We start from the raw sequence: 114,865 nt of genomic DNA on the forward strand, positions 1-114,865 counted from the left end.
ACTTGGCGATACCGGGCATGCGCTGCGCCGGCGTTGCGCAGTGGCCCCGGATACCACATCATCAACGGTTTGACCGGACAGCTGTCGGGAATCGTCTCCTGCCAGACCCGGGGATCGGCCGGGAAGTGTTCTGGATCGTTGAGGATCCTTACTGCCTCGCGGTATCCGATCACCAATGTGGCGGGCACCCCCGGCGCCAGTTCCACCGGCACGAAAGAACCGAAACGTCGGCGCATCTCGCGGTAGGTGCCGTGCGGATCCGCAGCGTACTCGGGTGTGTACAACGCAACCCGTGAGCCGTCGACGGCGGGCGACGAGCCAGTGGGAGTGGTCAATTCGTGACTCCTGACGCGCTTGAAACAGGATCTCGACAACATTGTGCGCCGCTTCGACATCCCTTGGCGCACTGGCGCAAACGTCGAGCTGCCACTACTCGGCTCAGGCAAGCCTCGCCCATCACCGCCCGTCGCCGCGTCCGTTCCCCCGACGCGACCGGCGATCAGATACCCGCCTGTCGAACCTCGGCCGACGGCTCGTTCTAACTCTTGCCTTGCTCGGTATAGAGCACTAGCTTATTAGTCGCATTATTGACTATTAAAGGATGCACCTACATACCGTGCTCGCACTCGAGGTGCGCCACGAAAGTCCCCCATGGGTCACTACAAGAGCAACGTCCGCGACCTCGAGTTCAACATGTTCGAGGTCATGGGCTTGGATGCGATCCTTCGAGCCGGCAGCTTCGCGGGTTTGGACTCGGACACGGTCCGTTCCATGCTCGCCGAGGCCGCGCGGCAGGCCGAAGGTCCCGTGGCCGCGTCCTTCGCCGACGCCGACCGCAATCCGCCGATCTTCGATCCGGAGACGCATTCGGTCGCGTTACCGGACGATTTCAAGAAGTCGGTGCGCACCTGGCAGGACGCGGAGTGGTTCCTGCTAGGCCTGCCCGACGAACTGGGCGGCACTCCCGCGCCGTGGATGGTGACGTGGGCGGTCAACGAGCTGTTGCTCGGCGCGAATCCTGCTGTCTTCTTCTACATGCTGGGGCCCGTGATGGCCGATGTCCTGTTCCGGGTCGGCAATGACGAGCAGAAACGGTGGGCGAAGATCGCGATCGATCGACGTTGGGGTGCGACGATGGTGCTCACCGAGCCGGACGCGGGCTCCGACGTCGGGGCTGGCCGCACGAAGGCCGTGAAACAAGACGACGGCAGCTGGCACATCGAAGGCGTGAAGCGTTTCATTACCGGAGCGGAGTCCGATGACCTGGCGGAGAACATCTTTCACCTCGTTCTCGCACGCCCGGAGGGAGCAGGGCCGGGCACGAAAGGTTTGAGCCTTTTCTTCGTGCCGAAATTCCATTTCGACTCACACACCGGTGAACTCGGCGACCGCAACGGGGCGTTCGTCACCAATGTTGAGCACAAGATGGGCTTGAAGGCTTCCGGCACATGCGAGCTCACCTTCGGCGGCCACGGCGTTCCGGCCCGGGGCTGGCTGGTCGGTGACAGCCATGACGGGATCGCCCAGATGTTCAAAGTGATCGAGAACGCGCGAATGTCGGTGGGTACGAAGGCGATCGCCACCCTGTCCACCGGCTACCTCAACGCGCTCGAGTACGCGAAGACCCGCGTGCAAGGCCCCGACTTGACCCAGATGGCCGACAAGACCGCACCACGCGTAACCATCCTTCGCCATCCCGACGTGCGTCGCAGCCTGATGATGCAGAAGGCCTACGCCGAGGGTCTTCGCGCTGTGTACATGTATGCGGCCGCACATCAAGATCCGGCCAGTGCCGAGCAGGTGTCCGGTGCCGATGCCGACCTAGCTCGCCGGGTGAACGACCTGCTGCTTCCAATCGTCAAGGGTGTCGGCTCCGAACGCGCCTACCAGCATCTGACCGATTCGCTGCAGACTTTCGGTGGTTCCGGTTTCCTGCAGGATTACCCGATCGAGCAGTACATCCGTGACTCGAAGATCGACTCGCTCTACGAGGGCACCACCGCCATTCAGTCGCTGGACTTCTTCTTCCGCAAGATCGCCCGCGACCGGGGCGTCGCCCTGACGCACCTGCAGGGCCAGATTTCGGTCTTCCTCGAGCGCGCGAACAGTGACGCACGCCTGACCGATCTACTCGCTGTGCTGGCCACGGCGCTCGGTGACGTACAGGCGATGACCCAAGCGTTGTTCGGTAATTTGATGGCCGCCCAGGAACGGCCCAGCGAGCTGTACAAGATCGGACTTGCCTCGGTGCGGTTCTTGATGGCATTCGGTGATCTCATGATCGGATGGAGGCTGCTCGAGCAAGCCGACATCGCCCTCGCCGCCCTCAGCGACCGATTGTCGAAGACGGATTGCGAGTTCTACGAGGGCAAAGTAGCCGTCGCCGACTTCTTCGCCAGGACTGTCCTGCCGGATCTGGCCTCCGCGAGACGATTCGTGACATCTGTGACAACGACGCTGATGGAGCTGCCTGACGGTGCGTTCTGAGGCCACGAGTACGGACTTTGTCTGCTGATCGCACCCTCGCTCGCCGCCGCCGGGCGGCGAGCGGGCGCGATTTCCCGGGCGGTCAGTCGGTGGCCATGTCCGATGCGCTGTTCGGCAGCACCATCGGCATCAACGTGATGCTCCGCGTGAATGAATCTGTCGCATCCATCATGCGGGCCACGGTGCCCGGGGTGTGCTCGTTGCCAGCACCGGCGACATACCAGAGGCCGAACAACGCCGAGGCGTCGGTGGCCGACCCGCCGAACGCGGAACCGAGCAGGATGTTGAGCAGGTCCACCCCGCCGTCGGTGAGCGCACCCGCCGCGCCCACGTGGTCAACGTTTCGGCGTCGAGAGCCCGAGCGTTCGGCGCTCGCCACGGCTCTGCGAGAGGAATCATTCGCGACAGCCGGTCCAAACGGGCGACGAGCCAGCGGAAGGCACGGCAGCAGTCGCAGGCATCACAGCCTTCACTCGTCCGTGCCCTCTGGGAGAGGAAGTTCACGCAGCTTCGAGCCGCTACCTGATGGATCCACGCCAACACGAACTGGGCCACATCGCACTGCACTCGGTCGGCAACCGCGGATTCGTACTCGGCGGCGGTCACGCAATCGCGCTGCACGGAATGGGATCACGACACCGAGCGCAAGAGCTGGCTGATGACCTCGCTCAACCACACGGTGTGGCTGCATCGGCCGCGTCAAGATGATCGCGCCAGCCGAAGGCGGCCGCCGCATCGCCTATCTGGCCACTGATCGGGCCCTCGCCAACGCGCTTGGCTACAGCCAGGAGGGGCGGGTGAACCAGGGTGCGCGACTCCAGATGTCGGTTGCGACTGTTCCGGGATGGAGAGCGTTCACGGTGACTCCCGTGTCCTCGAGTTCGGCGGCGAGGCTGCGCATGTACACCACGTTGGCGAGTTTGGAGCGCGCGTAGGCCTTCATGATCGAGTATCCGTACCGGTACTGCAGGTCCTCGAAATCCATTGTGCCGCGGTAATGTCCGGTGGAGGCGGTGAAGACGATGCGCGACGGTGCGCTTGCCACCATCAGTGCCTTCAGGGACTCGGTGAGCAGATACGGCGCCAGATGGTTGACCGCGAAGCTCGCTTCGTAGCCGTCCACGGTTTCGGTGCGGTCGGCGTAGACGGTTCCGGCATTGTTGATCAGAACATCGATGCGACCGTAGCCGGCCCGCACCTGCCCGGTCAGTTCACATACCGACGCCAGTGAGGCGAAGTCTGCTACCAAGGTGTCGACCCGGACAGCACCGGCGTCTTCGACTCGCTCGGCGGCAGCGCGCAATCTGCCGGGGCTTCGTCCGACCAGCACGAGGTGTCTACCCGGGGCGAGTTGGGTCGCGCATTCCAGGCCGATCCCCGCTGTCGCGCCGGTGATGAGAACAGTATTCACAGCCATCCTTCGGTTCATATCAGCCGAACATCGGCAGGCGGTCGCAGTCGTGAGCCGTGGTTTGCATGGGGGTCGGGATCACGATCGTGTCTGATACTTTCCTCAGATATGATTTCGGCGACGATTTCAAGTGGAAGGGATCCGGTGACAGCCGAACCTGTAGCGCGCAACCGCATCGACCGGCGTCGGGAGCGAACCCGCAACGCGCTGTTGCGCGCGGCGCGGAAGTTCTTGTCGGAGGGGCAATGCTTGTCACAGCTACCTCCATCGCGCATTATTGATTAAATCATCAGTTACGACTGATATGCCTGTCAAGCAAAGCTGATGAAACCATCAGATTTAGGCCGATGGCCGATCGGCATGGCGGTCCCGTCGACTGCGATTGGATGATCGAATTCGATGGGATGCAAACCTCAGGTGGTTGCGCGGATTACCGGGACCGATCGTTCGATCGTGTACGCATGCGCTGCAGCGAGTACGCGGGTTTGCTCGGCGAGGACCGCGGATACCTCCGGCGACGCGAGCAGGTCGGTCACCTGGTCACGACTGTTCGCACCCAGTACGAGGACGCCGTGGTAGCGCCGGTGCGACGGATAGTCGTGGGAGACACCGGGTGTCGCGTGGGCGAGCTTGACGAACGGCAGGAAGGCATAGGTCCGTAGATCCTGGGCGCCGGCCGCGCACAGGGCGGGACCGAGTTCATCGTGCACGAAGTTCCGGAAGGCTCGTCCTGTCACGCCGCGCCGTCGCCGCAGCAGCACGGCGGTCCGGTGGTCCACGGTGTCATCGTGGCCAGAGGTCCACCACCGGCCACCGCCAGGCCAGGTCATCTGGCCGAGGACACGGCGGAACACGTTCTGCTCATCGAGGAAGACCTCGCGCATATGTACGGGCATCGTCAAAGCCGCGGCGGCCATGTTCCGGAGCCGGACCTCGGCGAAACCATCCAATCGCCAACTCGGCGCCACCAGCGTCCCGACACGTTCTGTCGCGGGCCAGTACCCATGGTCGGAGGGCGAGAACAGACGTTGGATGTACTCGAATATGTGCGGGTTCTTCTTGACGATCTCCGCGTGCGGTCCCGCCCAGTAGGCCGTGGCGGTTTCGCGCGGCATCTCGTCACGCAACTGCACCGGATACAGTACCGATGTCGTGCGAACAACTCTGGTCATCGCTGCGCCTCCTCGTCGGCGAGGGTCAAGGCTTGCGCGAAGTCGTCGCCGCGCGACAGCGCCGCTTCGCTCAATGGTCCCCAGATTCCTCGCAATAGTTCCACCGGTCTCCATCTGGCCGGGAACACCAAGGTTTTCTTCGCCGTCACCATCGCTTCGGTCATCGCTTTGCCCATGGACTGGGATGTGAGGCGGCCCTCGAGGAAACCGGGGATGGTCTTTTCGTAGTGTCGGCCAGCTTCGTCGAGCCGGAAGGCATCAAGCATCCGGGCGTCGACGTATGCCGGGTAGATGATCGTCACGTCGACACCGTGCGGCGCAAGCTCGACCCGCAGCGAACGCCCCAGGGCTTCGATTCCCGCTTTGGTCGCCGCGTACGCCGACTGTAGAGCGCCGCTATTGAACGCTAGTACGGATGCGACAGTCACCACGACCGTGCGCTCGGCGAGATCTCCGTACACCTGAACTCCCTTGTCCGACGGCGTTCCAGCCTTTCAAGCACTAAACTCACCGGTGATGATGATTGCATCACCTTTGAGCAGTTGGTCACTATAGCCGTGCCGAGGGTCACACGCGAGAGCAGCCGCATCAACCCGTCGGGGTCGCCGCCCGAACTTGACGGCTCCATCACACCTGAGGTTCACTGAGTTCTGGATCACACATGATGAAATGATCAGGAGGATGGATGGTCGACAGTGCGCTGCGCAGACCGCTCGACATCGGGGCGATGCGAGTCGACGGTCGCCTGTTCAAGTCGGCGACGAGCGAAACACGGGCCAGCGAGGACGGATTCGTCACCGACGACCTTCTCGCGTTCTACGAGCCGATGGCCCAGGCCGGCACGCCGATGATCGTCACCGGGAACCTCTATGTCTCCTTGCAGGGCAAATCGGCGGGTCGGCAGGCGGGCATCGACCGAAACGACAAGATCGCGGGTTTACGCGAATGGGTCGCGCTCGCGCATGCGGGCGGTTCCAAACTCGTGGCTCAGCTCAATCACGGCGGACGCCAGATCGCGCGCCTCGCGCCAGGTGCGGATCGCATCGTGTCGGCGTCGAACGTGCGCGAACCGCTGTACGGGACCAAGCCCTCACCGTTGCGTCGGGACGAAATCCCCGGTGTCGTCGACAGTTTCGTGGCCGCGAGCGTCCGTGCACGCGAGGCAGGCTTCGACGGCGTCCAGATCCACGCCGCACACGGCTATCTGCTCGGGCAGTTCCTGACCCCGCACACCAACCGTCGCACCGACGAATACGGTGGGCCGCTCGAGCGGCGCGCCCGGCTGCTGCTCGAGGTGATGGACGCGATCCGCACGCGACACGGCGACGGCTACCCGGTACTGGTGAAGATGAACGGCACCGACGATCTGCCGTTGCGCCATGGCGCCACGACCGACGAACTCCTACGCGTAGCGCGGTGGCTGCAGGACGCGGGCGCGAACGCCATCGAAATCTCGCGCGGGCACTACGAGTCATGGCCGGGGATGGTGCAGGGCAACTATCGCGGATTCCTCAGGGCCAGTGTCAGTGTCGGCCTGCTGATGCACTCGTCGAAGGTCCGCAAACTCGCGCTGGCCGCCCTCGCACCCGTGGCCGAACGCGTCGCCGAACGACTGCGGCCACCGCAAGAAGGCTTCAACCTGCCCTACGCTCGCCGCTTCACCGAGGCGCTCGATGTGCCCGTGATCGCGGTCGGAGGCTTCCACACTCGCGCGGGCATGGAGGACGCGCTGGCGGGTGGCAGCGCCGATGCAGTGTCGGCTGCGCGGGCCTTCATCGCCGACCCGCACCTCTACCGCAACCTCACCGGCGAACCCACCCTCGGACATCCGGTCTGCGGCTACTGCAACGGGTGCATCGCACGCTTCAGTGGCTCGCGCATCGATTGCTACAACGACGAAATCCGTGGACGGCGTGAGGTCATGCTGACCCTCACCCGACCCATGCAAGACAAGTAGAAGGACGAGATGTCGATCAACAACACTCTTGACGGCGCGGGTTCGCGGCGCGGGTTCCTCACCGGTGCGACCACGGCAGGTCTCGCCGCGATCCTCGCGTCCCAGCTGCCGAAGGCGGCCGCGGACCCCGGATCCGATCGGATCAAGATGGTGTGCGCGCTGCGCCGCCGAGCGGACCTGTCACCCGAACAGTTCGACGACTACTGGTCGAACCGCCACGGTCCCTTGGCCACCGAGCAGATCAAGGTGCTCGGTGGTGACCGCTACGTCCAGAGCCATATCACCGATGCGGCCCAGAACCTGCTGCTCGCCACCACAAAGGGCACCGGGCAAGCCTTCGACGGCCTCACCGAAGTCTGGTTCCCCTCCCAACAGGCAGTGCTCGCGGCGCTGGCCACCACCGCAGGGTTCGAGGCCAACCAGCGCCTGACCGACGACGAGAAGAACTTCCTCGACCTGCCGCGGTGCTCGTACTTCCTGACCACCGAGCGCATGCTGCTCGGCTAGCCGGCAGTCGGCGACTGCGGCCGCAACCCCACGTACGTTTACGAACTTGATCGGAAATCCATATGCCCGTAATTGCTTCGACCGACCCCAAGGAGTTCGCAGCCCCGCCGATAGCCGTGCGTCCGCTGGATTCCTCCTTGGCTGCGACGGTGCGGGAGCTCGCCGAATCCGACCCCGGATTCGTCGCCTTTCAGATCCCGCAGCCCGGGGGCGGGTGGCGCGATGTCACCGCCGCTCGCTTCGCCAATGAAGTCGGTGCTGTCGCAAAGGGCCTGATAGCGTCCGGGATCAAGCCTGGTGATCGGGTCGCGATCATGTCCGCGACCCGATACGAGTGGGTGCTGCTCGACTATCCGATCTGGACTGCCGGAGCGTGCACCGTCGCGATCTACGAATCCTCCGCTACCGCACAGATCGAATGGATCCTGGAGGACTCGGGCACGACACTGCTGGTGGTCGAGACCGAGGAGCATGGGCTGCGGGTCCCCGACACCGAGTCGATCCGCGCGACCCTCAGCAGCGTTCTGAGCATCGAGGGCGGAGCGATCGCCGAACTCGTCGAGCGCGGGCGTGATATCTCCGATGCGACGGTCGCCCAGCGCCGGACGCAGACCGCCGCCTCAGCGCTGGCGACACTCATCTACACCTCCGGGACCACCGGGAAACCCAAGGGCGTGGCGCTGACCCACGCCAACCTGCGCGCCATGTCCGCGGCGGGGCGGGAAGCGCTGACGGGTTTGGTGATCGAGGGCCAGCGCACGTTGATGTTCCTGCCGCTCGCCCACATCTTCGCGCGGACGATTTCGATCAGCGCGCTCGAGGCCAAGGCGACCGTCGCCCACACCTCGGACTGGTCGACCCTGGTCGAGCAATTCGCCTCCTATCAACCGGATTTCATCCTGTCGGTGCCGCGTGTGTTCGAGAAGGTCTACAACCGCGTGAAGCAGCGTGCCCATGATCAGGGCCGAGGCCGGATCTTCGACCGTGCCGCGGCGGTCGCGGTCGCCTGGAGCGAGGCGCAGGAGACCGGTAATCGCGGGCTCCGCCTGCGTATCGAACACGCCCTCTTCCATCGCCTGGTCTACACCAAAATCCGTGCGGCACTCGGCGGAAAATGCGATCGGGCGATCTCCGGCGGCGGACCGCTGGGTGCGCGACTCGGGCACTTCTTCCGCGGCGTGGGCCTGCCGATCTACGAGGGTTACGGGCTGACCGAGACGAGCGCGGCCGTCACCGTCAACACGCTCTCGCACATCCGCGTCGGGTCGGTGGGGCGTCCCTTGCCCGGGCACGCTGCACGCGTGGCCGAGGACGGTGAGCTTCTCGTCCGAGGCCCGGTGGTCTTCAGCGGTTACTGGAACAACCCGGCGGCCACGGCCGAATCCTTCGACGGTGAGTGGTTCCGCACCGGCGACCTCGGCGCAATCGACCACGACGGATTCGTCTCGATCACCGGCCGCAAGAAGGAAATTATCGTCACCGCCGCCGGTAAGAATGTCTCTCCGGCCCCGCTCGAGGATCCGCTGCGCGCGCACCCGCTCGTCAGTCAATGCATGGTGGTCGGTGACGCACGCCCGTTCATCGGCGCGCTGGTAACCCTGGATCGAGAGGCGTTACCCGGCTGGCTGGAACGCCAAGGCCTGTCCGCCGACCTGCCGGTCGAGCAGCTGGCCGTGCATCCGATCCTGCTCGACGAGCTGAATTCGGCTGTGGCCGAGATCAATTCGCGGGTATCGAAGGCCGAGGGCATCAAGAAGATTCGCGTGCTCACCACCGACTGGACCCAGGAAGGCGGCGAGCTCACTCCGAAGTTGTCACTCAAGCGCGCCGTCGTAATCCAGCGATACGCCGCCGAGATCGACGCGCTGTACACCTGAACGCCGGATCATCACAGGCCCAGCGCATTCTGGCCGACACCTGCTTCAAGGCGTCGTGGCGGTCCTGATGATCGATCATCCAGCGGCCCGTGGTGTCCGTGGCCAGCTCGGCCCTCGGGAAGTTCTCGGCAATGAGAGTAAGTGCGCGCCGCACCTGCGGCTGTTCGAGATAGACGAGCACACCCTCGGAGATTGCCGCACTGGCGGCCGCGGGCATCATCGCGCAGACATGACTCGCGAGCGCGGTCGGCGAGATCGCACGGCCGCAGACGGCCACCACGCCGTCGTGGACGTATTCATCCAAGCGGTGCCGGTTTCTGGTGCTCGACATGCTGATCAGTGGAACCATCGCCGCCTTCGGTGCCGCGAGGGGTCCTGCCGCGCAATGAAACCGCTGCCATCGGCGTGGCCGCACAGGTGACGGGAATATATCGCCAACGATCGGTGCAGGGATGGTGTCCACGCCGAGAGCGCCGACCGCGCACGACCATGGTGTCGTCGAGAACCGCAGGCGGACAAGGTTTTCTAATCGTGATGCATCGGTCGTGGACGTGCTGAACAATGAGATGTGTCGGCCCGGGGCGGTGGGTGCGGACAGCATGGAAGGGGCTCGAATGCGCAGACCGATATTGGTTGTGATCGTGGCTGCGTGCCTCGTGGCACTCGCTGGTTGTGACAACGTCACGCCGTCCTCGCCGGATGGCCGGCCTGGCGATTCGGGTCTGGGCAACCCTGGTGAATCCGAGGATGTCGGTGAGGGGAAAGGGATCCCGGTCGATATCGGGCCACAGAACTTCACCCCTGGACAACCCATCGAGGACGTCGTCGACCAGCTCGCGGACCAGATCAACGACGGTTGCAGGGCAGTCCACCTAGCGAACGGCTGCGTCACGGTCGTCACGCGAAAAGACGACAAGGCAGATACGCCGCCCTGCCGGCCCTCTCCCGACGACCCGAAGACCGGCAGTTTCAACGCCTACGTTCATCTGGACCGTGAACTGCCATCCGCGGGCATTGGGCCGAAAGCAACAGAAAATGCCGGCGGACACGTGACCGTCTTCATGAAACGCTGCCAGCCGGAGGGGAGCTCCGCAGAATCCACACCGCCGACGACGACGAAAACCACGACGACGAAAACCACGTCGAAGACCACTGCTCCCGTACCGACGACAACGACGAGGTCCGGTGGCTGATACTGATCCACCCGGCCGCCGGGAAGATGGCCGGACCTCGGTCGCCGACCTGTCGCAACTTGCGCAGCTCGTCGCGCAGTTCGTCGCGCCCGCAACTCTGTTGGCGGGTCTGCTGTACTACTGGGGTTACTTCCACGCGCGCGGATTTTGCGCCTACCTGGGCGTGGATTCGACATCGCTCGGGCTCACCACCACTGACTACGTCATGCGCAGCGCGGATGGATTGTTCGTTCCGGTCGCCACCATCGCGGCCGTCGCACTGGCCCTGATCTGGGGCCGCGTGGCATTGCCGGAGCGAATCATGTCCGGCCACCGACCCGGGTGGTTGTTGATCGCCACCACGATCGTGGCTTCGCTGTCGCTGCTCAACGGATTGTCGGAATTCTGGGTCGAAACACCGCTGAATCGGCGATTGGGCGTCGGCCCGATCTGCGTGATCGTCGGCATACTGCTGCTGTGGGCGGTCGTCAGAACACGACGTCGCCAGCTCGCTGCTGCGGCGGGAACATCCGCGCCCACCACCAAGCTCGGCGAATGGGGCCTGGTCTTGCTACTCATCGCCGGCAGCTTCTTCTGGGGAGCCACCGCCTACTCCATGGCCGTCGGCAAGAGCCGCGCCGTCCGATTCGAGCACACCCTCCCCACCGCCGCAGGCTTGACCCTGTACACCGAGAAGGCGCTCGAACTCAACATCCAGGACATCACTCGAACTGCGTGCGCCGACCCGGGCGCGGCCTATCGCTACCGTTACGACGGCCTAGTCCTGGTCATGACCACCAACGAGAATTTCGTTATCCTCCCGCGCACCTGGAGCTACAAAAAGGGCACCGCAATCGTGTTGCCCCGCAACGGCCCCGGGGCCGTGCGACTGGAATTCAGTAGATCAGCCACACCCGCCGCACCCACACCGGCGTGCTGAACGGCGGCGGCCGACGTCACTTCCAGCATGCTCATCACGGCTCAGCCGGACCGTACGAATGAAGTTGTGCCGCAATTACTTTCAATTTCGCCACGCCACTGGTGGGCGCGGAGGCGACTACGGCGGTGCGTCCCGGCCGCACCGCCGCACTGGGACGCCATGGCAGCGGTGGAGCGGGAACATCCGTCATAGCGGGTGGGAATATCCGCATCGGGCGGCGAGATATTGCGCTGAGCGGGGGATGTGCATTCTGCACAACGGCGCGCAGAAGCATAGGATCCTCTGCGTGCAGGGTCCCCTTACCTCCGTGTTCGTCGGTCGCGATGCCGAGGTCGAGCGTGCGGTTTCGCTAGGTCGGCGCGCCGTCGCGGGAGAGGGGACGGTGGTGCTCGTCGAGGGCGAGCCGGGTATCGGTAAGACCGCGCTACTGGATGCGGCTGTTGGTCGATTCACGGCCGATGGCCTGAGTGTGCGCCGGGGCGCGGCGAAGGAGTTGCAGCGGCAGGTTCCGTTCGCTGCGGTGTGTTCCTGGTTGGATTCCGATCGGGGGTCCGATCCGGTGCGGGCGCTGCTGCGCAGTGGGGATCGGGCCGGTGACGGGGCGGCGACGCACGAGTTCGCGATCACCGAGGCGATCCTGGATCTGGTCGATACCTGGTGTGCCGCAGGTCCGGTCGCGTTGATCATCGACGATGTGCATTGGGCCGATCGGCAGAGTCTGGCGGTGCTGCACGCGCTGTGCGGTGTTATGGACGATCTGCCGCTGTTGCTGGTGCTGGCGGCGCGTCCACTGCCGCGGGACACCGGGTTTGTCGCGTTGATGGCCGCACTCGCCGAGCGTGGTGGGCCGATGATTCGGCTCGGTGCGTTGCCGGAATCGGCGGCGGTGGAGCTGGTTGGGCATATGGTCGGTGCGGCTCCGGGGCCGGGTTTGATGCGGCAGGTGGATGGTGCGGGCGGAAATCCGCTCTACATCACGGAATTGGTGGCCTCGCTGTTGCGTGACGAGGCGATCACGGTGGTCGCCGATACCGCTGATCCGACCGACCTGGCCGATGGTCCCTCCGCGTCGTTGGCGGGGGCGATCACGCAGCGGCTGGAGTTCCTGTCCCGGTCGGCGCGCCAGGTTCTTCCGATGGCCGCCGCACTCGGGCCGACCGTGTACGTCGCGGAATTGGCTGCGGTACTGGACAGTCCGATCCTCGAGATCTGGAATGTGGTCACCGAGGCGACCGACGGTGGATTGCTCACCCGCGCCGATTCGGAGTTGGTTTTCCGCCACGACCTGATCCGTCAGGTACTCGCCGACCAGTTGCCCGATTCGCTGCGTGCCGGATTGCTGCGCCGGGCCGGGCAGATCCTGCTGGCCACCGACGCACCCATCGAACGGATCGCCTACTACCTGCTGGCGGGAGAGAACGAACTCGACACCCCGACACTGGACTGGCTGGTCGCGACGGCCGACAAGCTGATCGTGCGCGCACCCGAGATCGCGGTGCAGCTGTTGGGCCGCGCGGCCGATACCGCGGACCTCGGCATGCGTCCGATACTGCTGCGACTGCACGCCCAAGCGCTGCTGTGGAACGGTCGCGCGGCCGAAGCCGAAGCCCTCGTACGCACGGCGCTGCTGAACCGACCGGACGACGATATCGAACTGCGGTGGTTACTGATGCAAGCCTGCCACGCGCGCGGGGATCTGCGCGAAGTGATTGCGATCGCCGAAAAGGCCCTGGCCACCCCGAATCTCACGGATGCGGACGCGGGCCGGTTCTACGGGATGAGCGGCTTGAACAATTTCTTCCTCGGCCAGTTCGATGCGGCGGAGGCGGCGGGTAAGCGGGCGCTGGCGATCGGGGATGCCACCGAGGATCCGCTCGTGACCGGATACGGACTGTTGACCATAGGGGCTGTGCGCCACGCCCTGGGCTATCTCGACGAGGCGCTGGAATTGAGCAGCCGCATCCTGGCCGTTTCCAACAGCGGGTTCGGCTCCGACCAGTTCGATCCCTACATTCTCAACGCCCACTGCTTGATCGAGCTCGATCGACTCGCCGACGCGGAAGCGGTGCTACACAAGGCCATCGGACACAATCGCCGGATCCACGGTGTCTTTCTGGGGGCGAGTGTGGTCGCCAAGGCGCGGCTCTACCTATTGGACGGACGCTGGGACGATGCGCTCGTCGAATGCACTTCGGGCCAGTCGGTGCCCGATGCCTTCGGCTACACCACGATCCTGCAGAGCCTGTCCGCGCTGATCGGCATCCACCGCGGCACCTTCCTGCCGGATCCGGACACCATCCCGGCACCCGATGACCAACTGGGCAGCAGTAGTTTCGGCCAGTTCTATCCGTGGATCAAGGCCCTCATGCTCGAGACCCGCGGTGACCCGCGCGGCGCGCTGGATCTCCTCGTCGACGCACACGAGCGGCTCGCGGGCGGTCTGACCGGGGCCACGCTGTACTACATCTTCCCCGACATCGCCCGCCTCGCCGCCGATGTCGGTGACGAGAAGGCGGCGCGTTCGATGGTGACGGCATCAGCCGAGCTGGCACGGCGTCAACCCACGGCGTCCCGAACCGGTACCGCGCTGCTGTGCCGCGGTGTCGCCGAGCGCGACCCCGCGACCGTGCGCAGCGCCGCCGCCGAATTCCGGAAGGCGGGGCGACCGCTCTACGAGGCACAGGCATACGAGAACGCCGCCGTACTGTTCGCCGCGGTCGGGCACGGCTCGGATGCCCGCGCCGCCCTGGATGCCGCGATCGAGCTCTACACCGGACTCGGCGCCTCCTGGGATACCGCTCGCGCGGTCGCGCGTATGCGCCCGTACGGAATTCGACGCGGCGTCCGCGGACCCCGCAACCGTCCCAAGTCTGGACGGGCCTCCTTGACCGATACCGAACGCAAGGTCGCCGCCTTGGTAGCCGAAGGCTTCTCGAACTCCGATATCGCCGCGCAGATGTTCCTGTCGCGCAGGACAATTCAGTCTCACGTGTCCAACATCCTCGCGAAACTCGGCATCGGATCACGCCGCGACATCGCCGCCGCGCTATCCGGAAAGTAACGCTCACTCCGAAGTCCTTGCGGCGTGCAGCAGATCCACACTCGCGGTGCGGATGTCAGCGCGATCGGTTTACTTCGGATTGATTCTCGAGTCCGCCCACCTCGCTGGGCATTGCGGTGCCGGGCCGATACGACGAACGGATTGCGGATATTTCCGGCTGCTGCGGCGGATGTTCCCGGTCGACCTGGCTCATAGCGTGCCGATTGTGGAGAACTCGGTCGTGTATAGAGCGCGATCGAAGCTCGCCGAATGGAGGATTCATCCATTGACGTCCTACGGCTTCACCCTCCGCCCGCAGCCGGAGTGCGCTCGCCGCGCGCCCAGCAGCAGCAAATGTGCCGAAAACCAACGACATATCAACTGTCGATATATTGTCGACAAACGAAAAGACGATGGCGCCGAGGTCCAGGTTCTCGTGACCGGCAGGTGGCCGTCGTCTGCCGCGCACCAACGCACATTTGCGCTCAGCCGCGAGTTTCGTCCGCCTATCGATATCTGGATTCACTGGGACGCTCCTAACGTCGCCAGGGCCAGCGGTTGCGAGAACCGGCATGGCCTGGCAGATTGCTGTTGATCTTATGTCCCACGTCGGGTCGCGCGGGAATTGCTGCACCTCATGGGGTTTCCTCACGTGATCGAACTACCCGAACATCTCGAAGCATCCGACTCGGCGGCATCCGGCCCGGCCACCGACGGCGCGAGCGCCAGCGACGCAGCCAGGCTGAGTCGGTTGATCGGCTTTACCACCGTTCGCTCATCGCACGAGATTCTGTCCGCACTACTGTTTTCCGACCACCTGGGCGACTCGAACGAAGCGCCGTGGAATCGATATGTTTTCGATCACTATGCGCTCATGGTGTTTCCGGTGAGCGCGGCCGCGCTGCACCGGGACCTTACCGCGGCGAGTCTGCAGATCGGTGCGACGATGCCCAGCAGCGGTTCTGCGCCAGGTACGGGATCGACCCACGCGGTTATCGCATCAACATCTTGCGAGCGTACGGGCACTCCGGTGGGCCTGGATCCGAGCAGCGGTACGAAATCTTCTATCCGGCCGAATCCGTCACGGCCACCGGATCGTCGAGGGGCCGCGCGGCAACTGCGGCGGGCACGAGACGACGAGCGCCAGCACAACCGGGAAACTCATTTCGCCTTCACCGTATGCGATTTCGACTCGAGCAGCTATTCACCGCTGCGGCGTCGGCTGGCGCGAACCGCCGGACTGGTCCCCGACCGCGGCGGGTTCAACCCGCATGACCGCATCCACGGGGCGGGCTGCTCCACATTCTATTTCGCCGGTCCCGGCCGAGTCGGCGGCCATCGGTGGCCGCGGCGGCTCGAGTTGATCAGCGGTGGACGGCACGACTCCGCGCTCGCGGCGCACCAGGCCGAGGGCAGCGAATCATGATCGGGCGGGCTGTTTTCGGCAGACTCGATGAGTCGCCGGAACGGGCGTGTGCCGCCGCGTCGGGGCGGTTCCCGACACGAACGAGGCTGCACACCGCTGTAGCGACACTGGATTCGGTTACCGCGGGAAACTGGGACAGCCTCGTCCAGTCCGGCGATCTGTTCTGCAGCTACCGCTGGCTACGACACCTCGATACGGCGGTCGCACCGCATCGCGTCGTCGCTGTCCGTGCCGCGGACCGGCTCGTCGCCGCGGCTCCGGTCTGGGAGGGCGAACAAACTCCTGGTCTGTTCCATCTGCCGGACTTCTTTCCCGGCGTCACCGGCCCGTGGCGGGAGCCGTTCGTCTGGCTCGGCGCTCGGCGGTCGGTGCGTAATGGGCTCATCTGTGTGCCGGACTCGATGCGCGCATCCGCGCTGCGCCGCATGCTTGCGGCCTGTCGCTACTACGCCCGCGAACATCGTCGAGCGGGGGTGATCATGCCCTACCTACCATTGGCGGCCGCTCGCGAGCTCGCTGCGTCGAACCGCTCCGCGCGGCTACTTGTGCACGCCGCCGACGCGATGATCAGCGTCCCACCCGACGGCACGACGGGTCTTCTGATGAGAGCGAACGGACATCATCGCAAGCGGCGTCGACGTGAGCTGCGGGAATTCGGGGCCGCCGGGTATGAGCTCGAATGGTCCGACCTCACGCCGCAGATCGCGGCGGCGATCGCGCCGCTGATCGCGAACACGCGCCGCAAATACGGTGCTGGTGACGGTGTTTCGTGGATGCACACGGTCTTCGCCGCCCAGCGGGAGGTAGGTCTGCTCGACACCGCGAAGGCCGTACTGTGCCGCCGCCACGGTGAAGTGGTCGCCGCTGCGGTGTGCTACCGCCACGGCACCAGCCTGCACGGGCGGTACTTCGGTGCGGCCGAGCAGGCCGACCGCGACGGTGCCTACTTCGTCACCACCTGCGTCGCACCGGTCGATTACGCCGCTCGCAACGGTCTCGAGCGCGTTCATCTGTCGACGTCGTCACTGCAAGCCAAGATATCGCGGGGTGCGAGCTTGCAACCGCTCGCCGCGGTCGTGCTGCTCGCCCGCGGCGCGCTCGACCCTGCTCAGGTGCGGGCGCACAATCGGCGCACTGTACTCGGCTATCACGACCGGTATGCCGCGGTACTGGGTCCGGAATGGGCGGACCTGATCGACGAGTCCCTGATAGGAGAATGTTGATGCTGCATCTCGTCTACCGTTTCCGGCCGACCGCCAAGGCACGCGGTGACCTGAGCGCCTTCTGGCAATGGATCGCCGACCGGCAGCTGTGGTTCTATGCAGATATGGACACGGTGCTCGATACCAAGTGGTACACGGTGACCATCGGCGACGATGTGCACTGTATCGAACACCATGTCAGTTTCGCCGACGAGGCGGCTTGGGGCAGCTACCGCCGGGAAGTTGCCGAACGGTCGAAAGATCCGGTGTGGGAGACGCGGCGCACCAGTCAGGACGAATGGTACGAAATCCTGGACGCCCGGATCCTCACCGACCCTCCCATGCCTATCCCTCTGCCCGGGCGGTGACGCTTGTGGTGGGCCGAGATCGCATGTAGCCGCCGCGTCCGCGGTCTTGGCCGAACCCGGTCACTCGGCCTTGCGTGCCTCCACGATGCTGTCCGGTGTGGCGGTCGGGATGATGCGCACGATTTCGAATCCTGCTGTGGCGAGCAGGCCACGGAATTCTTGTTCGGTGCGTTCGCGGCCGCCCGCGCTCAGTGCATCGGCGATGCCGAGTTGCGCTGCGGCGTAAACGGCCTGGGCGGTCGATGCCGCCGTTATCATCTCGAAGACCGCGGTCGGCGGGGGTGCGAGCTTGCGGTGCAGCGTCAGCAGCGCGGTGCGGATCCGTTCAACCACCCGGACCACGGGCAGTGGACTGTGTTCTTGCCTTTAGCCACCCGAACATTGTGCGGTAGCCCACCGGTTTCCGCAGGCCGAGGATTTCTGCCAGCCGATCAACAGCAACTCGCGATCTACCCACCGGCGGTGCTGCACGCGTTCTTCGGCAACCACCTGCGGTCAATGGGGTCATAGCCGATGACAACACAAGCGCGCACCGTCGCCGACCCGACAGCGATCGAAGCCACCCGAATCCTGCTGTCGCAGATAGGCATCGCCCCCGCCGACCTACTCACCGACCCCAACGCGGAGGATGAGGATCGACATCGCGACAATCGTCACCGCGTAGAGCGTGAAACCCACCAGGGGGAACAACCGAGGATGCGCCTTGTCACCGAATTTGCCGACCACGGGCGCGAAACCAGCATCATGGCGGCCATCGGCGCGAAAACCAGCGCCGCCCGTGTCGGGGACAGTCCACGCACCACTTCGAGGTAGAAGTACAGCGGGACCATGGCGGCCGTCGTGGTTGCGCCGGTGGAGACGATCGCGATGTTGCCGAGCGCAAAGTTGGGAACATGCCGACGGCGCTCAGTAGTACGCCGGTGATATCGAAGCGGTGCGGGTTGGTCGGCAGCGACGGCACCAACCGCAGACCGAGCACGAGACCGATTACCCCGATCGGGATATTGATGAAGAAGATCCACCGCCACCCGAACGCATCCGACAGGGTGCCGCCGAGGATCGGTCCGACCAGCAGGGCCAGTCCCGCCACCGCACCCCACAGCGACATCGCCGCGCCCCGCTTCTCGGCCGGGAAGGTCCGTCTGATCACGGCCATCGTCTGCGGTGTCATCAGCGCCGCGCCGAGCCCCTGCACCACGCGCGCGGCGATCAGCATGCCGATGGACTGCGAAAGCCCGCACCACAGCGAGGCAAGCGTGAACTACCGTGCGCCTCCACCACGTCCACTTCGTCCGGGCGCAGGCCCGCATCGGCCAGCGCCGCCGCGATCACCCGCTCCTGCGCGGGACCATTGGGCGCGGTCAGGCCGTTGCTCGCGCCGTCCTGGTTGACCGCGGTGCCCCGCACCACGGCGAGGACGTTGTGGCCCAATCGCTGTGCGTCCGACAGCCGTTCCACCACCAGCACGGCGGCGCCCTCGGCCCAGGCCACCCCGTCGGCCGCGGCCGAGAAGGACTTGCACCGCCCGTCCGGCGCGAGACCACGCTGCCGGGAGAACTCCACGAACACCATCGGCGTCGACATCACCGTCGCGCCGCCCACCAGCGCGAGCGAACTCTCCCCCTGGCGCACCGCCCGGCACGCGACGTGCAATGCCACCAGCGACGACGAGCACGCCGTATCCACTGTCATCGCAGGTCCTTCCAGACCCAGCGTGTACGCGACACGTCCGGAGACCACACTCGCCGCAGCGCCGGTCCCGATATAGCCCTCGGCCTCCGGGCCGCCGTTGCTGGTGAGCACCTCGTAGTCCTGGTACATCACGCCGGTGTAGACGCCGGTGTCGCTGCCCCGCAACGAGGTCGGATCGATTCCGGCGTGCTCCAACGCCTCCCACGACACCTCGAGCAGCAGCCGCTGCTGCGGATCCATCGCGACCGCTTCGCGTGGGCCGATCCCGAAGAAGGCCGCGTCGAAACCGGTCGCGTCGGCCAGGAACCCGCCCTCGGCGGTGTAGGACGTGCCGGGGTTGTCGGGGTCGGGGTCGATCAGGCGTTCCAGGGGCCAGCCCCGGTCATCGGGAAATCGACCGATGGCGTCGGTGCCGGACGCCACGAGATCCCACAGCCCGCCCGGCGATTCGACTCCGCCGGGATAACGGCAGGCCATGCCGACGATCGCGATCGGCTCGTCGGCGCGCGTCCGGCGGCGCGCAGGCTGGGCATTCGCCGCGGCGCCCGCACCGTCGAGTTGCGCGCGCACGTACCGGGTGATGGCCTTCGCTGTCGGATAGCCGAAGGCCAGCGTCGACGGCAGGCGCAGACCCGTCGTCCTGGCCAGTCGGTTGCGGAAGTCCACCGCGCCGAGCGAATCGAATCCCAGTTCACTGAAAGGCTTTTCGGCGTCGATCACCGATCCCGACGGATGTCCGAGCACCGCGGCGACCTGCTCTCGGACGAAATCGAGAACGATCGCCTCGTGCTTGTCCGGCTCGGCCGCAGCCAGCCGCCGCATCAGGTCCCCGCCCTCCTTGCTCACGCGTCGTGGGGACGGCACCAATGATCGCAGGGGCGAGGCCAGCATGCCGGCGCGCGCCTGGACCGATAGTGCGGCGAGGTCGAAGTCGACCGCGGCGAGGAAGGGAGCGCCCGCATCGGTCGCCAGCTCGAACAGCGCGAGGCCGTCGGCAGGTTCGAGTGGGCGAAAGCCCATGCGCGACAGGCGTTCCAGGGCGGCCGCACCCAGTTCGGCCACCATCCCACTGTCTTGACTCCACGGTCCCCAGGCCACCGACACCGCGGGCATGTGCGGGCTGGGTGAACTCCGTCCGATCCAGCGGTGTCGAGGCGGGACCGGTCGTGTCGCCGGTAGGGCCGCCTTCGCCGAACATCACCGCACGCAACGAACATCCGAGCAGCGGATCGAACGCGGCGCACACCTCGTCCAGTGCCGTGGCGAACACCGGGAATGCCGCATACAGTCGCGCACCCATGCCGAGTCGCTGCGCGCCCTGGCCGGTGAACAGGAACGCGGTGCGCCCCGAGCCGACCACACCGCGAACCACATCGGGTCCGGACACGCCGCCAGCCAGGGCCGCCAGACCCGCCAGCAGCTCGGTGCGATCGCGTCCGATGACGGTACCCCGCCAGTCCAGCCGGGCCCGCGAGTTGGTCAGCGTATGAGCAATATCCCACGGGTCCGCCGCACTGTTACCGATCATCCACTGCCGCAGGCGATCCGCCTGTGCGCGCAGTGCCGCCTCGGAACTCGCCGATACCAGCAGGGGCACGGAGCGCACGCCGCCCGGGTAGCGGCAGGCCATACCGACCACGGCGATGGGCTCATTCGACCGATCGATGAGCTCGCTCAGCTGTTGTTTGGTTTCGTACAGTTCCTTCGCGGTCTTCCTCGGTTACCGACAGCTCATGACGGCCGAACTGCCGGGGTGCCCGGTCCGGCGTGACCAGGCAGGGCTTTCGTCGAGGCACCCATACGACGGGAACGGACAATCAGGCCGAGGCCCGCCATCTTCCCGTCGTTATAGGGACGGCGGATGACCGCGGCCCCACGAGCCTCGACGTCGTCCAGCCGCTTGTGGAACAAGCCGATAATAAAACGAATCAACGGGCGGTAGTCAGGAGGGATTTCGCCGAGGATCCGTTCACTTTCCACGAGTGAGGCACGCGCGGAACTCGCCGTTGCCGATAGCAACGCCCGCACTCCCGGGGTGTCACGTCCCTGCTCCAGGTCCGCACGTGTCACGCCGTGCCGGTCGAGGTCTGAGACCGGCAAACGTAGCCGCCCACCGCGCAGGTCCTCGAATAAGTCGGTCAGGTCGTCTACCCGCTGCGACGCGTCCGAGATCAAGCGGACAGTTGATGTGAAGGACTGCTCCAAGACCCGACGCGGCATAAGACTGCCGAAAAAGACCATGGAAGACGGCAGCACCACGGTGTCGACGTAACGCCGGTAGTCCGCCTCCTGAGCAAAGCCGGGAAAATCCAGGTCGACGCGAGTCCCCGCCATATACGTGTCGATCCACTCGCGCGACAGGTCCAGCAGACCGACGGAGTGCACATACGCACGCACCAGAGGAAGCCCCGAACTGCCGGTCTCCAGCGCCGTCCCCACATGGTCGACCCATTCCTCGAACCGCTGTGCCCGCCCCGCGGCAGGGCCAGTGTCGCAGAGGTCATCGGTGTAGCGCATCAACGCCCCTGCCGCGGCCATGTGCGGCTGGCTCTCCGGCGGAGCCAGGACCCGCGCTGGCACCCAGTTGACGAAATTCCTGCGCCGGACATACCGCTCTGCAGCCGAATAGTCGGCACGCGCGATGTCGCCCCGCACCCCCGCCGCATCCAGACAACGCCGCCACGTCCGCACGCCCACTCCCATAGGATCGACAGTCACACAACGGATTTCGACTGTACACCGCCATTCGGGCCGGGACTGTGGACTCAAAAAAGGTATTCCTGAACGAGCTTCAGCGGGCAGAGTGCCGTTTATCCGTAACCGGGTAGTGGTAGACCTGACGGCGCAAGCGTTCCAAATCCGGCGCTGCGGAGGGCGAGGGTTTGGTGTAGCGATCGGCGGTAGGCGCCGCGAACGTCATGTTCCTTGCGTTCTCGTAGAACGACATGTACTCGTTCTTTCGGCTGGAGAGGCCGGGAAGTACGCGCAAGAGCGCGGGCAGGTAGCGGATTGCCGCGTCGATGCGGGCGCGTTTCTCGCTCATCTCGCCCTGTACCTGCTCGATGGCTTCATCGCGGGTGCACCCGGTCTCGTAACGGATGGCCCTGACCAGGTTGTAGGGGATATGGTCGGCCTCGTCCCGATCCAGTGACACCAGATCGTTGTCCGCCAAGGCCACCCACCGGATAAGTTCCTCGAGACGACGGATCACCGGGTGGTTCCGCAGTCTCGGCGGCAGCTCCCGGTCTTGGCGCACTTCTACCAGGGCGAAAGCGATGTCGAACCCACCGGTCGAGTTCCGCAGCGGCAGCCAGTCGGCCGTGGCGGGGATGTAGTGGTCGATGCGATGGTGCGCTTCGCGTTCGCAGGCTTCGAACCACGCCTGCACATTTGCCAGGAACCGCTGCTGCCATTCGATGGTGCGGCCCTCACACAGACGCGGCCACACACTCGCCCACGCCGTCGCGATCGCGCCCGGCCTCGCTGTTGTCTGCGGATCCTGGCGCAGCACAGCCACCAGACCATGCCGCAACGCGGTGACAGCCTCGGGGTCGGTCAGCTGCGGATCATCGAACAGGTCATCAAACACAACCATCAGCGCGGACATGCCGACGAAGGCCTGTTCACGGGCAACGTCCGCCGGGGCCAAAAACTGCCTCGGGAACCGGAACACCCCCGACCACCGGTGATGGTGATCGAACTCGGCCGCGGAGCCGACAAGGCCGGTGTCGGCCATCCAGTTCCTCAGCCATGCCATGGCCTGCGGCGAGACCGACGCGCTGTCGGCCTGGGATTGGTGCTTCGAGGACTCGGACACGACTTGGCGGGAGGTTCGCCGATCGAGTACCGACCGGGCATAGCCGGTCAGCGCGTGGCGAACGCGAGGACCGACGGGCAGACCAGCAAGCTGATCCTGAGCCTGGTCGATGAAGTCGTCGGCGACTGTCCGTGCCTCGTCGACGGCGCCAGAAGCGAGCACGAGCTCACGAGCCCGCGCGGCCTCTGCACGCGTCATTCGCCGACCCAGCAGGCGAGCAAGGTCGCGGTCGCGGGCGGCCGCGCGGATCACGGGCAAGGTGTAGATACCCTCGAACAAATCCTGATTGACCGGTTTACCCATTTCCTCGGCGGTCGAGGTCACGTCGAGGATGTCGTCCCACAACTGGTAGGCCAGCCCGAAGTATCGACCGAACTCGGCCAACGCCTGCTCCTGCTCATCCGAACACTCGGCCTGCATCGCGCCGACCCGGCAGGCCAACGACAGCAACGCCGCCGTTTTGCCGCCGATCGATTCCAGGTAGGACTGCTCGGCGCGAGAAGCCACATACTCGTCGGCGGCCTCGAACACCATGCCCGCACACATCTGCTCACTCGCGATCATCGCCGCGCGAACTTCGCGCTGGCCGAGTTCGACCAGCATGCGTGTGCCCGAGGTCGTCACGCAGTCCCCAGCCAGAACAGCCATGTGTGAACCCCACACCGCGTTGGTGCTGGGGCGGCCGCGGCGCTGGTCCGCGTGATCGATGACGTCGTCGTGATACAGCGACCCCAGATGCAGCAACTCCACCCCGGCAGCGGCACACACCGCCCGCTCATCGGCCGGGGTCGCGGGATCGGTGAGCAGGTAGTACGACAACAGGGTCAACGTCGGACGCACCATCCGACGAGACGTATCAGGCCCTTCGTCGGTGAGCGCGGTCAGCTCAGGACGGCCGGGAAACTGTATGGGCCCGAGCACATCCCGGACACGGTCGAGGTCCGCATCCAGATGCGGGAAAACAGCGGAATCGATCCCACCGGACACACGCACACTCCTCACTGAAGGCATAGACCATCAACATCATTGACGCCGTTGAAGTTTGAGGTCACAACGCGGCAAAGATCTTGTTATAAGCCAATTTTGGCACCGCGCGGTCACAACTACTACCACCACCGGCGGCAAACCTGTCCTCACCTCGACCACGTCCAGCACCTGAACGCCGACTGCACTGCCGGAGGCGGTGCATGCCGCGAATCAGCCTTCCCGGCAGAGACTTTCGTCGATGATTGCTAGCATGCCTACCGCTGCCGGGCCATGACATCGGCGGCAGGCGAGGGGCGACGATGGAAGTGGAGAACCTCCACCACGCATACGGCAGGCGGTCGGTGCTGCGCGGCATCGACTTCGCGCTGCCCGCAGGCACGCTGGTCGGCATCGTCGGTGAGAACGGGGTCGGCAAGTCGACGTTGCTGAAGGTCCTCTCCGGAGAGCTGCGACCGGATCGCGGAACGATCCGCCACCGTGGGCGGTTCGGGTACTGCCCGCAGCAGGTGATCCTCAACGACGCCTTCACTGTTCGCCAGCACCTGGACTTCTTCGCCGCCGCTTACGCCGTTGCGGATCTGCGGCGGGCCGAGCAGACCATCGAGATCCTCCGGTTCTCCGAATACACCGATGAGCGGGTCGCCACGTTGAGCGGCGGCACACGACAAAAGCTCAACCTGACCCTGGCGGTGATGCACGACCCACAGGTGCTGCTGCTCGACGAGCCCTACCAGGGATTCGACTGGGAAACCTATCTGCGTTTCTGGGATCTGGTCACAGAGTTCCGTGACACCGGCCGCTCGGTCCTGGTCGTCTCGCATCTGGCCCACGACACCGACAAGCTCGATCAGGTGTGGCGGTTGCACGACGGGGTCCTACACAGCACACAGGAGAACCTCCGATGAGCAACGGAATTCGACTGTTCCTGATCGCCACCCGCTACGGCCTCATCGAGCACGCACGCAACCGGTTCGCCATGGTATTGGTGACCGCCTTCGTCCCCATACTGATCACCCTGGCACGCGTGGCCATCACCGACATCGAGGTACCGTTCCGGCTCCGTGACACCGGACTCGTGCTGCACGCCAACGGCAATCAGCTCGCCCAGCTCAGCGCCGCCATCATGGGGGTCACCCTGATCATCGGATTCATGATGTTCGCAGCGACCTTCAGCAGCGGAGCATTCGACCGACGACTCTCGATGGCCGGATACCCCCGGGTCGCGCTCGGCCTGGCCAAGATCGCCTGCCTAGTCGTGGCCGCACTGGTGGTCTGCGCGTACGCCACCGCGATCATCTGCTGCTATTGGTCGCCTCGCCAGCCCGTCCTGCTCGCCGCGGCGCTTTTCGGCGCGGCGATGACCTACGGCGCCCTGGGTGTCGCCCTCGGCGCACTGCTACGCCGCGAGGTCGAGGGCATGTTCGCCATCGCGATGATCAGCTGCTTCGACATGGCCGTACAGAACCCCATCGCCAGCGCCGGGGCAGACAGCGAGCTCGTGCGCTGGCTACCCTCCTACGGAGCTATGCAGGCCTCGACCGCGGCCGGCTTCTCCGACACCACACCACTCGCCGGCTTCGCCGTACAACTGGCCTGGTTCACCGCCAGCACCCTCGTCGGACTGCTCGCTTTCCATCTGCGCACCCGCTCGACACTTCAACCCCTGGTGCGGATCCGCATCCCCGGACCGACCAGGACCGGACAACAGCCGGCAAAGCACTGAGGGGTGTGCCAAGGGATGGCGCGAGGTGTCGAGGCGACCCGAAAGCCCACGCGCGCAGGGCCGGATCACAGTCGCCGACATCCGCCGTCTCCTCGCGGAGATCATGCACCCAACCCCACCCGCACCCAGGCGCCTGGCCGCGACGGTGAAATCCGTTCTGGTGCAAGCCATGTCAAATAGACTCCGGATCCTTGCCGGAACTGCCATCAATTAGCTACGGTGGAACACGTTCGCCGAGAAAACCATTGGCAATCAGGTCAGCCACTCACGGGGAGGTTCCTGACGTCATCGTGGCCTGCGGGCCGCACCAGAGGCCGAGCGGTCTATCCGACTCGACCTCACCGGAGGATTCGGAACGACAGGGGCCTCGATCATGGTATCGGAAATCAATGAATACCAAGGCGCGTCACCTGATGCGGTCCGCCATCACTATGACATCGGAACCGAGTTCTATCGGCTGTGGCTCGACAGCAGCCTGACCTACTCGTGCGCATTATGGTCCGAGGGCGACGATCTCGACCACGCACAGCAGCGCAAGCTCGACTATCTGATCGAGCGGGCCGCCATCGCCGACGCCCAGCGCGTGCTCGACATCGGGTGCGGCTGGGGCAGCCTGATGCGGCGGGTAGCCGACCGGAACCGGCAGGCCCGCGTCACCGGCCTCACTCTCAGCCGAGACCAATACGACTACGTCCGAACGCATTCCACTGATCGGATCGATGTCCAGCTCGAACACTGGAACACACATAGTCCCGACCATGCTTATGACGTCATATTCTGCGTCGGCGCACTCGAACACTTCGTGAAATTCGGACTGTCTCGACGCGACCGCACTGCGGCCTATCGAGAGTTCTTCACACACTGCTCTCGCATGCTCCGCCCGGGCGGCGGGCTGGTCATCCAGACGATCGGCAAGGGCAACCGGCCGCTCGACCACAACGCGCTCAACGATGTGCAGTTCCTGGCGAACGAGATATTTCCGGAATCGGATCCGCCGCGACTGTCCGAACTCGCCCACGCCGCGGAGAAACTTTTCGAAATCGGTTCGGTGGTCAACGATCGTCACGACTACTCGACCACCTGTGCGGAGTGGCTGCGCAGACTCCGGTCACACCGCACCGACGCGGAACGGCTCGTCGGCGCCCGCATCACCGAGGCATACGAACGCTATCTGGAGGCGTCCATCCGGCAGTTCGACCGGGAACACCTTGTGCTCTACCGAATCTCGCTTCGCAAGGTGGCTGATCCGCCGCCCGAGGCGTGACCGGCCGTCTACCCAGCGAGGAGTCAGGCATGAACCCGGGACCCACGCCCCGCGTGCACGATGTCATCACCGAACTCGACGACCTGCGCGTCGACCTGGCTGGACGCCACCGGGCCACAGCCAGCGCGGGAGCGACGATCGACCCCGCGGTGGTCGATGCCGACATGCGCGCCCTCGACCACGACGGGTACGTCGTTTTACCGGAGCTGATCACACCCGAGGAATGCGAACGCATACGCGTCGCGAGTACCGCCCTGCTCGGCCCGCTGGGCCGAAATACGTTCGAGGGCAAAAAAACCCAGCGGGTATACAGCCTGCTCGAAAAGTCCCGCGTCTACGACCGGCTGCTCGACCATCCGCGCGTGCTGGCCCTGCTCGACCGGCTCTTCCTGCCGAATTACCTGCTCTCCCAACTGCAGGTGATCAACATCCTGCCCGGTGAGCAGGCCCAGCTCCTGCACCACGACGACGGCTTCTATCCGATACCCAGGCCCCGCCCGCCGCTGAGCGCCGCGACGATGTGGGCCATAGACCCGTTCACAGATCGCAACGGCGCCACGGTGATTGTGCCCGGCAGCCACCGATGGGATGCACGCCAGCCGACCGAATCCGACACCCGGATCCGGGCGCGGATGCGCGCGGGCTCGTGCGTGTTCTATCTCGGAACCCTCTGGCACGGCGGCGGCGCGAACCGGACCACCGCTGCTCGGCTGGCCGTGACCGCACAGTATTGCGAGCCGTGGCTGCGCCCTCAGGAGGCGTACACGCTGTCGACCAGCCGAGAAACCGCACGAACAGTGTCCGAAGACATCCGCCGCATGCTCGGCTACAGCATCCACCCACCGTTCATGGGAGCTGTCGACGGCATGCACCCGAAGCGGCTGCTCGACCCCGATCCGGCCCTCCCCCAGACCGGCGCTTAGCCGAATCCCACTGCCCTGCTGACCTTCCCGATGAGCCGATCCCGTAGCTCCCATCGACGGCCGAACCTGCTTTCCGCTACCTGCCAGCCGGCAGAGCCCCCCACAACCGGTTCTTCAAATGGCGGATCCAGGCCAAAGCGGTGCCGGTGAACCCTATTCCGCAGCATCAGCTTTTGCGCGTCGCATCTACTACACAGGCATCCACGGCTCGCACCCGCTCGTCTGTCGGCGAAATACTCAGCGGTGATGACGAGGCTTTCGGGAATTGCGAGTTGCTCCGTGCGCCACCGGTGGAGGCGAAGACGACGTGGTCGCGCACAATCCACACGTCCGAACGCTCTTCCATCTGTCCAGATGCATCGAGGGTGGTCGCACCGAAGAACGTGAGACGACCGTCAATGATCACCGTCGCATTGGTGAGCCGGTAGCCATCCATGGTCAGGCCCGCTTGCACCTGCGCGACAACACTTTCCGACGCCGGCGCACATCGGGGATCCGACAGCGACGCCGGCGCAGCCGCCGGTGTGGTCGGCGGCGCGGTAGGGGCTGAACTGCTCGTTGTACTCGCCGCAGTCGATTCCGACTCTTCCGCACCCAGGCCGAGCGCCATTGAGATGAGCACGACGACGACTATCAGCGCGAACACACTGCCAACACTGGCGATCAGAGCGCGTAGCACAGCCTTGGCCTGCCCGCGTATGCCAAGGCGTTCGTCTGGTTCGATGGACATGGGAATCCCTTTGTGCGAGTGATGGATTGACCGTGCGGCGAGCACCAATTGCCCTTACGAACGAGGCAAGGAAGCAGTCTGTTCACGGCACGCCATGACAACGTTAGCGCCATAGGAACCCGAATAGCTCGCTGATCTTCACTCACGAAATTGATCTGCGGCGTGACCAGCCATAAAGCGCTGCGTCGTTCCGGTGGCCGCCGGAATAGCGGGTAACGCCCACATCTGGAGGACGGCCGATATGCGACACTGACGCGGTGCAGCCCAAGCGTAGGATTCACTTCGTGGGCAGCTTGCCCACACAGTTGGACAGTCCAGAGAAGGCAATGGCGTTCGCCGTCGACACAGCCGGTGAATTCCTGGACGGCATGGTTCCGGGCGGTGAAGCGGATCCATATCGCGCCCAGTGGTACGTGAGACCCATCATCGACCGGCTCGGCAAGTTCCCGGCGCTGGCGCCTGTGCGCCGCGGTGATTGGTCGACGCTGCGTTCCCGCGACACTTTTCGGCTTCGGGCGGGCCGATCGCTGGGCGAAGCCGATGTCGACGCCGCGCTCGGCTATGCGGAGGAGGCCGGGCGGGCCATGGACGCGTTGGTCGACATGCGCCGAACCGATCCCGGACTTCGTTTGCAGGTAGGCATACCGACGCCATTTGTCATCGGTTTCATCGCCTTCGAGGCGCGGATGCTCATGTGGCGTCGAGGTTCGGCCGGCGGTGGTGACCGAGGCTTCATCTATTACCACCCGATTGTCGACGCCACTGTCAGGGAGATCGTTCGTATCCATGAGGCGTTGCGGGACAACGTCGTATTCCAACTCGAGCTGCCAGCGGAGACGCTCCTCTGCGCGGGGACACCTGCGGGCCTGCGGCAGGGCCCGGCCACCGTGGCGGGTCGAGCGATCGCACGCCTCGTCGCGCGGGCGCCCCGTGATTCCCGTTTCGGTGTGCACTTGTGCTACGGCAGCCTCGACGACAAGCCGGTCGTGGCGCCGAGATCGACAGCCCCGGTCGTCGCGCTGGCCAACGCGATTGCGCGATACTGGCCTGCGGACAGGCATCTCGATTTCGTCCACCTGCCCATCGGCGACGGCAGACAAGCGCCGGTTCGGCGGCGGTACTACGCGCCCCTGGCACGCCTCGAATTGCCTGCCACTACGCGTGTTATCGCCGGGCTCGCGCATCCCACGCAGCCGCTCGCGCAAGCACGACAGGGGTTGGCGGCGGCGGAGTCGGCCTACGGCGGCCTGTTGGACGTCGCGTCCCCATGCGGTCTGGGCCGCTATACGACGGTCGAACGGGCGCGGTCCGCGGTAGCACACGCAGTCGCCTTGGCTGGCACAGATCCAAGCCCGACCAGCGACGGCGGTCGGGATTAAGTGCTGGCAGACCTGTCGCGGAGTGTTGGATCGTGTTGTGTCGGAGCATGGTTCGTCGATGGCTCGGATCGCGGGCGGGTTCGGTCGGGCGGAGCAGCGCCTCGTTCGGGCAACGCATACTTCCACCACATCCGGGCGACAAATCTCTCGAGGAGCACTCGTCTGAGGGGTACCGACCGGCTACGGTTACACCTGTGGTCGAAGGAACTGAAGGGCCCGCGTCGGAGCACAACCGAACGCCGCAACCGTTCAACCCCGGTCTGGTGAACTCGGCCCGGGTGTATGACTACCTGTTGGGCGGAAAGGACAATCGCGAGATCGACCAGAACATGGCCGATCAAATGCTCTCTCGCGCACCCGAAATCAAGACCTTGGCCTGGTTCACCCGGAGTTTCATGCTCAAAGCGGTCGAGATGGCCGCGGAAGCCGGTATCCGTCAGTTCCTCGATCTCGGCTCGGGTATCCCGAGCTCGCCCAACGTGCATGAGGTGGCTCGGGAGATCGAGCCGTCGGCGCGGGTGGTGTATGTCGACTACGACCCGGTCGTGCACGCCCATTGCGACGCACTGCTGGCCAAACCACGCGGTGTCACAGCACTGCTGGGCGACGTTCGTCGTCCCCACGACATCCTCGATCAGCTGAACAACCACACCTTGATCGATTTCAACGAGCCGGTGGCTATCACGCTCATCAGTGTGCTGCATTACGTGATGGACGACGAACACCCCGCCGAGATCATCGCCGCCTTCCGCGATCAGTTGGCACCCGGCAGTTACCTTGCGATCAGTCATGGCTCCATTGACTCCGACCCAGAGATACTCCAGGTGCTCGCCGGCACCAATGACACTTCAGCCCAAGTCGCCTTTCGGTCCACAGCGCAAACTGAGGCATTCTTCGCCGGCTTCGAGTTGCTCGAACCTGGTGTGGTGCCGGTACAGCAGTGGCTGCGCCCCGACTTGCCGGACACTCGAATGGTCATGCTCGGTGCCATCGGCCGCAAACCCTGAGGATCCGACATGAACCGGAGTAATCTCGAACTCGCCAATTTGTTGTTGGCCGCCTGCACATTTGAGCGTGCATCAGGTGCTGTCCCAGTCGATCAGAGGATGAAGTAATGAAGACCCTCAAAATTGTCGCTGGTGTCGTGTCGACGATCGTATCGGTCGCCGTGGTCACGACCGGCGCCTCGGTTGTCAATGCCCCTGCCGCGTCCGCCGCTCCCGGCGAGTTCCTCATCACCAAAGAGGTTCCCACACTGGACGATCTCGACGCCCAGGTCGCGTTCCTGATCGAAACACCCGCCTCCGACGAGGCCAAGGCGGCCAATATGGAAGGCGGCATGAGGGCGGTCGTGGTTGCGCGCACCCTTTACAACATCGGCTGGTACCGAGCTCCGCGCGGGTCGAATGAGGTCACCGGTCCTGAAACCCACGACGGCAACGTGCACACCGCTATGCTGCGCAGCAAGTCAGCGGGACAACCGGATCTGGTTGCGCGCGTGGTCTGGAAGCGTATCGATGGTGTCTGGAAGCTGTCCAACAGCTCCGTGTGCGAGGGCGTCAAGGCCGTGGGGCTGGCGATGGCCTGCGACTTCTGACCGGCTCCGAGCGCCGTGATCGACATCCGTGATCTCACCCTGAGCTACCCGGGCGTGACGGTCCTCGAAGTCCCCGAACTGACCGTGGCAGACGGGGCACTCACCTACCTGATCGGTCTCAACGGCACCGGCAAAACCACGCTGCTGCGGTGTATCTGTGGCGTTATCGCGCCTGCCATCGGCACCGTCAGGGTCGACGGCACCCTCATCCGGGCCCATCACACCACACCGGCAACTCTCGGAATGCACCTCAACTACCGAGCTTTCGACCCCCGCCACACCGCACGTCGGCACCTACGCTGGATCGCCCGCGCCCGTGGCATACCCACCGGCCGGGTCGGCGACGTCCTCGAGATCGTCGACCTCGTCCGGGTCGCCGATCGCCGGCTGGGGCACTATTCGCTCGGCATGCTCCAACGTGTCGGCATCGCCGCCGCGTTGCTCTCCGAGCCTCGAACCCTGCTGCTCGACGAACCGCTCAACGGCCTCGACATCGCGGGCATCCGCTGGATACGCGAACTGCTGCGTCAACTCGCCGATGCCGGGACCTGTGTCCTGGTTGCCACGCACCTGCTCGATGAGGTCGAACGCAACGCCGACCACATCGTCATCCTCGGAGACCGGCGCATTCTGGCCGACCAGCCGTTCGCGCACCTCATGAACACTCTGGGGCCTGGCGAGACCAGCCTCGAAGACGCCTACCTGCGAATCGCCGGCCTGCCCACCGACGTCACGTTCGGCGTGGCCCCATGAACCGCCCCGGTCCAGCCACCCTGATCCGACGCGGCGTCGCCGCCGAATGGACCCGCACGACCGGACGCAGCTTCCTGTGGACCGTCGCTGTCCCCCTCACCTTCGTGCTGCCACTGGTCGTCACCTTCGGAATCGCCGCCGTCGCAGAACGACTCGCCACCCTCCCCGGACAGAGTTACGTAGCCACGGTCTCCACCACCAACTCCGTGTACTGGGTGATCACCTTGTCCGTGTCGGTCATGATGGTCACCACCGCCTACGCCCACGCCACCCAATGGCGCGGTCAGACAAGCGATCTCAATGCCTTCCTGTTTCCCCGGTCCTGGACGGTCGCATTGGCCCGGTGGATCTTCTACGGCACCATTACAGCGATATCGACGGTCGTGCTACTCGTCGTCGTCATGGTCTCGCTGCCGCACCTGTTCCCGCAAATCTATGGGGCCGTTGACATTACCGACGCCGCTGGTATCCGGTTCCTCTGGACCGTCCCGTGTTACGCGTTCGCCGCATGCGGGGTGGGTGTCGCGGTCGGGTCACTGATTCGCACTCCGTCCGCTGCTGTCGCCGTCCTCTTGTTCTGGGTCTATGTCGCCGAGATCTCCATCAATCTGCTGCCCCACGGATCGGCCCTACAGGCCTACGCCCCGTTCCTCAACGCCGTCGCCGCAACCGGCCAGGAAGTCGCCTTCCTCCCTCGCTTCGGCCGCAACGGATCTCTGCTCTACTTCATCCTCGTCGCCGTCACCCTCTTCGTCACCACAGCCGCCCTACCGATCCTCATTCGGCGGATGTCCGGATATCGCAGAACGACGCTCACCAAATCAGGCACCTGAGCCGAGCCCAACGAGCCCGGTGGCTACAGCGCCGATTGTTCGGCCGAGGGCGCGCAGCGCGGCGATGAACAAGCCTGGCGATGGCACCGACGTCCGGAAATCCGCTGCGGGGTAGGGCTTTTCGGCCGCGCGATCACCCAGAGACTGGATGAACCTGGAGCGGAAGCCTTCTCATCCCAGGGATCGGACCGAGGGCACGCGGGAGCTTCTTGGTTGTGACCGACCGAAACTCCCACTTCGACAGCAGACTGTGCAGAGTCGTTTGCAGTGCCACCCAGGCGAAGTTGTTACCGATACACATCTGACTGCCCATGCTGAACGGAACGAAGCTCCTGCATTTCGACCCAGAGTTCGAGGGCGACCACCGATCGGGGTCGAAAGTGTTGGGCTCGGCGAAAATGTGCGGGTTGCGGTGAATAGCTGCAATGCTGTAGCCGATATCGGTCCCAGCGGGAAATGTGAAACCGTCGAGTTCGACCGAGGTGACGCTGCGTCTGGTCTGCAGTAGTGGCGAATGGGTCCGCGTGACCTCGTTCAGGAACCGGTTCAGGTAGTCGAGCTGGTCGAGGCTTCGGGGGTTGAATTCTCCTGCGGCGCAGATCTCGTGCTTCAGTTTCGAAGCCACCTCCGGACGCTGGGACAACTCGTACAGAGCCCAGGTCAGCGTGGCGGTCAAGGCATCGATCCCGCCGAAGAGAATGGTCACGGCCTGCTCTGCCAGGAACTCGTCACTACGGTGTTCCTCACCAGACGAATCCAGCAGGATGTCGATCAGATCGTTGCGGCGGTCACCGCTGACCCGGCGTGCGACGAGCAGCTCCCGACAGTAGTCTTTCAGTTGCGTTCCAGCCGACAGGAATTTGCGGTTCACTGGCAATGGCAGGCTCGCCAGCCGCTTCGGCAGCACACTGCCCACTATGGCACCCGCGCCTATGTCCGCGACCAGACCCGAGATGAGTTGTAGCTCCGCGGTATCGGGTTCGTGCGAGAACATGGACCCGAGCAGGTCGGTAATCACCAACCCCAACAGCACGGAACCGGCCTCGACAATCTGGCCGTGCCGCCACGAACTCGCCAACGCATCCGTATTACGCTTCATGATGTGCGCGTAGCTTTCCAACTCTTTCCGATGGAACGCTGGTTGCAGCAGACGACGAAGATCCCGATGTTGCTGACCATCCGCGACGATCAGCGATTCCCCGAATATGAGACGGATGCGTTCGAAGAGCAGCCCTCGCTCGTAGGCATCGGAGTTCTCTACCAACACCCTGTGGAGTAGTTCGAAATCGGTAATGACATAGACAACGAGGTTGCCGATATCGACACGTGCTATTTTCCCGACGCTGGCCAGATCCACCATGAACTGGACCGGATCACGCCACAATTTCCAACCGTGTCCGAGAACCGGCAAACGTCCGGGCCCACACGGGACGTCACGAAGTTCCACTGCATGTTGCCTTTCTTTCGGCAGGTTCGAGGCCAGAGACTTCGGGTGATCGGATCACAACCCAGACAGCGGCGATACCACTCCTTCCTTCACCGCCACGTCACAGCCGTGGCCGTGCACCACCACCCCGTCGGTCGCACGACGCTGGGCGATGGCCCGGCCGATGCCGCTGGACGCCCCGGCTACGAGAAGCGGTCCTTCCGACTAGGTCACTAGCCAACTCCTGGATCAGCGTGTCGGGCAACGATCTCCTCGCAACCCTCGACAAACCTGCCCGGTCCCAGACTTCTCCGATCGTCCACACCGGGATTCCTGCACGAATAGGTGGCAACCGAGCTGGATCACTGAGGCCTGTTGTCCATCAACACGTTACATTAGCCGGGATCTTGCCCGGGCCTCGACTTTCTGCCGAAACGCCAACGACCCGAGCGTCATTCACTGTAGAGGCCACCTTTTCCTGTTGGTGTCGGCCATCCGCTCCACCCAGGACTCGTCGTAGGCGCTGGCCTCCCCCGCGGGGATAAATGCCGCCCTCAGCAGCGCCAGCTGCGCCTGCCTCGAGCCGGGATCGGTGACCACCAATGTCTCGATCTCGCTTTGCACGACGCGGTCGAACCGCCCAGCGCCGTGTACTGCTCGAGGTGTGCACGCCATCGAGTTGTGGGGGTTCTGCGATCCGGTCACTGCGGCCCGCGACCTGGGTCAAGGCTGAGCGGGGACCATTGCCCCTGGTCATTGCGTGCGAGGGCGAGGGTGTGATCGCTTGCGCAAGCGCCGGTTCGCCGGATGCAGCGGCCGGCCGGTCGATGCATACTGGCGGCCGTGCAGTTCGGGATCCTGGGGCAGGTGGAGGTGCGGGGAACCGATGGAACTCCAGTCGCGGTGGGCGGGCCGCAAGTACGGTCGCTGCTGGCGGTTCTGGTGTCGGAAGCCGGGCGGGTGGTGTCTCGGGATCGGCTGATCGACGACCTATATGGGCAGGAGCCGCCTGGGGATGCCGGGCATGCGCTGCAGTCCCAAGTGTCGCGGTTGCGGCGCGCGCTACGCGTCGCGGGAGCCGATGGTCTCGTGGAGTCCTCGGCGGCGGGCTACCGGCTCGCGGTCGATCCGGAGCTGGTGGATATGCATCGGTTCCTTCGCCTCACCGAGCAGGGGCGAACCGCGTTGCGTGACCGGGATTCCGCTGCCGCTGTCGCGCTGCTGGACCAGGCCGCGGGGGTGTGGCGCGGCGCTGCGCTGGCTGACGTACGCGACGCGCCGTTTGCCGCCGCTATGGTCTCCCGCCTCACCGAGGCGTGGCTGGCAGCCCAAGAGGATCGTGCCGAAGCCGCGCTGGCGCTGGGTGATCACCGGGCGGTGGTCGCAACGCTGCCGGAACTCGTTGCCGCACATCCGCTTCGGGAGCGGGTCAGGGCGTTGCTGATGCGCGGGCTCTACGCCGGCGGGCGGCAGGCGGAGGCACTGGAGCTGTTCGAGCAGGGGCGGCAGCTGCTCGCCGACGAACTGGGCGCCGACCCCTCGGCGGAGCTGACGCAGGCGCACTTGACGATCCTGCGCGCGGACACCGTCGTCGCTGCCGCGGTACGTCGCCTACCCGCCCAGCTCACCAGCTTCGTCGGCCGAGACGACGAGCTGGCGCAGGTCGCGTCGTTGCTTGCCCGCGCCCGCCTGGTGACGCTCACCGGTCCGGGCGGTACCGGTAAGACCCGGTTGGCGTTGGAAGCCGGTGCTCGGGTCCGGGGCGAAGTTTGTTTCGTGGATTTGTCACCGTTGGTGGACGGCGCACAGGTGGCGCCGGAGATTGCGGTGACGCTCGGTGGCCGCGCCACCGGCGACCACGAGGATGCCGAAGTCCGGGTGCGTGCCATGCTCGCCGACCGGTCGCAGTTGATCATTCTCGACAACTGCGAGCATCTGGTGCTCGATGCAGCCCGGCTGGTGCACCGGCTGTTGCGTGACTGTCCGGGCTTGCGGGTGCTGGCAACGAGCCGGGAAGCCTTGCGTATCACCGGCGAGACCGTGCTCGCGGTCGGGCAGCTGCCGGTGGCCGCCGCGGAGGCGGCACTGGCCGACCAAATCGGCTGCACCGCGGTCCGCCTGTTCGCCGATCGTGCCGCTGCCGCGCGGCCGGGATTCGCCGTCGACGCAGGCACGATCGCGGCCGTGCGGCGCATTTGCGAGCGACTCGACGGGCTGCCGCTGGCACTGGAACTCGCCGCCGCCCGGCTGCGCACTCTCGACGTCGGCGAGATCGACGCACGACTCGCCGATCGGTTCCGGCTGTTGGCACGCGGGGATCGCACCGCCGAACCACGGCACCGAACCCTGCAGGCGGTAGTGGAATGGAGCTGGGAACTGCTGGAACCGTCCGAACGCCTGCTGGCGCGACGCTTCGCCGTCTTCGCGGGCGGGGCCACCGCCGCCATGGTCGCATCCGTCTGCGAGCTCGACGACGCCGACGAACTGTTGGACGGTCTGGCCGATAAATCGCTGGTGGAAGTGCACGAAGGCCGTTACCGGATGCTGGAAACCATCCGGGACTACGGCTTCGCACGGTTGACCGAGGCCGGCGAGCGCGAACGGTTGCAACGCGCACTCGCCGTCTTCTCGACCGAACTGGCCGAGCGGGCTGATCCGCTGCTGCGCGGCCCCGAGCAGCTCGACTGGCTGGCGCGGCTGACAGCCGAGCACGACAACGCGCAGGCGGCGCTGCGCTGGGCGGTGAGCGTGGATCCCCCACTGGCACAGCGGTTTATCGCCGCCCACGCGTGGTACTGGTGGCTGCGCGGTTACTCGGGCGAGGCCGTCGAACTGGCCGGCAAACTGCTGCCCGCACTCGACCCGGCGGCGGACGTCGAGGAATACGCATTCTGTGTTGCGGTCGCCGCGCGTGCCAGAACCGGGCCGCCAGTGCCGGTCACTCGGGCTGCCTCGACCCTATCCGGCATCGAAAGACCTTTGCGGCGGCCACATCTGGTGTTCCTGCTGGCAACTGTCGGTGGGCTGCTCGACCTGCCGCCGCAGCGGCAGCATGTGCTCCTCGGGCCTGATCGCTGGTCGCAGTCATTTCTGCGGCTCGGTACCGGACTGCGGCATCTCATGTCCGGTGAGCCGCTGCTCGCCGAGCCCGAACTGCGCTGTGCCCTCGAGGATTTCCGCGCTACCGGCGACCGGTGGGCAATCGCGACCACGCTCGACAAACTCGCCGCGGTCGCCGACTGGCGTGGTGAACGGCAGGCCGCCCTGGACCTCATCGACGAGGCTATCGTCCTGCAGACTGAGCTGGGCGCCGGCGATGACGCCGCTGACCTGCTCAACCGGCGCGGTGACATTCTCGCCCGCGGCCCTGCCGCGTGTCGTGATGATGCGGGTGCCGCCTACCACCGCGCCGCAGAACTGGCCCGCGCAACAGGCGCAACGGACATGTACGCGAACGCACTACGCGGGCTCGGCGACCTGGCGCGAGTAGCGGGCGACCTGTCCGTCGCCCGGGAGTACTACGACACCGCGATCGCGGTGCCCGGCAAGGACACGTTCGGCGCGGTCGAGGCCCGGAGCCGCAGCCTCATCGGAACGGGCTGGCTCTGGCTGGCCGAGGCGAATATCGAGCGCGCACTGGCGGCGCATCGCGAGGCGTTCGAATTGGCGCGCGACCGATCTCGCCCGGTGGCCGCGGCAGCGGTGGAGGGCGTGGCGGGAATCGCGGTGGCGCTCGGTGCGACGGCGCGCGGCGCGCTCTTGCTCGGTGCTGCCGACTCGCTGCGCGGCATGCCGTGGGTGTGTGACGGTGCGGCGGGCGATACCGCCGCAAGATGCCGAGCCGAACTCGGTGAACCGGAGTTCCGCACCGCCCTCGAGCGGGGCGCCCGATACTCGGCCGAGGAGGTCACCGACTTGCTCGGTGAGTGGTGGTGAGCCGATGGTGAGGGCACGGTGATTGCCGTGCCCGACGCTGTGTGCATGACAACGACGCAGCAGTTCACCAGCAAGACCGTCCTCATCTCCGGCGCCAGCGTCGCCGGGCCGGCGCTCGCCTTCTGGCTCGCCCGCTACGGGTTCACCGTCACCGTCGTCGAACAAGCGCCCACTCTGCGCGAGGGCGGCTACAAGGTCGACATCCGTGGTGTGGCAATGGAAGTCGTCGACAGGATGGGTCTGACGCCGCAAGTCCGCGAAGCGTCTACGGCGATGCGGGGCGGGGCCTGGGTCGACGATGCGGGCAAGGCACTGGCAACGCTCGGCCCCGAACTCATCGGACTGCGCTCACCCGGCGATGACGAGGTCTTGCGCGGCGATCTCGCCCACATCCTGTTCGACGCCACCAAGGGTGAGGTCGAGTACCTGTTCGGCGACTCGATCACCGGCCTGGTGCAGCAGGCCGATGGTGTGACGGTACGGTTCCGCAACTGCGCGCCACGCGTATTCGATCTGGTGATCGGGGCCGACGGCATGCACTCGGCGGTGCGCAGGCTGACATTCGGGCCGACCGAGCAATTCGCCCGGCACACCGGCATGGCCGCCTGTGTGATCTCGGTGCCCAACTACCTGAATCTCGACCACTGGGAATTGGTGCATCCCACACCAGGGCGGGTGGTGCAGGTGTACAGCACCCAGCGGACCACGGCCAAGGCCCAGTTCATCTTCCAGGCGCCGGAACAACTGCCGGACAGGCGCGACCGCGCCGCCCAGCAACAACTGGTGACCGACGCGTTCGCCGATGCCGGTTGGGAGACACCTGATCTGGTGCGCGCCATACCGGAATCCCCGGACTTCTATTTCGATTCGGTCAGCCAGATCCATCTCGACCGGTGGTCCGATGGCCGCGTCGCGGTCGTCGGAGACGCCGCCTACTGCCCGTCGCCGCTGTCCGGGCAGGGCACGAGCATGGCGCTGGTCGGCGCGTATGTCCTTGCGGGCGAACTGAAAGCGGCGGCCGGTGATCACCTCGTCGCGTTCGATCGCTACCAGCGCGCCATGCAGGATTACGTCACCGAGAACCTGACGCTGGGCTGGAACAACGCCACCCAGATGGTGGCGGCCGACCGGCGTGCGATCCGGACCCAGACCACTATGTTGCGCATGCTGCGGCACATGCCGTGGAAGGGCCTGGCCCTGCGCCCGATCATCAAGCCGCTGGAGCGCGCCGCCAATGCCATCCGGCTCGCCGATTACTGAACCCCTCGTCACCTGCGCTGTTCCCGACCGCACGACCCGCATCCGCAACTGATTCGTGAGGAGTATCGACATGAGTATCGCTTCCGGCCCGATTTTCCAGGTGGCGTGGGTTGTCCACGACCTCGACTCGGCCGAACGGGAATTCACCGACAGCTATGGCGTCGACAGGTGGGTCCGTATGCCCCGCATGCATTTCGGCCCGGAGTCGTGCAGTTATCGCGGTGCGCCCGCCGACTACACGATCGACACCTCGCTCGGCTATGCCGGCGGACAGCAACTGGAATTGATCGCGCCGGTCTCGGGCACGAATCTGTATACCGAAACGCTCGCGCGGTCCGGCCCCGGATTGCACCATATCGCCTGGGTACCAGATGATTTCGATGCCGCACTGGCAGCGGCGCGGGCGTGCGGCACCGAGATCGCCCAGCATTGCACCGTTACCGAGCTCGGCATGGAATTCGTCTATCTCGACGGAGGCCCACTCGGCTCGTACATCGAGTTGCTGCGGCTGCCCGCGGACGCACGCGCGATGTTCGACAGCATGATCCCGTCCGGACACCGGAACCCGTGGTCGCACGGATAGCAGCTGGCGTCGACGGCGAACCCAGCGGGAACGGCGATGATCTTGCGTCGCAGCCCGAACGACCCAGCTTTCGCCCCAGGCCGACCCCTGACGCCGATACACCGACTGCCGGATCTGTTCGAGGCAGTGTGATATCGGTGCTGTGGTCGAGTGCAAATCCGTTGTGTCGCAAGGCGTTTATTCGGGATCTGTCCCATAGATCGAGCGGTACTCCTTGGCGAAGGCGCGACTGCCGAGCAGGCGCCAGGCGAGTCTGGCCGCGAACGGCATGTCGGCGAGGAACTTTCGGCGTTCGGCATGCGGTACCCCTTGCAGGATGAAGCCGAGGAAGACCAACTGCCGGTCCTTGGGCACGGCGGCGCGTCCTCGTTCGCCGAGCGCAGCCCATTCGCGGGCGGTCATGACGCGTCCGACGAGCGGCAGGATGTGTGCCTCCTCCTCGGCCATGTGCTCGTCGAGAGCAGCGGCGAGCGAGGACAGCGTGGCCACGAGATGCCCGCGCGCCTCAGGATGCGCCGAGGCGGCGAATTCCTCGGCCTGCCGGTTCGCGCGGGCGATCAGTTCGGCGATCCGCTCATGCTGTTCCTCCATGCGCAGAATCAGTGCGCCATCGGCCTTCGCCCGCCCGAGCAGCAGTGGCCACATCAGCTCGTCCTCGGCGGTGTGATGGTGATGCAGGCCGGTATCGAGTTCGGTGAGGAACTCGACGATGCGGCCCGCGCGGGCGGTATCGCCGTCGGCGACGTCGCCGACGAGGCCGGGCAGCGCGTCGAAATGGCGGCGGAAGGCGTTGTGGACAAGCACCATGTCAGCCGTATCGGGGCGTTCGGTGGTCTGGGTCGCGGTGTTCATGGTTCTCACTGTGTGTCGATCCGCTTGTAGCGCACTTGCAATAGACTTGGCCGGTCATGGTGCGGATTCAGGTGCTCGGCTCACTGGCCGCGCAGACGGAGCGCGGCAGCGTCGATCTCGGCGGCCCACGCCAGCGCGGTGTGCTCGCCCTTCTGGTCGTGGCCCGCGGCGCGGTCGTACCGATCGACCGGCTGATCGACGATCTCTGGCGCGGTGAGCCGCCACCGCGCGCACTCGGCGCGTTGCAGGCCTACATTTCGCACCTGCGCAAGCTCCTCGAGCCGGATCGGCTGCCCCGCTCGCCGGCCACCGTGCTGGTGAGCCAGGCGCCAGGATACGCGTTGCGGCTCGACCCCGAGGCGGTGGACGCCTGGCAGTTCGAGGCCGAACTACGCTGCGCGCCAACGGATCCCGCCGAACGACGACAAAGCCTCGAACAGGCGCTCAGCCGATGGCACGGCCCGGCATTCGCCGAGTTCAACGACGAATCGTGGGCACAGCCCGAAGCGCACCGACTCGAGGAACTACGCTTGGCCGCGCGCGAGCGACTGGCCGCGACACTGGTCGAACTCGGTGACCCGACCGCCGCTGCCGCGGAAGCGGATGCGTTGACGAGTACGCATCCGCTGCGCGAGGAGGCGTGGCGCATTTCGGCGCTGGCGCGGTTTCATGCCGGACGACAAGCGGACGCACTCGCCGCGCTACGTGCCGCCCGCGACGTACTCGCGGACCAACTCGGCATCGACCCCGGCCCTGCCCTGGTCCAACTCGAGGCCGATTTGCTCGCGCAACGCATCCCCGTCGACCTACCCGCACCGGTTTCGTTTCCGTCCCCGACACCCGAGCCCGCGGCGGTACATTCCGAATTCATCGGCCGGACAAGGGAACTGGATGAGCTGCGGCGGGCGGCGCGGGCGGGCGGCGCACCTCGTGTCGCGGCCGTGATCGGGGAAGCAGGCAGCGGCAAATCCCGCTTGCTGCAGCGGTTTCGGGCCGAACTGGCGGCCGGCGGCTGGCGCGTGGTCACGGGCCGCTGTCCCGAGGAGGACGGCGCACCTCCGGCGTGGGCCTGGGTGGAGGCGCTGCGTGAGCTCGCGGGCACGGTCGATCCCGGCCGATACGCCGAGCCGCTCGAGCCGTTGCTCGCCGACCGGCGCCGCAAGTTCGGCGTCGATGCCTCGGTCGGGCGATTCCTACTGCATCGCGCCGTGGGTGCGTACCTGGACGAGGCGGCACGGCAGCGACCGCTCGCGGTATTTCTCGACGACCTGCACCGCGGCGACTCCGAGACGGTAACCCTGCTCGGCAGCGTGGCGAAATCGGCCTCCATCCTGATCGTGATCGCCTACCGCCCCGACGAGATCGGGATGCCGATGGAAGACGCGCTCGCCTCGCTCGCCACCGCGACCGCAGCGCGGATACGCCTGCGCGGCTTGGGTTTCGACGATGCTGCGGTTCTCATCCGGTCGGTATCGGGACACGATCCCGATCGGGCAACGATCGAGGCATTGGCCGAACGCACCGACGGAAATCCGTTCTACCTCACTGAAAGTGCTCGTCTGCTCGCCAGTGAGGGCGCGCTCGTGGCGACTTCGGAGGTACCGGAAGGCGTCCGCGACGTGCTGCGCCGGCGCTTCGCACGGCTACCCGAGGTCAGCGTGTCGATCCTGCGCCTCGCCGCGGTGATCGGGCGCGAATTCGACATCGACGTGCTGATCGGCGCGGCCGAAATCGACGAGGATATGGTCCTCGATGCCGTGGAGGCAGGCGTGCTCGCCGGACTGCTCGAGGAACCGGGTCCCGACCACGCGCGCTTCACGCACGCGCTCGTCCGCGACACCTTGCTCGGTGACCTGTCCCGCATACGACGACGCCGCTGGCATCTGCGCATCGCCGAGTCGATCGAGCGGGCCCGGCCGGACGACTTGTCGGCGCTCGCCCACCATTTCGGGGAGGCACTCACCGCGACGACGGCAAGGCGGGCCGCCGACTACGCTCGCGCGGCGGGTGAACAGGCCGAACGCCGATTCGCCCACGATGTCGCGGCCGAAAGCTACGGTCGTGCCGTCAACGCGCTGGAACGGATCACCGGCGCGGACACGACGGCCGAGCGGGTCGCCGCGCTTTCGTGTATGAGCAGGAGCCACCTCGCCGCAGGCGCCGGCCTGCCGGCTCGCGATGCACGCGACCGCGCGGTGTCGGCAGCCGATACGCCTGAATTACTCATCGGGGCGCTCACCGCATGGGACACGCCGACTCCCTGGCTGAACCGCGCATACGGGTCCGTCGACCAGCGAGTGGTTGCCTCCATCGACGAGGCGCTGCGGACACCCGGGCTCACACCGCAGGCACGCTGCAGGCTCCTCGTCGCACTGGTCCGCGAGATCGGCGGAGAGGTGCACGAACGAGCACGCGAGGCGGCCGAGGAAGCCGAAGCGCTGGCACGTGGACTGAGCGATCCTGGACTGCTCGGGCTGGCCCTGCAGGCGCGGACCTCGGTGTACGACACATCAATTCCGCTCGCCGATCGTGAACGGCTCGCCACCGAGTTGATCCGCCTCGGCGAGGACCACGATCTTCCCGCCTTCGCGCTGATCGGCCGCAACGCCGCATTCCAAGTTGCCGCGGCCCGTGGCGACGTAGACCGCGCGAACACCGAACTAGCGGCCGCGACACTGCTGGCCGACGGCTACCAGTGGCGTCAGGCCCAAGCCGCGAACACCATGGGCCGCGCGATGATCGCCCACCTGACGGGGAATCTCGAAGCGGCGCAAGAGCATTACCAGCAGGCCCACGAATTGTTCGTGCGCCACAAAGTTTTCGATTCGGACGGCAACCAGCTGATCGCCCTCCTCACCATCCGTCTCACGCAAGGCCGGGTCGGCGAATTCGCACCGCTGCTCGCCGAAATGTTCACCCAACTCGGAAGTTCGGGCAATGAGCTCGTCGCCGACCCGCTCGCGTTGGCGCTGCTGGCGACCGGTGACCGGCGCGGCGCACGAGCGGCGACACAGGCTCGCCGCCCGCTGCGTACCGACTTCTTCCGCTCGCTGTTCCTCACCGTGCGCGGCATGGCCGTCGCAGGTCTCGAACAACGCGCCGAAGCAGCGCAGGTGTACCAGCAACTGCGCACCTACACCGGCCAGATCGCCGGCGCAGACACCGGCGCGCACGCCGTGGGACCGGTCGACACCGTGCTCGGCGACCTCGCGGCGCTGCTCGGCAAGCCCGACCGGGCGGCCGAGCACTACGCCGCCGCGCAACGCATCGCCCGCCGCTGCGGATGCCGAGAGTGGATCACCGCCGTGCACAACCGCATCGGTTTACAAGTCGACTACTAGTCGCGCCAGGAAGCTGGGTAGCAGATCACGCATCAGCCAGCAGAAGGAGCGCCGCCATGCCGACCGACCGTCAGCTCAAGACGTTGAACACCATCCACCGCACGGTGATAAAGATCAGCGGTGGCGTCCTCGGCACAACCTTCAAAGGCATGCCGACGCTCACGCTGACCACCATCGGCCGCAAATCCGGCCGACCGCACACGGTCGTCCTCACCGCACCGATCATCGACGGCGACACGATCGTCATCGTCGCCTCCCGCGGCGGTGATCCCATCGACCCGGCATGGCTGCACAACCTGCGCGCGAACCCTGCAGTCCAGGTTTCCCTCGGGCACGGTCCGAACCGGCCGATGACCGCTCGCGTCCTGTCACCGGCCGAGCGGGACAAACTGTGGCCCGACGTCATCGCCGCCCACCCCGGCTACGCCGACTATCAGAAACTGACAACCCGAACAATTCCTCTGGTTACCCTGAAACCACTCGCCGATGAGATCGACGCTCCATCGACCTGATAGCCGTCGCCCGTCCGGTCGTCGGCGTTGGCCTGGCGTCTTCTCGGCGACCGGCACGGTCGCGGACGTTCTTTTCAATTGACTTCAGCGCATGGCGGCCATCGATTCATCTCGCGCTCGCGGTCTGGCTGGTTCTTGCGCTGCCGATTGGGATGGTGCCCGGCCTCAGTGTCAGCGCGCTCCGCACGTCCCCGTCGGGGTGTATTGGCAGGGGTTCTCGGTGCGGCCCCGGTACTGATCATGGCCGTCGCTATTGGAGCGCACTCCGTAGCCGTAGCCACTATTGCGCTGACTGTGGTCATTACTGTTGGGACGCGTTCCCGCTCCGTAGCCGTGACCACCCCCGGGACTGTGCGAATCCCGTGGCCCGGCCGAGGCCGCGAAAAGGTGCGGCGAGGCGATCGTCACCAGCACCAGCGCGATGCTGAAAAGCGTCGCGACCACCACACGACGCACCGTCCAGAACTTCGTCGCGATCTCCATGATCCATCTTCCCCTCAATTAACGTACCGCTATATAACGACACATTAATCGATGGTACGTCGTAAGGGAAGGCGCCGGCCCGGATTCGTGCACATCAAATCGCCCGCCGGCGCCTCGAACAGACCTGATGACCTGCGACTATCAGCATTGCGGCGAGCCCTGATCAGTCAGACCGTGAGGACCATGCGGTACCGGGCCCGCCCCTGTTCCATTGCGGTGTATGCCTCGGCGGCTTGATCCAGCGGCCGCTGTTGGATGCGTGTGCGCACGCCGGATTGGACCGCGAATTGCATCGTTTCCTCGATATCGCGGGCGGTGCCGGAGGCGTGGCCGGTGACGCTGAGCCCGCGGGTGATCAGCTGCATCGGGCTGATCGGCAGCGGCTCGGCGGAGACCCCGATGGTGATGAGCTCACCGCGCGGTAGTAGCCCATCGACGGTTTCGCCCATGGCTTGTGCGTTGCCCACGGTCCCCAGGACAACGGACACGCCGCCGAGTTCCCGCAACGCCCGGCTGACCTCGCCGGCGGTCGAGTCGATGTAGTGCTGCGCACCGAGCGCGCGGGCGTCTTCGGCTTTGTCCGCGCCGCGAGCGATCGCGATGGTTTCGAAGCCCATCGCGTGCGCGAATTGCACGCCGAGGTGGCCCAGTCCGCCGACGCCCAAAATGGCGACGCGGTCGCCGGGTACCGCCCGGGTTTCACGAAGCGCGTGGTAGGTGGTGACGCCGGCGCAACCCATCGGCGCGGCCTCGGCCAGGGAGAGCGCGTCAGGGATGCGGGCCAGCGCATTGGCCGGTACGGTCACCGACTCGGCATATCCGCCCGGGTACTGCCAGCTGGGAACCTGCATGTTCCGGCAGTGGATGAAGTCGCCGCTGCGGCATGGGACGCACTTGTTGCAATGCCCACCGAACCAGCCGACGGCGACGCGGTCACCGACGACGTAGTTGTCGACGCCTGCGCCGAGTTCGGCGATCGTGCCTGCGATCTCATGCCCCGGTGTCAGCGGCCACGACATGTCCGGAAATGCTCCGCTGACGAACGCACGGTCGGTACCACAGATCCCGCACGCCGAAACCGCGAGGCGCACATGGTCGCGCGGCGGTGCTTGCGTTTCGACATCGACAAGTTTCAACGCCGCACCGGCGGATTGCACGTGAACAGCCTGATGAGTAGACATCGGTATCCTCGCTTTCCCTGGAGAGCGGCGGCGTCGGGGACCTCACCAGAGCGGACCGAGGCAGCGGCGCCGACAAATTCTCGAACGGTAATCGGCCAACCCTTGATGCCATCTACACTGCTATCGCCTGAACGACGGTGCCGGAAGCGCACTATCTGGTCGTGCCGCTGTGCAATTGCCGGCGGACGAGTCGTCATCCACATCCCGCGGCGCGTCGCACGCCCCACTGCAGAAGGCACCGGCCCAAGGCGATGCCGGTGGCAATCATACGTCCGCTGGTCTTGCCGTCAGATGACAATCGTCTTCGACACCGCCAGGCCGATGAACCAGCACGGTCGCGGTCAGTCAGAATTCGGCCGCAATACCGCCGCGCCGTACCAGTGACAGATCAGCAACGCCAGCTCGACGTCCAGCCGGTCGTCGGTGATCGGCCGCCCGCGCCGCGAAACCGCCCGCCCGACACGGTATTTCACCGAGTTGAAATGTAGATCGAGTTCCACGGCAGCCGCCTTATAGCTGGAACCGGTGCGCAGGAACACCCGCAGTGTCTCGCGCAGCCGGGCATCGTTGTCGTTGTCGGCGGCCAATTCGCCGAGCACCTCGCCCACCCATTCGCCGACCTCCGCGATGCTGCCGCCGAGCAATGCCGTGGCCGATAGCCCCGGATCGCTCGCCGCGATGATCCTCGGTTCTACGTCCCCGCGGATCAGCGCGACCGAGCGTGCGCGCAGCGCATACCGATGCGATCGTCGGAAGCCGGATACCCCCTGGCCCATGATGCCGATCGCCAGCCGCGGTGCGTCCGGCCGCTTGCTCGCGAAATCACGGACCTCGGCCACCGCGTCGGACTGCTCGGACCGATATGGCAGCCAGGCCCATGCGCTCGTCCGGTCGGCGGCCCCGATCAGCGGCGCGGCGTCCGTGCCCACCGCCTCGGCCAGCTCACGGGCGAAGCGTTGCAGCCGGTTCAGCTCGTCACTGCTCGCGCCGGTGTCGGGATACCAGAGGATCAGCGCTAGGTGATGCCAACGCATCGGGTAGCGGATGGCTTCGGTGGCGGCATCGATATCGACCGGCTTCTTCCCGGACAGCACCTCAAGTACGCGCAACGCGCGGGCGCTGTTGCGGCTCTCCAGCCACTGCTCACGCTCGGCCTCGTACACCGCGACGACCTGCTGGGTGATCCAGTCGATGTAGTCGAACATCGTGGTGGTAATCGCTTCCGCGACCGCGACACCTTCGGCCGGCGGGATATGGCTGGCCCGTAATTCGGCGAAGATCAGCTCGGTCATCCGCCGGTGGCCGACCTGATAGGCGCGCACCAGGGCGTTGACCGGAACTCCATGCTGGGCAAGGCGTCTGGCGTACTCGACGGCCGCCGTGGGAGCGTTGATCCGAGCGACCGGAATGTCGTGCCGCAGTGCGTGCAGGACGGTGTCGACATTGCCTTCCACGCTGGCGCCGAGCAGTTCGACGGAGCCGGCGTCGCCACGTAGTTCGGGGATATCGTCCTCGAGACCGCGACGGAGGATCGCGCTGATATTCGTCACCCGCTCGTTCATGCGGGCGGCGATCTCCGCGATATAGCGGCTCACATCGACATCACCGTCGCGACGAAAAGTCGTCACTCCCCAACCGTAGTTACTCGACGGTTACCGCGCGGAAAATTGCGAGGTTGCACTCCGGGGACAACACCGGCAGCGAACTGCGGATCGTGGAAATCAATCCGAATCAGCTGGCCCGGGCGGCGTATTCCGACGGTGTCCACCTCGCGGGTGACGGCGAGCTGTACGAGCGTGCTCGCGCGGGCACTTCGGAGACGTATCCGTCGATGATCGGTATTCCGTAGCTGCGTTCGAATGCGGTCAGCAGTTCGACGTCGGCGGGCGCCGCGCCACAGATGGCGAACCGCACCGATGCGGTGTTCGGCCGGATCTGGGCCGGTAGATCCGACAGCAGCGCATACGTGGTCGGGACCGCGCAGATGTATGTGGCACGGCTGCGCTCGATCCGGTCCAAGAACGTCTTCGGGCTGAAGGCCACCGTGGCGCGGCCCCCGGCGAGTAGCGGCGACAACGTGCCGACCACGATGCTGTTGACGTGGCACAGCGGCAGATTCAGCAGGCTGTGGTCTGCCCCGTCGAGTTCGAATGCCTCGATCACCATCGCGCACATGGCGGTGAGGTTGGCGTGGTCGACCGTGACGCTGTTGGGTTTGCCTGTGGCGCCGTTGGTACAGATGAGTAGCGCCAGCGTGTCGGTGCGGGGGCGTGCGGGATCAGCGACATCGGGGTCCGCGGCGGTGAGATCGTCGGCGGGGATGACGGTGTCCACCGGAGCGTCGGAGGTGGGCAACTGCGCGGTGATCAGGACCTTGGCGCCCGTGTCGGTCAGCTGGCAGTCGGCTTCCGCGGCGGTCAGCGACGGGTCGATAGGGGTGACCGTGGCACCCAGACGCCAGGTTGCGAACAGCGATACGACAAAGGCGGCAGTGTTGGGCAGCATGATCGCAACCACGTCGCCGCTCGACACTCCCGCGGCGCGCAGGGTAGCGGCGGCACGCCGCACAGCGTCGAGGAATCCTGTGTTGTTCAGGTCGGTGCTTTCGTCGGCGACGGCGGCCGCGTCGGGTGCGGCGGCCGCACGACGGTCCGGAAGAGTCGAAACATTCATTGGTGTCCTCATTCGGGGTACAGGGAATGACGACAACGGTAGAAATCACGCTGCCGCAGGACACCGTCGTGCATGAACGAAATTCGCCGCGGGCATTGTCACCGGAGGACAATGCCCACCGTAGTAACCGGGAGGTAACTCTCGCCTGGTCAGATATCAGGCCTGCAAGCCATGAACCGGTTTGTGCGTGTGGGCTTCGATATCCGTTATGGCCGCGTGCAGCAGTTGGTGGGCCAGATCTTGCAGCGCGCGGGCACAAGCGAGTTCATCGCCGATGGCCGGGACGTTCTCGTCGGCGGGATTGGTGTGAGCGGAACCGGCCGAGGTCAATGGCTCGTCTCCGCGGCCGATCAGCTGGGCTTTTACTTTGGTCAGGCGGTCGAGTTCTTCGATGGCGATGGAGATGTTCCAAGTTTTCGACGGCATTCGCACTGCCCTCCAGATTCAGCGGAGACTGTGTCGGTTCACCTCCAATATCGCACCATCATGGCTCGCGCACACCATGCTCGGTTCGGCGGATTTGCCAACCATGCGCTGGTATCGGGGCGATACCCTTGGGGCAGGGAGGTTTGGCGGAAAGGAAATAATGTGGGGCAACTACGACATCGGCCGCATCGCGCTTAGCCGCCGGCTGAGCGCTTGGCGCTGATCTCCGAGCGACCGATGTACGAGCCGACCGATCTGGTCGATCCAGCTGAGCGAACCCGCACAGCGCTTGCCGCTGTGGTGGCACGGTTTTCCAAGGCTTGGGCGTCCGGTTCCCCACCAGACCTGTCGGCGTATCTGCCCCGCGAACCGGCTGAGCGCCGCACGATACTGATCGAACTGATCAAGATCGATCTCGAATACCGCTGGCTTCGCTATCACTTTCCCAAACGACTGATCGAATACCGTGCGGAATTCGTAGAGCTGCAAGATGGTCCGCTTCCGGCCGAGCTGGTCTACGAGGAGTTCCACGCCCAGCGCCGCGGTTCGCACGCAGCCGATGCCGCCACCCTCGCCGAGGCCACCGCCACGGCGGCCGGCCCCGATCTCGCGCAGCTCACGAGCGACTACCGCAGCACAATGATTGCTCGCCCGAGTGCCCAAATGGTTCTCGACACCATCGATGTCGGCCACCATATCGACGATTTCGATCTCCTGATGAGGATCGGGGCCGGCGCCTTCGCCCAGGTGTATCTCGCTCGACAACAATCAATGCAGCGACTGGTCGCGGTCAAGATTTCCCATAACCACGGCAACGAGCCGCAGACCCTCGCGCAGTTGGACCACGAGTACATCGTGCGCATCTTCGACCAGCGACTCATCGCCGACGGCGAGCTGAAGCTGCTGTACATGCAGTACCTACCCGGGGGCACGCTGCTCGACGTGCTGCGCCTACAGCACTCGACGCCTCCGGAATACCGCAGCGGACAACTGCTGCTCGACGCCATCGACAAGGTACTTGCCGATAAGGGCGAGGTTCGGCCAACGGAATCAGCGGTTCGAACCCGGACCGCCGCACTGACGTGGCCGGAGACCGTCGCCTGGCTGGGCCGCCGACTCGCGGACGCACTGCAGCACGCGTCCGACCGAGGGGTATTGCATCGAGACATCAAACCCGCGAACGTACTGCTGAGCGCCGAGGGAATCCCGAAGCTCGCCGACTTCAATGTCAGCTCGAGCAAACACCTGAAAGGGACAAGTCCCCTGGCGTACTTCGGCGGATCACTGGCGTACATGTCGCCCGAACAGCTCGAAGCCTGCCATCCGGACCTCCCCGCGACCGCAGCCGACCTCGATACTCGAAGCGACATCTATGCGCTGGCGGTCATGCTGTGGGAGTTGCTCACGGGACATCGACCATTCGCGGACGAAACCTGCGCGGGCGAGTCGGAGACATCGCTGGCCCGCATGCTCGAACTGCGACGCAAACCCGTCGAGTCGACGTTCCTGTCGGAGCTTCCGCCCGATTGCCCCGCGGCGTTGCGCCGAGTGCTGCTGAAGTGTCTGTCGCCCGACCGCGAAGACCGCTACTCCTGCGGTTCGGAATTGGCCCAGCAGCTCGACTTGTGCCTAGAGGAACTGGCCCGCGACCTCGTCTATCCGCCGCCGAACAGTTGGCGGGTCCGGCTTTCGCGCTGGCCCACCCCCATCCTGTGGTTGTCTTCGCTGGTCGGCGTCACCCTGGCAACGATCTACATGGCTGTGCACGTCCAGGAGCTGATCAGAGAGCAGCTCTCCGATGCCACCAATTCGCAGCTGAACAAGGGTGTCATCGCTTTCATCCTCTGCGCCTCGGCGCCTGCCATCCTCATCTACGCCTATATGTCGCGTGATTTACTCGCGGTTCCGCGCGGCCTGCGCGCCGGCAAACGCTACGACGACGCAGTGCTCGCGCGAGTGCGGTCGCGAACATTGTTTTGGGGTGACCTGTGCGCGATGAACACCCTGCTGTTCGCGGTTTGCGCAACCGTGACGGGGGTGATGTTGCTTCGCTGGTTTACCGATCTACCGGCGCGGCTGATAGTCCATGCAGCGGCAACCGTTCTGGTGGCGGGCACCATCTCCGTTGCCTATACATTCTTCCTTTCCACTTTCTACGTCGTCCGCTGCGTCTATCCCATCTACCTGCGCCACGGCCGCACGTCGGCGCACGACGCCGCCTATCTGCGTGCGCTGCGTCGCAGACTCACGGCCTATCTTGCGGTGACAGCGTCGGTGCCGCTGGTCGGGGTGCTGGCCGGATTCACCGCCCTCGAACCCGAGGAGCTTCCGCTCGTGCGCGATTCGGTCCTCGGGCTGTGCGCGGCCTCCGGGCTCGCGTTCGTCGCCGCTTATTGGTTGTTCCGCAAACTGGATGCAGACCTGCGCGCACTCGAGCGGGTGGTCTTGCAAAAGCCTGATTCGCGCTGACAGCCCATTCGGGGGCCGGATTGCGCCCGCGCTTTTTGCCTGGAAAACCACGTACGGAATACCGGAGCGATCGCAGAACTCCGCAGCGTAGGATTCACCTCGGGGCTTGTCGAAAGGCGAGGTCGGGATGCATGAAATGGCTATAACCCAGTACCTTGTCGACGCCGTCTGCGAGCATGCGCAAGGGCGCCTTGTGCACGATGTGACGGTCGAGGTCGGCGCGCTGTGCGCTGTGGTGCCCGAGTCCATGCAGTTCTGTTTCGAGCTTGCCACCGAGGGAACAATCGCCGAGGGAGCAAAGCTGGACCTGCGCATTGTCGAAGGGACGGCGCGTTGCCGGAACTGCGGGGCGCAATTCCTCCTGCCCGACCTCATCGTGCTGTGCCGTTGCGGCAGCGCCGATGTCGAGATAACTGCGGGGCGGGAACTTCGAATCGTATCGATGGAGGTGAGTGAGCGATGTGCGCAACCTGCGGATGCGAGGGCGACGGGGTCGCTGTGATCACCGTCGGACATCAGGACCACGATCACCCGCACGATCATGGCCACCATGAGCATGGTCCCGGACATGAACACGAACACCCCCACGAACACGCTCTGACCACGCTGACCCTCGAACAGAAGGTGCTCGCCAAGAACGACGAGCTCGCCGCGGCGAACCGTGCGCGATTGCGTGAACGCGGGATCCTGGCGCTCAATATGACCAGTTCGCCCGGCGCGGGGAAAACGACCCTGATCGAGCGGACGATCCGCGAGCTCGACTCGGTTCCGGTGGCCGTCATCGAGGGCGATCAGGCGACCGTCCTGGACGCGCAGCGCATCGAGGCAACCGGCTGCGAGGTCGTGCAGGTGAATACCGGCGCCGGCTGCCATCTCGATGCGGACATGATGCGACGCGCCCTCGACGCGCTGGATCCGGCGCCGGGCAGCCTGCTGTTCGTGGAGAATGTGGGCAATCTCGTCTGTCCGGCATTGTTCGATCTCGGCGAGGCGGGCAAGGTCGTGATCATCTCGGTCACCGAGGGCACCGACAAGCCGTTGAAATATCCGCACATGTTTGCCGCGGCGGAGCTGGTGCTGATCAACAAAACCGATCTGCTGCCATATGTGGACTTCGATTCAGCGCGCTGCGTGGAGTACGCGCAGTCGGTGAATCCCGGCGTAAAAATCCTTCCGGTATCGGCGGCCACCGGCGATGGACTTTCTCTCTGGTACGACTGGCTCACCGCCCGGTTAACCGTCGGCATACCGATACCTTGAAAGCCCTCGGCTCTCAGACCTAGACTCATGTGATCAGAGTCACACGCGGACCAGTCGGCGTAGCTGACCAGAGAAGAATCCGCGTGCCCCCGCTGCGGAAGGTGGCAGTCCGATGCCAACTCAGGAAGCAGTAAAAGCCGAAGACACCTTGATCCACGTCCTCTGGATCAATGCGGGACTCAGCTGTGACGGCGATTCGGTGGCCCTTACCGCCGCGTCCCAGCCGAGCATCGAAGAGATCGCACTCGGATCACTCCCGGGATTGCCGAAGATTGCCGTGCATTGGCCGCTCATCGATTTCGAATGCGGCCCGACCGGCGGCGCGGACGATTTCCTGGAGTGGTTCTTCAAGGGAGATCGGGGCGAACTCGACCCGTTCGTTCTGGTCGTCGAGGGGTCGATCCCCAACGAACAGTTGCACGAAGAGGGTTACTGGTGCGGCTTCGGCAACAATCCTGCGACCGGTCAGCCGATGACGACGAGCGAATGGCTCGATCGGCTGGCGCCCAAGGCGACCGCGGTGGTCGCCGCAGGCACTTGCGCGACATACGGCGGTATCCACGCGATGGCGGGAAACCCGACCGGCGCGATGGGTGTCCCGGACTATCTCGGCTGGGATTGGAAGAGCAAAGCGGGCATCCCGATCGTCTGCGTGCCCGGCTGCCCGATCCAGCCCGACAATCTGTCCGAAACCCTTACATACCTGCTCTATATGGCCACGGGCCAGGCGCCGATGATCCCGCTCGACGATGCGCTGCGCCCGAAGTGGTTGTTCGGCGCCACCGTGCACGAAGGTTGCGATCGAGCGGGCTACTACGAGCAGGGTGATTTCGCCGAAGAATACGGATCACCGAAATGCATTGTGAAGCTGGGCTGTTGGGGTCCGGTCGTCAAGTGCAACGTGCCCAAGCGCGGCTGGGTCAACGGCGTGGGCGGGTGCCCGAATGTGGGTGGCATCTGCATCGGCTGCACGATGCCGGGATTCCCGGACAAGTTCATGCCGTTCATGGACGAACCGCCGGGCGGCAAGATCTCCTCGACCGCTTCCGGGCTGTACGGGTCGGTGATCCGCAGTCTTCGCCACATCACCGGCCGCACCGTCGACAAGGAACCGCGCTGGCGGCACAAGGGCGGGAAGCTCGAATCCGGCGCGACACGCACCTGGTAGGGAGATATTTCGATGACAGAGATCATTCCCGATCCGTCGCTTCGCAAGATCGAACCCGACGCCCTGGTCGAGATGGCCTGGGATCCGATCACCCGTATCGTCGGCAGCCTCGGCATCTACACCAAGATCGACTTCAACAGTCGCGAGGTGGTCGAGTGCCACAGCACCTCGTCGATCTTCCGCGGCTATTCGATTTTCATGAAGGGCAAGGACCCGCGCGACGCGCACTTCATCACCAGCCGCATCTGCGGCATCTGCGGTGACAACCACGCGACCTGTTCGTGTTACTGCCAGAACATGGCCTACGGGGTCAAACCACCCGCCATCGGCGAGTGGATCGTCAACCTCGGCGAGGCCGCCGAGTACATGTTCGACCACAACATTTTCCAGGAAAACCTGGTCGGGGTGGACTTCTGCGAGAAGATGGTCGCCGAGACCAACCCGGGCGTGCTCGAACAAGCCGAGCGCACCGAGGCGCCGCACGCCGGTGATCACGGCTATCGCACCGTCGCCGACATCATGCGGGCGCTCAATCCGTTCACCGGCGAGTTCTATCGGGAGGCGCTGCAGGTCAGTCGGTACACGCGCGAAATGTTCTCCCTGATGGAGGGCAGGCACGTGCACCCGTCGACGCTGTATCCCGGTGGGGTCGGCACGGTCGCGACGATTCAGCTGATGACCGACTACATGTCGCGGCTGATGCGGTACGTGGAGTTCATGAAGAAGGTCGTGCCGATGCACGACGACCTGTTCGACTTCTTCTACGAGGCGCTGCCGGGCTACGAGCAGGTGGGTCTGCGTCGCACACTGCTCGGCTGCTGGGGATCGTTCCAGGATCCAGCGGTATGCAACTTCGAGTACAAGGACATGGAGCAGTGGGGCCGGGGGATGTTCGTCACTCCCGGCGTCGTCGTGGACGGGAAGCTGATCACCACCTCGCTGGTCGATATCAATCTCGGCCTCCGGATCCTGTTGGGCAGTTCGTATTACGAGGACTGGACCGATCAGGAAATGTTCGTCACGACCGATCCGCTCGGCAATCCGGTCGACCGGCGCCACCCGTGGAATCAGCACACCAACCCGAGACCGCAGAAGCGCGACCTGGACGACAAGTACAGCTGGGTGATGTCCCCCCGCTGGTTCGATGGCAAGGACCATCTCGCACTCGACACCGGAGGTGGGCCCCTGGCTCGCCTGTGGACGACGGCGCTGGCCGGGCTGGTGGACATCGGTTACGTCAAATCCACCGGATCCAGCGTGCAGATCAACCTGCCCAAGACCGCGTTGAAGGGCCCGGTCACCTTGGAATGGAAGATTCCCGCGCACGGCAGCAACACGATCGAACGCGACCGGGCGCGGACCTACTTCCAGGCCTACGCGGCGGCATGTGCGGTGCACTTCGCCGAGCAGGCGCTCGCTGAGATCCGCGCGGGCCATACCAAGACCTGGGAACACTTCGAGGTGCCCGACGAGGGCATCGGCTGTGGTTTCACCGAGGCGGTGCGCGGTGTGCTGTCGCATCACATGGTCATCCGGGACGGCAAGATCGCCAACTACCACCCGTATCCGCCGACGCCGTGGAACGCCAGTCCGCGTGACTCCTTCGGTACGCCGGGGCCTTACGAGGACGCGGTCCAGGGCCAGCCGATCTTCGAGGAGAACGACCGGGAGCACTTCAAGGGCATCGATATCATGCGCACGGTGCGCAGTTTCGATCCGTGCCTGCCCTGCGGGGTGCACATGTATCTGGGCAACGGCGTCGCGCTGGACAAGGTGCATTCACCTACCCAGGCGCTGACCGCGGAATGACAGGTCGGGCCGACGACGGGAGGCACAGCGTGGATGGTGGCCCGCAGCAGCGAGCCAGACCGATCGACGACAACCAGTGGCGGGGCGCGGGTGATCGGATCGACACCCTGCTGGATGCCTGTTCGGCAGGCGGCCCGGTGGCGCGCGAGCGCGCCGAGCGTCTCGTGCGTGAGGTCGTCGACCTCTATGGCGCGGCACTGGGCCGGGTCATGGCCGGGCTCGACGAACGGACCGTCGAGGAGCTGACCCGCGACGATCTGGTCGCGAGCCTGCTGTTGGTGCACGGCCTGCACCCGCACGACGTGCGAACGAGGGTGGCGACGGCGCTGGACAGCGTCCGCCCCTACCTCGGCTCGCACGGCGGCGATGTGACGCTCATCGATGTCGCCGACGGTGTCGTGCGGCTCGAGCTGTCCGGCAGCTGTCGCACGTGCCCTTCGTCGTCGGTGACGCTGGAACTCGCGGTGGAGGATGCGGTGCGTGCGGCCGCACCGGAAATCGAGGCCATCGAGGTGGTCGCAGCGACGACAGAGCCGCAGGCGGGGGTGATACCGGCCGAAGCGCTGTTCGCGCGGGTACATACCGCTGATCCGCCCGCGGGCAGCTGGATCTCGGTCCCGGAGCTCGCGGACTTGGTGGCAGGCGAGGTCGGTGGGTTCACGGTGGCCGACATGCCGGTGCTGGCCTGCCGGGTCGGCGCGGACCTGTTCGTCTATCGTGACCGCTGCGCAGCCTGTGGGCGTTCGATGGCGGGGGCCGCGCTGCACCGAAAGATGGGAGCTCCGGCCGACTCGGCGGTGCTGCGCTGTCCAGGGTGCCTGGCCCATTTCGACGTGGTGCACGCCGGAACGCGGCTGGACGGCGAGGGGCATCTCGAGCCGCTGCCCGTGCTGGTGCGCTCCGGTGAGATCTCGGTTGCGGTGCCCGCGGAGGTCCGTGGATGAACCAGGGTTTGCGCGCACTGCGTCGCATCGCGACCGATCCGACCCCGCCCGCAGCGGCCGGAGAGCGTTGCGAAATGTGCGCCGAACCGGTCGGTGCACAGCACCGGCATGTGGTGGACATCGAAGGCAGGCAGCTCATGTGCGTATGCGTGGGCTGCTATCTGCTGTTCACCGATCAACGGGCCGCGCTGCGCTACCGGGCGGTGCCCGACCACTACGTCTCGTTCCCCGACTGTGCGATCGGTCAGGGCGAATGGGACGCCCTCGACATCCCGGTCGGCCTGGCGTTCTTCTTCGTCAATTCGGCGCTCGGACGCACTGTCGCCTTCTATCCGGGACCGGCCGGGGCCACCGAATCCGAACTGCCGCTGCCGGATTGGCAATCGATGCTGGATCGCCATCCCGAACTCGACCGGCTCGCACCCGATGTCGAGGCCCTGCTGATCCGGATGCCCGAGCGCGGCGGTCCCGGCGCGGTCCTGCTGCTGCCGATCGATGCCTGCTACGAGTTCGTCGGACGGATGCGGATGCTGTGGCGCGGATTCGACGGCGGCAAGGAAGCCAGGGACTACATCGCGGAGTTCTTCACCACGATGTCGGCTCGGGCCCGGCCGGAGGTGGCGTGATGAGCCCGGCCTATGCGATGACCTTCGCGGTGCTCGAGGTGCGGCCGGAACCGTACGCGGCCGCCCCGAACCTGTCGGCGCGCATCGGCATCGCCGCGCTGGCCGAGGAGCCGGTGCACGCGATCGCGCTGCGCGCCCAGGTGCGCATCGAACCCTTCCGGCGCGGCTACTCCGACGCCGAAGGCGCGGGGCTGCTGGACCTTTTCGGCCCGCGCGAACGCTGGCACGAAACACAGAAGTCGTTCACCTGGATGCATTGTGCCACCATGGTGCCCGGCTTCTCCGGCGGCGCCGAGGTGGAACTGCCGATGCCGTGCACCTACGACTTCGAGGTCACCGGATCGAAGTACCTGCACGCCCTGCGCGAGGGCACCGTGCCCCTGATCTTCCTGTTCAGCGGCACCGTATTCATCAGGGGGGAAACGGGTTTCGCGGTTCAGCAGGTGCCCTGGGACCGCGAGGACAAATTCGACATGCCGGTCGCGGTATGGCGCGATCTCATGGACGCCCACTATCCGAACTCCGGCTGGGTGCGGTTGCGCAGGGAGAACGTCGAAGCGCTGGCCGCCTACAAGTCGTCGCACGGATTGCTCGGATTCGACGACGCGGTCGCGAAACTTCTCACCGAGGAGTCCGCGCCGTGAACGCCATGACCCGTGCCCGCGCCGTCGCCGACGCCGTGCTGTACGAGGGATATCTGCTGTACCCGTACCGGTCGGATGCCCGAAAGAACCAGTCCCGCTGGCAGTTCGGCGTGCTCGGCCCTCGCGGCGCGGTCGCGGCCGGACTCGGTGAGGACGATTCGCTGGCCGCCGAATGCCTCGTCCGCGCGTCCGGTGCCACGCGGATCACGCTCACCGCGCGGTTCCTGCAACTGCAGCGCCGAACTGTCGAACTGGACGGGACCGAGCGCGCGGAACTGATCGTCGACGGCCGCCGATGGGTCAGCTGGGATGAGGCCACTGAATGTGAAATACCCTGTGGCCCTTGGTTGTTGATGGATGCAACGATGCCGATCGAAGTACCGGGCTGGCAGGCGGTCGAACCGATTCCGGGATCGACGGCGGGCACGGTGGTGCGCACTCGAGCACCGATCGAGGGCACACTCGAATTGACCGTCGCTCCTGAGGGCGATTATCGACGCATCGGAATACGGTTGCGCAACAGCGGCGACGCGGCCACCAGTTCGGCCGACGCCACGGCACGCTCGATGCTCGGCGCCCATGTAATAGCCGAACTCGACGACGGTGAGTTCGTCTCGCTGCTCGACCCCGAACCCGGCGCCGAGACGGCCGTCCAGCACTGCACCCAGCACCGCTGTTTCCCGGTGTTGGCCGGACCGCCCGGCCACAACGACGTTGTCCTGGTCTCGCCGATCATCCTCTACGACCACCCCGAAATCGCCGAGCAGAGTGCGGGCCAGCTGTTCGATTCGACCGAGATCGACGAAATCCTCACCCTGCGCGTGATGACGCTCACCGACGACGAAAAGGAACGGGCCCGCGCCACCGACCCGAGAGCGGCCGAGATCATCGACCGCTGCGAAGGGATGACGCCCGAAGCCATGCACGACCTGCACGGGCTGTGGCGCGAGCAAGGACCGCGCCTGGTACCCGAAGTGCCCGAAGGCATGAGTTGGTGGGATCCCGCGGCCGACGGCGCGGTGCGTCCGGATTCCGACGCGGTCCCGATCGCCGGGGTGCTGGTACGCAAGGGCAGCCGCGTTCGGCTGCGCCCGACGCGACGCGCCGACGCCCACGACCTGTTCTACGAGGGCAGGGCGGCGCGCGTCACCTCGGTGCACGCCGACGTCGACGGCGAAACGCACGTCGGTGTGGTCATCGACGACGATCCGGCGGCCGATCTGCACGAATGGTATGGCCGCTACCTGTATTTCGCTCCAGATGAGCTCGAACCGATTGTCAACGGCGACGAGTGAAAGGAATACGGTCATGCAAGCAGTAGGAGTGGTCTCCACCGCGGTGGTGGGAGTCATCGTCGTGATCGGCGCGTATCTCGGCATACGGTCGATCCCGGATCTCCGGCGTTATATGAAGATTCGCCACATGTGAGATGAGCGCTCGCGTGCTCATTGCCGGGATCGGCAATATTTTCCTCGGCGACGACGGATTCGGCCCCGAGGTGGTCAGTCGGCTGCCCACGGCGCGGGAGGAGAACCAGCGGATCGTCGACTACGGCATCCGCGGGTTACATCTGGCCTACGACCTGCTCGACGGGTGGGATGCGGTGGTGCTGGTGGACGCCCTGCCGAATACCGGCGAACCCGGACGCGTGCAGATCCTGCGTGCCGAACACGAGTCGGGGGCGACGACGGCAATGGACGCGCACGCGATGAATCCCGAGGCGGTCTTCGCCGCGGTGCGCGCGCTCGGCGGTGTCGTGCCGCCGACCGTCGTCGTCGGTTGCCAGGTCGACTCGGTGGCCGAGGGAATCGGCCTCAGCCCAGCCGTCGCGGCGGCCGTCGACCCGGCGGCGGTCGAGGTCACGCGCATCGCGGCGCAACTGCGCGCTGGACAGGAGGTGTGAGGATGTGCCTGGGCATTCCGGGGCGGGTAGTGGAGATTCCGGACGGCTACCACGGGCAGATCGCCGTGGTCGAGGTGTCCGGTGAGAAGCGCAAGGTCAATATCGGTCTGCTCGACGCGGATCAGCCCGCCGCGCCGGGTGATTGGGTGATCATCCACATGGGATTCGTCATCGAGAAGACCGACGCCGATGGTGCGGAGCGAGCGATGGCCGGGCTGCGTCTGCTCGGCAGCGGAGAACAATCGTGACCGCCGACCGCGTTCGCCGCCGCCTGCTCGTGCGCGGCGTGGTGCAGGGCGTCGGGTTCCGGCCGTTCGTCTACACCACGGCCGTCGAGCTCGCGCTGACCGGCAGTGTCGCCAATGACACCGACGGCGTCGTCATCGAGATCGAGGGCGCCGAGGCGTCGGTGCGGGAGTTCATTCGCCGAGTGCACAACTCTCCGCCGCCGCTGGCCGCCGTCGTCTCGGTCGAGCAGAGTGCGGTCGATATCCGCGGCGGTACCGGATTCCGGATCGGGGACACCCGGCGCGGCGGCACCGGACGCACCCTGGCTTCACCTGATGTGGCGATCTGTACGGACTGCGCGCGCGAACTGCGCGACCCCGCCGACCGCCGCTACCGTCACCCCTTCGTCAACTGCACCAACTGCGGGCCGCGATTCACCATCATCGCGGGGCTGCCCTATGACCGCGAGCGCACGTCCATGGCCGATTTCGCCATGTGCCCGCGCTGCGCCCGCGAGTACGCCGACCCCGCCGATCGCAGGTTCCACGCCCAGCCCATCGCCTGCCCGGAATGCGGGCCAACCCTGTCCTACGCCGGGCCAGGCGATCCGGCGCGACCACTCGCCGCGGCGCGCGAATTACTTTGCGCCGGAGGCATTCTCGCGGTCAAAGGCATCGGCGGCTACCATCTCGCCTGCGACGCCGACAACGACACGGCCGTGGCCGAATTACGTCGCCGCAAGCGGCGCGGCAACAAGCCGTTCGCCGTCATGGTCGCCGACCTGAATGCCGCGGCGCGCATCGTGACCATCGACCCCACCGGTGCGGCCCTGCTGAGCGGTCCGCAGCGGCCGATCGTCCTGCTCCCGCGTGGCCAACGGCCCGTCGCCGACGCGGTCGCACCAGGCAACCCCGACCTCGGCGTCATGCTCGCCTACACCCCGTTGCATCTGCTGCTGTTCGGCCTGCCCGGCGACCCGCCCGGCCCCGACGTGCTGGTCATGACCTCCGGCAATCTCGGCGGCGAACCGATCTGCTACGACGATGCCGACGCCCGCACTCGCCTGGCCGGGCTCGCCGACGCCTGGCTCGGCCACAACCGGCGCATTCTCGTCCCGTGCGACGACTCGGTGGTGCGTGTGGTGGACGGCGCCGAGCTGCCGGTGCGCCGTTCCCGGGGCTACGCGCCGCTCCCGCTGGCGCTGCCCATCCCGGTTCCGCCGACCCTGGCGGTCGGCGCCGACCTGAAGAACACCTGCGCCGTCGCCGACGGGCGGTATGCCTGGCTCAGTCAGCACATCGGCGACATGGACGATCTGGCCACCCTGCAGGCGTTCGACACGGCGCGATCCCACCTGGAGGAACTCACTTGCGTGCACCCGACCCAGCTCGCCGCCGATGCGCACCCGGGCTACCGTTCGACCGCGTGGGCCCGGGCGAACGCAGCCGACCGACCGGTGCACACGGTGCAACACCATCACGCGCATCTGGCTGCGGTGATGGGCGAGCACGGGATCGATGCGAATGAGACGGTCCTCGGCATCGCCTTCGACGGCACCGGGTACGGACCCGATGGCGCGGTCTGGGGCGGTGAGGTGCTCGTCGCCGGATACAAGGGCTACCGGCGCATGGCGCATCTGTCCTATGTGCCGTTGGCGGGCGGCGACGTCAGCGTCCGCAAGCCCTATCGGATGGCGCTGTCGCATCTGCGAACCGCGGGCATCGAGTGGTTCCCCGGCATCGCCTCGGTCGACGCCTGCCCCGAAGCCGAGCGGGCCGTGCTCGCGCACCAATTCGACACCGGGCTCGGCTGTGCGCCCACCTCGAGCATGGGCCGGCTGTTCGACGCGGTCGCCTCCCTGGCCGGGGTGCGGCATGTCGTCGACTATGAGGCGCAGGCCGCGATCGAACTCGAGGGTCTGGCCCGCCGGGCAGGTGCGGCGGCGGGCCGGTACCGATTCACTTGGCACGACGGCGATCCGGCCCGGATCGATCCTGCCCCGGTACTCGCCGAAGTCGTCGCCGACGCGGCAGGCGGCGTACCACCCACGGTCATCGGCGCCCGATTCCACGCCGCCGTCGCCGACCTCGTGCACGAGACCGCACGGCGATTCGCCGCGCCCGAGTCGGTGATCGCGCTGTCGGGCGGTGTGTTCCAGAACGCGCTGTTGCTGTCGAGCTGTACCCGTCTGCTGCGGCACGACGGATTCCGTGTCATCAGTCATCGCAGACTGCCACCGAATGACGGCGGGATCGCGTTCGGTCAGCTCCTGGTGGCCGGTGCGGTGTGAGTGAAGGAGATAAGCGATGTGTCTTGCGGTTCCCGGAAAGGTGCTCAGCGTCAACGAACGCGACGGCACGCTGATGTCGGAGGTCGACTTCGGCGGCGTGCACAAAGACGTGTGCCTGCAATACATCCCGGACGTGGCGGTCGGCGATTATGTCGTGGTGCACGTCGGGTTCGCGATCCAACGCCTGGATGAAGAATCCGCATTGCGGACGCTGGCCGAGTTCGAACATCTCGGCGTACTGAAGGAGGAGTTCGGCGACGGTTTCGCGCTCGCGGCGAAGCAGGCCGGTGTCGACAACCCCGAAGCCCCGCAACCCGGGGCGAACACCGACGCGACCGCGCCGGGCGCAACCGTCGACGACCAGGAGGCGAAGTCATGAAATACCTGGACGAATTCAGCAATCCCGAGCTGGCGCGGCACCTGCTCGACCGTATCCGCGCCACCACCAGCAAGCGCTGGTCGATCATGGAAGTGTGTGGCGGACAGACACATTCGATCATCCGCCACGGCATCGACCAGCTGTTGCCGGATCAGATCGAGATGATCCACGGGCCCGGTTGCCCGGTGTGCGTCACCCCGCTCGAGGTGATCGACAAGGCACTGGAGATCGCCGCACGGCCCGGGGTGATCTTCTGCTCCTTCGGCGACATGCTGCGGGTACCCGGCAGTCACAAGGATCTGTTCCGGGTCAAGAGTGAAGGCGGCGACGTGCGGGTGGTCTACTCGCCGCTGGATGCGCTGGAACTGGCCAAGAACAACCCGGATCGGCAGGTGGTGTTCTTCGGCATCGGATTCGAGACCACCGCGCCCGCCAACGCGATGACGGTGTACCAGGCCCAACGGCTCGGCATCGAGAATTTCTCGCTGCTGGTATCGCACGTGCTCGTCCCGCCCGCCATCGCGGCGATCATGGAGTCGCCCAGCTGCCGGGTGCAGGGATTCCTCGCCGCCGGGCACGTCTGCACGGTGATGGGAACCGGCGAATATCCGCCGCTGGCCGAGAAATACAAGGTTCCGATGGTGGTCACCGGATTCGAACCGCTGGACATACTCGAAGGCATCCGGCGCACCGTGCTGCAGCTCGAGGAAGGACGCCACGAGGTCGAGAACGCCTATCCCCGCGCGGTCGCCGCGGCCGGGAATCCAGCCGCCAAGGCGATGCTCGAGGACGTCTTCGAGGTCACCGACCGGGCGTGGCGCGGCATCGGCGTGATCCCCCTCAGCGGCTGGCGGCTGTCGTCGCGCTACCGCGACTACGACGCCGAACAGCGTTTCTCCGTCGGCGATCTGCGCACCGCCGAGTCTTCGGTGTGCCGGTCCGGTGAGGTGCTCCAAGGCTTGATCAAACCTCACGAATGCGCCGCATTCGGCAAGGAATGCACCCCGCGAAACCCGTTGGGTGCCACGATGGTTTCTTCCGAAGGCGCCTGTGCCGCGTACTACCTGTACCGGCGTCTCGATCTTCCCGCGGAGGTCGCCCATGCGTGACACCAACGGCAGTGGGGCAGCCGCATCTGCCCCGCTCGACATCGATGGCTGGGTCTGCCCCATGCCGCTGCGCGACGCGCCCAATATCGTGATGGGACACGGCGGCGGCGGTGCGATGTCGGGCGAGCTGATCGAGCACCTGTTCCTGCCCGCATTCGGCGCGGCCGCCGACACCGAACTCGGCGATTCGGCGGTGCTCCCCCTCGGCGATGCGCGACTGGCGTTCTCCACCGATTCGTTCGTGGTCAAGCCGCTGGTGTTCCCGGGCGGCTCGATCGGTGACCTCGCCGTGAACGGCACCGTGAACGATCTGGCGATGTCGGGCGCCAAGCCGATGGTGCTCTCGACCGCTTTCATCCTCGAAGAGGGCACCGCGCTGGCCGAGATCGCTCGCATCGCCGAAGCCCTCGGCACCGCCGCGCTCGCGGCCGAGGTCCGGCTGGTCACCGGCGACACCAAGGTCGTCGACGCCGGGCACGGCGATGGCATCTTCATCAACACCGCGGGCATCGGACTGGTACCCGAAGGCGTGGACATCCGGCCCAAGCGGGCAAGGCCCGGCGATATGGTGCTGGTCAGCGGTGAGATCGGACTGCACGGTATCGCGGTACTGAGCTGCCGGGAAGGACTCGAGTTCGGCACGACACTGTGCAGCGATACCGCGCCACTGCACGGATTGGTCGCGGCCATGCTCGCCACCGGCGCCGATGTGCACGTGTTGCGCGATCCCACCCGCGGTGGCATGGGCGCCTCCCTCAACGAGATCGCCCGGGCCGCGGGCGTCGGCGTCGACCTCGACGAACGGGCGATACCGGTGCCTGTCGGGGTGCGCGATGCCTGCGGGTTGCTCGGTCTCGACCCGCTGTATGTCGCCAACGAAGGCAAACTCGTCGCCTTCGTACCACCCGCCGATGCCGACCGCGTCCTCGACGCCATGCGTGCGCATCCCCTGGGCGCCCACGCGGCAATCGTGGGTCACTGCGTTGCCGAGCATCCGGGAATGGTGGTGGCCCGCACCGCCCTCGGCGGCACCCGTGTCGTCGACCTGCCCGCAGGAGAACAGCTACCGCGAATCTGTTGAACACGGCGGTGGCTCCGCCGGACGAGTGGGAAAGATGGGACCGTGGCGATGGCGACAATCACCACGAGGCTGCGAGATGCCTGGGCCGGATTCGACCGCGTGCAGCGTCGCAGCATCCTCGGCATGGCGGCGACGATCGTCATCCTGCACATCGTGGGATGGGGGACGCTGCTTTTGCTGGTCGTGCCCGACGAGTATCTGGTCGACGGCGCGATATTCGGCGTCGGGCTCGGTGTCACGGCCTACACGCTGGGCATGCGACACGCCTTCGACGCCGACCATATCGCGGCGATCGACAACACCACCCGAAAACTGGTGGCGGACAAGCAGAAACCGATCACGGTCGGCTTCTGGTTCTCCTTGGGGCACTCCACGATCGTCTTCGTGCTCGTCGGGCTGCTGGCCTCGGGGGTTACCGCGCTGGCGCGAAACCTGGAAGACCAGGACTCGCGATTGCAGCGGTGGACCGGGGTGTTCGGCACATCGGTCTCGGGCACCTTCCTGATCCTCATCGGACTGCTGAACCTGGCCGCGCTGATCGGGATCTGGCAGGTCTTACGCGCTATGCGGCGCGGCGGCTACAGCGAAGCGCAACTCGAGCGCGCATTGGACTCGCGCGGCGTGCTGAACCGGATCTTGGCGCCGGTCATGCGCACGGTGCGCAAGCCGTGGCAGATGTATCCGGTGGGGCTGTTGTTCGGCCTCGGTTTCGACACCGTCACCGAAGTGGGTCTGCTGGTGATCGCAGGCGGCGCGGCCGCCACCGGGCTGCCCTGGTACGCGATTCTCGTTCTGCCCGTGCTGTTCTCGGCGGGCATGTCGCTGTTCGACGCGCTGGACGGTTCGTTCATGAACTACGCCTACGGGTGGGCCTTCGCCGGCCCGATCCGCAAGATCTACTACAACATGGTGGTCACCGGGCTCTCGGTCGCGGTGGCCCTGCTGATCGGTGTCCAGGAGCTCATCTCCATCCTCACCGAGAAACTCGAGGTCACCGGCGGAGTGCTCGCCTGGATCGGGGGCCTCGACCTGGCCACGATGGGCTTCATCATCGTCGGCCTCTTCGCGTTCACCTGGGCGGGCGCACTCGCGATCTGGCATTACGGCGACATCGAAAGCCGGTGGAGCACAACGCTATCGGAGGAGCCGACCTGATGGACGGTGTGGAGATGTTCGCGCGCTACGCGTACGCGCCCAACCACCTCGGATACTGCGGGCCAGAGCACACCGCGGCGCTACGTGACCGCGATGGCGAACGCGTGCGGGCGCTGGCGCGCGGCTTCTCCGGCGCATGGCCGTACCTGCGGGCCATGTCGCGCCTGACCGGCGTCACCGATCCGCTCGACGAGCGACTGGTGGCGTCCTATTGGCTGGGTGGCGGCATCGGCGGCGAACTCGACGGTCCCGAATTCCTGGCCGAGTTGCTGGGACTCATCGCCCCGATCGCGGGTGTGTACTGGCCCCATCTGGGGCCCGCCCTCGCGCCGGAGGCGGCCGCGAACCACAGCTTCCACGTCTTCGGCGTCTACCCGTGGACCAGGCTGCTGCCCGTCGCCGGCGGCGACCAGCCCTTGGAAATCCTCGACAACTGCCGCATCACCGCCGCGACGGTACTGGATCGCCACCGCGACGACCTCACGGTCGGGATCAGCCGATTGCGCTGGGACGGCGCACGCCTGTCACTGTCGGAAACGACACGGCGAACCATTCCGGTGTGGACCGACGGCTACGCCGCGCTCCCTGACGCGGCGCCGGGCGACGAAATCGCGCTGCACTGGGGACAACCGTGCGGGCGGTTGACCGCCGAGCAAGTCGACGACCTCACCGAAAGCACGGAACGTCAACTGCGCGTGACGAATCAACGTTTGGCGGCCATCGACGGCCCATAGCACAGCAGGTCAGTTCGGCTGAGGACTCTTGCGAAGGATGGTCATCACTCCGAGGCGGCCTTCGGGGTGGCGGTGATGATCTCGAGTACCGCTGCGACCAGTGGGCCGTCGGGGTCGCACAGCAGCGGCAGCGCCGCGCGATTCGACAAGAGAGAACCGAGAGTCAGGTCAACCAGTTCGGCACCGACCTGCGCGGCGGATCTGCGCCCTTCCGGCTCGAACCACGTCCACGCCCACTGCGCGGAACCGAAGATGAGCAGGCTCCGGATGCTGGTATCGACAGCACGGAACTCACCCGAGGCAATGCCCGCATCGACCACGCTGTGCAGGATTCCGATGTAAGCCCTGCGCAGCTTGCGCCCCTCGGAAGCTTCATCCTCCTGCGCGAACCGCGCGACCTCACGCTGGAACGCGACGGTCCGATTCCGATCGTGCACCTGATAGAGGATGGCCGCGTGCAATAGCCCGGCAAGCTGCTCGGTCGGCGTGGCGAACTTCGACACAATCCGCTCGGCCTCATCGATCCGCTGCCGCATGTAGGAGACATGCAGAGCGTCCAACAACCGCGCCTTCGTGCCGTAGTGGTGCACGATCAGGCCCTGAGAGATGCCCAATTCGCTTGCGACACCACTGAAGCTGGTTCCGTCGTAGCCCTTCTCGGCGACATGGCGCGTGAAAATGTCGAGAATCGCGCCCGACTTGCCGGGTCCCGTCGCACGCTCACCCACGGATCCCACCCCTCCTCGGCCAAATTTCCGGAAACTCTAGCACCCGCCGACTGCTCGACCAGTCGTTGACTGAGTACGCAGTCAGTATTAGCATAAGCGCCGAGACGCAGCGCCGCACTCGCCGCATCATCCATTCATCTCGAAATAGTCGAGCAACAACCTATGATCCAGCACGCCCACACCACCGAGGCCGTCATCGAACGACGAGCCTCCGAACAGTTCCCATGACCAGCATCCGCGATAGCGCCGCGCGCATCGCCCGAGGCCGCGACCACTACGTCAGCCTCTGCCGCAGATGGTGGTCAGCAGCGCCGTGAGCACTATGGACGCGGATATAGCGGCACCAGGGGATAGTGCGATCGATGCGGCATCGGTGCTTTCGCCGGATCAACTGTTGGCCGCGATCGCGGGCCGTCTCACCGAGCCGTTCCCGATGATCGCGTGGGCCAGAGAACTCGGCGATCTGCACGCCGCCCTGATTTCGGCGGTTTTGAATCCGCAACGGCATGCACCCGAAGTCACCGAGACGGCCCTGCATGCGGATATCGCGAAGGTCATCGACAAGATCAACTCTTGGGCCGCGTCCTACGTCCGTCACAGCCGGTGCGCCCGCCGCCACACCCACACCTTCGGTGAGGTGATCAGTCATGTCGCGAAGACCTATGCCGAGGCATGGTGGACGGTGCTGCACGCCGACTGCGAGGAGCTCCGGCACTCGGCATGGGTCCATCTCAGCGAGGTCCGTGACGGCTACGAGCACCTCATCGGCGATATCCGGGCAGGCCGCGTCCAACTCCCACTCGGCTGGCGCGGCATCCGACATACCCGACAGACCGACACCGACGACGTGGCAGTCCAAGCCGAGCAGTAGCAGGCGGCCGAACGTCGGCGCGGCGTGCGGGAATCCCAGTAACGTGCCGCCTGATCACCGCGCTCCCGAGCAGCACGACGCCGACAGCACGGTCCGAAGCGCTGGCGTGCGCAGAGAGGGATACCTGCCTCCGGTTGTCTGCCCAGGTCTCTCGCATTGACCGCGAACCCGGCAATGCATTTCGGCAGCGGCGCCAGCCGGGCCGGCTCACGAGATCTCCCGTAGTGCCGCGAGCGGGCATAGCGGGCATCACGACACCCCGGTAATATCCTGCGGCACTTGGGATTCGGCGTCGTGACCGAATCGGCGTTCGAGTTCGACACCCTCGATGTCGAGGTCGGGGACATAGCGCGCGAACCAGCGCGGGTGGTACCACATGCGGTCTCCGATGATGGCCATGACCGCGGGTACCAGGGTCAGCCGGACGATGAAGGCATCGAGCAGGACACCGACCGCCAGGGTGAACGCCAACGGTTTGACGATCGGATTGTCGGTGGTGGTGAAGGCGACGAATACCGCGCACATGATCAACGCCGCGGCGGTGACGACGCGCGCGGAGTGCGCGACGCCGTTCTGCACCGAACTGATCGCCTCGCCGGTGCGCGAGTACTCCTCCTTGATCCGGGAGACGACGAAGATCTGATAGTCACTGGACAGGCCGAAGATGATGGCCAGGGTGATGATCGGCAGGAAGCTTAGCGTCTGCGCCTTGGTCACATCGAAAAGGCTTGCACCCCAGCCCCATTGGAATACAGCCACCTGTGCGCCGAGGGCGGCGAAGACCGACAGGATGAACCCGACGATCGACGACAGCGGGACCAGAATCGTGCGGAACGCGATCGTGAGCAATACCAACGCCAGACCCACGACGACCGCGAGGAAGATGGGCAGCGCCTTGGCCAACTGGTTCGAGGTGTCGATGTTCGCTGCCGTCGTGCCACCGACGAGATAGGTTGCGCCGGTACCGCTTTCGATGCTGTCGCGATCGTCACGCAGCCGGTGCACCAGATCGGCGGTCGCGGAGTCGTTGGGACCGGTCTTCGGGATGACCTGGATCAGCAGCAACCCGTTGTCGGAACCGGCGGGCTGGACGGCGGCGACATCGGACACCTGCCGCAGTCGGCCCATCAGTGTTTGTGCGGCGTCCGGGCTGGTAACGGCCGACAGGTCGGTGACAACCAGCAGGGGTCCGTTGAAACCGGGGCCGAACGACCCGCTGACGATGTTGTACGCCTTGCGGGCGGTGCTCGACTCCGATTGCGTTTCACCGCTGGGCAGTCCGAGGTCCATGCGCGTGGCCGGGATGGCCAGTACGGCGAGAACGGCGATACCGAGAACCAGCATCGGGATCCGGAATCGGGTGACGAATCGGCCCCACGCGTGCCCGAATGTGCGTTCGGGCTCGTAGGCGGCGATGCGCGCGACCTCCTCTGGCTTACCCGGATGCAGCGGCGGCGAGATGAACTTGGCGACCATATCGCCGGCGAAGCCCAGTAGCGCGGGCAGCAGTGTCAGTGCGACCAGCATGGCGACCAGCACCGCACCCGCCGCGGTCAGCCCCATGACGGTGAGGAAGGGAATGCCCGCGACTGCCAGGCCGCACAGTGCGATGATCACGGTTATCGCCGCGAACACGACCGAACTGCCCGCGGTTCCGACCGCGAGCGGAATCGACTCGGCCGCGGCCATTCCCAGCACCATCTGGTGCCGATGCCGGGACAGGATGAACAGCGCGTAGTCGATGCCGCAGGACAGACCGAGCATCAGCGCCAGCGACGTCGCCGCCGAGGCCACGTCGACGAAGGCGGCCACGCCCAGAATCCCGGTGAGCCCGATACCCACCCCCACCAACGCGGTAATGATGGGCAGTCCGGCGGCGACCACCGCACCGAAGGTGATCAGCAGAATGATGAATGCCGCGACGATGCCGAGAATCTCCGGGGTGTGCGGAATCTCGGCCGTGAAGCCCGGATACACCGCACCGGAGAATTCCACTGTGAGACCGGCATCGCGAGCCGAGTCGGCAATGCGATCCACCTCGTCGAGGGTGTCCTCGCCGACCTCACCCGCCGACACCGAGAACTGCACGCTGCCCAATGCCACACGCTGATTCGGCGACACCGCCTGCGCCTGGAACGGATCGACGACCGCCACGACCTGCGGCAATCCCTTCAACCCCGCCATCACCTGTTCGATCTCGCCGGTCACTTGCTGGTCGGTCACCTTGGCCATGGCGGGGGTTTCGAAGACAACCTGCATCTGCGCGCCACTGAACGCGGGCATCCGCTGCCGCAGCAATGACACGGCATCCTGCGACTCGGTGCCGGGAACGGTGAAGTTGTCGTTGGTCTTACCACCGGCGCCGACGGCGAAACCGATCGCGCCGACCAGCAGGACGATCCACAGTGCCAGCACCCACCAGCGGCGACGCGCTACGACCTGACCGAGGGCGAACAGATACCGGGACATACGGGTCCTCTCACCGAGCCACCGATTGACACATCAGCAAAGCGATCACGCACAACACCGGTACGATAACACGGCAATTGACGATTTCCTCATAAACGCGGTAATAGTCAGCAACCCGAATGTGCCATCGGGACAGGTCTCAGAGCGCCGCGTCGTCGAGTCCCATATTGCGGTGGCGTCGATATCGGAAATGACTGCCCAGTCGGCTCCGAGACCGGGCAGGACGGTCATAAGAATTCGGCCCCACCCGCCGTAGGCCACGGATGCCGCCGAAGCAGAATCCGCTGTGGCACGAGTTGTGCTGTGCGAGTGGCGATTCAGTTGGTTGCCGCCGTCTCAACCGACCGCGACCGGCTCTTCGGTCGCATTCGAAACTCGACTAGCGGTGGCACGCCGCCGCTGCCCTGGGAGCAGCAGCGCGACACCGAGGGTGCCGACTGCGAGCACGATCGCCGCGATCAGGCCGGTGTGCGAAACCGCGTGGGCGAATGCGGCATCCGCGGCGGACACCAGTTGTGCGGCCTGATCGTGCATTCCGGCCGCGTCGATGCGTTGTAATCTTCGGGTCAGGCCAGAGCCAGGAACAGCTTTTCGAGTTCGTCGACGGTCATGGGTTCCGAACCTTCGGGCGTTTCCCGGGTCAGGCATTCGCGCAGGCCGCTGGCGACTATCTTGAAGCCCGCGCGGTCGAGCGCACGGGATACCGCGGCGAGTTGGGTGACGACGTCTTTGCAGTCGCGGCCCTGTTCGATCATCGAGATCACGCCCGCGAGTTGTCCGTGTGCGCGGCGCAGGCGGTTGAGCACCTGGGCGATGCTTTCCTCGTCACCAACCATGAGAATCGTCTCCTTCGATCGAATCACCCAGTATACCCGCTGGGGTATATGCGGGTTTCCGGGGTCAGTGCGAGAAGCTGATGTCGGGCAGCACCTTCCGCAGCCAGGCTGGTGAGCACCAGGCCGCATGACCGGTCAGGCGGTGTCAACGTGCCATTTGCCCGAAATGCGGTAAGCCCGCCTATCGAGGGTGCGCCCGAGCTGCGGTGCGCGTGTACCGCCCCGGCCCCGCGTCCGAGCAGGTCATGGCGGCCTTTCGGGTGACACGGCGGGCAGCGGCGGCTTCAATTGAACGATCTTGACGTGTAGCCTTGTCAGTCGGATCAATGCAATTTGAATAGGGGCTCGCGCCCCGCAGCCTGGTGTGCGCCGTATGCGATCACTCGGCCCGGGGGAACATCGGATCCGTCACTACGGAGACCTCATGAGTTCACCGAATCGATTCGACGAAGTTCAAACTCGCGTAGCAGATCTCGCTCCCGTCTTCCGCAAACCGCTGGACTCGCCGTACGAGATCTCGAACGAATTGTTCGCCGCACTCCGACACGTCCTGCACGACGTGGGCGGGCAGCCGGATGTGCCGGTCGAGTACCGCGAAAAAGATGAAGAACCCTGGGAGATGAACACCTACGTCACCTGCGAATGCCTCGGCTGGCGTGGCGTGTGGAATTCCGAGGAGCGCCGACGAGCCGAGAACGACCTCGGCGCGACGCTGTACTTCGGCCTGCCCTATTACGCGCGGTGGGCGACTGTCGCAGCGAAGGTTTTGATCAATAAGGGTCTGATCACCCCGGACGAACTGTCCGCGAAATTGGACGAGGTACGCGCACGGCTGGAGGCGCGGCAATGACCAGGAAATATGCAATCGGCGATCGCGTCCGAGTTCGAAACGCGACGTCGATGTTCCACACTCGCACCCAGGCCTACACCCGTGGTCGAACGGGCGTCGTCGTCGAATACCGGCCCGAATGGGTGATTCCGGAAGATGAAGCGTGGGGACGCGAGGACGGTCGCTTCGAACCGTTCTACGTCGTGCGATTCCGCCAGACAGATCTTTGGCCCAAATACACCGGCTTCGATGTCGACACCCTGGAGACCGAGGTCTCCGAGCGCTGGCTCGAGCCCGCAGAGGAGGATGCCAAGTGAGCCAGACCCATGATCACGGGGCGCATGCGCCGATCCAGACGAGCTCGCAGATCAGCGAGTTCGAGATCCTGGAGACCGCGGTTCGCGAGCTCGCCATCGAGAAGGGCCTGTTTTCGCAAGAAGACCACCGGCGGTTCTCCGAATGGGCGGAATCGGTCGGGCCACACGGCGGATCGAAACTGGTCGCGAAGGCGTGGACGGATCCCGAGTTCAAGGCGCGCCTGCTCGCCGACGGCACCGAGACGTGCAAGGAGGTCGGCATCGACTGGCGCGACCCGACCGGGTCCGGGACGCCGAGCGACTACACCTATTTCTACGTGCTGGAGAACACGCCCGAGGTGCACAACGTGATCGTCTGCACGCTGTGTTCGTGCTACCCGCGGCCGGTTCTCGGTATGTCGCCGGACTGGTACCGCACCCCCAATTACCGTCGGCGCCTGGTGCGTTGGCCGCGTCAGGTGCTCGCCGAATTCGGCCTGCATATCCCGCCCGAGGTCGAGGTCCGGGTGCACGATTCCAACCAGAAGTCCCGGTTCATGGTGATGCCGATGCGCCCGGCGGGCACCGAGGGCTGGACGGAGGAACAGCTGGCGGCCATCGTCACCCGGGACACGATGATCGGCGTGGCCGTGCCGCAGGTCGACTGGACCGCGCAGGCGCCGCCGGACCAGGTCGAGGCCGCCTCGGGAAGGAGCGGCCGGTGACAAGCAGCCCTTACGACGTGCTACTGCGCACCCTGGATCCGCGGTCGCGGCGGGAGAACGCGCTGCCCGAACTCGATCGCAAGCCCGCCCCATGGGAGTCGAGCATGCAGGCGACATGCGAATGCCTGTCCTGGCGCGGCGCATTGGACAGCCTGGAACGCCGCCATGCCGAGGATGCGCTCGGTGAGACGATGTACCACGACTTTCCCGTACACACCCGATCGGTCGTCGTGACGGCCCACACGCTGATGGATCGTGGAGTGATCGTCCCGGATGAGTTGCGCGCCCGAATGGACGCGGTCCGGGAGCGGTTCAACCGCGAGTGACTCGACGGCGTCAGCCCTCGGGGTAGAAGAGGAACATGTGCAGCCGGTGCTCGACTGCGGGATGTGTGACGATCCGGCCGGAGCGTGGATGAACGATCCGGCCGGGTAGTCGCGGAATCCGTCGTTGAACGTGCCGGATACTACGAAAACCTCCTCCGGTCCGGGTTCGTGCAGATCGATGCCCTCCCACGCGGTGCCCGGATCCATTTCCAGCACATACGCTTTCGCGCCGCTCGCCCCATGCCACAGCGCTCGGGCGCGAATGCCGGGAAACAGCTCGCGCACAGGTGAATCCGCGACGGTTGTCCACTCGTATCCGGGGAACTCGGTGATCTCCATATCTCTACAACTGCCGGTTTGGGCCGCACTATTCCGCTGAGCAGCCCTGGACCCGCAACACAACTTCACAGCAGCGGCACGATCCCACACCGGATTCGCCCAGCCACGCAACAGTTTCGCCGTCGACAACCGCTCCCGCCGGGATGTCGTGCGAACGACGGATATTCGGCGAACTGTCGGCTTGGCATCGTTGACAGCGGATGTTCGACAACGAACTGTGGGAGGAAAAGTGTTGGGCAAGGCGGGAATTCGATATTCCGGTGCGCGTAGTGCGGTCGCGGCTGTGGCGCTGGCGGCGGCGGTGGTCCTCGCGGGTTCGGCGGGTGTGTCCGCGAATCCGGCGCGTCGCCACCCGCGCGCCCCATCCGCTCAGCAAGATCTTGCCCAGCACACCGTTCGGTTTGGCTGATTTTGCCCGGGGGATCGAGCCCGAGCCATTCTGTGCCGATCGCCGCGAGTAGCCGCGTAACTACGCAGCAACCGTGTTTCGATGGGTGGGAGAACATATGCAGGACAAGGTGATTGCGCCGCAGGCAACGGTCGGGGACCGAACATCCTGTCCCCACCCGAGTTCGGCGAGAGGAAGCATCCGTGCTCACCTTCACTGGTCATACGTCCATGCCGCGAACAGCGCACAACTTCGTTCCGTCGCTCAGTCCGCGCGAGCGCGAAGTGCTGCGAGCCTGGATCCTCAGCGATTCCAAAACCGAAGTGTGCCAACAGCTCTACATCTCCGCCGGTACGGTCAACACCCACCTCGCACGCATCCGCGACAAGTACCATGCGGCCGGCCGACCGGCGTCGACCAAGGCCGCATTGCTGGCGCGCGCACTGCAGGACGGGCACATCGGCCTGAACGAGCTCTGAGCGATTCACCAGCGAGACCGATGCAGATAGCAACTGTTGCATACTGCGCTGGTCCGGTAGCGTCTCGGACTCGTGGCATCGAGTGCGGCGGTCGGATCACCGAGGGATGTGTATCGATGGGGAACGATCACCGGGGTCGGTGTGGTCCTTGGCTATGCGGCGGTGCTGCTGGCGAATGGCCGGCACTTCTATACCGATGACACCGAATCCCAGTACGGGCCGATGTGGGTCATGCTCGGTCGGCAGCTGCGGGAGGGGCGGTTTCCCGCACTGGTGCCGTGGGAGTGGATGTCGGGCAACTATGCGCCGGAAGAAGCCGGAATCTACAATCCGCCGCAGTTGCTGGTCGACCTGATCGCGCCGTCGGTCGACAACCTCGCGCTGTTCGTCACGGTGGTGAAACTGGTCTTCTCGATCATCCTGGTCTTCTCGATCATCGCCTCGACCCGTAATGGACTGATCGCCGATGCCGAAGGCGTGGACGCGAGTTCGGTGTCACGCGACAGTGTCACCAGCCGGATCCGGGTCACCTCTCCCGGCGGCGGACGTGTCGTCTTCGCTCGCCTCGGCTGGCCGGGTTATCGAGTTACCCTGAACGGCACCGATATTCCGTTCACGACGGTGTCGGGGACCTTCATCGCCGTCGACATCCCGCCGAATACCGACAACGCGGAATTGCTCCTGTCGTGGCGGCCACCCGTGTGGAAGATCAGCAGTGCGACGGCACTTGCCGGACTCGCCGGGCTGGCCGCCTTGCAGTGGGCTCATGTCGGGCCCAGGCGTCGATTCCCGGCCGAAGTGCCCGATCCCGATGAACCCGAGCGCGAGCCGGAACTGGTTGCCGCACGCGGCTGACTAGAGCGGATACGCCTGTAGCCCCTTGGCGGCTCCGCACTCCTCCCCCGCGGTGGTGAACGCGGTCAGCGCTCGCACCAGCCCCTGCCGCTGAGCGGCGGGCATGGTCTGTACGACGCGGGCGATTTCCGCGCGACGGCGCGCGGTCACCTCGGCGACGACGTGACGCCCATGCTCGGTGAGATCGACGATCTGCTCGCGACGAGACTGCGGATTGGGTTGCCGGGTAAGCAATTCCGCGGATACGAGTCGCTCGACCATCCTGGTCGCGGTCGAAGGCTGCACATCCAGTTGCTGCGCCAAGGTGGCCAGATTGCTCGGGCCTTGCGTTGCGAGGATCACCAGAGTACGGAACTGCGGCAGCGTGATCGTGTCGTCGACGTGCGCGATCGAGCGGGCCGAGATGGCCATGAGCAGGCGGGACGCGGTCAGCAATGCGTCGGTGACCTCGTCGACCGAGTCCGATGGTGTCGAGCGGGCTGACGTCGCCATCATCCTCCTCCGTCGGTGCGACGTAAGGACCTTACCCGCTAGCTCGATCTTGCGGGCCGGGGCGTGCAACGCATCGACGTCGCCCGAGTGGTCCGCGAGCGGGCACGGTAACCTGCGAGGCCGATGTTTCGATCAGCGAAGAAGATGGGCACCTCAGATGGCTGATTTCGCCGAGCGGTTGAACAAGCTATTCGAAACCGTGCATCCCCCGGGCCGCCGCTCGCATACCAACGCGGAAGTCGCCGACGCGTTGACGAACTCCGGCTACCCGATCTCGAAACCCTATCTGTCCCAATTGCGTTCGGGACAGCGCGCCAACCCTTCCAACGAGACCATGGCCGCCCTCGCCAAGTTCTTCAAGGTCAAACCGGACTACTTCTTCAACGACGTCTATGCCGCCAAAATCGACCACGACCTGGAACTGCTGTCTCAGCTCCAGGGCTACCACCTGCGCCGACTATCGAGCCGGGCTTTCGACCTTTCCGAGGAGTCGCAGAATCTGCTCGCCACCATGGCGGAGAAGCTTCGGGCGAGCGAAGGACTACCGGCCGCGCCGTCGGACACCGGCGACTCAGGAGTCGACCAGGCATAACGCGACGCCCAGTGGTTGGCTCGATGGAAAGTCGGCGAAGGTGCAGGCGACCAGACTCGATCTCAGATACCAAGCGTCGGTGGCGTTTTCGGGATCTAGTCCGGTCAATTCGGCGATTCTGATGAGGCGGCGGCGGACGGCGCTGGTCGAGACGCCGAGTCTGCGGGCGGTCGGCGCGCGTTTGCCTTGCGCGGCGAAGTAGGTGCGAAGGGTGTCGAGGAGTCCGGGCTCGGCCCGCAGTGGATCGAGGATCGCGCACAGGTGCAGGTAGCCGGGACCCGGCTGGATCAGTTGGTACTCATGTGCCAGATCTTCGAACCGGTGCAAACCGGGTCCGCGTCCCAGGCGCAGGGCGAGGTCGAGCAGTTTGTGCACGCGGTCGGCGGCGTGCCGAATCCGGCTGCGCGGCGATACCGTGAACGTCGCGGTTATCGGTGCGGCAGCGGCGCGGGTCAGCCGAGCGACCAGGTTGTTCAGCCGTTCTTCGAGATCGGCCGCGAATTCCGTTGGGATCAGGATGGTTCCGCCGTCGACGCTGAGCATCGATAGCACCCGGCATTCACGAATGGTCGCCAGCTCGGCTTGGACGCGCCGCAGCTTGCGGCGCGCGACCACCCGGGAATCGAGTCGACGATCGTTCTCGTCGGGATGCGGCCCCAGCGCGACCGCGACCACGAAATAGGACCGCGAAAGTTCGGTGCCGCATCGGTGTGCCATCGTCGGATCCGGTTTTCCGGCCAGCAGCGCCGAGACCAGCGTCTGCGCGGCGACTCTGTGATCACCGGTCATGGCACGCACTTCGCCGACGTACCCGCGCAATACCGCGGTCGAAAGTGCCTGTGTCGCTTGGATGAGCCGGGCACCGTCGGTGTAGCACCCCTGCCGAACCGACCGCGGCCCAACGGATGCGACGAGTTCGAAACCGGCTTTGATACCGGCATGCATGACGTGCTGGATCAGCGCGATCGGCAACTCCCGATCCGCCATTCTGGCCGCGATGGCCTCGAGCCGGGCGACGGTTCGCTCCGGTACCGGCCTGCCCGTGCGAATCGCGGCGGTGAGCCCTTCCAGGCCACAGCGTGCGACCGTGATCAGGTCGCGGTGGACCGCACCATCGAGCCCTTCGGCCGGTGCGCTTTCGAGACGGTTCACGATCGCGCGCGACAATGCCGCGAAATTCGGCTCGATCGAATCATTCGTGGCCGTCATGGCATTTCCCCGTTCGACTACACCGCCGATCGGTCACGCTACGACAGATTATCGGCGTGTGACACACACCTGGCGGTCGATGGTGAAGCGACACAGAACCTTCGGCGGATTTCGATGACACGCACCGAGCCGACGCTCACTCGGTCAGGCGGCTTCGAACAGCGGTGTGTCTCTACCAACCGAAAAGCAAGTGTTCGACTGCGGCGGAGGCGATTTCGTCGGTGACCGGCACCGGGGGCAGCGCCGACATTGCGGGGCGGTGGGCCAGGGAGACGGTGCTCGTTGTGCGTCGCCAGGTCGCGCCGTCGGGGCGGTATTGGATCAGCCCGCGGCCCGAGTCGCGAATGCCGAACCGGTCGAGCATGGTTGCGACGATCTGGCGGCTCATGGCGGCCGGCTCGTGGGTGCGGCTGCAGCACCTCCGCAAGTTCGGGGGCCAGCGCGGTGAGCAATGGACGCGCCACCAGTTGGGTGACGCGCCCGCCACCGTCGGCGTCCTCGAATGGATCGGTAGCCAGAGGCCGCCGATAGAAGCCTTTGACCAGCTTCAATTGCTCGTCGAATAGCAGCGGCGCCACCGGTGCTCGTATGTCTCATCGGTGAATCCCTTTCCTCGAAGACCGCGGGGATGTCAGATACCCGGGTCGAGCACGTTGGTGATCAGCTGCGGCCAGGTTTCGGCCCAGGGGCGGATGATGTGGTCACAGCGCCAGATGACGATCTCGCGGTCGATACCGGAAATCCGAGTCGGACAACGCGCAAAGCCGGACGGTCATGACAAGACGTCGACGCGCACGGCATAGTCACCGTCCGCGACCACCGCGGTAATGACCGCGGTCAGGGCCTTCGCATACCGGTCGATCGACGCGTGTGCCTGCGGGGTGTCCGGAAACATCAGGCTCAACGTGGTGACATCGTTGAACCGGTTGATCCAGAGATAGACCTCGCTCGCGCCTGCCCGATTCCCGTACAGACCGCCGTTGATCCGATCGAACATTTCCGCGCCCGCCATTCTGCGGACATCGACATACGACAGCATCGGCGCGGCCCAACCCGGCTTCGTCCGAATGCCCAGATCCGGCGTGACCAACTCGAGCACCCGGTGCGGGGAAATATCGGTCAGCTCCTTGGCGCGCTCGGTCGCGTCCTGGACCGAGGCGACCAGGGAGGTGAACGTGTCATCCGGCCGGATCGCCGCGGTGACCGGAATGAGGTTGGTGTACCAGCCCACCGAGGTAGCCTCGCCGGGGGTGGCGCGGGTATTGGCCGGGGTGAGTCCGAAATACCGATCCCGACCGGTCAATTCGAGCTCCGCCATGGCGAGCACGGTGAACAGTCCACCGCTGAATCGGCCTCCGTGGTCCTGGCAGACCTGCTCGAAGCGCAATGCTTCGGCCTCGCTCATCAGCGGCAGCGTCACCTGCGCACCCCGGATGTGCCCACCACCGGTCAGTCCGAGATCCAGTGGAAACGACGGCATATCACCGTCATTGAGGTACAGCAACTCGACCCAATGCCGGATCTGCGGTGACGCGAGCGTGAGTCGTTCATTGATCCCGCGTTCGCGCGCACAGTATGCGAGGTGACCGTCGACGGGCGCGGAAGGCACTCGGCCGCCGGATAATTCGTTGCCGTACAGCGTCAGCAGATCCACACACGACAGTGCCTGCGCAACCCCGTCGGTATGCAGATGATCCACGGCGGCGTACATCGTAAACGAATCACTGTGATCGATCACGCCGAAGCTGAAGCAATCCCATTCGAACGGACCCGGCGTTTCGGCCTGTACCCGCTCGCGAATCGCGTCGCTGTCGGTGAATTCACCATGGTCGGTAGCGACGAATTCGATATCCTCCGGCCACGCCACATGCCGCACGATCCGGCCGTCGGCGGTAAACGAAAACCAGCTCCAAAACGTGTCGTGCCTGCGCAGGAATGCATTGCACGCGCGGGTCAGCGCATCGTGGACCGGAGCGCCGGGAATATCGAAGGCAATCATGCACAATCGCGAAGCTCGAACGCCCGCATCGGCATTGCGATACGCGGTCCGCAGATACGCCTCCTGCTGGTAAGAGGGGCCTGTCGCGTGTATCGGGGCGGTCCGCACCGCCGCCCGCGAGTTCGGCGACGCCGTCCATGCGGTGAGCCGACCGCCCTCGGGATGCCATTCATCGAAGAAACCGAAATTGACCAACGGATGCCCTCAATTCGTGAAACCAGAAGAATCTCAGTCAACGGCATGCATTGCCCGTCGACCATGGCCGAGCTCGAACTTTGTGATGTTCCCCAGCAGCAATGGATTTCGCCGAAAGATCGTCCAAACAACCTTATCCACCACGGTAATTGCCGACTATCGTGGCGACGGCATCGGGTAGTGGAAAGGAAGAGTCGAGTGCGAACCGCGACAGGGCTGATGGCGCTCATCTGCGCAGTGAGTGTGGCCGCCGTGCCCGCGACCGCACGCTCGGACCCCAGCGGCCCGATCACGGTCGCCGCGGCCATCGCCGCCGCTCGCCCCGCCGCCGACGGCTCCTCCCTCGTCGACATGGTCGAGCACCTGGACGGCATGTTCGACCTGCGCGTGCACTCGACCGCGATGGATACCGATATCCTCGTCAAAGTGCTTGGGGCACCGGATAGTTCGCTGCCGACACCGACCCTGTACCTGCTCAACGGCGCCAGCGGTGGCGCGGATGCCAGCAGTTGGCCCGAACAGACGGATGTCGTCGATTTCTTCCGCGACGAACAGGTCACGGTCGTCACCCCGATGGGTGGCAATGGCAGTTACTTCACCGATTGGCGCGACGACGATCCGATCCTCGGCCGCCAACGCTGGACCACCTTCCTGACCCAGGAACTACCGCCGATCATCGACTCGGCCTTCAACGGCAGCGGCGCCGATGCGATCGCGGGGATCTCCATGGCCGCAACATCGGTATTCCAGCTCGCGCTCGCGGCACCCGGACGCTACCGCGCGATCGGCTCCTACAGCGGTTGCGTGCAGACCAGTGACCCGCTGGGCCAAGCCATGATCGGTGCCGTCGTGCTGCGGTGGCGGGGCAATCCGATCAATATGTGGGGGCCGCCCAGCGATCCGGCCTGGGCCGCCAACGACCCCTATGTGCGTGCCGAAATGCTGCGCGGCACAGCCATTTACGTCTCGACCGGCACAGGCGTACCCGGACCGCTCGATACCCTCGACGGTCACGGCATCCGCGGTAACAGTGGCAAACTCGTCAGCCAGCTCGTCAACGGCGGTGTGCTGGAGGCCATCACCAACCAGTGCGCGCACGCACTGCGCGACCGCCTCCAGCAGCTCAACATCCCCGCCACCTTCGACCTGCGCCCGGCCGGCACCCACTCGTGGGGCTATTGGCAGGAAGATCTGCACAAGTCGTGGCCGATGATCCGCGACGCGCTGAACGGGTAGCGCACCATCTCAATTCAGCCCCACCATCTCAATTCAGTTGAGCGCCGACCCGGGCCATCGGCGGGGCCCAGCCGGGCCGCTGCGGACTGCCTTGCCTCGGCGGTGTCGGAGTGTTCGTCGCTGTTCGTTTGGCCCCGCTCAATGCTTGGTCGGTGAGAACTGTCTCGGAGATGTGGCCACGAGCCACGCGGAGCAACTCTTGGTCCGCCGGATCAGCCAATACATCGTTGACGCTGCTCAAGATGCGGTCCGCCTGCCTGCTTCCAATCTCCCCCAGCATGCGCTGGGCGGCGAGGGCGTCGTTCGCGAACGGACCGCCGTGCAATGGGCGGCCCGCCGCGAGGGTGCCGCCACCAGCGACTGTTTGGAGATCCCGGGCCACGTCCTCGGTGGGTGTGCGCAGGTATGCAGCGACGAATCGGTCCTCGTCCCCGGTAAGGGTGACGCCTGCGGGCGCCGAGCGCCGATACCGGAATGCGGCCGCCTGCAAGGTGGCCAGATCCGCCGCGACTTCGCCGGTAGAACTGCCGCCCGCGAGGAGTCGAAGCGACGAGTCCTGGACACGTTGGACTGCTGCCACCACGCGGCCGAGATGGTTATTGCCGAGCGTCCAGCCCTTGGCGTTGTCATCGACGATCGACGACGAGCGAATGGCGTTGAACATGATGTCCTCGTCGGTGAATCCGGCGGCGAGCAATGCCGCCGGTGCATCGGTGATCTTCCCGCCGATATCCACCAGACCCTGTATCGCCGCGGCCGCACCGCGAACGGTATTGATGCCGCCATTCGGCGCGGCAAGCGCGGCCTCCTTGGCCGCCCTCCCGAACACCGGCCGGTGCACGTACGCCTGGGCGTAGTAGCCCTCGGGGCCACCCATTCCCGGCGCGCCCCAGAATCCCCATTGCCCCAATTGTGCCGCCCGCTCGGTGCGTGCGTGCGGTCGCAGCGGTGACCGGGTCCGGCCCCAGAGCCATTCGGTCGCAGGCGAATTGCTGACGGTGCTGAACGCGGCAAGAGCAGGCAGCATACCCATTCGCATGGAATGGCCCGCGCCGGCCGCGCCCATGCCGAGGGCGGTCGCGCTGCCACCCGAACCGCGTGCGCCACCACCGCTGCCCTGCACGGCCAGTGCGAACCGATTCGCGATCCACTCATTGCCGCGGTCCAGACTTTTACCGAGGCGTTTGAGCTGAAGGATCGCCACGATTTCGAAGATCGCGCCGATGATGAACACCACCATGACCTGATCACCGGCGAGCTTGAACAGGTCCCCCAGGATCAGCACATAAACGCCGAGAAAGATGGTGTAGGCGGTCATGCGTGCCGCGGCGACGAAGCTGTCGACGACATTGCGGATCAGGAAGGTCTGCGTGGGTCCGTACACGAATCCGCCTGCGGCGAAACCGAAGATCGACATCAATCCGTGGTAGATCGTGTCGAGTGCGGCCCGGATCACCTTGATCGCGAGCACGGCTCCGAAGGCGAGCAGGATCGCCCCGGCCAGCAGCAGCAACAGGCCGGTGCCGATCTGCTCGAAATTCGGATTCTCCATCGATTCCTTGGCCGAACTGTCCCCGCAGGCGCCGATCCCCTTTTTCACCCGGTCTTCGCTGCGCGCCGTGACACCTGCCGACCACGCGGCACGGCATGCGGCCTGCTCGTCGACCACATGCCCGAAGTTCCAGACCTGCAGCGGACGACGAGCGAAGTTGTCGGTCAGCGTGCCCTGCATGGTCGCCACCATGTGGTGCGGATCGACATTGTTGTCGCCGTTCAGCCCGGCCGCCACCGAAATGCCGAGATCGCGGCCCTTCGCGAGCAGACCGTCCGACGACAGCACATCGGCCAGGGGCTCGGCAAGGAATATCGGTCCCAGCAATCCGACCATGATCATGGTCACCACTTGCAGGGTGGCTTTGGAGTAGAGGCCGCGTACGACGAACCACGCGACGAAGAATGCGCCGATCGTCGCGGCGGTCACCAGCATGATCGGCGTCGCGATCTGTCCGGTCAGGCTGTGCGCCACACCGAGCAGTGCTTTCGAGAAGAGGTTCAGCCACTCGAAACTCAGGGCGTAACCGATCAGCCAGATCGCCGTGATCACAATGATTTTCCAGCCCGCGAATTCCAGGCCGATCACCAGGGATATCGCGGTATTTCCCGGACTCAGTACGCCGCCGTGGTCGGTGGCGAAGATATAGCCTGCGGCCTCGACGCCCGAGGAATCGGCGACATGAGTCCAGCCGAGTGCGGTACCTACCGACGATCCGGCGGACCGGGTACCGCCGTCGGCCGTAGCCGAGGCGGTAGCGCCGAGTAGACCAGGGAAGACGACCAGAACGAAGACAGTGAGCAGGACCCCGACCGTCCAGCGCCGCCGCCGCGTCGCGCGTATCCACGCACGACACCTTCGCAGCACTGCGGGCAACCGCCATCGGTCCGGATCCCAGTATTCGGATCTCCAGTTGTTCACGACCACAACCTGATTCGTTTCCGCGCACCCCCGAATCGCAGGCACGGCATGGCAAGACGAGCATCGAAGCGAACAAACCCTCGGAGCTGCTCAACAGTCTCCGGAAACGACAACTTCAAACGCTAACCACGCGCCGTGAACGACCACCCTCCGATCAGTGAACGGAACACTGCGAAAACATCGGAGCGCGTTGGCTTTTCGTCTCCGCACCGACCGCCGCTGTTCACCGTTTGTTCGCCCTGTGCGGTCGCGGAATATTCGCGCTGCCCGACGCATTATCGGGCGCGGATGCCACCGTAACATCGCCTATGGCCATGCTCGATCGAGCGTTGAGCCAGCACGAAAGTGGCCGTAGCTCAACATTTTCCAAAAATAGCGAGCAGACCTATCGGTCTGTCCCCACGCGGACTGCTAGTCCGATCGAGGAAGCGCGACGATTGCCCACCCATCGCTGCGACCGCGAGTATGTGCCATCGCGAAAATCATCGGATCTCCCGATGTATACAGGTCCTCAGAGTGGATCCGGGTTGGCGTAGCGAGACTTCGGTGCCTCGATGATCACTTCCGGTTCGGCCGAGGGCCCGAGCGGCGGACGCTCGGCAACTACCTCGAATTGGCCGGTGTGATGTTGGCGGATGCGAGCTATTCGCAACACTTTTCGGCGCGCGAGAAACCAGCCGCCGACCAACGCCGGCCCCAGGACGACGAGCATGGCGAGTACGGCAATGCGCTGGACCATATCGCCGGTGCAGACCATCAGGGCGACCACAGCGGCCAGGAAGAACAGGGTCGCCACATCGGTGTAGGGGGCGCCGGGTAGGCGGGAGGCCGGGCGCCAGGCCAAACCGCGGCGCCATTCGCGCCAGAGTCGGAGGTGACAGAGCACAACCGCGGTCCACGACACAATGGTGCCGAGTGCCGACACGTTCAGCACGATCTCGAATGCCTTGTCCGGCACCACCGCATCGAGTCCGACGCCGACCAGGGCGATCGCGCCGGTGGCGAGAATGCCGACGTAGGGCACACCCGTCCGCGACATACGCGCCGCCATACCGGGCGCGCTGCCGTTCATCGACATCGAACGCAGAATCCGGCCGGTCGAGTACAACCCGGCATTGAGGCTGGAGAACGCGGCGGTGAGCACGACCAGGTTCATGATCGAACCGGCCGCCGGCACACCGATTTTCGCGAAGAACGTGACGAACGGGCTTTCCCCCGCCCGAAAAACCGTATAGGGCAACAGCAGTCCGAGCAGCACCAGCGAACCTACGTAGAACAGTCCGATACGGGCGATCACGGAGTTGATCGATCGCGGCATGATCGTCTCCGGACGCTCCGCCTCACCCGCCGCGATGCCGACCAGTTCGACTGCGGCGTAGGCGAATACGACACCCGTGGTCACCGTTACCAGCGGCAACAGACCGGTCGGGAACAACCCGCCGTGCTGACTCAGCACCCCGACACCGGTCTGCGCACCCTGAATCTTGAAGCGACCGGCCAGAAAGATCGTGCCGACGATCAGAAAGCCCACCAGGGCAACGACTTTGATCAGTGCGACCCAGAACTCCAGTTCACCGAACCAACGCACGGAGATCAGATTGGTACTCACCACCGCGATCAGGGCGATGAGCGCGATCACCCAGTGCGGGACGACCTCGAACGCACCCCAATAGTGCACATAGGTGGCGATCGCGGTGATATCGACGATCCCGGTCATGCACCAGTGGAAGAAGTAGGTCCATCCGACCGCGAAAGCCAGCTTCTCCCCGTAGAACTCGCGCGCATAGGAGACGAAGGATCCGGCGGAGGGACGATGCAGCACCAGTTCGCCGAGCGCGCGCAGGATGAAGAAGACGAATACGCCGCACACCGCATACACCAGGAACAATCCCGGTCCGGCGCTGGCGAGGCGCCCACCGGCACCGAGAAATAGCCCGGTGCCGATCACCCCGCCGATCGCGATCATCTGCACTTGGCGCGCGCGCAGCGATCTGCGATAACCGACGTCCTCGGCATGCAGCGCATCTGCGAGCGCCGATAACTCAACTGGTCCCCGAACTGCGATCACGACCAGGCCTTCCAGTAAGGGAAGTCATGTCGCGGAAGAATGTACCGTTATTTAGCGGTACATTCAACGAGTTTATTTGAAGGTTCAACGGGTACCCATGTCGGCCCCATGGGCAATATCCGGTCCGGGCTCCCCGCCGAGCGGGTTCGTGCAGATGCACAAAGCCCGAGGTCCAGGCTCGGCATCATGCCGATAGCCCTGCGCCGTCAATTGCGGTGAGCTGAATCCAGCGAGCCGAACCCATGATCGGCTGGCGGATCAATGGAGATTCGGAGGATGTGGTGAAGCGATCTCGGCGGCGGTTCGCGGTGCTGGCGGTGGCGGCAGGTCTGGCAATGGGCGGTACCGGGGTGGCGATCGCCGATCCGGCCTTCCCGCCGAATTTCCCGCCGGATCAGAATCAGCTGCCGCAGTTGCCGACCGAGCCGCAAATCTACGATCTGCTGCCGATCCCGTCGCCGGATCAGGACCCGTGGTACGACAATCCGGCGGATCTGGCGTCCTATCAGCCGGGGCAGATCGTGCGCAGCCGCGAAGTGCAGACGCGGGTGCTCGGCATTCCCTTCCCGGTTTATACCGAGCAGCTGCTGTTCCGCTCGAACGACGTGCACGACAATCCGATCGTCACCGCGACAACCGTTGTGGTGCCGGGTATTCCGTGGCAGGGCAGTGCGCGGCCGGTGCTGTCCTTCCAGGAGGCGATCGACTCCACCGATTCGGCCTGCAATCCTTCGCACACCCTGCAGACCGGGACCATGAAGGAGTCTGCGCTGGTGATCTATTGGCTGGCACAGGGTTTCGCGATCAACGTGCCCGACTTCGACGGAAAGTTCAATACCTTCAACACCTATGCCGAGGGCAAGATGGTCCTCGACAGCCTGCGCGCGATGAAGAACGATCCCGCCCTCGGCCTCGCCGATTCCGGCATCGCGCTGTACGGGTATTCCGGCGGCGGTTCGGGTTCCATTCGCGCGGCGGAGCTGCGCGCGAGCTACGCACCCGATGTGCGGCTGCTCGGCACCACCCTCGGCGGCACGCCCGGTGACCTGGTGGCGGAGGCCAGGTATGCGACCCACGCGGAACCCGGGCTCACCGGCACCAGCAACTTCACCATGTGGCTCGGCTTCGCGAGTCTGGCCCGGGAATATCCGGACGTCTTCGATCCGGCCGATCTACTGACCCCTGAGGGCCAGCAGATCATCGGGGACGTCCGAAGTCGTTGCTACGCGACCATTGCGCTCACCGGCGTCTACCGGCCCATCAGCGCCTACTACCAGCCCGGCAAGTCGCTGGAATCGTCCCCGGAGATCCTTCGGGTTCTGCAGGACAACAGCTTGGGCAAATACCTTCCGGATACGCCGATCCTGTGGTGGCATGGACTCTGGGATGAACTGATTCCGCCGTCGGTGGTGCTGCCTACCGTCCAAAGCTATTGGGAACGTGGCACTGATCTGCGCTTCTACACCGTTCCGGTCCCCGAGCACATCGTCAATGCCGTCACCGGGTGGCCGCCCGCGGTGGCCTGGACCAGCGCGGTATTGCGCGGTCTGCCGCCGGGGCCGAAGTTCAAGGCTGATTTCCAGCCGCTGCCCCCCGGCTTTCCCGGTAGCTGAAATCCTCTGTGCCCGAACCGGTGATCGCGAAATGCTGCCGGTAGCGGTCGGGGGTGGTGGCCAGCTGCCGGGAGAAGACCCGGTGCAGCGTCTCACCGTGCTTGTAGCCGACCGCTTTGGCGATCGCGACCACTGTCAGATCTGTGGTCTCGAGCAGTCTGCGGGCCGCCTCGACACGTAGATTCTCCACGAAAGCCGCTGGTGTACTGCCGGTTTCGGTACGGAAAGCGCGGGCGAAGGCGCGCTCGCTCAACCCCGCCCGCGTTGCCAATGCGGCCACGCTCAAGTCTTCCTCCAGATGGTCGGGCAGCCATTGCTGCACGGCCCGGATCGCCGGGGTGCGCGCGGGTTGCGCACGTAGTTGGGCGCTGAATTGCGCTTGGCCACCGGGCCTTCGGGTGAAAACGACGAACCAGCGGGCGATCAACTGAGCCACCTCGATGCCGTGATCGGCCTCCACCAAGGCGAGCGCTAGATCGATACTCGCGGTGACCCCCGCCGAGGTCCACCGGTTGCCGTCGTTGACATAGATCCGGTCCGGTTCGACCAGCACCCGCGGGAAGCGCTCGGCCATCACCGCACACGCTCCCCAATGCGTTGTCGCTCGATAACCATCGAGCAATCCGGCTCCGGCCAGCAGTAACGAACCGGCGCATACCGACGCCACCCGCCGCGATCGCCGGGCAATGGCCGGGAGCTCGCGCACCACCTCGGCGGATACCGATGAGACGAAGGCGCCGTTGCCCCCGATCACGATCATGGTGTCGATCTCGTCGTTACCGGCGGCGATCTCCGGCAGGGAATGTTCGACATTCATCGTCAGTCCGCCGTCCACCGCGACGGTGCCCGCGCGCGGCGATGCCGTCACCAACCGGTAGGCCGGTCCGCCGACGATGGCGTTCGCCGCACCGAAAATGTCCATGGGACCGGCCAATTCGATCAGCTGGATGCCGTCGTAGACCACGAGGACAACCGTGCGAGGCGTCGACACGTTCCTATCATCACCGCACTCCCCCAGGACTGTCACGGCAATGTGCAGTCCGATCACCTCGCGTGCCGGACCGGTGCGACCACACCGGCGGCATGCCGTCCGAGGAAGGGAATGATCAATTCGGCCACACGGTCGGCGAACTGCGCATGCGGATAGTGCCCGCCGTTCTCGATGACGGCCACCTTGCCGATGCCCATCGGCATAGCCGCGACGATCGCCATGGCTTCGGCCTTCGGGTCCGCGAAATCGGGATCCTCGGCGCCCATGATCACCAGTGCCGGCCGGTGCACCTGCGACAGCGCCACCTCGGCGTCGGCCGGAGTGGTCTTGCCGGTCTTCCTGAACTCGCGCCACCGGCCGGGTTCACGCAGGGCCGTGAACACGCCGTCGAGGTAGCGCGGAAAGTCCTCGGGCTTGGTCGGATACGCGATATCGAGGTACCTGCGCCACAACCGCGGCGACCCCAGCAGCAGCGTGCCCATCAACCGCACCAGTCCGCGCCGGTACCGCGGCACGGTCCACAGAGCACCGAAATCCAGTCGCTGCCTCCTGGTGAACGGATTGATCTCGACGACGGCGCTGACCAGTTCGGGCGCCTCGGCCGCGGCAATGGTCGCCGCACCGCCGGACAGGGAGTGGCCGACGATCACCGCGGGACCGCCGAAATGCCGGATCACACTGAGCAGATCGCCCGCGACATCGGTTCGGCTGATGACCGCCTTCCCGGTCACCGACGGCCAGCCGGGGCTGGATTCGCCGTGCCCGCGCAGGTCGGCATTCACCACCCGGTAGCCCGCGGCGGTCAGTCGCGGTACGAGATGGCGATAGTCGTGCCGGGAAGTTCCGATACCGTGCGAAAGCACGACCAGCGGTCCGTCCCCGACGACATCACAGGCGATCCGCCCCTCCTCGAATGTCACGAACTCGGTCATTTGTCTTACCTTCCAAGCGTTTTCGAAACGTCGCGTGGCGCGCGATGTGCTCGAATTGAACGCCGGAATTGCGCGGTTGTCGGTAGTCCCGACCGGATCGGTCAGAGAGACAGCAGGTTTTGTCAGTCCCTGACCCATCCGGCTCGCAGCCGTCGCCGCGCGAGCTACCTTGCAGCTAGAACAGTCAGTCCCAACTCTGCACCGCGTCGTAGCGTCGACGCATCTGACGGCGACGGTAGAACACCTCGTCCACCGATAGCGTCGTGGTGGTCACGGGTGCCAGGCGGATGTTCAGGCCGAGTTCCCTGATGCGGTGCTCCAAATCGATGCGGCGCTCTGGTGGCAGGTTGGACCACATCGTTTCGAAGCGGCCGCGAACCGGGGCGTCGGCGCCGGCGATCAGGTCCAACAGCAGCGGCCAGTCGTGGGCGTCGGTGGCTATGCCGGGAAGTGCGGACACCATCGCATCGTTCATCTGCGCGAGCAGAGCTATCATCCGGCGCTGAATCCCGGCGTCGGCGTGTGCCATCAGGCTGAAAAGTCCACGCCACAGGTCGGATTCGATGCGGCCCTCCAGGCTGCCGACGAGTCCGGCCAGCGCCGCGTCGTTCGCGATGATCGGATTCGCGGCCAGGGCCCCCAGTGCCCATTTACTCAGCCTGCCGATGAAGGTCAACAGCTCCGGTGCCGCACCGGCCCGGAGATAGCTCGCGATGAGATTGCCGATCATTTCGGTCGAGCCGATGCTGAACAGGACATCGCCGATCGACGCGGTCAGCTCGGCCTCACAGCGCGCGAACGTCGACAGCGCGGCCAACTGCAGCCCCGTAGACCCGATGAGCACGGTATGCAGCATGCGCGGGATCCGCTGCCGCGGCCCGGACAGCAGTTGCCGAAAAATGGCGCTCACGCCCGCGACGGAATAGGCATAGGCGGCGGAGAAGATCAGGCCCTCGTCATCGAGCACGCCCTGTTCGAAGGCCGCGACCAGTGCGGGTGTGGCGAAGGCGTCGAGGAACGGCCCGGCGGTGATGTAGTCCTTGCGGGCCAACATTTCGTTGAGGATGCGCACGATGGGTTCCGGCGGCGCCACCTCGGCGAGTTGGCCGACGGTGCGCGGATCCATATACGGCGCACAGTCGGCCACATACGCGGGCGCGAGCATGGCAACCGTCTCGGCCGCCTTCTTCGGGTGATCGACACCGACCGCACCCGCGGCCCGGCCCGTCATCATCGGCGGCACCAGGCGCTGCACCAGCGGCATCGAGATGCGCAGCGGAATGATCGGCACCAGTTTGCTGATCCGCTCGAACGTCTCGTTGTGTTGGTCGAAGATCAGGCCCGCCAGCCGATCCTGGAGTTCGTGCAGATTCTCACTGCCCAACCGCTCCAGATGCGCCAGTTGCTCCACGGGAGCGTGCAAAGTCCGTGACAGCAGGACGATCTGGGCGCCGGTTACCAGATCACTCATCAGCCGAGCCGGCTCCCGAACATGATCTTCTTCGTCACCGCCCGGAATGGCCGAGGCAGTGCGCCGACCATCTCGTCGATGGCCTCGATGAGCGCCGCCGTCTCGAGTTGTTTGGCCGCGCGGAACATCTCCAGCAGTTCGGCGGCCTCCTTTTCGGTGATCAGCCCGGTTGCCGCCAGCGGCCCGCGTAGTTCGTGTTCTAGGTCGGTCCTGGCGGTCATACGGCTACCCGTTTCTTCATCTATCGCAACGTCGATCACTCGTGAAAGCCCCGAGCATAGGTGTCTCGGCGACCCGGCGGGGCAGTGCGTAAAGAATTCGTTATCCAAAGATCTTCATAACTTTTTTGAAAGGGTTGACTTCCTTTTTATTTGCGCCGCAAGACAACTCGGTTTTTATTCTCAGTCATGGGAAGTTGCGCGATCGACTGTGCGCATCCATCTGTTTGTATCTGGGCATGATGGATTGGTGTCGGCGCACCCGGGTCCATTCCTGCCTCGGGAGCCGCACATGGCGACATCCGGCCTGACGCGCCGCTCGTTCCTCGGCGCGGCGGGCATCGGTACCCTCGCGCTCACCGCCGCGTGCACCGGATTCGCCACCACGGGAAGTGGCGGCATGCTCTTTCTCTCCACGCAATTCCGCCCTGCCGACGAGGCCGAGCGATTCCGCAGCCTGCTCGGCAAGACGGCACCCGGAGTCAGCTATGTGACCATCGAGGAGAGTCCGTTCGCGAGCCAGGTGCGCAGCCAGGTCGGGGCGGGTTCGACGCAGGTCGGCCTGCTCGGCGGGCTGCACGGCGATATCGCACCGCTGGCCGACGGCTATCTCGAGGATCTCACCGGCCTGCTCGCCGACCTCGGCAACCGCGGCTGGCCCGCCGCCTATCTGCGACTGGCGCGGGCCGGTACCGACCGGACGTGGTATATCCCCTGGGCCACAGCGAGTTACGTGCTCGCCGCACATGCCGAGGCGCTGCAGCACCTGCCATCCGGCGTGGACGCCACGGCACTGACCTACGACCAGTTCCTCGACTGGGCGATCGCCGCACGCCGCGCGAACGGCAACCGACCGATGCTAGGGCTGCCCGCGGGCCCGAAAGGCCTGCTGCATCGATTCACCCAGGGCTATCTGCTGCCATCGTTCACGGGCGGTCAGATCACCACCTTCCGCTCGGCCGAGGCCGTGACGGCCTGGCAGTACTTCCGCGAGCTGTGGGCCAACTGCGCACAGTCGAGTACGAATTACGACTTCATGCAGGAGCCTTTGGCCGGCGGCGAGGTGCGCATGGCCTGGGATCACGTCGTCCGCCTGGTGCACGCGCCCGAGCACGATCCGCAGGACTGGCGCATGCTGCCCGCGCCGCGCGGCAAGCACGGCCTGGGCTACATGGCCGTGGTCGCCGGGCTCGCGATTCCCAAGGGCAGCACCGAGGCCGAACTCGCCCAGCGCACGATCAGCGCGCTGACCGAACCGGAAACCCAGATCGAACTGCTGCGCTCCAATGGCTTCTTCCCGTCGGTCGACACCGCCATCCCGGACGATCTGCCGCCTGCGGTCAGGCTCGAGGCCGATGCCGTGGACCGACAGCAGCAGGCGCAGGGCGCGATCCTGTCGCTGCCACCGGTCGGTCTCGGCCAGCGCGAGGGTGAGGTGAGCAAGGTGTTCAAGGACAGCTTCCGCTCGATCGTGTTGGACGGAGCCGATATTCGGGCCACACTCGATCAACAGGCGCGGGTGCTGCAAGGCATTCTCGACGAGCTGAAGGTGCCGTGCTGGGCACCCGATCCCGTCGCCGACATCTGCGGGGTGGGGTAGCTGTGCGCGCGCGAATCGGTTCACCGTGGATTCTGCTGCTGCCCTCGATCGTGCTGCTGGCCGCGCTGTTCGGCTGGCCATTGGTGCGGGCGATCTTCGATGCGTTCAGCGACGATCACGGCTTCACGCTCGCGCACTGGCGGCGCTTGTTCGACGACCCGTATTTCCTTACCTCGCTGCGTAATACGCTGTTGTTGATCGTGATCGTGGTGCCGATCCAGCTGGTGCTCGCGGTCGGTATGGCGCTGCTGATGCAGGCGCGGCCGCGGTTCGCCAGCGGCCACTTCTACCTGTGGTGCGTGCCGTTGGCGATCTCCGAACTGGCCGCCGGACTGGTGTGGTTGTCGATCTTCGGCAATCGCGGATACCTGAATTCACTGCTGGTCTGGCTCGGCTTGTCCGAGGACGGTGTGCAGTGGTTGAACTATCAGCACACCGGCACCATGCTGCTCGCGGTGGTGATCGCCGAGATCTGGCGGGCGACCTCGCTGGTCTTCGTCATCGTGGTCGCGGGCGTGCAACTGATTCCACGGGATTACGACGAGGCCGCGCAGGTGTTCGGGGCGAACTTCTGGCAGCGGCTCCGGCATGTGACGCTGCCGCAACTCGGGCCGAGCCTGCAGGTCGCGCTGATCCTGCGCACCATCCTCGCGCTGCAGGCCTTCGCCGTCGCACAGGCACTGACCGGGCGCGACTTTCCGCTGCTGGTCGGCGAGACCTACGAGTGGTACTCGAATCTGCAGAATCCGGCGGTGGCGAGCGCGGTTTCGCTTGTGGTGCTGGCCATCTCGCTCGGTACCGCGGTGTTCTATCTGCGCACGGTCCGGGCGCCGGAGGGGTCGCGATGAGTGAGGCCACGGCGCTGCCGCCGATCGATCGCGCACCGCTGCGCCGGCGTCGGTGGCGGTCCATCGGAGTGCAGGTGGCCTGTATTGCGGTGACGCTGTTCATGGCGCTGCCGATCGTGCTGATCGGACTCGCCGCGGTGTCCTCGCGCGAGGCGCTGAACGAGTTCCCGAAGCCATTGCTGCCCAGCGAATTATCCACCGAGACGCTGCGGTCGTTCTTCCACGCGACCGGAACCGTTCCGGCACTGGGCAACTCGGTGCTCGTCGGGCTCTACACCGTGTTCTGGTCGCTGGTCATCGGCGCGCCCGCCGGATACGCGTTGGCTCGCAATGCCTTCCGAGGTAGGGACAGCTACCAGATATTCATCCTGTTCGTGCGGGCGCTGCCGATCGTGGTGCTCTCGGTGCCGCTGGCCACGATGTTCCTGCGGCTGGACGTCTACGACACTGTCTTCGCCGTGACGCTCGTGCACACCACACTCGCATTGCCCACCACCGTGCTCATCACGGCGAGCATTTTCGTCGCGGTACCGGCCGACCTCGAGGAGGCGGCGCGCGTCTTCGGCTGCACGCGCTGGCAGGCGGCGCGCACAGTCGTCGTCCCGCTGGCACTTCCCGGTCTGGCCGCGTCATCGATCTTCACGTTCGTACTGTCCTGGAACGAGATCCTCGGCGCGACCATCGTGACGCTCGGACATCGCACATTGCCCGCACAGGTGCTCACCACGCTCGGTGAGGCGTCGACGCCGTACCGGTTCGCGGGCGGGTTCGCGCTGATCATTCCGGCGCTGGTCTTCATCTTCGTGATGCGGCGCTATCTGGTGAACATGTGGGGGACGACGCTGAGATGACAGAGGTGTAGGGCATATGGCCGAAGTGATCCTGCGGGATCTGGTGAAGACCTATCCCGGCGGCACGACACGCGCCACCGACCAGGTCTCGCTCGAGGTCGCCGACGGTGAATTCATGGTGCTGCTCGGGCCGTCCGGCTGCGGTAAGACGACGCTGCTGCGCATGATCGCCGGACTGGAAATGCCCGATGCGGGGCAGATCGTGATCGGCGGCAAGGACGTCACCTACCTCGAACCGCGGCGGCGCAACCTGTCGATGGTGTTCCAGTCCTATGCTGTCTTCCCGAATAAGAAGGTCGCCGACAATATCGGCTTCGGCCTGCGGGTGCATGGTGTGCCCGCCGAGGAGATCCGGCGCAAGGTCGCGTGGGCCGCTGATCTGCTACAGCTCACGCCGTACCTGGATCGCTATCCGGCGAAGTTGTCCGGCGGCCAACGCCAGCGCGTCGCGGTGGCGCGCGCGATCGTCATGGATGCCGATGTGCTGCTCATGGACGAACCGCTGTCCAATCTGGATGCGCTGCTGCGGCTTTCATTCCGCGCCGAGTTGAAGAAGCTGGTCGGCGAGCTCGGCACGACCACGATCTATGTCACCCACGACCAGGTCGAGGCGCTGTCGCTCGGCGATCGCGTCGCGGTCATGCGCGACGGGCTGATCGTTCAATGCGGTTCGCCGACAGCGGTATACGACGGTCCGGCGACCGAATTCGTCGGCGGCTTCCTCGGCAGCCCACCGATGAACTTCCTCACCGGGATCGTCGACATAGGCGAGGCCGGACCGCAAATCGATCTCGGCGGGCAGTCGCTGCCGGTTCCCGCCGCGCTCGCATCGTTCAACGGCAAGAAGCTCGACCTCGGCATCCGGCCCGAGGCCATTGCCGTCGGCGACGAGGCGGGCACCGATTCGGTGCGCGCCCAACTCCAGGTGCTGGAGCCGCTCGGCTCGTCCACCCTGTTGACCACCGATGTCAGCGGACAGACCGTCAAGATTCAGACGCGGCCCGGCTTCCGGGCCGACCAGGGCGACGCGCTGAACCTGCATGTGCCGCCGCAGGCCTGCCGCTGGTACGACCCGGAAACCGGATTATTGCTGGAGGACTCAGTGTAGGTATCCGGTGGAGAGTTCGTCGTATCCGATCAATTCGACGGCAGAATGTTTTGAATCCTCGCTGAAACCCTCCGCAGGTACCGATGAGCCATCGAGAGTCAGTTTTGCCCGCTGCAATATACGGCAGCTCGGTGAACAAATATTGTGGATGGCCATCGCGCGCCGCGCCTGCCCCGGAGTCAGTTCGCCGGGATCGGTGAAACAGTCGCCGATATTGGAGATTATCGATCGCATTTCGGCTAACCAACTCGCACGGGCACAGCAGCTTCTTCGACAATTCGACCACGGCCGACGGTGAGCGACACCAAGGCAATATTTCCGATCGTGGTAATCAGTGGACCCGCGACAGTAGCGAATTGATATCCGCTCGCCAGCAGCACTCCCAGCACACCGAGTGCTCCGGCGAAGGCATTCGCGGCAAACATTTGCCAGGTTTCCTCCTGAGGCTTCGACCAGGCATGCCGAAGCGTCGGGACAGTGGCGATGAGATTGGCGCAGATAGCCACGAGCGCACCGAATGTCTTCTCCGAAATCTCCACTGTGACCAGCACACATGCGACGGAGGAGAGCAGACACGCCCAATCGATATTGTCCCCTGGCCGCAGACTCACGCCACGCCGCAGACCGAGGACGATAACTGCGGCATTCATACTTGCCGACGCGGCATTGATACCAGCGGCGAGATATGCGCCCGCCAGATATGCGACCATCGCGAATACAGTATTGGCAGTACACCAGGCTATCCAAGACGCCATTCGCGGTCGCGTGCCGCCATCCAGAATTCCGACCAGATATGCGACGACACCATACAGTGAGATGCCGACGCTGACCAAAGCTGCCGACGCGCTCAGACTCCAGAACTCACTCACGTGCACCATTCCTTGTTTTCGCGCAGACATGCGCGCGACAGCCACAACCAGCGATTCGACCCGCATGCGAACACACCGAAGGGAACAAATCCGGTGCGACGATGGGGACCGTATCTGCCGTGGGTGAACACTTCGGGATGATTTGTTCGTTCGCGATTGAAACTATCGTTACACGGAGGTTCCGGCGTCACAAACCCAGCAGGTCGGCCGTAACAGACTTTTACGTCGGTAACTGATGCTTAACAGAATATTGGTTACTGAGACCACATCGGTGCGGAATCAACATCAATGAGCACCGTTTCGAGGCACGAGCACGCCACAGACACACGAAGACCCCAGCCATAGCTGGGGTCTCCCGTGGTCACGCCGACCGTTGTGCGAGTCGAAACCTCTGCACCCCGGCCTCGATTACTGAGCCTGCCACACTTGCCGGGAATCGTCGCGCCGAGCCCGGCACCCAGCGGGACACCGCCGCGCGCTTGCATCTGTAAGTCCGGCCGAATCGCGCTCGACCAGGTGATTTCCTACGATCAAAGCCCCTCTGAGATAACGAAACGGCAACATCGTGATCATCCCGTGTCCAAACTGTTCGACTCGGAATGTAGGGCTCATGACGGAATCCCCAGCGGATCTTGCAGCCGCCGGACCGTTTTCGTGTTCGGCGACCGAAGACCGCCGGACTCGGACTACCGTGGCAGCAATGACCGATCGACCTGCTGGAGGCCTTTTGCGCAGCATCGCCCGCGTACTGCTCATCATCTCGGCACTCGTCGGCATGGCCATGCCGACCGTTCCCGCCGCATCCGGCGCACCGATCAGCGATGACGTCACTGCCGGGAAGATCGATGAGCTGCTGGCGCTGCGGGCTGCCTCGCAGGGTGCGAGCAAGGGTGAGCTGATCGAGCGATTGTCGGGACGCCTGCTCGGCACGCCTTATGGCGCGGATATGCTCATCGGCTCGGCGGACCAGCCCGAACAGCTCGTCATCGATCTACGACGGGTGGATTGCTTCACCTACCTCGACTATGTCGAGGCGCTCAGCAGGTCCGCCGATCGCGACCAGTTCGTCGCGAATCTGATCGCGACCCGCTATACCGGCGGCCGCGTCGAGTTCCAGCAGCGCAAGCACTTCTTCAGCGATTGGTCGCATACCGCGCGCATCGCGGCCACCGATATCACCGGCACGTTGAGCCCGGCCGCGGTGACCGTCACCAAGCACCTCAACGCGAAAGCCGGTGGCGGAACATATCTTCCGGGACTGCCGGTGGGCGATCGCGAGATCACCTACATCCCCGGCGCCGCGGTAGACGAGAGCGTCATCGGTGGACTCCGCACCGGTGACTACATCGGCGCATACGCCGACCAGCCGGGACTCGATGTCACCCATGTCGGCATCTTCGTCATGACACCGAGCGGCCCGGTCTTCCGCAACGCGTCCTCACTCGCCGCCGACAACAAGGTGGTCGACTCCCCCTTCGCCGACTACGTGCGCACGACGCCCGGCATCATGGTGCTCCGCGCGCTGTAATCGAACGGAGCCGGCCAACGCGACAGTGGGCGAGCGGGTTTCGGCGGCGACGGCGCGAATCCGTCGGATCACGGCGTGGTCGTCGATCGCCACACACGACTCGTGCGTTGCCCCGCATGGCACCGCCGAGTCGAATCGCCCGCCCCATGATCCGCTCTCGCGGTATGCCGTTCGTTCCGCCTCGCTTCTGCCCGACCATCGGTGGCCGGCTCCGATCCCAACTGTGCTCGGGGTGGCACCGTCCTCGACAGAGCCGGGATGCCCTGGATCCAGGGACGTTCGGTCCTACCGCACACAGGTCAACTGGTCCGGGGCGTGATCAGCCCGAGGTCGGCGTCGTAGCGGCGGTACAGCAGGTTCCCGCGGCGGCTGACGGGATCGATGAAGAACAGGAATGGCAGGCCGATGGTGCACAGGCGCTCGACGGCCGCGGTCTCGGACAACTTCGGAATCCTTGGATCGGCTGCTGACGGGTCCTGCGGCGAACGGAGCAGCTCGATGCCTGCGGAATCGCCACGGTAGACGATCGCGTCAGCGCCGGTATCGGCATCGACGAACAGGTGCGCGTCGTAGTCCATCGCGTCGAGCACCGCGGCCGCCGCATCCGGTGTGCCCACCAGCAGCGAACAATTCTTGCGGCGGGTGATCGTGCCATGTCCGGATGCCGCGAGTAGTCGCCGTATCGGCTCCCGCTCCGGCGCCGCCCGTCCGTTTGTCGTCAACCGCTCGATCAGGCGCTCCAGCCGCTGCACGACCGGCAGCACCATGCCCGCACCCGGAGTGATCGTCTGCACGCGGGCCGGTGTACCGCGCACGCACAGATTCACCTGCACCAACTGCGGCCCACTTGGGCAATTCGCGACGACGACCCGCACCCGGGCACCACTGTCGATCCCATTTCGGGTAAGCAATCGCCCGACCGCGCCGGCCACGCGTTCGAGTTCCAACTCCGCGATCGGTCCACGCGGAAATACGGCGATGTCGGGGAAGGCCGCGGTGGACCACTTCCCTGACGAACTCATGATGACCTCGCTATTGGATTGTTCGAACTCCGACCCTCCGGACTCGATGGCAGCATCCACGACGTCTACGACGGGAGGGCCGAAAGTCACTGCCACACCTGACCTTCGGCACCAAGCGCACGGCCCGCCCCGGCCGGTGACCATCGACCTTCGAGAACAGGAAGAAGGCCCATACCGACCGGCGCATCGCCGGACGAGGCTCGGGAGTATGACCGACACCCGTCTTTCCCCCGTACGTTCCGTGCCGGACCATTCGACAGTGCTCGCGGCCATGCGTTCGGCCGGCCGCGCACCGTCGTTGCACAACACCCAACCGTGGCGCTGGGTCTTCGACGGGACCCGGCTGCATTTGTACCGCGACGACGACCGCCTGCTGACCTCGGCGGACCCGTCGGGTCGGCAACTGGTGATCAGCTGTGGCGCGATGCTGCACCACGTGCGCACCGCATTCGCCGCCAAGGGCTGGCACACAGATACCACCCGGCTCCCCGATACCGGCCGTCCCGACTATCTGGCGGTGATCGAGTTCCGGCCGTGGCCTGAGCCGCCGGTCGGCGTGCTGGCCCGCGCCCGCGTCATCGATAAGCGACGCACGGACCGACTGCCGCTGTACGCGCCGAACGACTTGTCGCCGCTATTGCATGCCTGTCGAATGCTGGTGACACCGCACGATATCGAACTCGATCTCCTCGACGACAGCGCCCGCGCGAAGCTCACGGCGGCCTCTGAGCACGCCACCGCGGTCCGCCGCTACGACATGGAATACCAGACCGAATTGCATTGGTGGGCAGGACATTCCGGTGACACGGAAGGCGTCCCGCGCGAATCCCTGGCCTCCGATGCCGAATTCGCCCGCGTCGGCGTAGGCCGTGCCTTCCCATCCGCACCGCATTCGGCCCGCCGCGACACCCTCGATGACCACGCCTGCCTACTGATACTCAGCTCACCGCGCGAATCCGTCACCACTTGGCTGCACACCGGCGAAGCCCTCTCCGCCGTCCTCCTGGAATGCACCACGTCCGGCCTGGCGACTTGCCCGATGACCCACATCACCGAATTGCCCTCGGCCCGAACAGCTATCGCAACCATGCTCGCCCACCCCGCCATCCCCCAGGTCCTCATCCGCGTCGGCACCACCCCCGAGAACACCCCCGAACCCCCACCAACCCCCCGCCGCCCCCTCCCTGACATCCTCACCATGCAGTAACTCGATAATGCGCTGGTCGTGGGGCCCCTCTTGACATCTGCCTCCTGCCTACACATGGCGCTCGACCGCCCGAATGCGCATATCGGCGGGGCTACGCTGGAGGGACCCAGCGGAGGTGTTGCGATGACGAGTGTGTTCCTGGTCGACGACCATCAGATCGTGCGTCGCGGTGTGAAGGATCTGATCGATTCCGAGCCCGATCTCGAAGTCGTCGGCGAGGCGGGCACGGTTTCGCAGGCGTTGGCGCGCATCCCCGCGCTGCGCCCGCAGGTCGCGGTTCTGGACGTGCGCCTGCCCGATGGCAATGGCATCGAACTGTGTCGTGAACTGTTGAATCAGCATCCTGAGCTGCGGTGTCTGATACTCACCTCGTTCACCGACGAGCAGGCCATGCTCGATGCCATCCTGGCCGGGGCCAGCGGGTATGTGGTCAAGGACATCGACACGATGGAGCTGGTCGAGGCCATTCGCGAGGTCGGCGCGGGTAAGTCGCTGCTCGATAATCGCGCGGCCGCTGCCCTCATGGCGAAGCTGCGCGAGGAGGCCGAGGCCAAGACGGGACCGCTGGCCGGTCTCAGCGAACAGGAACGGACGCTGCTGAATCTGCTGGGTGAGGGGCTGACGAATCGGCAGATCGCGAGCCGGATGTTCCTTGCGGAGAAAACCGTGAAGAACTATGTGTCGCGGCTGCTGACCAAACTCGGGGTCGAACGCCGCACCCAAGCAGCGGTCCTGGCCTCCAAATTCAACACGCCCACCAAACAGCAGAAGTGAGCGACCTGTGGTTTCGCTCGGCGTGACATGGCGTATGCAAGCCGGGCAGAATACAGATCATGGAAGACGAGTCGACCGTCTCCGGTCAGGCACCGGTGACGGAAACTTTGTCTCAACTTCGACTTCGTGAACTGCTCGGCGAAGTCCAGGACCGCATTGCCCAAATGGTCGGTGTCCGCGACCAGATGGACCGCCTGATCGAGGCCATGCTGGTCGTCACCGCCGGATTGGACCTGGACAACACGCTGCGTTCGATCGTGCACACCGCCATCGAGTTGGTCGACTCCGGATACGGCGCGCTCGGCGTGCGCGAAACCGATAAGAACAGCAACGAGCTCGCCGAATTCGTCTACGAGGGCATCGACGACCGGACCCGGGTCATGATCGGCGATCTGCCGCGTGGTCACGGTGTCCTCGGCCTGCTCTTCGAACAACCGAAACCCATTCGGCTGCCGGATCTTTCGAAGCATCCCTCGTCGGTCGGCTTCCCCGCCCACCACCCGCCGATGCACACCTTCCTCGGCGTACCGGTGAAGGTTCGCGACGAGACCTTCGGCAACCTGTACCTGACCGAGAAGGCCGGTGGGCAGGAATTCACCGACGACGACGAGGTGGTGGTGCGGGCGCTGGCCGCCGCCGCGGGTATCGCCATCGCCAACGCCCGCCTCTACGAACAATCCCAAATCCGCCAGCAATGGCTGGAGGCCAACCGCGATGTGGCCACCGAACTACTCGCCGGCGGCGAACCGAACGAGGTGCTGGAGCTGATCACCGACCGGGCGCTGCAGCTGACCCAATCGGCGTGCAGCTTCCTCTCACTGCCCGAAGACCCGGATACTCCGCCCGACGAGGTGACCGATCTGGTCGTGGTCGCCGCGGCCGGTGTCGATGCGCAAAAGCTGACCGGACAGCGCATTCCGATAAACGAATCGCACTCGGGCATCGCATTTCGGGAGAACCGGGTCCTTTCGGTCGATCGGCTCCAATACAGCCTGCGGTTCGGCGACTCGACCGAATTCGGCCCGGCGCTGGTGCTGCCACTGCGGGCCGAACAGACGGTTATCGGTGTGCTCACGATCCTGCGTCCACCAGCGGCCGCTCCGATCGATATCGCAGGACAGGCCATGATGGCGGACTTCTCCGTTCAAGCCGCGCTGGCACTACAACTTGCCCGAAGCCAGCGCCGCAACCGCGAACTCGACGTGCTCTCCGACCGCGACCGGATCGCGCGTGACCTGCACGACCATGTCATCCAGCGCCTGTTCGCGGTCGGTCTCTCGCTGCAGGGCACTGCCCAGCGGGCCCGCGTGCCCGAGGTCAAATCTCGGCTCACGGACACCATTCAGGACGTCCAGTCGATCGTGCAGGAAATCCGGCATTCGATCTTCGATCTGCACGAGAGCACCACCGCGGATGCGCCGACGCTACGCAAACGGCTGCACGGCATCATCGCCGACATGATCGGCGATAGCGGATTACGCACCACGATTCGCCTCGCCGGTCCGGTCTCGGTGCTGACACCGCCGCTGTCGGAGGATGTCGAAGCGGTGCTGCGCGAGGCGGTGAGCAATGCGGTGCGGCACGCGTCGGCGACGACGGTATCGGTCCAGCTCCGGGTGCGCGACGATGTCACCATCGAGGTCACCGATGACGGCGTCGGCGTGCCCGACGACCTGGCACGGATGAGCGGATTGGCGAATCTGGCGACCCGCGCCGAGCACGCGGGCGGCAGTTTCAGCGTGATCAAGGGCGAGCACGGGGGCACGACGTTGCGCTGGTCGGCACCGTTGCCCTGAACCGTGTCACCCAGTCGGGGTTGTCCGGGCGGTGTGCCATCCGAACACCATGCAGACATGAGCGGCCTTTGGGCCCTGCGGTTGGTGACCAATGCCAGGCGTGCGCGACCACCTCGAATTCCTAACCTACGGGTAGCCGCAATCTCGGAACCCGAAGGGACATCCATGACCGCCCAGCACCGCGATGAATCTCACCGGCTGGCGTCGGCCGAAGTAGTGGTCGGAACCGACGGCTCCGAGGCGGCCGATCTCGCCGTCCGCTGGGCCGCCGAGACCGCCTCCCAGCGGGGCAGGCGGCTGCGCATCGTGCACGGTCTCGATCTTGCGGCGGCGGGGTCGGTCTACGGGATGTACGACGTGATCATGCCCCCGGTGATCAACGCGATCCGCCGCGAAGGTGCGGACGTGCTGTGCACCGCACGCCGACTCGCCCATCAGGTCGACCCGAGCCTGACCGTGGAAACCGAACTCTCCGAAGCCAATCCGGCACACCTGTTGATCGAGCTGTCCGAGGCGGCGCATCTGGTCGCGATCGGCACGGCGGGTTCCGACGGCAGCCTGAGCTATCTCGGATCGACGCTGCTCGCGGTCGCCAGCCATGGACGAGGTGCGATCGTGGTCGTGCGTGACACCGGCACCGAACAGCAGACTCGACGGGTCGGCCCGGTTGTGCTCGGTATCGACGGCGGACCGGGGAGCACGGCCGCCGTCGGGGCCGCGTTCGCCGAAGCCAGCGAACGCAGAACCCGACTCGTCGCCGTCCACGCTTGGAGCGACCTGTATTTCGATCGCGTCGCCGGCCTCCCCTACGGCGTCTGCGATCACGACGCCGAGACCACCGGACAGGCGATCCTGGACGAGCAGCTCACCGGCTGGCAAGAGAAGTACCCGGACGTGCAGGTCGTCCGCAAGGTGTACCTGTCGGGTCCGCGGCAGGCACTGCGCGAATGGTCGCGATCGGCCCAACTGCTCGTGGTCGGCAGCCGAGGGCGCGGCGGATTCCGCGGACTGCTGCTCGGCTCCACCAGCGATGCACTGGTCCAGACCGCGCACTGCCCGGTCATGGTCGTCCGCCCGCAGTAGCGCGGTCGCGCTGACGGCGACGAAATCCCATGTCCACCACCATGAATCCCCCCGTACTCGTCGGCATCGACGGCTCCGACGCCGCCGCCGCGGCGGTGCGCTGGGCCGCGATCGACGCCGTCCACCACCGCGCGCCCATGCACATCGTGTACGGCATCGGCGCCCCGATGGACTTCGGCCCCGGAATAGCCTTCGACCAAATCGATTACGACGCCTATCGAGCGGCCGGCGCCGCCGCCGTCACCACTGCCTGCGCCTACGCGACCGCGGCGGCCGCACCCGTCGGCGAACTCGAAATCGCCACCTTCGTGGTCGACGCGCCGCCGATACCGGTCCTGCTCGACCGCTCCAAGGATGCGCGCATGCTCGTCGTCGGCACCCGTGGGCTGGGCGCCTTCCGCCGTGGCCTGCTCGGCTCGGTGAGCACCGCCGTCGCGAGGCACGGGCACTGTCCGGTCGCCGTCATTCCCGAGCCCGAGGACTACAAAGCCGATCGGCTGCTGGGACCGGTGCTCGTCGGTGTCGACGGCTCCCCCAGCGCCACCCGCGCCATCGAGGTCGCCTTCGACCAGGCCGCCCATCGCGCGGTCGGGCTGCGCGCGGTACTCACCTGGTCCGAATTCAACCGCTATATCTCCCGCGACGATATGCGGAAAGAGGCCGAGGCGTTGCTCTCCGAGAGCCTGGCGGGCTATGCGGAAAAGTATCCGGACCTGGAGGTCGAGCGCGTGGTCGTCGAGGATCGACCGGCCAGATGCCTACTCGCCGAGGCGGAATACGCGCAACTGATCGTCCTGGGCAGCCGCGGGCGCGGTGGTTTCGCGGGCATGACCCTCGGCTCGGTCAGCCAGGCCGTCCTACACGCCACCGACTGCCCCCTCATCATCGCCCGCCCCTGATATCCGGCCACCCCAGCCGGAGCTTCAGCAAGCTCCAGCACTGACCGGTCCGCAAGCGCGCGCAGTGAGTTCACAGGTTGCGTTAATCGGGGCGCACGGTGGTGTTCACATCCTGTTTACGATGTCGGGATGTTGATTCAGGACGCGCAGGAGAGATCGGTTGCACCCCCGGGGGAAGTGGGGACTGCGCGTCCGTGGCGAACTCGATTGATCTGGGGCAGTATCGCGGGCGCGGTCGCGGTGTTGATCGCGGGGCAGTTGATGGCCGTGCATATCAATGCGCTCGGGCCGCTGACCAGTCTTTCTTGGGACTACGTCGGGCGGCCCAAGTCGGCGACCACGCCGTGGGCCGGCTTTCTGCTGGCGCTGATCGGCGTCTCCTGGAATGTGCGGGTACGTGCGCTGGCGGCCGCGGTCGGCATCGATGTGGTCTTCGTGATCATTCGCGCGATCGAGGGGCGGTTGTTCACGGTCGGGAACGGTCCGACGATCGTGCTCACCGCGCTGGCGGTGATCGCCGCGGTGCGCTGGACCGGCGCGCGACGCGAAACCGCGCTGCGCACAATCGCTCTCGGTGCGCTGCTGATTCTGGCGACGAAGGTCGGCGAGATCTGGCTGGACATCACCGCATGGGCCTGCCCGACCGTCCTGGATCCCTATGCGGAACTGGCCGATCACGCGCTCGGCAATCCGTCGTGGCTCGTCGGACAGGTACTCGACGCGGCAGGACCGGTGCCGCTGGGTGTGGTGCGTTGGGTGTATTTCGAACTGCCGGTCGCGGCCATTGTGGTCGCGGCGTGGCAGCTGCGCGGCGTCACCGCGGGCGTGTGGCCGCGGCACTATCTGGTGCGCACATTCCTGACGCTCGGTGTGGTCGGCCCCCTGTTCTATGTGGTCTTCCCGGTCGTCGGGCCGGTGCTCGCGTTCGGCCCGGAGGGGCAAGGTTTCGAACTCGCCGATGTCTGGCCGAATATCGTTGCGGCACTGCCGTCCTCGGTCGATTCGATGCCCTTCGACGGCATCACACCGCGTAACTGCATGCCGTCACTGCATACGGCATGGGCGCTGTCGCTGTTCATCCACTCCCGGCGCGGACCGCTCTGGCTGCGCTGGGGAGGTGCGTTCTGGCTGGTCTGCACCCTCGTCGCGACGCTCGGTCTCGGTGCCCACTACGGCGTCGATCTCGTCGCGGGTGCGGCACTGTGCCTGACCGTCGAATCCGTTCTGCGCGATCCGGACCGGGGCTGGGATCGCGGCCGCGCCCAGGTGGTGGCCTTCGGTATCGCGACCTTCGCGGGGGTGCTGCTGTGCGTGCGCTTCCTCGCGCTGCCGATGGCGAACTACCCGTTCCCGTTCGGCGTCGCGATTCTGGGCGTCTTCGCCGCGCTGGCTTTCACCTTCTACCGGACCTGGTTCGCCGCAGATGACTCGGCCGCGCTCGACCCGCTGAGTCCTGCGCAGCGTGCCGATGATGGCACCGCCCAGCCGTCGACCGTGCCAGACTGACGGCGTGAGTGAGCAGGACGGCACCGAGAAGACCCGCCCACCGACCCGCGATCGCGGCGACGCGATCGGCAAGGGACTCATCTGGCTGGCGAAATGGTCGCTGTGCATCGTGGCGATCGCGGCGGGCGCGTGGGTGCTCGGCACCGTCATCGCCGCGCTCTGGGTGGTACTGCTGCCGATCGCGCTGGCGCTGATCGTCGCGACGATACTGTGGCCGCCGACCCGCTGGCTCACCGCGCACGGCTTTCGGCCCGGCGCCGCGGCAACGGTCACCCTGCTCGGATTCATCGGAGTCCTCGCCGGTGTCATCGCCCTGATCGTCCCGTCGGTCGTGGACCAGGCCCCGGAGCTGGCCGACAAATCCACCGAGGGTGTCAACAAGGTGCGTGATTGGCTGCACGGTCCACCGCTGCGCATACGCGACGAGCAGTTGCAAGCCGCGGTGGACGCGATCACGCAGCGGCTGAAGTCCAGTTCGGAACAGATCGCCTCCGGCGTCTTCACCGGCGTGACCACCGCGACCTCCACCCTGGTGACGCTGTTCCTAGTGCTGGTACTGGCGTTTTTCTTCGTCAAGGACGGTCCGCGGCTGCTGCCGTGGCTGCATGCCGTGCTCGGCAGTCGCGGCGGCAGGCACCTCGAGGAAGTGCTGAATCGCATCTGGTCCACCCTCGGCGGATTCATCCGCGTACAGGCGCTGGTAAGTCTGATCGACGCGGTGTTCATCGGCGCCGGACTGGTGATCCTGCACGTCCCACTGGCATTCGTGCTCGCGGTGATCACCTTCATCGGCGGTTTCGTGCCGATGGTCGGCGCATTCGTCGCCGGGGCGCTGGCGGTGCTCGTTGCGCTGGTGGGCAATGGCGTCACCACCGCGCTGATCGTGCTCGGCATCATCATCGCCGTCCAACAGTTGGAAGGCAATGTGCTGCAACCGGTCCTGCAGGCCCGCAGCATGAAATTGCATGCCGTGGTGGTGCTGGTCGCGATCACCGCGGGCGGCTCCCTCTACGGCATCGTCGGCGCCTTCCTCGCGGTACCGGTAGCGGCCGTCCTCGCCGTGGTGGCCCGCTACCTCGGCGAGCAGATCGACGTCGTCACCGCACCCCCCGACGAATCCCCCGAACCCGAGCCCGCGCCGGAATAGCCGCATCCGGTGGTCGTGCCATGAGCTATTCGGAGTACTTGTAGAAACCCTCTCCGGTGGCGATGCCGAGCTTGCCCTTGTCGATGTAGTTGGTCTTGAGCCAGGCCGCGAGCTGCTGTCCCTCTTCGCCGCCGTTGACCAGGATGTTGTAAGGGGTGGTCAGTCCGATGACGTCGAGCATCTGGAATGGGCCGACCGGTGCGCCGGTGCCGATCCGCCAGGTCTTGTCGACTGCCTCTGGTTCGGCGAATCCGCCCGCGCCGAGCGCCATGGCCGCATTGAGCAGCGGCACGAGCAGCGAATTGAGGACGTAACCCGCCTTCTCCTTGTGCAATTCGATCGGCTCCATGCCGATCGCGGCGGCGAACTCGACGACCGCCCGAAAGACCTGCGGATCGGTGTCGGGCGTGCCCATCACCTCGGCGGTGTTGTATCGCCACACCTGATTCGCGAAATGCAGCGCGAGGAATTTGTCGGGGCGGCCGGTGTAGTCCTTGATATCGCTGGGCAGCAGGGTGGACGAATTGGTGGCGAAGATCGTCTTCGCCGGTGCGAGTTCGCCCACCTGCCGGTAGGTCTGCTCCTTGATGGTGAGCACCTCCGGCACCGCCTCGATCACGAGGTCGGCATCCTGCACGGCCGCGGCCAGATCCGTCGTCGCGACGATGCCCGCCTCGGTCTTCTCGGCCTTGGTATCACCGCCCGGCACTTCGATGCGATAGGTCGCCGCGAGCTTGGCGAAACGGTCACGAGCACCGGCTACGGCCTCGTCGCTGATGTCGTAGGCGGTGACATCGAATCCGTGGAATGCGGTCTGGAATGCGATCTGAGATCCCAGCACCCCGGTTCCGAGGACGGTCACCTTGCGGATGGTCATCTGCTATCTCCTTGCTTCGCGGGTAGACCAATCGTAGGAAACCCAGCGGTGCGAACAGCTCGCGCAGTAAGCGGATGGGTCCCAGCTAACTCACAGCCACGGGCTAGGGTGCGCAAATCTCGGGATTCCAAGATTGTCTTGTCGGTCCGGATCGGACGGGTCGACGGTCTCGGACAGAGACCCGACAACAGGAGGAACGTGGATGAAGATCAAGTCGAAGCTGGCGAAGGGTGCGATCGCGGGCGGTGTGCTGGTCGGCCTGCTGGGCGTTGGTGCGGGTGTGGCGAGCGCCGATCCGGGGCAGGATCAGCGTCCAGGTATCGAGCAGCAACAGCAGGGCCACGATCAGCAGCGCGGGGATCAGCGCCAGGACCAGCAGCGGCATGATCAGCAGCCCCAGGGCCATGGCTTCTGGTTCTTCGGCCAGTGGATTCCGCTGCCCTGATCTCGACTCGATCCGAAAGGCCCTGTGTCCGTTGGCATGGGGCCTTCGTCGGCTTGTCCGCCCACAGCGTAATGCCCGGTCGGATCGGCCCGCGCGGCCGTACGCTCTCCCTATGACCGAGCTGCACTCGATCCAGGGCGGACGCGACGACCGACCTCGCCACACCGAGGAACCGCTGTGGCGCGAGGTGCTCGGCGAACGGCTGCGCACGCTGCGGCGTGAGCAACGCGAGACCCTCGTCGAAACCGCAAGTCGCGCAGGTATTTCGCCGCAGTACCTGTCGGAGGTGGAGCGCGGCCGCAAGGAACCGTCGAGCGAGATGATCGCGGCGCTGGCCGGCGCGCTCGGCACCACCCTGTTCGGTCTCACCGAGCAGGTGGCCGACGAATTGCGCGCTCATCGTCGGCTCACCTTCGTCCGGCAGGCCGCGCCGCGATCCAGTGCTGGACCTACCCTCATGGCACTGGCCGCCTGATCAGTCGGCGCGGGCACCCAGCACGTGGTCGACCAGGCCGTAGTCGACGGCCGCCTGTGCGGTGAAGACGCGGTCTCGATCAGTGTCGTGACGTAGCCGCTCGGCTGGTTGCCCGGTGTGCCGCGACAGGATCGACTCGATTTCCGCGCGCATCCGCACCAACTCGTCGGCTTGCAGGATCAGATCGGGAATCGCGCCCTGACCGCGGGCGGCAGGCTGATGCAGGACGACCCGGGCGTGCGGCAGCAAGGAGCGGCGACCGGGTTCCCCACCGGCCAGCAGTACCGCACCGACCGCGATGGCCTGGCCGACGCAGGTCGTCGCCACCGGGGCCTTGATGAATTGCATGGTGTCGTACACCGCGAGCATTGCGGACAGATCGCCGCCCTCGCAGTTGATGTACAGATTGATCTCCTGCTCCGGACTCTCCGATTCCAGGTGCAACAGCTGGGCGATGAGCGCATTGGCCACGCCGGAATCGATCGGGGTCCCGAGGTAGACGATCCGCTCGGCGAGCAGGTGGGAGTAGATATCGGTGATCCGCTCGCCGCCGCGCGGATGCTGAGCTATCACATTGGGAATGGTGTACGTCATGCCGAAATTCCGATCCGCTGGCGCTGGGGCACGATTTCCCCGAACGAGCCGACAATGTGGTCGATGAAGCCGTATTCCTTGGCCTGTGCCGCGCTGAACCAGCGGTCGTGCAGCGAATCCTCGTAGATGCGGTCGTACGGCTGGCCGGTATCCCCCGCGATGATGCCGAGCACGGTCTCCACGGTGTAGCGCAGGTCATCGGCCTGCACCTCGACGTCGACGGCACTGCCGCCGATTCCGGCCGAGCCCTGATGCATAAGCACCCTGGCGTGCGGCAGGGCGAACCGCCGACCCGGCGTACCCGCCGACAGAAGGAATTGCCCTGCGCTGCAGGCCAATCCGAGTGCCAGGGTGGAGACCTCGCAGGGCACCAGCCGCATCACATCGCGAATGGCGAGCATTGCCGGAACCGAACCACCCGGGGAATGGATCCACAACGAGATCCCGGAATCGGCATCCTCGGCCGCCAAGGTGAGCAGCTGCGTCATCAGCAGCGTGCCGTTGTCGTCGTCGAGCGGTCCGTCCAGCACCAGAATCCGCCTGCTGAGCAGCTGCTCCCTGGCGCGCCAACTGAACAACGGTGTCTTGTCATCGTGAGCCATGACTCCACCGTGCCGCGCGCCTACCCGAAAAATCTCGCCACGCTGCCCACAGCAGATCTGCTCAGAGCAGCGTCAGTCGTGCGAATGCGCGTGGATGCGTGCCTGCACCTCGGGCCGCCGCAGCGGCGGCACGTTCTTGGGCGGAACCTTCCGCTCGGGCAATTGTTCGAGCAGCCGCATGGTCGCGGCCGCGATGTCGGCGACCGCGGCATCGACCGCAGGGCGCGTAGCTGCGGAAATGCTGGAAAGCCCGCCGACCTTGCGGACGTACTGCAATGCCGCGGCATGCACTTCTTCCGGGGTGGCGGCGGGCTCGAGCCCACGCAGGGCAGTGATATTTCGGCACATATCCCGAGGCTAGCTCGGGTTGGCATGAGTTTTAAGGGGCGAGGCCTGCGCGCGCAGGTCGCGTCGATAGGCGAGGTTGATCCGAGCCGCTCCCCAGGACAGCGACCAGATGAGAAGCAGGGAGCAGACGAGTACGACCAGCGATGCCGCATCGATCAGCCAGGAGGGCCGATCGAATGAGCGTTCACGTTGGAGCACAGTGATTTCGGGGACGAAGGGGCGCGTGAACTGGTCCAGTGCCGGAACTTCGGCGGCGTCGATACCGGGGTCGTGCGGCATGTAGATGGGTAGAGCAGTGAGCGATCGGCCGTCGTGCAGTCGCAGGATCGTCTTCCAATTTCCGTATGCAGGAACAGGTTTCGTGCTCACATAGTGACCCTCGCCGACCCGGCGCAGCTGATCGATCACCAGTCCCCGACCGGGGTTCGAGGAACCGGTGCCGCCTTGCCAGGCCAAAATCTGTACCCACTCGGGGTCAGCGCCCACCAAATCCTTAGGAGCCAGTGTGATATCGGCGTTGACCATCCGGCCCGCGTCTACCGGTGCCGCGTCACGCAACTGAACTGTTGCGGAGGCATTTCCGGGAACATCGACGCGCAATCCATTCGCGGTGGCGGCGGCGGTGATCAGCACCGCCGCGATCACGATGGCACGGCGAATCGCGACATGCGGGAGCTCTTCGCCCCGCAGGACCATGCCGAGCAGCACGCCGACCGCACCGCCCGCGACACCCACCGGCACCGCCATGACCAATAGCTCCGGCCACATACCGGTCGGCCAGGAATCCACGAACATCCTTGCCACCCAGAGTGATTCGAGCCAGAGCCCGAGCGTGGCCGCGACCAGTCCGCTCAGCGCACCCCACCGAACGGGTCTGGACATGGGCAGCAGCGCCATCAGTTCCACGATCAGCGCGATACCGAGATACAGCGGAAATACATTGTGCGGCGCAGCCAGCAGCGGACCGACCAGCACCGCCAAAACGGTGCGGACGACGATCGCGAACACTACCGCGGCCAACGCACCACCGCGGCCGAGCGTATAGCGCGCCGAAACCAGCGCGATCGTACTCGCGGCCGCGATCAGCATCGGCTGGAAGACGAGACGGAACTGTTCGACGCCGAAATCGAATTCGACCTGATACACCGACAGGCCGATCAGCAGACCACCGAAGGCGAAGGTGCGGACCAGCCACAGCAGCGGACCGTCGGCGCGATCCGGATCGGGGCGGTCCAGGCGGCCTTCGAACTCCAGCAGCAGCACCGCGACCAGCGACAATCCGGCGCCACCGATCAGCATCAGATGCGTGGGACCCCACAGGGTTACGTCCTGGCCGAACAGTCGGTGCCAGATGTCGTCGAGTGGGAAGCCGATGAGTGCGTACAGGCCGGCACCCGCCATCAGCACGCCCCCGACCGGGGCGTACCAGTCGCGGGTGATCCGAATCGCGGCCGGACCGGGTTTCTCGTCCAGCGGCAGGATGATGGCCAGCATTCCGGCCATGAACAGGAAGAACAGGCCGATCATGATGAAGTAGTGCGCCGGGTTCGCCAGCGGGCCCTCGTCGCGGCCCTTACCGATGTGCAGGCTCACATCCCAGATGAAGCCGAACAGCGCGGTGAGAATGGTGGCGATGAACAGCGCGAGCGGCAGCGCGACCCAGCCCGGCCGGTTGATCAGGCCGCCGAGTCGATCGGCGGCGGTTTGCAGCCACGTGATGCGACGGGTGCGGTGCAGATACCCGACCACGACCAGCACGGCCGCGATGGCGATCGCGGTGCCGGTCAGCACCCCGACCTGGTCGAGTGCGGCGCCGCCGCCCTCGGCCCCGCGCGCAAGCACCGCTGCTACCTGCATCACCTGACACTTTCCGGTGTTGGCGGTCGCGTGGTTGGCCGTGCTCGGTCCGCGCCATTGTGGGCCTCGTCCTCGTTGACGGTGCCGGGCAACCCCGCATGTCGTTTGGACCTTCACGTCGGAAGGTCGGCATGTACTGCGGATACCCGTTGGGGAAGTGGCCAATCCGGTGTCGTAGAGCACCGTGGCGCGGTGCCTGAAATCCCAGCCGACAAGCATTTTCGGTGTCCGTTTGCATCTGATGATGCCGGGTAGTTGCCGAATATGGGTAGGCGTGACGGTTTGGCACCGTGGTGGATCGAGGCACCGACGGCGGCGATTACCGGTGTGGTGCGCACCGGGGTATCGACGGCCGTCGGACTAGGCGTACAACTCGTCGAAGCGCCGTTTCATGCGGCGCAAACCGTGGCCGATGCCGCCGCTTCGGTAATCGATACCGCCGTCGCCGGAGTCGATGAATTGGCTCCTCAACCGGAGAGCCCGCTGGGCGATGACCTGCTCGATCTGGTCGACCCGCATGAGCGGCGGGCCAACCGTCGGGTCGCCCTGCGCGAGGACAAGGCGACGATCGAGGTGCGCGGACTGAGCTCCGAGCGTGGCGCTGCCTTGGCGCGGACATTGGACGAGCGGCTCGGCAAGTTGCGTGGTGTGCGGTGGTCGCATGTCAATGCGGTGACCGGTCGGGTGGTCGCCACGCTGCGCGAAGGCGCGACCGGACTGCCGGAACTGCTCGAGGTCATCGAGGGGATCGAGGCCGACAGCAATGTCGCCGAAGTGGACTGGAGTCGCACCGTCGAATACCCCGAGGACCGGGAACCCTTGCTGGCGGCGGGAATTCAGGTGGCGAGCGAGGTATTCGCCATTGCGGTGTGCACGGTCGGCGCGCGGCTACCGTTCGGTGGGCCTGCGCGCGCGGTGCGGGCGGCGGCCACCTTCTTCGACACCCAACCACGATTGCGCACAATGCTCGAATCCCGATTCGGGCGCTCCCGCACCGATATGGCCCTCACCGTCGTCACCGCGATCGGAACCGCATTCGGTGAGAACGCCGCCGACGGCATCACGAATCT

The 114,865-nt window shown here is 65.5% G+C and carries 106 protein-coding genes and 4 pseudogenes (2 of these 110 running past the window's edge); 68 read left to right on the forward strand and 42 right to left on the reverse strand.

Going from position 1 to position 114,865, the window contains the following annotated elements:
• Window positions 1-335, reverse strand: the 5' portion of a protein-coding gene (locus ACQPYR_RS36245; RefSeq protein WP_433623621.1) for a cytochrome P450. Its footprint begins 889 nt before the window's first position; the window shows 335 of its 1,224 coding nt (coding positions 1-335); the start codon lies at window positions 333-335; the stop codon falls past the left edge of the window.
• 316 nt (window positions 336-651) lie between these two features.
• Here ACQPYR_RS36245 and ACQPYR_RS36250 point away from each other — a divergent pair, with 316 nt between their 5' ends.
• Window positions 652-2,487 (forward strand): acyl-CoA dehydrogenase, encoded by a 1,836-nt coding sequence (locus ACQPYR_RS36250; RefSeq protein WP_433623623.1) that lies wholly within the window; start codon window positions 652-654, stop codon window positions 2,485-2,487.
• Between the two features lie 82 nt (window positions 2,488-2,569).
• Here the strand turns inward: ACQPYR_RS36250 and ACQPYR_RS36255 are convergent, their stop codons facing one another.
• The 4 genes from ACQPYR_RS36255 to ACQPYR_RS36270 all read right to left on the reverse strand — a co-directional run bounded on the left by ACQPYR_RS36255 (window position 2,570) and on the right by ACQPYR_RS36270 (window position 5,501).
• Window positions 2,570-2,866, reverse strand: coding sequence for a hypothetical protein (locus tag ACQPYR_RS36255; protein ID WP_433623625.1), 297 nt, complete (start codon window positions 2,864-2,866; stop codon window positions 2,570-2,572).
• Between the two features lie 399 nt (window positions 2,867-3,265).
• Entirely contained in the window at window positions 3,266-3,898 is a 633-nt protein-coding gene (locus ACQPYR_RS36260) for an SDR family NAD(P)-dependent oxidoreductase (RefSeq protein ID WP_433623627.1), read from the reverse strand.
• A gap of 413 nt (window positions 3,899-4,311) precedes the next feature.
• Window positions 4,312-5,070: a hypothetical protein gene (locus ACQPYR_RS36265; RefSeq protein WP_433623629.1), complete on the reverse strand. Its 759-nt coding sequence runs from the start codon at window positions 5,068-5,070 to the stop codon at window positions 4,312-4,314.
• Window positions 5,067-5,501, reverse strand: a complete 435-nt coding sequence (locus ACQPYR_RS36270) for an SDR family NAD(P)-dependent oxidoreductase (RefSeq protein ID WP_433623631.1) — start codon at window positions 5,499-5,501, stop codon at window positions 5,067-5,069. The genes ACQPYR_RS36265 and ACQPYR_RS36270 overlap by 4 nt, the downstream gene beginning before the upstream one ends.
• 254 nt (window positions 5,502-5,755) lie before the next feature.
• Here ACQPYR_RS36270 and ACQPYR_RS36275 point away from each other — a divergent pair, with 254 nt between their 5' ends.
• The 3 genes from ACQPYR_RS36275 (at window position 5,756) to ACQPYR_RS36285 (ending at window position 9,411) form a co-directional block, all read left to right on the forward strand.
• Entirely contained in the window at window positions 5,756-7,027 is a 1,272-nt protein-coding gene (locus tag ACQPYR_RS36275) for an NADH:flavin oxidoreductase (protein WP_433623633.1), read from the forward strand.
• Window positions 7,028-7,036: 9 nt separating this feature from the next.
• Window positions 7,037-7,534 (forward strand): EthD domain-containing protein, encoded by a 498-nt coding sequence (locus ACQPYR_RS36280; protein ID WP_433623635.1) that lies wholly within the window; start codon window positions 7,037-7,039, stop codon window positions 7,532-7,534.
• A 62-nt stretch (window positions 7,535-7,596) separates the two neighbouring features.
• The gene (locus tag ACQPYR_RS36285; protein WP_433623637.1) at window positions 7,597-9,411 is read left to right on the forward strand and encodes an AMP-dependent synthetase/ligase; all 1,815 of its coding nucleotides are present in this window, start codon (window positions 7,597-7,599) and stop codon (window positions 9,409-9,411) included.
• On the opposite strand, the gene ACQPYR_RS36290 is transcribed toward ACQPYR_RS36285, so the two are convergent.
• Window positions 9,353-9,742: a hypothetical protein gene (locus ACQPYR_RS36290; RefSeq protein WP_433623639.1), complete on the reverse strand. Its 390-nt coding sequence runs from the start codon at window positions 9,740-9,742 to the stop codon at window positions 9,353-9,355. The two genes, ACQPYR_RS36285 and ACQPYR_RS36290, sit on opposite strands and share 59 nt — an antisense overlap.
• Window positions 9,743-9,956: 214 nt before the next feature.
• Between ACQPYR_RS36290 and ACQPYR_RS36295 the strand changes: the two genes are divergently transcribed.
• From ACQPYR_RS36295 to ACQPYR_RS36320, 6 genes are all read left to right on the forward strand, one after another.
• On the forward strand, window positions 9,957-10,604 hold the full coding sequence (locus ACQPYR_RS36295) for a hypothetical protein (RefSeq protein WP_433623641.1): 648 nt from the start codon (window positions 9,957-9,959) through the stop codon (window positions 10,602-10,604).
• Window positions 10,597-11,523: a hypothetical protein gene (locus ACQPYR_RS36300; protein WP_433623643.1), complete on the forward strand. Its 927-nt coding sequence runs from the start codon at window positions 10,597-10,599 to the stop codon at window positions 11,521-11,523. Before ACQPYR_RS36295 ends, ACQPYR_RS36300 begins: the two co-directional genes overlap by 8 nt.
• A 286-nt stretch (window positions 11,524-11,809) precedes the next feature.
• Window positions 11,810-14,584 (forward strand): helix-turn-helix transcriptional regulator, encoded by a 2,775-nt coding sequence (locus tag ACQPYR_RS36305; RefSeq protein ID WP_433623645.1) that lies wholly within the window; start codon window positions 11,810-11,812, stop codon window positions 14,582-14,584.
• A 631-nt stretch (window positions 14,585-15,215) separates the two neighbouring features.
• A complete protein-coding gene (locus ACQPYR_RS36310) occupies window positions 15,216-15,989 on the forward strand; it encodes a hypothetical protein (RefSeq protein WP_433623647.1) in 774 nt (257 codons plus the stop codon).
• A complete protein-coding gene (locus ACQPYR_RS36315) occupies window positions 15,986-17,212 on the forward strand; it encodes a peptidogalycan biosysnthesis protein (RefSeq protein ID WP_433623649.1) in 1,227 nt (408 codons plus the stop codon). Before ACQPYR_RS36310 ends, ACQPYR_RS36315 begins: the two co-directional genes overlap by 4 nt.
• Window positions 17,212-17,559 (forward strand): hypothetical protein, encoded by a 348-nt coding sequence (locus tag ACQPYR_RS36320; protein WP_433623651.1) that lies wholly within the window; start codon window positions 17,212-17,214, stop codon window positions 17,557-17,559. The genes ACQPYR_RS36315 and ACQPYR_RS36320 overlap by 1 nt, the downstream gene beginning before the upstream one ends.
• 60 nt (window positions 17,560-17,619) lie before the next feature.
• Here ACQPYR_RS36320 and ACQPYR_RS36325 read toward each other — a convergent pair whose 3' ends face one another.
• From ACQPYR_RS36325 to ACQPYR_RS36350, 6 genes and pseudogenes are all read right to left on the reverse strand, one after another.
• A complete protein-coding gene (locus ACQPYR_RS36325) occupies window positions 17,620-17,892 on the reverse strand; it encodes a hypothetical protein (protein WP_433623653.1) in 273 nt (90 codons plus the stop codon).
• A 294-nt stretch (window positions 17,893-18,186) separates the two neighbouring features.
• Window positions 18,187-18,820, reverse strand: a pseudogene (locus ACQPYR_RS36330) (MFS transporter); the annotation flags it as partial.
• Window positions 18,811-20,016 (reverse strand): annotated as a pseudogene (locus tag ACQPYR_RS36335) (beta-ketoacyl synthase N-terminal-like domain-containing protein); the annotation flags it as partial. The pseudogenes ACQPYR_RS36330 and ACQPYR_RS36335, both read right to left, overlap by 10 nt.
• Complete coding sequence (locus ACQPYR_RS36340) at window positions 19,943-20,881, reverse strand: acyltransferase domain-containing protein (protein ID WP_433635336.1); 939 nt, start codon at window positions 20,879-20,881, stop codon at window positions 19,943-19,945. The pseudogene ACQPYR_RS36335 and the gene ACQPYR_RS36340, both read right to left, overlap by 74 nt.
• Before the next feature lie 101 nt (window positions 20,882-20,982).
• A complete protein-coding gene (locus ACQPYR_RS36345; RefSeq protein WP_433623655.1) occupies window positions 20,983-21,948 on the reverse strand; it encodes a squalene/phytoene synthase family protein in 966 nt (321 codons plus the stop codon).
• A gap of 94 nt (window positions 21,949-22,042) precedes the next feature.
• Complete coding sequence (locus ACQPYR_RS36350; protein WP_433623657.1) at window positions 22,043-24,055, reverse strand: polyprenyl synthetase family protein; 2,013 nt, start codon at window positions 24,053-24,055, stop codon at window positions 22,043-22,045.
• Window positions 24,056-24,354: 299 nt separating this feature from the next.
• Between ACQPYR_RS36350 and ACQPYR_RS36355 the strand changes: the two genes are divergently transcribed.
• From ACQPYR_RS36355 to ACQPYR_RS36370, 4 genes are all read left to right on the forward strand, one after another.
• On the forward strand, window positions 24,355-24,960 hold the full coding sequence (locus tag ACQPYR_RS36355) for an ABC transporter ATP-binding protein (RefSeq protein WP_433623659.1): 606 nt from the start codon (window positions 24,355-24,357) through the stop codon (window positions 24,958-24,960).
• A complete protein-coding gene (locus tag ACQPYR_RS36360; protein WP_433623661.1) occupies window positions 24,957-25,778 on the forward strand; it encodes a hypothetical protein in 822 nt (273 codons plus the stop codon). The genes ACQPYR_RS36355 and ACQPYR_RS36360 overlap by 4 nt, the downstream gene beginning before the upstream one ends.
• Before the next feature lie 373 nt (window positions 25,779-26,151).
• Window positions 26,152-27,042 (forward strand): class I SAM-dependent methyltransferase, encoded by an 891-nt coding sequence (locus ACQPYR_RS36365; protein ID WP_433623663.1) that lies wholly within the window; start codon window positions 26,152-26,154, stop codon window positions 27,040-27,042.
• A 29-nt stretch (window positions 27,043-27,071) separates the two neighbouring features.
• Window positions 27,072-27,965: a phytanoyl-CoA dioxygenase family protein gene (locus ACQPYR_RS36370; protein ID WP_433623665.1), complete on the forward strand. Its 894-nt coding sequence runs from the start codon at window positions 27,072-27,074 to the stop codon at window positions 27,963-27,965.
• A 166-nt stretch (window positions 27,966-28,131) separates the two neighbouring features.
• On the opposite strand, the gene ACQPYR_RS36375 is transcribed toward ACQPYR_RS36370, so the two are convergent.
• Entirely contained in the window at window positions 28,132-28,740 is a 609-nt protein-coding gene (locus ACQPYR_RS36375) for a hypothetical protein (protein ID WP_433623667.1), read from the reverse strand.
• Between the two features lie 239 nt (window positions 28,741-28,979).
• Between ACQPYR_RS36375 and ACQPYR_RS36380 the strand changes: the two genes are divergently transcribed.
• The 5 genes from ACQPYR_RS36380 to ACQPYR_RS36400 all read left to right on the forward strand — a co-directional run bounded on the left by ACQPYR_RS36380 (window position 28,980) and on the right by ACQPYR_RS36400 (window position 33,257).
• Entirely contained in the window at window positions 28,980-30,074 is a 1,095-nt protein-coding gene (locus ACQPYR_RS36380; RefSeq protein ID WP_433623669.1) for a hypothetical protein, read from the forward strand.
• Window positions 30,075-30,268: 194 nt separating this feature from the next.
• Window positions 30,269-31,081 carry an SAM-dependent methyltransferase gene (locus ACQPYR_RS36385; protein ID WP_433623671.1) on the forward strand — a complete coding sequence of 271 codons (813 nt, stop codon included), beginning with the start codon at window positions 30,269-30,271 and terminating at the stop codon, window positions 31,079-31,081.
• A 107-nt stretch (window positions 31,082-31,188) separates the two neighbouring features.
• Entirely contained in the window at window positions 31,189-31,671 is a 483-nt protein-coding gene (locus ACQPYR_RS36390) for a hypothetical protein (RefSeq protein ID WP_433623673.1), read from the forward strand.
• A gap of 15 nt (window positions 31,672-31,686) precedes the next feature.
• A complete protein-coding gene (locus tag ACQPYR_RS36395) occupies window positions 31,687-32,424 on the forward strand; it encodes an ABC transporter ATP-binding protein (protein ID WP_433623675.1) in 738 nt (245 codons plus the stop codon).
• Entirely contained in the window at window positions 32,421-33,257 is an 837-nt protein-coding gene (locus ACQPYR_RS36400; RefSeq protein WP_433623677.1) for an ABC transporter permease, read from the forward strand. The genes ACQPYR_RS36395 and ACQPYR_RS36400 overlap by 4 nt, the downstream gene beginning before the upstream one ends.
• A gap of 133 nt (window positions 33,258-33,390) precedes the next feature.
• Here the strand turns inward: ACQPYR_RS36400 and ACQPYR_RS36405 are convergent, their stop codons facing one another.
• Window positions 33,391-34,704 carry a cytochrome P450 gene (locus ACQPYR_RS36405; RefSeq protein WP_433623679.1) on the reverse strand — a complete coding sequence of 438 codons (1,314 nt, stop codon included), beginning with the start codon at window positions 34,702-34,704 and terminating at the stop codon, window positions 33,391-33,393.
• Window positions 34,705-35,526: 822 nt separating this feature from the next.
• On the opposite strand from ACQPYR_RS36405, the gene ACQPYR_RS36410 reads away from it, so the two are divergent.
• From ACQPYR_RS36410 to ACQPYR_RS36420, 3 genes are all read left to right on the forward strand, one after another.
• Window positions 35,527-38,619 carry a BTAD domain-containing putative transcriptional regulator gene (locus ACQPYR_RS36410; protein ID WP_433623681.1) on the forward strand — a complete coding sequence of 1,031 codons (3,093 nt, stop codon included), beginning with the start codon at window positions 35,527-35,529 and terminating at the stop codon, window positions 38,617-38,619.
• A gap of 45 nt (window positions 38,620-38,664) precedes the next feature.
• Window positions 38,665-39,879 carry an FAD-dependent monooxygenase gene (locus tag ACQPYR_RS36415; RefSeq protein WP_433623683.1) on the forward strand — a complete coding sequence of 405 codons (1,215 nt, stop codon included), beginning with the start codon at window positions 38,665-38,667 and terminating at the stop codon, window positions 39,877-39,879.
• Between the two features lie 70 nt (window positions 39,880-39,949).
• Window positions 39,950-40,462, forward strand: coding sequence for a VOC family protein (locus ACQPYR_RS36420; RefSeq protein ID WP_433623685.1), 513 nt, complete (start codon window positions 39,950-39,952; stop codon window positions 40,460-40,462).
• A gap of 177 nt (window positions 40,463-40,639) precedes the next feature.
• On the opposite strand, the gene ACQPYR_RS36425 is transcribed toward ACQPYR_RS36420, so the two are convergent.
• Window positions 40,640-41,314 (reverse strand): hemerythrin domain-containing protein, encoded by a 675-nt coding sequence (locus ACQPYR_RS36425; protein ID WP_433623687.1) that lies wholly within the window; start codon window positions 41,312-41,314, stop codon window positions 40,640-40,642.
• Between the two features lie 56 nt (window positions 41,315-41,370).
• On the opposite strand from ACQPYR_RS36425, the gene ACQPYR_RS36430 reads away from it, so the two are divergent.
• Together ACQPYR_RS36430 and ACQPYR_RS36435 are read left to right on the forward strand one after the other, a co-directional pair.
• Window positions 41,371-44,655, forward strand: a complete 3,285-nt coding sequence (locus ACQPYR_RS36430; protein WP_433623689.1) for a BTAD domain-containing putative transcriptional regulator — start codon at window positions 41,371-41,373, stop codon at window positions 44,653-44,655.
• 56 nt (window positions 44,656-44,711) lie between these two features.
• Window positions 44,712-45,167, forward strand: coding sequence for a nitroreductase/quinone reductase family protein (locus ACQPYR_RS36435; protein ID WP_433623691.1), 456 nt, complete (start codon window positions 44,712-44,714; stop codon window positions 45,165-45,167).
• Between the two features lie 171 nt (window positions 45,168-45,338).
• On the opposite strand, the gene ACQPYR_RS36440 is transcribed toward ACQPYR_RS36435, so the two are convergent.
• The 5 genes from ACQPYR_RS36440 to ACQPYR_RS36460 form a co-directional block, all read right to left on the reverse strand.
• Window positions 45,339-45,650 (reverse strand): hypothetical protein, encoded by a 312-nt coding sequence (locus tag ACQPYR_RS36440; protein ID WP_433623693.1) that lies wholly within the window; start codon window positions 45,648-45,650, stop codon window positions 45,339-45,341.
• Window positions 45,651-45,817: 167 nt separating this feature from the next.
• Window positions 45,818-46,831, reverse strand: coding sequence for an alcohol dehydrogenase catalytic domain-containing protein (locus tag ACQPYR_RS36445; RefSeq protein WP_433623695.1), 1,014 nt, complete (start codon window positions 46,829-46,831; stop codon window positions 45,818-45,820).
• Window positions 46,832-47,172: 341 nt separating this feature from the next.
• A complete protein-coding gene (locus ACQPYR_RS36450) occupies window positions 47,173-48,393 on the reverse strand; it encodes a PucR family transcriptional regulator (RefSeq protein ID WP_433635337.1) in 1,221 nt (406 codons plus the stop codon).
• 169 nt (window positions 48,394-48,562) lie between these two features.
• Window positions 48,563-49,504 (reverse strand): class I adenylate-forming enzyme family protein, encoded by a 942-nt coding sequence (locus ACQPYR_RS36455; RefSeq protein WP_433623697.1) that lies wholly within the window; start codon window positions 49,502-49,504, stop codon window positions 48,563-48,565.
• A gap of 156 nt (window positions 49,505-49,660) precedes the next feature.
• Window positions 49,661-49,930, reverse strand: a complete 270-nt coding sequence (locus ACQPYR_RS36460) for a DUF1876 domain-containing protein (RefSeq protein ID WP_433635338.1) — start codon at window positions 49,928-49,930, stop codon at window positions 49,661-49,663.
• Window positions 49,931-50,167: 237 nt separating this feature from the next.
• On the opposite strand from ACQPYR_RS36460, the gene ACQPYR_RS36465 reads away from it, so the two are divergent.
• The 18 genes from ACQPYR_RS36465 to ACQPYR_RS36550 all read left to right on the forward strand — a co-directional run bounded on the left by ACQPYR_RS36465 (window position 50,168) and on the right by ACQPYR_RS36550 (window position 67,729).
• On the forward strand, window positions 50,168-52,399 hold the full coding sequence (locus ACQPYR_RS36465) for a serine/threonine-protein kinase (RefSeq protein WP_433623699.1): 2,232 nt from the start codon (window positions 50,168-50,170) through the stop codon (window positions 52,397-52,399).
• Between the two features lie 127 nt (window positions 52,400-52,526).
• A complete protein-coding gene (locus tag ACQPYR_RS36470) occupies window positions 52,527-52,901 on the forward strand; it encodes a hydrogenase maturation nickel metallochaperone HypA (protein WP_433623701.1) in 375 nt (124 codons plus the stop codon).
• The gene (gene hypB / locus ACQPYR_RS36475) at window positions 52,859-53,659 is read left to right on the forward strand and encodes a hydrogenase nickel incorporation protein HypB (RefSeq protein WP_433623703.1); all 801 of its coding nucleotides are present in this window, start codon (window positions 52,859-52,861) and stop codon (window positions 53,657-53,659) included. Before ACQPYR_RS36470 ends, hypB begins: the two co-directional genes overlap by 43 nt.
• Before the next feature lie 112 nt (window positions 53,660-53,771).
• The gene (locus ACQPYR_RS36480; protein ID WP_387291939.1) at window positions 53,772-54,827 is read left to right on the forward strand and encodes a hydrogenase expression protein HypE; all 1,056 of its coding nucleotides are present in this window, start codon (window positions 53,772-53,774) and stop codon (window positions 54,825-54,827) included.
• A gap of 12 nt (window positions 54,828-54,839) precedes the next feature.
• The gene (locus ACQPYR_RS36485) at window positions 54,840-56,636 is read left to right on the forward strand and encodes a nickel-dependent hydrogenase large subunit (RefSeq protein ID WP_433623705.1); all 1,797 of its coding nucleotides are present in this window, start codon (window positions 54,840-54,842) and stop codon (window positions 56,634-56,636) included.
• A 29-nt stretch (window positions 56,637-56,665) separates the two neighbouring features.
• On the forward strand, window positions 56,666-57,580 hold the full coding sequence (locus tag ACQPYR_RS36490) for a NifU family protein (protein ID WP_433623707.1): 915 nt from the start codon (window positions 56,666-56,668) through the stop codon (window positions 57,578-57,580).
• Window positions 57,577-58,206 carry a DUF5947 family protein gene (locus ACQPYR_RS36495; RefSeq protein WP_433623709.1) on the forward strand — a complete coding sequence of 210 codons (630 nt, stop codon included), beginning with the start codon at window positions 57,577-57,579 and terminating at the stop codon, window positions 58,204-58,206. Before ACQPYR_RS36490 ends, ACQPYR_RS36495 begins: the two co-directional genes overlap by 4 nt.
• A complete protein-coding gene (locus ACQPYR_RS36500; protein WP_433623711.1) occupies window positions 58,206-58,850 on the forward strand; it encodes a DUF6084 family protein in 645 nt (214 codons plus the stop codon). Before ACQPYR_RS36495 ends, ACQPYR_RS36500 begins: the two co-directional genes overlap by 1 nt.
• A 5-nt stretch (window positions 58,851-58,855) precedes the next feature.
• On the forward strand, window positions 58,856-60,145 hold the full coding sequence (locus ACQPYR_RS36505; RefSeq protein WP_433635339.1) for a hypothetical protein: 1,290 nt from the start codon (window positions 58,856-58,858) through the stop codon (window positions 60,143-60,145).
• A gap of 13 nt (window positions 60,146-60,158) precedes the next feature.
• A complete protein-coding gene (locus ACQPYR_RS36510) occupies window positions 60,159-60,278 on the forward strand; it encodes a DUF6893 family small protein (protein WP_433623713.1) in 120 nt (39 codons plus the stop codon).
• A 1-nt stretch (window position 60,279) separates the two neighbouring features.
• Window positions 60,280-60,753 (forward strand): hydrogenase maturation protease, encoded by a 474-nt coding sequence (locus tag ACQPYR_RS36515; RefSeq protein ID WP_433623715.1) that lies wholly within the window; start codon window positions 60,280-60,282, stop codon window positions 60,751-60,753.
• A 2-nt stretch (window positions 60,754-60,755) separates the two neighbouring features.
• Window positions 60,756-61,001, forward strand: coding sequence for a HypC/HybG/HupF family hydrogenase formation chaperone (locus tag ACQPYR_RS36520; RefSeq protein WP_433623717.1), 246 nt, complete (start codon window positions 60,756-60,758; stop codon window positions 60,999-61,001).
• Window positions 60,998-63,271, forward strand: coding sequence for a carbamoyltransferase HypF (gene hypF, locus ACQPYR_RS36525; RefSeq protein WP_433623719.1), 2,274 nt, complete (start codon window positions 60,998-61,000; stop codon window positions 63,269-63,271). Before ACQPYR_RS36520 ends, hypF begins: the two co-directional genes overlap by 4 nt.
• Window positions 63,272-63,287: 16 nt before the next feature.
• Window positions 63,288-63,650 (forward strand): HypC/HybG/HupF family hydrogenase formation chaperone, encoded by a 363-nt coding sequence (locus ACQPYR_RS36530; protein WP_433623721.1) that lies wholly within the window; start codon window positions 63,288-63,290, stop codon window positions 63,648-63,650.
• Window positions 63,647-64,759, forward strand: a complete 1,113-nt coding sequence (gene hypD / locus ACQPYR_RS36535; protein WP_433623723.1) for a hydrogenase formation protein HypD — start codon at window positions 63,647-63,649, stop codon at window positions 64,757-64,759. The genes ACQPYR_RS36530 and hypD overlap by 4 nt, the downstream gene beginning before the upstream one ends.
• Window positions 64,752-65,840: a hydrogenase expression/formation protein HypE gene (gene hypE / locus ACQPYR_RS36540; protein ID WP_433623725.1), complete on the forward strand. Its 1,089-nt coding sequence runs from the start codon at window positions 64,752-64,754 to the stop codon at window positions 65,838-65,840. Before hypD ends, hypE begins: the two co-directional genes overlap by 8 nt.
• A 48-nt stretch (window positions 65,841-65,888) precedes the next feature.
• Window positions 65,889-66,995 (forward strand): HoxN/HupN/NixA family nickel/cobalt transporter, encoded by a 1,107-nt coding sequence (locus ACQPYR_RS36545; RefSeq protein WP_433623727.1) that lies wholly within the window; start codon window positions 65,889-65,891, stop codon window positions 66,993-66,995.
• Window positions 66,995-67,729, forward strand: coding sequence for a DUF6390 family protein (locus tag ACQPYR_RS36550; RefSeq protein WP_433623729.1), 735 nt, complete (start codon window positions 66,995-66,997; stop codon window positions 67,727-67,729). Before ACQPYR_RS36545 ends, ACQPYR_RS36550 begins: the two co-directional genes overlap by 1 nt.
• 44 nt (window positions 67,730-67,773) lie before the next feature.
• On the opposite strand, the gene ACQPYR_RS36555 is transcribed toward ACQPYR_RS36550, so the two are convergent.
• Complete coding sequence (locus ACQPYR_RS36555) at window positions 67,774-68,457, reverse strand: TetR/AcrR family transcriptional regulator (protein ID WP_433623731.1); 684 nt, start codon at window positions 68,455-68,457, stop codon at window positions 67,774-67,776.
• 313 nt (window positions 68,458-68,770) lie between these two features.
• On the opposite strand from ACQPYR_RS36555, the gene ACQPYR_RS36560 reads away from it, so the two are divergent.
• Window positions 68,771-69,328 carry a hypothetical protein gene (locus tag ACQPYR_RS36560; RefSeq protein WP_433623733.1) on the forward strand — a complete coding sequence of 186 codons (558 nt, stop codon included), beginning with the start codon at window positions 68,771-68,773 and terminating at the stop codon, window positions 69,326-69,328.
• Window positions 69,329-69,577: 249 nt separating this feature from the next.
• On the opposite strand, the gene ACQPYR_RS36565 is transcribed toward ACQPYR_RS36560, so the two are convergent.
• The 3 genes from ACQPYR_RS36565 to ACQPYR_RS36575 all read right to left on the reverse strand — a co-directional run bounded on the left by ACQPYR_RS36565 (window position 69,578) and on the right by ACQPYR_RS36575 (window position 72,633).
• A complete protein-coding gene (locus ACQPYR_RS36565; RefSeq protein WP_433623735.1) occupies window positions 69,578-71,797 on the reverse strand; it encodes an MMPL family transporter in 2,220 nt (739 codons plus the stop codon).
• Window positions 71,798-72,133: 336 nt separating this feature from the next.
• Window positions 72,134-72,331 carry a hypothetical protein gene (locus tag ACQPYR_RS36570; RefSeq protein WP_433623737.1) on the reverse strand — a complete coding sequence of 66 codons (198 nt, stop codon included), beginning with the start codon at window positions 72,329-72,331 and terminating at the stop codon, window positions 72,134-72,136.
• A gap of 32 nt (window positions 72,332-72,363) precedes the next feature.
• Complete coding sequence (locus ACQPYR_RS36575; RefSeq protein ID WP_063043125.1) at window positions 72,364-72,633, reverse strand: metal-sensitive transcriptional regulator; 270 nt, start codon at window positions 72,631-72,633, stop codon at window positions 72,364-72,366.
• A 424-nt stretch (window positions 72,634-73,057) separates the two neighbouring features.
• Between ACQPYR_RS36575 and ACQPYR_RS36580 the strand changes: the two genes are divergently transcribed.
• Genes ACQPYR_RS36580 through ACQPYR_RS36595 form a run of 4 tightly spaced genes read left to right on the forward strand, consistent with a single transcriptional unit; the run spans window position 73,058 to window position 74,809 of the window.
• On the forward strand, window positions 73,058-73,483 hold the full coding sequence (locus ACQPYR_RS36580; protein ID WP_433623739.1) for a hypothetical protein: 426 nt from the start codon (window positions 73,058-73,060) through the stop codon (window positions 73,481-73,483).
• Complete coding sequence (locus tag ACQPYR_RS36585; RefSeq protein WP_063043123.1) at window positions 73,480-73,779, forward strand: SH3-like domain-containing protein; 300 nt, start codon at window positions 73,480-73,482, stop codon at window positions 73,777-73,779. The genes ACQPYR_RS36580 and ACQPYR_RS36585 overlap by 4 nt, the downstream gene beginning before the upstream one ends.
• Complete coding sequence (gene scnC, locus ACQPYR_RS36590; protein WP_433623741.1) at window positions 73,776-74,483, forward strand: thiocyanate hydrolase subunit gamma; 708 nt, start codon at window positions 73,776-73,778, stop codon at window positions 74,481-74,483. Before ACQPYR_RS36585 ends, scnC begins: the two co-directional genes overlap by 4 nt.
• Window positions 74,480-74,809: a ScnB gene (locus ACQPYR_RS36595; RefSeq protein WP_433623743.1), complete on the forward strand. Its 330-nt coding sequence runs from the start codon at window positions 74,480-74,482 to the stop codon at window positions 74,807-74,809. Before scnC ends, ACQPYR_RS36595 begins: the two co-directional genes overlap by 4 nt.
• Window positions 74,810-74,819: 10 nt before the next feature.
• Here the strand turns inward: ACQPYR_RS36595 and ACQPYR_RS36600 are convergent.
• A pseudogene (locus tag ACQPYR_RS36600) lies at window positions 74,820-75,148 on the reverse strand (cupin domain-containing protein).
• Between the two features lie 591 nt (window positions 75,149-75,739).
• Here ACQPYR_RS36600 and ACQPYR_RS36605 point away from each other — a divergent pair.
• Both ACQPYR_RS36605 and ACQPYR_RS36610 read left to right on the forward strand, forming a co-directional pair.
• Entirely contained in the window at window positions 75,740-76,015 is a 276-nt protein-coding gene (locus ACQPYR_RS36605) for a response regulator transcription factor (protein WP_433623745.1), read from the forward strand.
• 108 nt (window positions 76,016-76,123) lie between these two features.
• A pseudogene (locus ACQPYR_RS36610) lies at window positions 76,124-76,450 on the forward strand (hypothetical protein); the annotation flags it as partial.
• Between the two features lie 420 nt (window positions 76,451-76,870).
• Here ACQPYR_RS36610 and ACQPYR_RS36615 read toward each other — a convergent pair.
• Window positions 76,871-77,365, reverse strand: coding sequence for a MarR family winged helix-turn-helix transcriptional regulator (locus ACQPYR_RS36615; protein ID WP_373283277.1), 495 nt, complete (start codon window positions 77,363-77,365; stop codon window positions 76,871-76,873).
• A gap of 154 nt (window positions 77,366-77,519) precedes the next feature.
• On the opposite strand from ACQPYR_RS36615, the gene ACQPYR_RS36620 reads away from it, so the two are divergent.
• Window positions 77,520-77,954 (forward strand): helix-turn-helix domain-containing protein, encoded by a 435-nt coding sequence (locus ACQPYR_RS36620; RefSeq protein WP_433623747.1) that lies wholly within the window; start codon window positions 77,520-77,522, stop codon window positions 77,952-77,954.
• On the opposite strand, the gene ACQPYR_RS36625 is transcribed toward ACQPYR_RS36620, so the two are convergent.
• Together ACQPYR_RS36625 and ACQPYR_RS36630 are read right to left on the reverse strand one after the other, a co-directional pair.
• The gene (locus ACQPYR_RS36625; protein WP_433623749.1) at window positions 77,934-79,163 is read right to left on the reverse strand and encodes a PucR family transcriptional regulator; all 1,230 of its coding nucleotides are present in this window, start codon (window positions 79,161-79,163) and stop codon (window positions 77,934-77,936) included. The two genes, ACQPYR_RS36620 and ACQPYR_RS36625, sit on opposite strands and share 21 nt — an antisense overlap.
• A 172-nt stretch (window positions 79,164-79,335) precedes the next feature.
• Entirely contained in the window at window positions 79,336-79,527 is a 192-nt protein-coding gene (locus ACQPYR_RS36630; RefSeq protein WP_433623750.1) for a hypothetical protein, read from the reverse strand.
• Between ACQPYR_RS36630 and ACQPYR_RS36635 the strand changes: the two genes are divergently transcribed.
• Entirely contained in the window at window positions 79,526-79,729 is a 204-nt protein-coding gene (locus ACQPYR_RS36635) for a hypothetical protein (protein ID WP_433623752.1), read from the forward strand. The genes ACQPYR_RS36630 and ACQPYR_RS36635 overlap by 2 nt on opposite strands.
• 206 nt (window positions 79,730-79,935) lie before the next feature.
• Here the strand turns inward: ACQPYR_RS36635 and ACQPYR_RS36640 are convergent, their stop codons facing one another.
• Window positions 79,936-81,357, reverse strand: coding sequence for a condensation domain-containing protein (locus ACQPYR_RS36640; protein ID WP_433623755.1), 1,422 nt, complete (start codon window positions 81,355-81,357; stop codon window positions 79,936-79,938).
• 219 nt (window positions 81,358-81,576) lie between these two features.
• Between ACQPYR_RS36640 and ACQPYR_RS36645 the strand changes: the two genes are divergently transcribed.
• On the forward strand, window positions 81,577-82,593 hold the full coding sequence (locus ACQPYR_RS36645) for an alpha/beta hydrolase (protein ID WP_433635340.1): 1,017 nt from the start codon (window positions 81,577-81,579) through the stop codon (window positions 82,591-82,593).
• A gap of 28 nt (window positions 82,594-82,621) precedes the next feature.
• On the opposite strand, the gene ACQPYR_RS36650 is transcribed toward ACQPYR_RS36645, so the two are convergent.
• Both ACQPYR_RS36650 and ACQPYR_RS36655 read right to left on the reverse strand, forming a co-directional pair.
• On the reverse strand, window positions 82,622-85,066 hold the full coding sequence (locus ACQPYR_RS36650) for a hypothetical protein (protein WP_433623757.1): 2,445 nt from the start codon (window positions 85,064-85,066) through the stop codon (window positions 82,622-82,624).
• 511 nt (window positions 85,067-85,577) lie between these two features.
• Window positions 85,578-87,134 (reverse strand): amino acid permease, encoded by a 1,557-nt coding sequence (locus ACQPYR_RS36655; RefSeq protein ID WP_433623759.1) that lies wholly within the window; start codon window positions 87,132-87,134, stop codon window positions 85,578-85,580.
• 335 nt (window positions 87,135-87,469) lie between these two features.
• On the opposite strand from ACQPYR_RS36655, the gene ACQPYR_RS36660 reads away from it, so the two are divergent.
• A complete protein-coding gene (locus ACQPYR_RS36660) occupies window positions 87,470-88,747 on the forward strand; it encodes a lipase family protein (RefSeq protein WP_433635341.1) in 1,278 nt (425 codons plus the stop codon).
• Here the strand turns inward: ACQPYR_RS36660 and ACQPYR_RS36665 are convergent.
• From ACQPYR_RS36665 to ACQPYR_RS36680, 4 genes are all read right to left on the reverse strand, one after another.
• The gene (locus ACQPYR_RS36665) at window positions 88,701-89,738 is read right to left on the reverse strand and encodes a GlxA family transcriptional regulator (RefSeq protein WP_433623761.1); all 1,038 of its coding nucleotides are present in this window, start codon (window positions 89,736-89,738) and stop codon (window positions 88,701-88,703) included. The two genes, ACQPYR_RS36660 and ACQPYR_RS36665, sit on opposite strands and share 47 nt — an antisense overlap.
• Before the next feature lie 53 nt (window positions 89,739-89,791).
• Window positions 89,792-90,670, reverse strand: a complete 879-nt coding sequence (locus ACQPYR_RS36670) for an alpha/beta fold hydrolase (RefSeq protein ID WP_433623763.1) — start codon at window positions 90,668-90,670, stop codon at window positions 89,792-89,794.
• 184 nt (window positions 90,671-90,854) lie between these two features.
• Window positions 90,855-92,141, reverse strand: a complete 1,287-nt coding sequence (locus ACQPYR_RS36675; protein ID WP_433623765.1) for a hypothetical protein — start codon at window positions 92,139-92,141, stop codon at window positions 90,855-90,857.
• Window positions 92,141-92,362, reverse strand: coding sequence for a hypothetical protein (locus tag ACQPYR_RS36680; RefSeq protein ID WP_433599323.1), 222 nt, complete (start codon window positions 92,360-92,362; stop codon window positions 92,141-92,143). The genes ACQPYR_RS36675 and ACQPYR_RS36680 overlap by 1 nt, the downstream gene beginning before the upstream one ends.
• Before the next feature lie 289 nt (window positions 92,363-92,651).
• Here ACQPYR_RS36680 and ACQPYR_RS36685 point away from each other — a divergent pair, with 289 nt between their 5' ends.
• The 4 genes from ACQPYR_RS36685 to ACQPYR_RS36700 are packed head-to-tail and all read left to right on the forward strand — an operon-like array spanning window position 92,652 to window position 96,766.
• Window positions 92,652-93,959 (forward strand): ABC transporter substrate-binding protein, encoded by a 1,308-nt coding sequence (locus tag ACQPYR_RS36685; protein WP_433623767.1) that lies wholly within the window; start codon window positions 92,652-92,654, stop codon window positions 93,957-93,959.
• 2 nt (window positions 93,960-93,961) lie between these two features.
• Window positions 93,962-94,807, forward strand: coding sequence for a carbohydrate ABC transporter permease (locus ACQPYR_RS36690; protein WP_433623769.1), 846 nt, complete (start codon window positions 93,962-93,964; stop codon window positions 94,805-94,807).
• Window positions 94,804-95,658 carry a carbohydrate ABC transporter permease gene (locus ACQPYR_RS36695; protein ID WP_433623771.1) on the forward strand — a complete coding sequence of 285 codons (855 nt, stop codon included), beginning with the start codon at window positions 94,804-94,806 and terminating at the stop codon, window positions 95,656-95,658. The genes ACQPYR_RS36690 and ACQPYR_RS36695 overlap by 4 nt, the downstream gene beginning before the upstream one ends.
• A gap of 16 nt (window positions 95,659-95,674) precedes the next feature.
• Window positions 95,675-96,766: an ABC transporter ATP-binding protein gene (locus ACQPYR_RS36700; RefSeq protein ID WP_433623773.1), complete on the forward strand. Its 1,092-nt coding sequence runs from the start codon at window positions 95,675-95,677 to the stop codon at window positions 96,764-96,766.
• A gap of 239 nt (window positions 96,767-97,005) precedes the next feature.
• Here ACQPYR_RS36700 and ACQPYR_RS36705 read toward each other — a convergent pair whose 3' ends face one another.
• Complete coding sequence (locus tag ACQPYR_RS36705; protein ID WP_433623775.1) at window positions 97,006-97,635, reverse strand: hypothetical protein; 630 nt, start codon at window positions 97,633-97,635, stop codon at window positions 97,006-97,008.
• Between the two features lie 700 nt (window positions 97,636-98,335).
• On the opposite strand from ACQPYR_RS36705, the gene ACQPYR_RS36710 reads away from it, so the two are divergent.
• Complete coding sequence (locus tag ACQPYR_RS36710; RefSeq protein WP_433623777.1) at window positions 98,336-99,163, forward strand: DUF1460 domain-containing protein; 828 nt, start codon at window positions 98,336-98,338, stop codon at window positions 99,161-99,163.
• Between the two features lie 299 nt (window positions 99,164-99,462).
• On the opposite strand, the gene ACQPYR_RS36715 is transcribed toward ACQPYR_RS36710, so the two are convergent.
• Complete coding sequence (locus tag ACQPYR_RS36715) at window positions 99,463-100,185, reverse strand: sigma 54 modulation/S30EA ribosomal C-terminal domain-containing protein (protein WP_433623779.1); 723 nt, start codon at window positions 100,183-100,185, stop codon at window positions 99,463-99,465.
• A 208-nt stretch (window positions 100,186-100,393) separates the two neighbouring features.
• On the opposite strand from ACQPYR_RS36715, the gene ACQPYR_RS36720 reads away from it, so the two are divergent.
• The 7 genes from ACQPYR_RS36720 (at window position 100,394) to ACQPYR_RS36750 (ending at window position 108,597) form a co-directional block, all read left to right on the forward strand.
• Window positions 100,394-101,392: an Acg family FMN-binding oxidoreductase gene (locus tag ACQPYR_RS36720; protein WP_433623781.1), complete on the forward strand. Its 999-nt coding sequence runs from the start codon at window positions 100,394-100,396 to the stop codon at window positions 101,390-101,392.
• A 123-nt stretch (window positions 101,393-101,515) separates the two neighbouring features.
• A complete protein-coding gene (locus ACQPYR_RS36725; RefSeq protein WP_433623783.1) occupies window positions 101,516-102,166 on the forward strand; it encodes a response regulator in 651 nt (216 codons plus the stop codon).
• A gap of 59 nt (window positions 102,167-102,225) precedes the next feature.
• A complete protein-coding gene (locus ACQPYR_RS36730) occupies window positions 102,226-103,962 on the forward strand; it encodes a sensor histidine kinase (protein ID WP_433623785.1) in 1,737 nt (578 codons plus the stop codon).
• A gap of 165 nt (window positions 103,963-104,127) precedes the next feature.
• Entirely contained in the window at window positions 104,128-105,045 is a 918-nt protein-coding gene (locus ACQPYR_RS36735) for a universal stress protein (RefSeq protein ID WP_433623787.1), read from the forward strand.
• Window positions 105,046-105,074: 29 nt separating this feature from the next.
• Complete coding sequence (locus ACQPYR_RS36740) at window positions 105,075-105,944, forward strand: universal stress protein (protein ID WP_433623789.1); 870 nt, start codon at window positions 105,075-105,077, stop codon at window positions 105,942-105,944.
• Window positions 105,945-106,073: 129 nt separating this feature from the next.
• Entirely contained in the window at window positions 106,074-107,450 is a 1,377-nt protein-coding gene (locus ACQPYR_RS36745) for a DUF5933 domain-containing protein (protein ID WP_433623791.1), read from the forward strand.
• Window positions 107,416-108,597, forward strand: coding sequence for an AI-2E family transporter (locus tag ACQPYR_RS36750; RefSeq protein WP_433635342.1), 1,182 nt, complete (start codon window positions 107,416-107,418; stop codon window positions 108,595-108,597). Before ACQPYR_RS36745 ends, ACQPYR_RS36750 begins: the two co-directional genes overlap by 35 nt.
• Before the next feature lie 25 nt (window positions 108,598-108,622).
• On the opposite strand, the gene ACQPYR_RS36755 is transcribed toward ACQPYR_RS36750, so the two are convergent.
• On the reverse strand, window positions 108,623-109,474 hold the full coding sequence (locus ACQPYR_RS36755; protein ID WP_433623793.1) for a 3-hydroxyacyl-CoA dehydrogenase: 852 nt from the start codon (window positions 109,472-109,474) through the stop codon (window positions 108,623-108,625).
• Window positions 109,475-109,676: 202 nt separating this feature from the next.
• Between ACQPYR_RS36755 and ACQPYR_RS36760 the strand changes: the two genes are divergently transcribed.
• Together ACQPYR_RS36760 and ACQPYR_RS36765 are read left to right on the forward strand one after the other, a co-directional pair.
• Window positions 109,677-109,919, forward strand: coding sequence for a hypothetical protein (locus ACQPYR_RS36760; RefSeq protein WP_063043078.1), 243 nt, complete (start codon window positions 109,677-109,679; stop codon window positions 109,917-109,919).
• A gap of 112 nt (window positions 109,920-110,031) precedes the next feature.
• Entirely contained in the window at window positions 110,032-110,394 is a 363-nt protein-coding gene (locus ACQPYR_RS36765) for a helix-turn-helix domain-containing protein (protein WP_433623796.1), read from the forward strand.
• Here the strand turns inward: ACQPYR_RS36765 and ACQPYR_RS36770 are convergent, their stop codons facing one another.
• From ACQPYR_RS36770 to ACQPYR_RS36785, 4 genes are all read right to left on the reverse strand, one after another.
• The gene (locus ACQPYR_RS36770; protein WP_433623798.1) at window positions 110,395-110,988 is read right to left on the reverse strand and encodes a ClpP family protease; all 594 of its coding nucleotides are present in this window, start codon (window positions 110,986-110,988) and stop codon (window positions 110,395-110,397) included.
• Window positions 110,985-111,590, reverse strand: coding sequence for a ClpP family protease (locus ACQPYR_RS36775; protein ID WP_040687344.1), 606 nt, complete (start codon window positions 111,588-111,590; stop codon window positions 110,985-110,987). The genes ACQPYR_RS36770 and ACQPYR_RS36775 overlap by 4 nt, the downstream gene beginning before the upstream one ends.
• A 72-nt stretch (window positions 111,591-111,662) precedes the next feature.
• On the reverse strand, window positions 111,663-111,938 hold the full coding sequence (locus ACQPYR_RS36780; protein WP_063043074.1) for a DUF2277 domain-containing protein: 276 nt from the start codon (window positions 111,936-111,938) through the stop codon (window positions 111,663-111,665).
• Window positions 111,939-111,947: 9 nt separating this feature from the next.
• Window positions 111,948-113,795, reverse strand: a complete 1,848-nt coding sequence (locus tag ACQPYR_RS36785) for a hypothetical protein (RefSeq protein WP_433623800.1) — start codon at window positions 113,793-113,795, stop codon at window positions 111,948-111,950.
• A 264-nt stretch (window positions 113,796-114,059) separates the two neighbouring features.
• On the opposite strand from ACQPYR_RS36785, the gene ACQPYR_RS36790 reads away from it, so the two are divergent.
• Window positions 114,060-114,865, forward strand: the 5' portion of a protein-coding gene (locus ACQPYR_RS36790) for an HAD-IC family P-type ATPase (RefSeq protein ID WP_433623802.1). 4,036 nt of this gene lie beyond the right edge of the window; 806 of the gene's 4,842 nt are visible here — the first part of the coding sequence; it begins with the start codon at window positions 114,060-114,062; its stop codon lies beyond the right edge, outside the window.

The organism is Nocardia sp. CA-120079 (assembly GCF_050955745.1).
Lineage (GTDB): Bacteria > Actinomycetota > Actinomycetes > Mycobacteriales > Mycobacteriaceae > Nocardia.

Coding starts and splice junctions, on each gene's coding strand:
- ACQPYR_RS36250 (WP_433623623.1), top strand. CDS start 652: ATGGGTCACTACAAGAGCAACGTCCGCGACCTCGAGTTCAACATGTTC.
- ACQPYR_RS36265 (WP_433623629.1), bottom strand. CDS start 5,070: ATGACCAGAGTTGTTCGCACGACATCGGTACTGTATCCGGTGCAGTTG.
- ACQPYR_RS36275 (WP_433623633.1), top strand. CDS start 5,756: ATGGTCGACAGTGCGCTGCGCAGACCGCTCGACATCGGGGCGATGCGA.
- ACQPYR_RS36280 (WP_433623635.1), top strand. CDS start 7,037: ATGTCGATCAACAACACTCTTGACGGCGCGGGTTCGCGGCGCGGGTTC.
- ACQPYR_RS36285 (WP_433623637.1), top strand. CDS start 7,597: ATGCCCGTAATTGCTTCGACCGACCCCAAGGAGTTCGCAGCCCCGCCG.
- ACQPYR_RS36290 (WP_433623639.1), bottom strand. CDS start 9,742: ATGTCGAGCACCAGAAACCGGCACCGCTTGGATGAATACGTCCACGAC.
- ACQPYR_RS36315 (WP_433623649.1), top strand. CDS start 15,986: ATGATCGGGCGGGCTGTTTTCGGCAGACTCGATGAGTCGCCGGAACGG.
- ACQPYR_RS36320 (WP_433623651.1), top strand. CDS start 17,212: ATGCTGCATCTCGTCTACCGTTTCCGGCCGACCGCCAAGGCACGCGGT.
- ACQPYR_RS36340 (WP_433635336.1), bottom strand. CDS start 20,881: ATGGCCTGCCGCTACCCGGGCGGCGTGCGCTCCGTGCCCCTGCTGGTA.
- ACQPYR_RS36355 (WP_433623659.1), top strand. CDS start 24,355: ATGGAAGTGGAGAACCTCCACCACGCATACGGCAGGCGGTCGGTGCTG.
- ACQPYR_RS36360 (WP_433623661.1), top strand. CDS start 24,957: ATGAGCAACGGAATTCGACTGTTCCTGATCGCCACCCGCTACGGCCTC.
- ACQPYR_RS36365 (WP_433623663.1), top strand. CDS start 26,152: ATGGTATCGGAAATCAATGAATACCAAGGCGCGTCACCTGATGCGGTC.
- ACQPYR_RS36370 (WP_433623665.1), top strand. CDS start 27,072: ATGAACCCGGGACCCACGCCCCGCGTGCACGATGTCATCACCGAACTC.
- ACQPYR_RS36390 (WP_433623673.1), top strand. CDS start 31,189: ATGAAGACCCTCAAAATTGTCGCTGGTGTCGTGTCGACGATCGTATCG.
- ACQPYR_RS36400 (WP_433623677.1), top strand. CDS start 32,421: ATGAACCGCCCCGGTCCAGCCACCCTGATCCGACGCGGCGTCGCCGCC.
- ACQPYR_RS36415 (WP_433623683.1), top strand. CDS start 38,665: ATGACAACGACGCAGCAGTTCACCAGCAAGACCGTCCTCATCTCCGGC.
- ACQPYR_RS36420 (WP_433623685.1), top strand. CDS start 39,950: ATGAGTATCGCTTCCGGCCCGATTTTCCAGGTGGCGTGGGTTGTCCAC.
- ACQPYR_RS36425 (WP_433623687.1), bottom strand. CDS start 41,314: ATGAACACCGCGACCCAGACCACCGAACGCCCCGATACGGCTGACATG.
- ACQPYR_RS36430 (WP_433623689.1), top strand. CDS start 41,371: ATGGTGCGGATTCAGGTGCTCGGCTCACTGGCCGCGCAGACGGAGCGC.
- ACQPYR_RS36435 (WP_433623691.1), top strand. CDS start 44,712: ATGCCGACCGACCGTCAGCTCAAGACGTTGAACACCATCCACCGCACG.
- ACQPYR_RS36440 (WP_433623693.1), bottom strand. CDS start 45,650: ATGGAGATCGCGACGAAGTTCTGGACGGTGCGTCGTGTGGTGGTCGCG.
- ACQPYR_RS36445 (WP_433623695.1), bottom strand. CDS start 46,831: ATGTCTACTCATCAGGCTGTTCACGTGCAATCCGCCGGTGCGGCGTTG.
- ACQPYR_RS36450 (WP_433635337.1), bottom strand. CDS start 48,393: ATGAACGAGCGGGTGACGAATATCAGCGCGATCCTCCGTCGCGGTCTC.
- ACQPYR_RS36455 (WP_433623697.1), bottom strand. CDS start 49,504: ATGAATGTTTCGACTCTTCCGGACCGTCGTGCGGCCGCCGCACCCGAC.
- ACQPYR_RS36460 (WP_433635338.1), bottom strand. CDS start 49,930: ATGCCGTCGAAAACTTGGAACATCTCCATCGCCATCGAAGAACTCGAC.
- ACQPYR_RS36465 (WP_433623699.1), top strand. CDS start 50,168: ATGTACGAGCCGACCGATCTGGTCGATCCAGCTGAGCGAACCCGCACA.
- ACQPYR_RS36470 (WP_433623701.1), top strand. CDS start 52,527: ATGCATGAAATGGCTATAACCCAGTACCTTGTCGACGCCGTCTGCGAG.
- hypB (WP_433623703.1), top strand. CDS start 52,859: ATGTGCGCAACCTGCGGATGCGAGGGCGACGGGGTCGCTGTGATCACC.
- ACQPYR_RS36480 (WP_387291939.1), top strand. CDS start 53,772: ATGCCAACTCAGGAAGCAGTAAAAGCCGAAGACACCTTGATCCACGTC.
- ACQPYR_RS36485 (WP_433623705.1), top strand. CDS start 54,840: ATGACAGAGATCATTCCCGATCCGTCGCTTCGCAAGATCGAACCCGAC.
- ACQPYR_RS36495 (WP_433623709.1), top strand. CDS start 57,577: ATGAACCAGGGTTTGCGCGCACTGCGTCGCATCGCGACCGATCCGACC.
- ACQPYR_RS36500 (WP_433623711.1), top strand. CDS start 58,206: ATGAGCCCGGCCTATGCGATGACCTTCGCGGTGCTCGAGGTGCGGCCG.
- ACQPYR_RS36505 (WP_433635339.1), top strand. CDS start 58,856: ATGACCCGTGCCCGCGCCGTCGCCGACGCCGTGCTGTACGAGGGATAT.
- ACQPYR_RS36510 (WP_433623713.1), top strand. CDS start 60,159: ATGCAAGCAGTAGGAGTGGTCTCCACCGCGGTGGTGGGAGTCATCGTC.
- ACQPYR_RS36515 (WP_433623715.1), top strand. CDS start 60,280: ATGAGCGCTCGCGTGCTCATTGCCGGGATCGGCAATATTTTCCTCGGC.
- ACQPYR_RS36520 (WP_433623717.1), top strand. CDS start 60,756: ATGTGCCTGGGCATTCCGGGGCGGGTAGTGGAGATTCCGGACGGCTAC.
- ACQPYR_RS36530 (WP_433623721.1), top strand. CDS start 63,288: ATGTGTCTTGCGGTTCCCGGAAAGGTGCTCAGCGTCAACGAACGCGAC.
- hypD (WP_433623723.1), top strand. CDS start 63,647: ATGAAATACCTGGACGAATTCAGCAATCCCGAGCTGGCGCGGCACCTG.
- hypE (WP_433623725.1), top strand. CDS start 64,752: ATGCGTGACACCAACGGCAGTGGGGCAGCCGCATCTGCCCCGCTCGAC.
- ACQPYR_RS36545 (WP_433623727.1), top strand. CDS start 65,889: ATGGCGACAATCACCACGAGGCTGCGAGATGCCTGGGCCGGATTCGAC.
- ACQPYR_RS36550 (WP_433623729.1), top strand. CDS start 66,995: ATGGACGGTGTGGAGATGTTCGCGCGCTACGCGTACGCGCCCAACCAC.
- ACQPYR_RS36565 (WP_433623735.1), bottom strand. CDS start 71,797: ATGTCCCGGTATCTGTTCGCCCTCGGTCAGGTCGTAGCGCGTCGCCGC.
- ACQPYR_RS36570 (WP_433623737.1), bottom strand. CDS start 72,331: ATGCACGATCAGGCCGCACAACTGGTGTCCGCCGCGGATGCCGCATTC.
- ACQPYR_RS36575 (WP_063043125.1), bottom strand. CDS start 72,633: ATGGTTGGTGACGAGGAAAGCATCGCCCAGGTGCTCAACCGCCTGCGC.
- ACQPYR_RS36580 (WP_433623739.1), top strand. CDS start 73,058: ATGAGTTCACCGAATCGATTCGACGAAGTTCAAACTCGCGTAGCAGAT.
- ACQPYR_RS36585 (WP_063043123.1), top strand. CDS start 73,480: ATGACCAGGAAATATGCAATCGGCGATCGCGTCCGAGTTCGAAACGCG.
- ACQPYR_RS36615 (WP_373283277.1), bottom strand. CDS start 77,365: ATGATGGCGACGTCAGCCCGCTCGACACCATCGGACTCGGTCGACGAG.
- ACQPYR_RS36620 (WP_433623747.1), top strand. CDS start 77,520: ATGGCTGATTTCGCCGAGCGGTTGAACAAGCTATTCGAAACCGTGCAT.
- ACQPYR_RS36625 (WP_433623749.1), bottom strand. CDS start 79,163: ATGACGGCCACGAATGATTCGATCGAGCCGAATTTCGCGGCATTGTCG.
- ACQPYR_RS36635 (WP_433623752.1), top strand. CDS start 79,526: ATGGTTGCGACGATCTGGCGGCTCATGGCGGCCGGCTCGTGGGTGCGG.
- ACQPYR_RS36630 (WP_433623750.1), bottom strand. CDS start 79,527: ATGCTCGACCGGTTCGGCATTCGCGACTCGGGCCGCGGGCTGATCCAA.
- ACQPYR_RS36645 (WP_433635340.1), top strand. CDS start 81,577: ATGGCGCTCATCTGCGCAGTGAGTGTGGCCGCCGTGCCCGCGACCGCA.
- ACQPYR_RS36660 (WP_433635341.1), top strand. CDS start 87,470: ATGGGCGGTACCGGGGTGGCGATCGCCGATCCGGCCTTCCCGCCGAAT.
- ACQPYR_RS36670 (WP_433623763.1), bottom strand. CDS start 90,670: ATGACCGAGTTCGTGACATTCGAGGAGGGGCGGATCGCCTGTGATGTC.
- ACQPYR_RS36675 (WP_433623765.1), bottom strand. CDS start 92,141: ATGAGTGATCTGGTAACCGGCGCCCAGATCGTCCTGCTGTCACGGACT.
- ACQPYR_RS36680 (WP_433599323.1), bottom strand. CDS start 92,362: ATGACCGCCAGGACCGACCTAGAACACGAACTACGCGGGCCGCTGGCG.
- ACQPYR_RS36685 (WP_433623767.1), top strand. CDS start 92,652: ATGGCGACATCCGGCCTGACGCGCCGCTCGTTCCTCGGCGCGGCGGGC.
- ACQPYR_RS36695 (WP_433623771.1), top strand. CDS start 94,804: ATGAGTGAGGCCACGGCGCTGCCGCCGATCGATCGCGCACCGCTGCGC.
- ACQPYR_RS36700 (WP_433623773.1), top strand. CDS start 95,675: ATGGCCGAAGTGATCCTGCGGGATCTGGTGAAGACCTATCCCGGCGGC.
- ACQPYR_RS36710 (WP_433623777.1), top strand. CDS start 98,336: ATGACCGATCGACCTGCTGGAGGCCTTTTGCGCAGCATCGCCCGCGTA.
- ACQPYR_RS36715 (WP_433623779.1), bottom strand. CDS start 100,185: ATGAGTTCGTCAGGGAAGTGGTCCACCGCGGCCTTCCCCGACATCGCC.
- ACQPYR_RS36720 (WP_433623781.1), top strand. CDS start 100,394: ATGACCGACACCCGTCTTTCCCCCGTACGTTCCGTGCCGGACCATTCG.
- ACQPYR_RS36725 (WP_433623783.1), top strand. CDS start 101,516: ATGACGAGTGTGTTCCTGGTCGACGACCATCAGATCGTGCGTCGCGGT.
- ACQPYR_RS36730 (WP_433623785.1), top strand. CDS start 102,226: ATGGAAGACGAGTCGACCGTCTCCGGTCAGGCACCGGTGACGGAAACT.
- ACQPYR_RS36735 (WP_433623787.1), top strand. CDS start 104,128: ATGACCGCCCAGCACCGCGATGAATCTCACCGGCTGGCGTCGGCCGAA.
- ACQPYR_RS36740 (WP_433623789.1), top strand. CDS start 105,075: ATGTCCACCACCATGAATCCCCCCGTACTCGTCGGCATCGACGGCTCC.
- ACQPYR_RS36745 (WP_433623791.1), top strand. CDS start 106,074: ATGTTGATTCAGGACGCGCAGGAGAGATCGGTTGCACCCCCGGGGGAA.
- ACQPYR_RS36750 (WP_433635342.1), top strand. CDS start 107,416: ATGGCACCGCCCAGCCGTCGACCGTGCCAGACTGACGGCGTGAGTGAG.
- ACQPYR_RS36755 (WP_433623793.1), bottom strand. CDS start 109,474: ATGACCATCCGCAAGGTGACCGTCCTCGGAACCGGGGTGCTGGGATCT.
- ACQPYR_RS36760 (WP_063043078.1), top strand. CDS start 109,677: ATGAAGATCAAGTCGAAGCTGGCGAAGGGTGCGATCGCGGGCGGTGTG.
- ACQPYR_RS36765 (WP_433623796.1), top strand. CDS start 110,032: ATGACCGAGCTGCACTCGATCCAGGGCGGACGCGACGACCGACCTCGC.
- ACQPYR_RS36770 (WP_433623798.1), bottom strand. CDS start 110,988: ATGACGTACACCATTCCCAATGTGATAGCTCAGCATCCGCGCGGCGGC.
- ACQPYR_RS36775 (WP_040687344.1), bottom strand. CDS start 111,590: ATGGCTCACGATGACAAGACACCGTTGTTCAGTTGGCGCGCCAGGGAG.
- ACQPYR_RS36780 (WP_063043074.1), bottom strand. CDS start 111,938: ATGTGCCGAAATATCACTGCCCTGCGTGGGCTCGAGCCCGCCGCCACC.
- ACQPYR_RS36785 (WP_433623800.1), bottom strand. CDS start 113,795: ATGCAGGTAGCAGCGGTGCTTGCGCGCGGGGCCGAGGGCGGCGGCGCC.